We start from the raw sequence: 113,914 nt of genomic DNA on the forward strand, positions 1-113,914 counted from the left end.
CCGTCGCGGCCGCCAGAACCGTCAGAATCGCGCCGCTTCCGCGTGCCGTCCTTCGCATCTTCCGCTCCCGCCTCGGTGGGGGCCGATGCTAGGCGTCCCGGATGGGGGCGGGAAGCCGTCCGCCCACCGGGGATGGCCTGACCTGCGTGACCGTCACCGGCGGGGGTGTAACTTTCACCGTTCCTCGACGTGGCGGGATCTGTCGCGCGGGCCGGTGACGCGGGCGCCGTTGCACCCGGGCGGACTCCTGATTCCCCTGATTCCCCTGATTCCCCTGATTCCCCTGGTTTGCCGGTGACGCCACGCGACGCCGCTCATGCCAAGCCGCTCACGCGACGCCACGCGACGCGAGCCACGTCAAGCCGCTCACGTGTCACGCGACGCCACGCCACGCGAGCCACGTCAAGCCGCTCACGCGACGCCACTCAAGCCATGCCACGCCACTCGCGCCACGCCGACTACGCGAGCACCGCCCTGATCAGGCCCGCCAGCAGTGCCGTGCGGGCGGGTATCTCGGCCACGACGACGTGCTCGTCGTCGGCGTGGGCGCCCCCGCCCACCGCGCCGAGCCCGTCGAGCGTGGGACAGCCCGCCCCGGCGGTGAAGTTGCCGTCGGAGGCCCCGCCCACGCCGACCCCGGTGAGGGGGGCGAGCCCCAGTTCGGCGGCGACCTCCCTGGCGAGGGCGAACAGCCCGGCCGACGAGGAGTGCTCCATCGGAGGGCGGTTCGGGCCTCCGATGATCTCAAGGCGGGTCCCGGCGATCCGGGGGGAGAGCGCCCGCATCAGCTCGTCCACCCGCCGCTGCGTGGCGAGGGTGGGCACGCGGGCGTCCACCGACAGGCGGGCCAGCGCGGGCACGGTGTTGCCGGTGGTCCCGGCCGACAGCACGGTGGGCGTGACGGTGGCCGGTCCGAGGGACTCCGGCGTCACCCGGTCGCCGTCCGCCCGACGCCCGTGAGCCCCGTCGCCGGGGGCCCGGCCGTCGTTCACCCGGTCGGCGATGCCGGTGACGGCGAGGATCTGGTGGGCCAGCTCGACCCCGGCGTTCGCGCCCCTGCCGGGGTCGAGCCCCGCGTGCGCGCCACGGCCGTGCACCACGACCTCGTACATCGACGTGCCCTTGCGCGCGATCTTGAGCGCGCCGCCCTCGGCGCTCGCCTCCAGGACGAACGCGGCCGCGCGGCCGCGCGCCGACTCCTCGACCAGCGCGCGCGAGGTCGGGGAGCCGACCTCCTCGTCCCCGGTGACCAGAACGCACACCCCGTCCGGTGACGGCAGCGCGGCCAGCGCGTGGAACATCTGGACCAGCCCGGCCTTCATGTCGAACACCCCGGGTCCCCGGGCGATCCCGCCGGTGACCGACCAGGGATGGGTGAGGAGGGAGCCGATCGGCCAGACGGTGTCGTGGTGGCCGAGCAGCAGCACCCTGGGCGTGCCGAAGGTCCACCGCAGGTGGGTGACCCCGCCGATCACGATCGTCTCCGCCCTGACGCCGAGCCTGCGATACCCCTGGTCGGCGACCACCCGCGCGCTGCGGGCCACCGCCTGATGGTCGGCGGAGAACGACTCGCACACGACGAGCTCTCGCAGGTCCTCGATCATGACATCCAGGTTCACCGTGGTCGCCTCTTCGTCGATCCGCTGTTACCGCGACCGTATGACAGGCCGGTGGGGGCGGCGGCCCGCTTCCGCCGTCCGGTCAGGATCGTCCCACTCCTCCGTCGGGCCGGGGTCCTCCGCCCGCGCGTCCGGCCGGGATCGTCCGTTCCGCCTGGCCGGAATCGTCTCAGTCCTCCGTTGGGCCGGGATCCTTGGCCCGCGTGCCCGGCCGAGATCGTCCGCTCCGCCCTCCGGCCCGGATCGCCCGCTCCGCGCGGGGCTGACCACATGATCGGCACGGGGTGGCGCCGGGGCGGGCGGTCGGTGAAGGAAAACTACAGGGAGTATCACGGAAGTGGAGATAATTGACGCGGACGGTGGGGCGAACGTATTGTCCGGACAACGCCGACGCCTCGGTATTGGTGCCTTGACCTCGAAGAACACCCAACGGAGCGGTTCATGAAGCGACTAGCAGCGGCAGCGGTCTCCCTCTGCCTCGCCGCCGGTACCGCGGCGTGTGGCAGCGGCGGCGACAGCTCCGCCGGTGGCGTCTTCACCACGATCGACGCGCTCAAGCCGGGCATCGACGCGAACGCGCCGATCAACCCGTTCAACCCCAAGGGCAACGCCTTCAGGGGCTACAACGCCGAGTGGCTCGGGTGGACCAAGAACCATCTGACCGACCCGAACCAATTTTATCCGGGGGTCGCGCAGAGCTGGCAGATCGCCCCCGACCAGTCCTCGATCACCCTCCGGCTGCACCCGGGCGGGAAGTGGTCCGACGGCGAGCCGATCACCGCGGAGGACGTGAAGTTCTCCATCGGCCTGGCCTACACCCAGGGCGGCACCGCCTACGCCCTCGACCCCTCCGCGGCCGGTACGGCCTCCGACATCAAGATCGTGGACGACCGGACGATCAAGATCACCCAGGCGGCGAAGAACCCGAGCTCCTCCTTCGTCCGCAGCGTCATGGAGACCGTCATCGTCCCCGAGCACGTCTGGCGCGGCGTGCTGCCCGCCGACTTCTGGGAGAAACTGAGGCTCGCGCAGAGCACCGCCCCCGGCGCCGAGGCGGCGCGGGCCGGGATCACCAGCCTCGCGGACAAGGTCATCTCCTTCGCCCCGGCCAGGGACGTCTCCGCCGGGCCGTTCGTCCTGAAGCGCGTCAACCCGGGCGAGGCGCTGCTGGTCAAGAACAAGAACTTCCACAACGCCGCCAACGTCGCCGCCGACCAGGTGCGGATCCTCAACTACACCGGCAACGAGCAGGTCTGGAACTACCTGGTCGCCGGAAGGCTGGACAGCGCCCCGTTCACCGCGGTCCCCGCGGGGGTGATGCGGCGGATCACCCAGACCTCGGGCAACGCCGTCGTCAGGGGATACTCGCCCGTCAGCGAGGGGCTGGCGTTCAACCAGTCCAGGAAGCCCTACGACAACGTGCACGTCCGCCGGGCACTGGCCTACCTGATCGACCGTAAGCAGGTCACCAAGGTCGCCTCCCCCGAGGGCGGCACCGCCTCGGTCACCACCTCGGGCCTGCACCAGCAGGCCGCGAAGGCGTGGCTGGGCGACGGCCTCGCCACCCTGGACCCGTACCGGCACGACCCCGCCAGAGCCGCGAGCGAGCTGCGGGCCGCGGGCATGCGGAAGGTCGACGGTAAGTGGACGATGCCCGACGGCGGTCCCTGGAAGATGACCATCAACGTGCCCGCGTCCTTCTCCGACTGGCTGGCCGGTGCCAAGGCCGTCACCAGCCAGCTCAACGACGCCGGGATCGACGCGCAGGTCATGACCACCGCCGACTACCCGCTCTACCTGGAGGAGATGGCGGCCGGGAAGTACGACCTCGGCTTCTGGCTGGTGGCGCTCGGCCCCGCGCCGTACAACATCTTCCAGCGCCTGTACGGGGCCCAGAACGGCTGGCAGCTCTTCGGCGGCAGGCTCAAGCACGTCGCCCCCGGCACGGAGGGCAACTGGATGGGCGGCGCCGAGACCGTCGACGTCCCGGGCGCGGGCAGGGTCAACCCCGGCGAGCTGGCGGTCAGGCTGAACTCCGTCCCCGAGGCCGAGCAGCGGCGGATCGTCTCGACCCTCGCCAGGACCGCCAACCAGGACCTCCCGGTGATCCAGCTGTGGGACTACGTCAACACCCAGGTCGTCAACACCACCCGTTTCACCGGATTCCCGGGTGACGACAGCGACGCGCTGCGCCTCACCTCCGGGGTCTGGCTCCAGCTCGGCATGGTCAAGAGGAAGGACCGCGCATGACGGTCGTCGCACGCCGCCTCGCGGGCCACCTCGCCCGCGGGCTCGCCATGGTCCTGGTGGTCACCACGATCAGCTTCGTGATCATCAGGAACATCCCCGGCGACCCCATGAAGGCCCGCTACGAGAAGCTGGTCGAGCAGGGCATGTCGCCCGACCAGGCCGAGCGCGCCGTCGCGGTGCTGTACGGCTTCATGCCGAAGGGCACGATGTGGGAGCAGTACCTCGACTACATGAGGGGCCTGCTCCACCTCGACCTCGGCCAGTCGCTGAGCGTTCCCGGCGCGGAGGTGACCACCCTGCTCGGCTCGGCGGCCACCTGGACGATCCTGCCGGTCCTCGTCGGCACCCTGCTCAGCTTCGCGGTCGGCGTCATCCTGGGCGTCTACGCGGCGATCAAGCGGTCCAGCAAGCTGGGGGACATCCTCGCCGTCTCCGGCTCGCTCCTGCACGGCCTGCCGCAGTACGTCCTCGCGCTGCTGCTGAGCGCGGTCTTCACCACCCTGCTGCCGATCTTCCCCTCCAGCGGCACCGCGGACGTCACGCTCGAACCCGGGCTCAACGCCGCCTACCTCGGCTCGCTGGTCCAGTACGCCACGCTGCCGGTCCTTACCTACGCGCTGGCCGGGTACGGGGGCTGGATCCTGGCGATGAAGTCGAGCGTGGTCACCGTGCTGGGCGACGACTTCATCCTCGCCGCCGAGCTGCGCGGCATGAAGCGCGGGATCATCTTCCGCTACGTGGCGCGCAACGCGATCCTGCCGCTGTTCACCATCCTGGCGCTCTCCCTGGGCCTGCTGTTCGGCGGCGCGATCTTCATCGAGCGGATCTTCACCTACCCGGGGCTGGGCCTGCTGCTGCTCAACAGCATCACCGACCGCGACTACGCGCTGATGGGCGGGGCCTTCCTGCTGATCACCGTGGCGATCGTCATCGCCAACATCGTGGCCGACATGCTCTACACCGCCATCGACCCACGGGTCCGTTCCGGACAGGAGGCGTCATGACCGGAGTGACTGGAATGACCGGAGTGACCGGACGAATCGGGGAAGCTGTGGGAAACGGCCTCGTGATCGCGTACCCGGCGGGGGTGGTCGCGTGACGGCGCCGGTCATCACCGCTCCCGGCACCCCCGGTCCCTCGGGCGCTCCGGGCACCCCCGGCGTCTCCGGCACCCGCGCGACGCTGCGGCGCAACTTCCGGCGCGGCGTCTGGCGGGTCCTGCGGCGCAAGCCCAGCCGGATCGTGGGCGTGGCCATCCTGGGCGTGTTCGCGTTCATGGGGATCTTCGGGCCGCTGCTCTACCCCGCGCGGCTGCCGCGCGACGACAACGCGCTCTACGCGGCGCCGAGCCTGGCGCACCCCTTCGGCACCGACTTCGAGGGCACCGACGTGCTCGCCCTGGTGATCACCGGGGCCCGGTACGTCCTGCTGACCGCCCTGGTCACCGCCGTCATCACGGTCGCCCTCGGCACCGCCGTCGGGTTGTTCGCGGGCTTTCGGCGCGGGCGCTGGGACAGCGTGCTCATGCGGATCACCGACATGAAGCTCACCATCCCCGCCCTCCCGCTGCTGCTGGTCCTGTCGACCGTCTGGAAGTTCACCAGCGCGCTGGAGATGGGCCTGGTGCTCGGGCTCCTCGGCTGGGGCGGGGTGGCGCGCGCCGTACGGGCGCAGACCCTCTCGCTGCGCGAGCGCGGCTTCATCGAGGCGGCGCGGGGCCTCGGCCTGTCCGGCCGGCACATCATCGGCAGGGAACTGCTGCCCAGCATGGCCCCCTTCATCGCGATGAACATGCTCATCGCGGTGACCGGCGCGGTGTACGCGCAGGTGGGCCTGTTCTTCCTGGGCGTGCTGCCGTTCGACGCCAACAACTGGGGCGTCATGCTCAACCTCGCCGTGTTCGGCGGCGGCGCGCTGACGACGACCACCGCGCTGCCGTACATGCTGGCGCCGCTGCTGGCGATCCTGCTGCTCACCCTGGGCATCGTCCTCGTCGTCGACGCCATGGACGAGATCTTCAATCCCCGGCTGCGGGAGGACTGAGCAGATGTTCACACGTTCGGATTCGGAGAAGGCGTCCGCGACACCGGGCGAGCGGCTGTCCGCGGCCGTGAGAACCCGGGGCGCCCGGGGAGCCCGCGGGACGGAGGCCGCCGCGAGCCCCCGCGACGCGGGGAGGGGCGGGCCGCCGGGAGTACGCGTCGGCGACCTGTCCGTCGTCTACCGGACGTCGGCGGGGGAACTGCCCGCCGTGTCGGGGATCGATCTCGAACTGGTGCCCGGGACGATCACCGGGGTGGTCGGCGAGTCGGGGTCCGGCAAGTCCACCCTGGCGCTGTCGCTGCTCAACGCGGTCCAGCCCCCCGGCAGGATCCGCTCGGGCAGCGTGGAGATCGACGGGCTCGGCGACGTCGTCGGGTTGCGGGGCGACGACCTGCGCCGGGCGCGGGGACGGCACATCGGGTACGTCTTCCAGGCCGCCCAGAACTCCCTCAACCCGCTCAAGACGGTCGGCAAGCAGCTCCTCGACCTGGGCCGCTCGCACGACATCCAGGACCTGCGGGGACTGGTCAGGGATGCCAGGGACCTGCTCGGCAGGATGGGCATGGACGGCGCGCGCGTGCTCGACTCCCACCAGCACGAGCTGTCCGGCGGCATGCGCCAGCGGGTCGGCATCATGCTCGCGCTGGTGCTCAACGCCCACCTCGTCATCCTGGACGAGCCCACGACCGCCCTAGACATGATCACCCAGGCCACGATCCTGCGGATCATCAGGGAGGTCCACGAGGAGCGCGGGCTCACCACGCTCGTCATCACCCACGACCTCGGCGTGGTGGCCGAGGTCGCCGACCGGCTCGCCGTCATGTACGGCGGGCGCGTGGTGGAGCAGGGGCCGACCACCGAGGTGCTCGGCGCCCCCCGCCACCCCTACACCCAGGGCCTGATCCGGGCCATCCCGCGCCTGATCGGCGACATCGGGGAGGCGAGAGCGCTGCCCGGCCGCCCGCCGACGCTTGGGACCGTTCCGTCGAGGGGATGCGTCTTCAGGGAGCGTTGCGAGCTGCGCGTGGACGTCTGCGAGACCGAGGAGCCGCCCGCCGTCTCACGCGGCGAGTGGATCGTGGCCTGCCACGCCGTCGCCGCCCGCCACGCGACCGAGGACGCGGCCACCGCGCGTACCGGGAACGGGACCAGGAGCGAGGCCGGGACCGCGAACGAGGCCGCGAACGAGGCCGGGACCGGAAATGGGAACGCGAGCGGGAACGGAGCCGAGAACGCCGCACGTGGCGCGAACGGAGACGGGACCGCGAACGGAACCGGAACCGAAACCGGGACCGGAACCGAAACCGGGACCGGGAAGACGAACGGGACCCGGGCCGGAAACGGGAACGGAGCCGGAGACGGGACCGCGTACGAGGACCGGGACGCGGTTCTGCGGGGAGCCGGACGGGGCGCCCGGGCACACGGACCGAGGGAGAAAACGTGATCACTGGTCAGGGAGTCACGAAGACCTTCAAACAGCGGGGTGGCTTCCTCCCCGGACGTGAGGTGAAGGCGCTGCGCGGCGTCGACTTCGCCATCCCGAAGGGCGGGGCGGCGTCGTTCATCGGTGAGTCGGGCTGCGGCAAGACGACGCTCGGGCGGATCATCGCCGGGCTGGAGAGGCACGACTCCGGAGAGATCACCATCGACGGCACGCCCATGTCGTCGCTGCGCCCGAAGCAGCGCGAGCCCTACTTCCGCCGCATCCAGCTCATTCACCAGGACCCGTACTCGGCGCTCAACCCGACCCGCACCGTGCACCAGACGCTGGACGCGCCGCTGTCGCTGCGGGCCGCGCAGACCGGCCGCTCGCGGGCGTGGGTGGACGGGCGCGCCCAGGAACTGCTGGAGCTGGTCGGCCTCGACCCCGGCTACGTGCTGTCCCGCTATCCCCACCAGCTCTCCGGCGGCATGCGCCAGCGGGTCGTCATCGCCCGCGCCCTCACCGTAGACCCCGAGATGCTCGTCGCCGACGAGGCCGTCTCCATGATCGACGTATCGCTGCGGCTCGGCATCCTCGCCCTCCTCAAGGACCTCCGCGAGCGCCTCGGGGTGAGCGTGCTGTTCATCACCCACGACGTGGCGACCGCGCGCTACATCGGTGACGACGGCGAGCTGTACGTCATCTACCGGGGGGAGGTCGTCGAGCGGGGTCACGTCGAGACGATCATCTCCGGTCCCGTGCACCCGTACACCCAGTCGCTGCTGTCGGCCATCCCCGTGCTGCACGGCCTGGAGCGGCCCGGCGAGGAGCCGGTGACGCCGACCGGGGCGCTCGACGAGAGCCGCCCCGACGCGGGCTGCCTGTTCGCCCGGCGCTGCCCGTTCCGTACCGATCGCTGCGAGTCGGAGCATCCGCTGCTCGGCCACGGCGGAGGTACGCCCCAGGAGCACGCCTGTTTCCACCCCGCTCCGCGCGACGTCGTCGCCATGCCGCTCGGCCACTCGTGAGCCCGCTGGGAAACGGTCCCGGGGCGGGACCGTGGAGCGCGGGCGAGACGCCGGGGGCGTCCGGTGGCCGCGAGGCGCCGAGAGCCTCCGAAGCGCCGGGAGCTTCTGAGACGCCAAGGGCCTCCGAAGCTCCGGAAGCCGCTGAGACGCCGAGGGCCTCGGAGACGTCGGAAGCCTCCGACGCGCCGGGAGTCCGCGAGATGCCAGGGACGCGTGCGGCGTCCGGGATCCGCGAGGCCGTCGCCGCCGACGCGGCGGCGCTCGCGGGGATCGCCGGGGCCGCGCTCACCCATGACGCCGGGGAGGCCGCGAGCCTGGTCGCCAGGCTCGCCGCGCCGCCCGCGTACCGGTCCTGGACGGCGCTGGTGACACGCGACCTCGACGGGGTGGTGTTCGCCTCCATGTCGGCGCGCGACCCGCACGCGGGCCACGTCGACCTGCTCGCGGTGCGTCCCGAGGCCCGGGGGACGGGCCTCGGCAGGGCACTGGCCGTCGCGGCCGAGGACTGGCTGCGCGGACAGGGGGCGACCGAGGCCCGCTTCGCCGGCAACCCGCCCTGCTACGCCTGGCCCGGCATCGACGTGCGCTACACCGAGGCCGCCTGCCTGGCCGAGAGCCTCGGCTACGAGCGCTACCGGGTCGCCTGGAACATGACCGCCGACCTCACCGGGGACCTCTCCGTCGACGCCGACCTCGCGCGGCTGGCGGCCTCCGGGGTCACCGTGCACACCGCCGCCCCCGGGGAGCGCGCCGCCGTGTCGGCCTTCGTCGAGGAGCACTGGAACGCCCGCTGGGCCTGGGAGGCGGAGCAGGCCACCGGCTGCCACTACGCCGTCAGGGAGGACGAGATCCTCGGCTTCGCCGCGTGGGGTTCGCGGCCCTCCTGGTTCGGCCCGATGGGCACCGCGCCGGCCGCGCGGGGCCTGGGGGTCGGCCGCGTGCTCGTACGCCGCTGCCTCGCCGAGCAGCGGGCGGCGGGCATGTCGAGCACCCAGATCAGCTGGGTGGGGCCGCTGCGCTTCTACGCCAGGGCGGTCGGCGCGCGCGCCGAGCGGGTCTTCTGGCTCTACCGCCGTGGTCTGCCGTGACGGCCTCCGGGCCTGCCGTGACGGCCTCCGCCCGTGGGGCGGGCCGATGGGCGGACTCCTACCGGGTATGTGCCTGTAACGCCCTCACCGTCCGAAGATCGGCTACTCAGCGGTAGTGAGATCAGGAAAACTAACGACATGGGACGTCATGAGTGATCAACTAGCCACACTGTCCACGCTGTCCACCGAGCAGAGCGATCCGCGCTACAGCCGGATCGACCGGCTTCCCACCGACCAGGTGGCGCGGCTGATGAACGCGGCGGACACCGCGGTGCCCGCGGCGGTGGCCGAGGTGATCCCGGAGATCTCGGCCGCGGTGGACGCGGTCGTGGCCCGGATGAAGGCCGGGGGCCGCCTGTTCTACGTGGGCGCGGGGACGTCGGGGCGGCTGGCCGTACTGGACGCCTCGGAATGCCCGCCGACCTTCGGCACCGATCCCGAGCTCGTCCAGGGGGTCATCGCGGGCGGCACTCCCGCGCTGACCCGTTCGGTCGAGGGCGCGGAGGACGACCACGCCGGGGGAGCGGCCGCCCTCGGGGAACGGGGGGTGGGCGCCCTCGACGCGGTGGTGGGTGTCTCCGCCAGCGGTCGCGCGCCGTTCGTGCTCGGCGCGCTCGCCGAGGCGAGCCGTCGTGGCGCGCTGACCGTGGGACTGTCGTGCAACGCCGCGACCCCGCTGTCGGCGGCCGCGCTGCACCCCATCGAGGTGATCGTCGGCCCGGAGGTGGTGACCGGCTCCACCAGGCTCAAGGCGGGGACCGCGCAGAAGCTCGTCCTCAACATGATCTCCACGATCGCGATGGTCAAGCTGGGCCGCACGTACGGCAACACCATGATCGAGGTGTCGGCGATGAACTCCAAGCTGGCCGACCGGGCCGCCAGGATGGTCAGCGACATCACCGGGGCGGCCCTCTCCGCCGCCCGTTCCGCGCTGGAGGCCGCGGGATGGCACGTGAAGGTCGCGGTACTGATGATCGAGCACGGTCTCGACGCCGGTGGCGCCCGGCTCCTGCTGGAGCGGCACGGCGACCGTCTTGAGGCGGCACTGGAAGCCGCGAAGCAGGCCAGGGGCGCCTGAACCCCTGACCGGAACTCCGATGTGACGGGGACCGGTGCCAGGCGTGGAGCCGGTTCCACGCCTGAAACCGGGACCGGCGTCGGGAGCGAGTCCGGAGCCGAGGGCGGGAGCGGGAGCAGTGGCCGGTCGTTCCGATTGTTTCGATTCCGGGGAAGGTGCCCGGCTCGCCGGGATCCTCAAGGCGGCGGTGCCGCGTGTCTGCTCGGCGGCGGTGGCCGTGATCGCCGTGGACGGGGTCACGGTGGCCGCCGCCGTGGCGGGGGAGGCCGTGCGCTACGCGTCGGCCTCCGAGGACCTCGCCGGAGACCGCCCTCCCGCCCTCCGTGACTCGATCTTCGACCTCGCCTCGATCACCAAGCTCTTCACCACGGCCGTCGTCCTGTCACTGGCCGAGGACGGCCTTCTCGACCTGGACGAGCCCGTCGCGGCCCGGCTGCCCGGCGGCCATGACGACTGCGGCGGCCATGGCGGCTACGGGGGCGCTCCCGAGGCCACCCTGCGGCACCTGCTCACCCACACCGCCGGCCTGCCGCCGGGACGCAGGGCCCACGAGGAGATCCCCGGCGACGGCCCGGAGATCCGCGCCGCGCGCATGGAGCGGATCCTCTCCACACCGCCGATCGGTCCCGTCGGCGGGCGCTACCTCTACTCCGACGTCGGGCTGATCACGGCGGGCCGGGTGGCGGAGATCGCCGGTGGGGCCTCCCTGGACGAGCTCGCCCGTACCCGGGTCATCGATCCGCTGGGCCTGCCCGACACCGGCTACCGCCCCGCCGCGTCCCTGCTGCCCCGGATCGTCGCCACCGAGCACAAGCCCGAGCGCCCCGGTCCCGGATGCGTGCGCGGCGAGGTCCACGACGAGACCGCGCACGGCCTGGGCGGGGTCGCCGGCCACGCCGGGATCTTCTCCACCGCCGACGACCTCGTACGCTTCGCCGAGGCGCTGCGCACCGGGGGAGCGCCGGTGCTGGGTCCCGGCGCGGTCGCCGAGATCACCCGCGACCACGAGGTGAGGGGCGCGGACTTCCGCCACGGCCTGGGGGTGCGCATCGGCGACCCCGCGATCGTCGGCCCGCTGGCCGACGCCTACGGCCACTCCGGCTTCACCGGCACCTCGCTCGTCGTCGATCCCGGGCGTGCCCTCACCGTCGTCCTGCTGACCAACAACGTCCACCCCCTGCGCGGCCGCGCGGGCATCCGCGACCTGCGCCACTCGGTCGCCGCCGAGGCCCTGCGCCTGTCCTGAGCCCGCTGTTCTGAGCCCGCGCATGTGCTGTGATCCGCCTTTGAGCACGCGCCCGCGCTGCGGCCTGTCCTGAGCCCGCGCCCGCGCCGTGGTCCGCCCTTGAGACCGCATGCCCGCTCTGATCCCGCACACGCGTCCGTGGCCCGGCCCGCCGAATCCGCGAGGAGCCCCGCCGGGACCGGCCGGGATCGGCCGGCCGTTCCGGCGGGCGGAGCTCGTGTCTCCGTTTCACGCGGCGCCCTGTGACATGTCACCCGGACGGCCGGTGTTCGTGGCCACGAAGGTAGACGATCATGGATGGGCCGATTCGCTCTACTTCGACCTGGCGATGGCCTACCCGGCCGGTGCCCGGCGGTGGATCATTCTCTGGAAGCGGGAGGTTCGATGTCATTCAAGAAGAGCGGCTCCGTCAGGAAGAAGCCACCGGCCGGGAAGCCCACCGGCGACAACGACGAGACGATGAGCGGCGAGGAGAAGGGCGACACCGACCAGGACGACCCCTCGGACCTCTCGTCCTCCGAGGAGGAGGAGAAGGACCAGGTGTCGCCGGTCGCGCCGGTCGTCGACCCCCAGGCCGATCTGCGCAAGAACAAGCGACCGGATTCCCCGGACCCCCAGAATTCCCAGGACCCCTCGGTGTCCGGCAACGGTGGCGGGTGGCCCGTTCAAAACAGCGCGGCCGCGGAGAAGGCGCTCATCACCCTGCTGGGTGACCTGACCATGGCGATGTCGCTGATCCAGTCCATGACGTACGGGGAGTTCGTAGCCCTCCGGACCGTCAGCAAGAAGATCATGGCCATGGTGGACGGCTATCTGCCCGCGCAGAGCCAGGGCCTGTCCACGCGTGCGAGGATCGCGCACCTCTTCCTCCTGTTCCACGGCGTCGGGCGGCACGCGTCGCCGTTCCACGTCCTGCAGCTGGCCAGGCAGTTCCCCATCCCGCTCCACTCGGAACTGTGGCAGGCCATCGGGCTGGCGGTGGGCCTGCCGGGCGCCGGGCCGGGCGAGATCCTGGCGCGGCTGGCGGCGCAGGACGAATTGCTCACCGACGCCGACCTCCGGGAGGAGATCGGCGGTCTCACCCCGGACGCGGAGCGGCGGGCGGCCCTGCTGCGTGACTTCGACCTGGCGGCGATCGAGGTGAACCCGCTGCTCCACCTGGAGTCGGCCGCGCTCTCGTTCGCCATGCCGAACGAGAGCACGAGAGGGCTTTCCGCCGCCAAGGCGGAAAAGATCCAGGACGCCGTGCACAAGCGGCTCGCGGCCAAGATGAGCACGATCAAAAGCGAGATCATCCATGCCGGAGGCAGCAGCAAGGGATGGAGCGAGAAGTACCGCAGGCGCATCGCCACGAACCAGGACCTGGCGCTGCAGCGGGCCCTGGACCGGCTGGCGTGGGTGCTCGCCCATCTGAACGACACCCGCGAATGCGTCGCGGTGGCCCACACCGAGGGCGAGCTGCACATCTGGGCGAACAATCCCGACGACCGGATGGGGCAGGACCTGAAGCGGCTCGTCGAGGTCGGCAGAAGCCAGGACGAGGCCGAGGTGGAAGATCTCACCGAGACGCTCGACGAGCTGTGGGCACTCCTGAAGAGTTCCAACCTCGACGATCGGTCGGGGAGTGGCGGCGACCTGCACATGGCGGAGCGGCGCCTGCTCAAGGCGATGAACTTCCTCGCCGACCTGCAGCGGAAGTGGGCCGAACTGAAGGTCAGCGCACACGAGGAGACCTACAACCTCGACGGTGCGGACCGCAGGGTGCACACCGAGATGCAGGCCGCGACCCAGCTCCTCCAGCACCGCGAACGGGCCCGCAGCGAGGCGGTCCGGAAGACGCTGCACCTGCTGGACACGATCGTGATCGCCATCGGCATCTCCAAGCTGTGCTGCCTCAAGTGCTATCTGGGGATACTGGCCATGCGCGGGGAGGGCATCCAGTTCGGCGTCACCGGCACCCACCTCACCACCTACGCCTGGCCCGTCTCCCCGGCCCTCGTCGCCCCGGCGCTGCTCAAGGCGATCCTCGGCGTTCCCGACAATCCGACGGAGAAGGAGGACATCGCCCTCGCCGCCGCCATCGACGACAAGTTGCAGCGGAGGGCCGTCATCAAGGCGATCGAGAGCTTCGACCACGCCGGGGGCATGGGCGAGACCGGCTACGTGTCGAGCGAGGACGAGGAGGGGCTGGAGTTCGTCTACGCCCCCAGGCCCGACTCCGAGTCCGACTCCGAGTCCGATGAGGCCCCTCGCGGGGATAGCTCGAAACGGACCCTCGACGAGGCCGGGGAGGGGGAACAGAGCGAGGAGGACGGGCCGCCCTCGCCGAAGAGGTCCCGGAACGCGGCGTGGCAGGAATGGCAGGACGACATGCGGCAAGAGGACCAGGACGAGGAGGACGAGGAGGGCTCGGACGACGACTACACCCCGGGGAAGAGCTGAGGATCTCGCCCGACTCCGGCGGGAGGCGTCGCGTGCCGCCGGTCGTACGCCGTGACCGTACGGCCGACGGCGGAGGATTCCCTCCGGGCACGCCGGGAACCCCCGTCAGCGCCTTCCCCGCCGTGGCCGGTACGGGTCAGGAGGGCCTGCTCCGGCGGCGGTAGTCGGTCCTGAAGCCGTCGATGGCGTCCCTGGTGGCCCGCAGCGCCGCGTCCGAGGTCTCGAAGGTGCGCTGGGCGATGCCGACGAAGATGCAGTCGACGATCAGGAGCTGGCTGATCCGGCTGGCCAGCGCCCCCGGGCGGAAGGCGGTCTCCCGGCCCGCCGAGACCAGGACGTGGTCGGCGAGCCCGGCCAGGGAGGATCGAGGGTTGTTGGTGATGGCCACCGTGGTCGCGCCCGCCCGCTGCGCGACGCGCGTCGGCGCCAGCACGTCGGGGGTCTCGCCGGTGCAGCTCACCGCCACCACGACGTCGTCGGCGCGTACCAGCGCCGCGCTGGTCAGCGCGAGGTGCGCGTCGGTGTAGGCGTGGCCGGGCAGGCCGATCCGCATCAGCTTCTGCGCCATGTCGGCCGCCACCAGCCCGGAGGCGCCGACCCCGTAGACGGCGACCTTGCGCGCCCCGGCCACCGCCTCCACCACCATGCCCAGCCGGTCGGGGTTGAGCTGCGCCGCGGTGTCGGCCAGCGCCTCCGACTCGGCCCTCGCCACCTTCGCGATCACGTCGGTGAGCGGGTCGTCGGGGCCGAGGTCGCCGGGGACCAGCCGTTCTGGCTCGTCCCTGGCCACCGCCGCGGCCAGGGCGAAGCGCAGCTGGGAGTACCCGGCGAAGCCCAGGGCCCTGGCGGTGCGCACGATCGTGGCCTCGCTGGTGCCGGAGGCCGCGCTGAACTCGGTGATGGTGCTGCGGGCCACCACCCCGGGGTCGTCGAGGATGAGACGGGCGATGGACTGAGCCGCGGGGGTGAGGGAGGGGAGGACGGCCCTCACCGTGGCCACCAGGTTCACGGGGGTGGGGCCGTCGAGGACGTTCATTAAGCGCCTTTCATGTCATAAATCAGCCTATTGGGCGCCGGTCAGCCAGCGAGCCACGGCGCGGGCCGAAGCCCGGGAGATGCCGTTCGTGGTCACGTACACGGCTCCCGAGGGTTCGCCGGGCATCCCGGTCTCGACCACCACGGTGTCGGGGCGCAGCGCGACGGCTCGCGCCAGCAGCTCGCCGACCCAGGGGTGGCGCCTGGCGTCGTGCACGACCATCACCAGCGGGCGGCTCCCGTCGCTCAGGTCGGGCAGCTCGGGCGCCTCCACGGTGACGACGTGGCCGACGGTGCCCGGCAGCAGCTCGGTGAAGGCGCCGATGAGGCCGGTGAGCATGCCGGGCTCGACCGCCTCGCTCAGCCGGGGGGCGATGTCGACGACCAGCGGCGGCCCGGGGAGCACGGTCGGGGCGGCCGTGGCGGTCACGCGGATGGCCGCGCGGGCGGTGCGCAGGCCGAGCTCCTCGCCCTCGTCCCCCGGGCCCCGGGCGGCGATCCCCGCCGCCCGCGCCTCCGCGGTGGCGCTCTCGGCGTACCAGGCGGACAGGGCGAGCACCCGGGAGGCGGCCTCGGCCAGCCGGTCCTCGCCCAGCCTGCCCTCCCGTACGGCGTCCACGATGGCGTCGCGCAGCTCGTGGACGTTCTCGCCCCCGGGGGCGGAGATGCCCGCGCAGATCGCGTCGGCCCCGGCCGCCAGGGCACGGACCGCGATCTCCCCCGGGGAGTGGAGGGCCGCGACGGAGCGCATCTCGATGGCGTCGGTGACGATCATCCCGGTGAAGCCCATCTCCTCGCGGAGCAGCCCGGTCGTGATCCGCCGGCTCAGCGTCGCGGGGTTCTCCGGGTCGAGGGCCGGGATCAGCAGGTGCCCGCACATGACGGCCCGTACTCCGGAGGCCACCGCCGTGCGGAAGGGCGGCAGGTCGCGCTCGGCGAGGAGCCGGGGGGAGGCGTGCAGGGTCGGCAGGTCGTGGTGGGAGTCGGTGTGGGTGTCGCCGTGGCCGGGGAAGTGCTTGGCGCAGGCGGCCACCCCGGCCCCCTGGAGCCCGGAGATCCAGGCGGCGGTGTGCCGGGAGACCAGCCCGGGATCGGCGCCGAAGGAGCGGACGCCGATCACCGGGTTGACCGGGTTGGCGTTGACGTCCGCCACCGGGGCGTAGTCGAGGGTGATGTCGGCCGAGGCGAGGAGGCGGCCGATCTCCTGGGCGACCAGCCGGGTCCCCTCGACGTCGTCCCCCACGCCCAGCGCCCGGTTGCCCGGCCACGAGCTGCCCCGCGCGGCCTGCAGGCGGGTGACGGAGCCGCCCTCCTCGTCCACCGCGATCACCGCGGCGGGGTTCTCCGCGCGCAGCCGGGCGACCAGGTCGGCGGTGTGGCCGAGATCGGTGAGGTTGCGGGCGAACAGCACGGTCCCGCCTAGGCCCTCGTCGCCGAGCGCGCGAAGCAGCCATCCGGGCGGCTCGGTGCCGTCGAAACCCGGCTGGAGGACGGTCATGGCCAGCCGGGCCAGATCGGGGCTGCGGTGGGGCATTCGGTCACCTTCTCGATCGAGTTAGGCGTCTTCTGACAGGTCAGTGGAGGGAGGTGTCTCAAGGCAGATTACACATCAATGACAATTTTCTTCATTATCATTGCCTTCGAAGTAGCTTTCTGTCATTCTCGCGATCGAGAACCCGTGACCTCGTGATCCCGTGACCTCGTGCCGGTCCCGCGATCGTTTTCGCGTCCGCCCGCACATCCGCCGTCGTGCCCGCCTCGCGTCCGTCCCGCGTCCGTCCCGCGTCCGTCGTCATGTTCGCTCTCGCGCCCGCCACGCCGGAGACCGGTGCCCGCCCTCGCCCCGGCCTGGTGGCGTCCGGGCCGAGGTCGGCGGCCGAGGCCCGTGGCCGAACACCCCTGGAGTCCGCATGAGCTCATCCAGCCGGCGAACCGTCCTGCGCGGCCTCGCCCTCGCCGTCGCGGCGACCGCCGTCCCCCTGTCCGGCCGGGCCCCGGCCGCCGCCTCCGGGACCTCGTACGGGACCGGGGCCGGGCGGGTGCCGCCGCTGCGTCAGATGCGCGGCATGTGGATCGCCTCGGTCGCCAACATCAACTGGCCGTCGAGGGCCGGGCTGAGCGCCGAGCGGCAGAGGGCCGAGTACGTCGGCTGGCTCGACCTGGCGCGGGCCCGCGGGCTCAACGCGGTGTTCGTGCAGATCCGGCCGACCGCCGACGCCTTCTGGCCCTCCCGGTACGAGCCCTGGTCGCAGTACCTGACCGGCGTGCAGGGGCGTGACCCCGGCTACGACCCGCTGGCCTTCCTGGTGGCGGAGACGCACCGGAGGGGCCTCGCCTTCCACGCGTGGTTCAACCCCTACCGGGTGTCGACGCAGGCCGACCCGTCCCTGCTGCACCCCGACCACCCCGGCCGCAGGCATCCCGGCTGGATCGTCCCCTACGGCGGCAAGCTCTACTACAACCCCGGCATGCCCGAGGTCCGCGCGTTCGTGCAGGACGCGATGATGGACGCGGTCACCAGGTACGACATCGACGGCCTGCACTTCGACGACTACTTCTACCCGGTCAACACCACCGCCTTCGACGACGCCGAGGCCTACGCCCGCCACGGCGCGGGCTTCCCCGACCTCGCGGCCTGGCGGCGCGAGAACGTCGACCTCCTCGTACGGGAGATGCAGCGGCGGGTGCGGCGGGCCAAGCCCGAGATCGCCTGGGGCATCAGCCCCTCGGGCATCTGGCGCAACCGGGCCACCGACCCGCTGGGCTCAGAGACCGGCGGTAGCCAGTCCTACGACAACCTGCACGCCGACACGCGCGGCTGGGTCGGGAAGGGGTGGCTCGACTACATCGCGCCGCAGCTCTACTGGCACATCGGCCAGTCCAACGCCGACTACGCCAAGCTGGTCCCCTGGTGGTCGGACGTGGTGGCCGGCACGGGCACCCAGCTGTGGATCGGCCAGGCGGCCTACAAGGCCGGGGCGGCGGGCCAGCCCGCCGAGTGGTCCCGGCCCGGCGAGCTCGGCGAGCACCTCACCCTCAACGAGGGCCACCCCGAGGTCGGCGGCGACATCTGGTACAACTCCGGCGACGTGCGCGACGACCGGATCGGCTCGATCAGCGCCGTGGTGACCGGCCACTACACCCGTCCCGCGCTGTCCCCGCTGCTGCCCAGGCTCGCCTCCGGCCGGGCCCCGGGCCGCCCGCTCGTCCCCTCGGCGCGCCGGGTGCGCGGTGGCGTCGAGCTGCGCATCCTGGCCACCGGCCGTAAGACCCCGTTCCAGTACGCGATCTTCCGGCTCGACCGGCGGGCCGGGCCCGGGGACCTCGCCGGCGCCCGGCACCTGGTCGCGGTCGTCCCCGCGGCCCGCGACCTGCGTTGGACGGACCCGGCGGGTGCCGGGGGCGCGTACTACCACGTGGTGGCCGTCGACCGGGCCGGACGGCTGAGCCCGCCCAGCGTCGGCCGCCGCGCCCGTGGTGACGGCCCGGCGGGCCCAGGGGATCGCGAAGGGGCGTGACGGAGAGAGAAGGAGCGTGAAGGCCGTGGGAAGGAGCCGGGAGGAGCGGGGAGGAGCGGGTATGCGCGTGCTGGGGTTGATGTCGGGGACGTCCCACGACGGGATCGACAGCGCGGTCGTGGACTGGTCCCCGGACGGCGACGTGCTCGTCGGCGCCGTCGAGCACACCGGCACGCGGCCGTACGAGGGATGGCTCCGCGAGCGCATCGCCGCCGCGCTGCCGCCCGGCCCGGCAGACATGGCCGAGGTGTGCCGGCTCGACACCCTGGTCGGGCAGGCGTTCGCCGACGCCGCCGAGGCGTGCGGGCCGGTGGACCTCGTCTGCTCGCACGGGCAGACGATGTTCCACTGGGTGGAGGACGGCCGGGTGCGCGGCACGCTGCAGCTGGGCCAGCCCGCCTGGATCGCCGAACGGACCGGCGTGCCGGTGGTCTCCGACCTGCGGGCCAGGGACGTGGCCGCCGGAGGGCAGGGCGCGCCGCTGGTCTCCTACCTCGACCTGCTGCTCCTGGACGGGCTGCCGGGGCCGAGCGGCGCGCTCAACCTCGGCGGGATCGCGAACCTGACCGTGCGGGACGCCGGGACGGCCTACGACACCGGCCCGGCGTCGGCGCTGATGGACGCGGCGGTGTCGGCCGCCACGGGCGCGCCCTACGACGAGGACGGCCGCCTCGCCGCCTCGGGGGAGGTGCACGAGGGGTTGCTGGCGGACCTGCTGGCCGAACCGTACTACCGGGCGCCGCCGCCGAAGAGCACCGGCAAGGAGCTGTTCCACCCCGGTTACCTGGACGGGAAGGCGTCGCCGTACCGGCCGGCACTGCCCGACCTGCTGGCGACGCTGGCCGCGCTCACCGCGGAGACCGTCGCGGCGGAGATCCGGCGCCACCGCCTGGAGACGGTGGTCGTCTCCGGGGGAGGGGTGCGCAACCCGGTCCTGATGGCGATGCTGGCCGCGCGGGCCGGGGACGCGCGCATCGTGCCGAGCGACGAGCTCGGCGTCCCCGCCGACGCCAAGGAGGCGATCGCCTTCTCGCTCTTCGGCTGGCTGACGGCGCACGGGCTGCCCGCGACGGTCCCCGGCTGCACGGGCGCGTCAGGCCCCCGCCTCCTCGGCGCGATCACCCCCGGCGCCGGGGCGCTGAGGCTACCGGAGCCCCTCGGCGCGGGCCCTCGCCGCCTGCGCTTCACCTCGGCGGCGGCGTCGGCCGGATAGGTCGTGAGAAGGCGTTCCTCCGGTGGCTCCCGGCCTTTCGGCCTCCCCGGCTTCCGAGCCGGAGGGCCGGGGAGGCCTGGGCGGCCGGGCCAGGGCGCGGGCGGGCCGGGGCGCGGGCGTCGTGGCGGTCGGACAGGGGCCCGCCACGACGCCCTCCAGGCGCGAAACCCCGGCCCGCCTCCTGCCGGCGACCCGGCTAGGATCGTCAAGCTCCTACATGGAACGTTTCACGATTTCACTATCCTATATACCCTACAGGAATAGTGGGTTATGCTGGGTCACGTGTCAGGTTCCCCATCGGTCGCCGTCGTCGGCGGCGGCGCGAGCGGCACGCTGGCGGCCGTCCACCTGCTCCGCGAGGCGCGGGCGCGGGCCATGCCGCTGGAGGTCGTGCTGATCGACCAGCACGGGCGGCACGCGCTGGGACAGGCGTACTCGACCACCGATCCGCACCACCTCCTCAACGCCTGCGCGAACAGGATGAGCGGGCTGGAAGACGACCCCGGCCACTTCCTGAGCTGGGCCCACGACGACGGGCTGGACGTCTCCGCGTCCGACTACCTGCCGAGGCGGACGTACGGGCGCTACCTCCAGGACCTGCTGGCCGGGGCCGAGGAGTGGCCCGTCCGCGTGGTGCGCAAGGTGACGGGCACGGTGAGCGCCCTGACCCGGGGGCGGGGAGTGCGGGTCCACCTGTCCGACGGCGGCCTGATCGACGCCGAGGCCGCCGTCCTGGCCTTGGGCAACCGCTCCCAGTCCGCCCGGCTGCCGGTCGTGGACGCCGCGAGCCCCGGTTACGTCGCCGACCCGTGGGCGCCGGACGCGCTGGCCGGGATCCGCGACGGCGCGCCGGTGCTCGTGCTGGGGACCGGGCTGACCATGGTGGACATAGCGGTCACCGTGACCCGGGCGCACCCGGACACCGTCGTCCACGCGGTGTCGCGGCACGCGCTGCTGCCGCGGACGCACCCCCGGCCCGTTCCGCCCCCGGTCCGGACGCCGGTCCCCGACGGGCCGCTGGGGATCGGCGACCTGCTCCGCGCCGTACGCCTCGCCGTGCGGGACAACGGCGGCGACTGGTACGGCGTGGTCGACGGCCTGCGGCCCCAGGTCCAAGGCCTGTGGCCCCGGCTCTCCCTGGACGACCAGCGGCGGTTCCTCGGGCTGGCGGCCCGCTACTGGGAGGTCCACCGGCACCGGATCCCTCCCGTCACGGCCGCCAGGATCGCCGACCTGCGGGCCACCGGCCGCCTCAGGGTGCTGCGCGGCCGGCTGATCGGGGCCGCGCCCGGTCCCGGCGGGCTGCGCGTCCGGGTGGGCGCCGACGGCGCCGTACAGGAGATCGACGTCGGCTGGCTGGTCAACGCCACCGGGCCCGGCGCCGACATCACCCGCGATCCCCTCCTCGCCGACCTCGTCGCCGACGGCGTGGTCCGGCCGGACCGGCTCCGGCTCGGGCTGGACGCCGCTCCCGGCGGCGCGGTCCTGGACGCGGGGGGAGCCCCGGACGACCGGATCTTCACGCTGGGCCCCCTGCTGCGCGGGAGCCTGTACGAGACGACGGCGATCCCGGAGATCCGCGCCCAGGCGGCGGCCCTCGCGCCACGCCTCGTGGAGACGCTCGCCTCCGGCGCCCGCCTGCCGTCCTCCGCGCGGGGCCAGCACGTGTGAGGGCGGGAGCTCCCCGGCGGGCCGGCGCCTCGGACCGCGTCGCCCTCCGCGTCGCCGTACCTCTGCCGGGAGCGCCGGGAGCGCCGGGAGCGCCGGGAGCGCTGTCGGGAGCGCGGCCGTTGGACGCGTCCGGTGCGGCCCACGGGCTTGACCTTCAGCGGGGTTGAGGTCCCATCCTGGGGAGACCCACGACGAAAGAGGATTCCCATGAGCGAGGATCTGGTCGACTTCTGGTTCGATCCCGGTTGCCCCTGGGCCTGGATCACCTCCCGCTGGATCCTGGAAGTGCGCGAGGTGCGCCCCGTCACGATCAACTGGCGGGAGATGAGCCTGGCGGTTCTCAACGAGAAGCAGGACATGTCCGAGGAGTACCGCGAGATCGTCGAGCTCGGCCGGGGCACCATGCGGGTGTTCGCGGCGGCGCGCGCGGCGGCCGGGGACGCCGCCGTCGGCGACCTGTACACCACGCTCGGCACCCGATACCACGGCGAGGACGGCCTGTTCCAGCGGTCCCGCGACGTGCCGAGGGAGGGCGGTCTCGCGGGCTGGCGGGCCGCGATGGAGGCCCTGGAGCCGGTGATCGCCGCCGCGCTGGCCGACGCCGGGCTGCCCGCCGAGCTGCTCGCCGCGAGGACCGACGGCACCTGGGACGAGGCTATCCACGCCTCGCACGCCCTGGTGCCGACGGGGAGGCAGAAGCAGTCGCTGATCGGCGTCCCGACCATCTCGGTGAACGGGCACGCCGGGCAGTTCGGTCCCGTCATCAGCGAGATCCCGACCGGCGAGCGGGCCGGGCGGCTCTGGGACGCGTTCAAGGTGCTCGCCACCGAGGAGACGTTCTTCGAACTCAAGCGGGTCACCGACCGGGCGGCTCCCCGCACCTACCTGGAGGCTCCCTAGCGCGTGAGAGGCGCTTTCCCCCGCGAGCCCCATAGCGTGGTAGGGGGCGTTTCCTCCAGCGTCCTCGCCGCCCTTGACGGAGAAATAACCGGCTTTTTCGCGAACGATACGCCTGATCATGTTCGTCGCCCCTCACTGAGGGCAGGCCCCCGAGTGTGATGGAGTGTGAGGTTCGCCGGCACCGCCGTCGCGGTGCCGACCTGCGGAAGCGTGATCGCCGTTCTGGGGCTTGTTCGCGGGGCGGCTTCTCCGGTACGGCGGGCGGACCACTCTCTCCCCGCGTCACGGTGGCGTCGAGTAGCGGTTTGTGTCGATGAGTCGGGGAGACCGCTCCGCTGACGGCCGCGACCGCGTGACCGATGGCGGGATCTCCCTCACTCGTAACGTCGCGGCAGCGCGACAGGGATGGGGCCGGGAATGAGGATCGTTGGGATCGCGGGAAGCCTTCGCCCGGGGGCGTACGTCTGGAGGCTCCTGGAGGCGGCGGCGCGCGAACTGCCCGCGACGGTGGACTTCGAGATCTGGCGGGGCCTGGACCAGGTACCGCCCTCCGAGGACGGCGAGCTCCCGAGGCCGGTCGCCGATCTGTGGCACCGCCTCTCCGGCGCGGACGGTGTGCTGATCACCGCGCCCGCGCACAGCGCGCTCCCCGTACAGCTGGGACACACGCTCGACTGGATCTCGTCCGCGCGCGGCGGCGCGGTCCTGGTGGGCAAGCCGGTGGGCGTGGTGACCGCCTGCCCGCGCGCCCACGAGGGGATGTGGACGCAGATCCAGCTGCGCAGGGCCCTCGGCGCGGCGGGCGCGGTCGTGTGCGGCGCGGAACTCGCCGTCTCCCCGGCCCCTGACCGGTTCGACGCCGACGGCAGGCTCGCCGACCCGGGCTACCGGGCCCGTCTCCGCGGCGTGCTGGACGAGATCTGCTCCCCCTCCCTCACCGGGACCGGTTCTCTCCGCGGGTCCGCCGTGTGAGGTCCGCCCGACCGCTCACCGGGGCCCTCGGGCCCCGGTCCTCAGGATCCGCCGTACGGATCCCGCCGTACGGCCCCGATCCTCCGGGTGCCCCTCGATCCGCCGGGAGGCGACCGCCGCGTCGTGCGTCACGAAGGGACGAGGAAGGGAGGCAGCCGTGGGGAGATCCGGCCAGGAGGTGGCGCTGCGCGCTCTCGGCGCGGCGCTCGACGTGCACGCCCCGACGGCCCGCCACGGCGTGCGGACGTTCCCCGAGGGCACACCGTTCCTGTGGCTGACCGTTCCCGGAGCGGGAGGCGCCACCGTCTTCCTTGAGGAACGCCACTGGATCTGCCTGAGCGAGCCCGACCGGGGCGGGGTGACCGTCCAGCTCGTCGCCGGCGGGGTCGACGACGACCCCGCCCTCGTCGTGGGACGCCTCCTGACCGTCATGACGCCGGTGCCCCGCCCCGCGGGCGGCCTGGCCCGCGCACTGAGGGTGGGCCTGCTCGGTCTCGCCGGAGGCGCGGGCGTGGGGCTGCTCGCCGCGCTGCTCATGGCGATCCTGGTGGCGGGCAACGGCTACACCTCGGACACGACGATCGGCGCGGTGTACGTCCTGGCCGCGCTGATCGGCGTCGGAACCGGGCTCTGGGTGTCCCTGCGCTGGTGGCGGATGGACGGGGACCCGCGTGATCGGGATTCCCGTGGGCAGGGACCGTAGGGACGACCACGTGGAGGAACGACATGGCCGAGCTGCTGGCGATCTACAACGAGAGCGCGGGAAGCGCCGACGACGAGGCCAGGACCGCCGCCCTCGAAACGCTGCGCGGCGGTGGCGCCGACGTGATCGAGGCGCCCGCCGGGGAGAAGGACCTGGACGAGATGCTCGACGCCTGTCCCGGCAGGGACGTGGTCGTGCTGGGCGGTGACGGCACGCTGCACGTGGTGGTCGCCACCCTGCACCGGCGCGGCGAGCTGGACGCCCGCACGGTGGGGCTCGTCCCGCTCGGCACCGGCAACGACTTCGCCCGTGGCCTGGGCGTCCCGCTGGACCCGCCGGTCGCGGCCCGCGTCGTGCTCGCCGGACGGCCCCAGCCGCTCGACCTCCTGGTGGACGACGAGGGCGGGGTCGTCGTCAACATGGTCCACCTCGGCATCGGCGCCGAGGCGTCCGAGGACGCCACGCCGCTCAAGCCGGTGCTCGGGCGGCTCGCCTACGCGGCGGGAGCGCTGATCGCGGGGGTGCGGAGCCCCGGCTGGAAGCTGCGCGTCACCGTGGACGGCCGCTCCCTCGGCGGCGGGCGCCCGGTGCTCATGGCCGGCATCGGCAACGGCGTCACCATCGGCGGCGGCACCCCGCTGGCCCCCCGCGCCAGGCCCGACGACGGCATGGCCGACGTCGTCGTCTCACTGACGACCGGCCCGCTGGACAGGCTCGTCTACGCCCTGCGGCTGCGCAAGGGAACCCACCCCGGCCTGCGCGACGTGATCACCACTCGCGGCAGGGAGGTGACCGTGGAGGGCGGCCCCGTCCCGGTGAACGCCGACGGCGAGCTGACCGGCCGGATCACCCGGCGCAGCTGGACGGTCATGCCCGCCGCCTGGCGCATGTTCACCTGACGCCTTCACCTGATGCCGCGCCCGCTCCGTCGTCCGGGGCGGGTACGCGGGAGCCCGGCCGTCCGGCGGGCGGCCACTCCGGGAGGCGCCCGGGGCGCCCGCCGGTCGCCCGCCGCCGGCGCCGTCAGCCCAGGGACTCCGAGACCAGGTCGCGCGCCTCCTGCTGCACCCGCTCCAGGTGCTCGGGGCCCTTGAAGGACTCGGCGTAGATCTTGTACACGTCCTCGGTGCCGGAGGGTCGGGCGGCGAACCAGGCGCTCTCGGTGGCGACCTTGAGCCCGCCGATGGCGGCGCCGTTGCCGGGGGCCGAGGTGAGCACCTGGGTGATCTCCTCGCCGGCGAGGCTGCCCGCGGTGACCTGCTCGGCCGAGAGCTTGGCGAGCACCGCCTTCTCCTCCCTGGTCGCGGGGGCGTCGACGCGGGCGTAGGCGGGGTCGCCGAACCTGGACACCAGGTCGCGGTAGTGCTCGCTCGGCGAGCGGCCGGTGGTCGCGATGATCTCCGAGGCGAGCAGCGCCAGGATCAGGCCGTCCTTGTCGGTGGTCCACACCGAGCCGTCGCGCCGCAGGAACGACGCCCCGGCGCTCTCCTCGCCGCCGAAGCCCAGCGAGCCGTCCAGCAGGCCCGGCACGAACCACTTGAACCCGACGGGGACCTCCATCAGCCGCCTGCCCAGGTCGGCGGCGACCCGGTCGATCATGCCGCTGCTCACCAGCGTCTTGCCGATCCCGGCGTCGGCGGGCCAGCCGGGCCGGTGGGAGTACAGGTAGGAGATCGCCACGGCGAGGTAGTGGTTGGGGTTCATCAGCCCCCCGTCGGGCGTGACGATGCCGTGCCGGTCGGCGTCTGCGTCGTTGCCCGTGGAGACGTCGAAGGCGTCGCGGTTGGCGATGAGCGAGGCCATCGCGTACGGCGACGAGCAGTCCATCCGGATCTTGCCGTCCCAGTCCAGCGTCATGAACCGCCACGTCGGGTCGGTCAGCGGGTTGATCACCGTCAGGTCCAGCCGGTGCCGCTCGGCGATCTCCCCCCAGTACGCGACGCTCGCCCCGCCCAGCGGGTCGGCGCCGATGCTCACCCCCGCCTCCCTGATGGCGTCGAGGTCCAGCACCGAGGGCAGGTCGTCCACGTAGTGGCCGAGGAAGTCGTACCGGCCGGTCGTGTCGGCGGCGAGCGCCCTGGTGTACGGGACCCGCCTGACCTCCTTCAGGCCGTCGGCGATCAGCGCGTTGGCCCGGTCCTGGATCCAGGAGGTGGCGTCGGTGTCGGCCGGACCGCCGTGCGGCGGGTTGTACTTGAATCCGCCGTCGCCCGGCGGGTTGTGCGAGGGGGTCACCACCACGCCGTCTGCCCGCCCCGAGGAGCGCCCCCGGTTGTGGGCGAGGATCGCGTGGGAGACCGAGGGGGTCGGGGTGTAGCCGTCCCGGCTGTCGATCACGACCGTCACCCCGTTGGCCGCGAAGACCTCAAGCGCCGAAACCCGGGCAGGTTCCGACAGGGCGTGGGTGTCGGCGCCGAGGAACAGCGGGCCGTCGATCCCCTGCGCCGCCCGGTACTCCACGATCGCCTGGCTGGTCGCGAGGATGTGGTCCTCGTTGAACGCGACGTTCAGCGAGGAGCCCCGGTGTCCCGACGTCCCGAACGCCACCCGCTGGCCCACCTCGCCCGGATCGGGATGCAGGGCGTAGTAGGAGGTCACCAGGCGGGCCACGTCGACAAGATCGGACGGCCTGGCGGGCTGGCCCGCGTGTTCGTGCGTCATCGCAGTCTCCTCACATCACACCTGAGCTAACCGTATCTGCCCCCAAATCGGATAAGCCTGCACAACTCATGGAGGGCTCGTGGTGAACAGGTGGCCACGCACTCTCCGCAGGCCGTTGACAACGTTGTCATCGGCGTCGTACCTTCAGCCTGTTTGCCCGGTCACTTGGGTGTCGCACCCTTTGTGGCATCGATCAGCGGAGGATCCCCTTGCCCAGCCGCGTGGTGTCCCCGGTGGCCGCCTGCCGTACCTCCGCCTGCCGTCCCTCCGGGTTCCGGTACGCCGGGAAGGCCGGCCGATGACCGCCCTCGCGATCGACATCGGCGGCACCAAGTTCGCCGCGGCGCTGGTCCGGCCGGACGGGACCGTGGCACGCAGGGCGGAACTGCCGGTCGGCCAGGACCCCGAGGCGACGCTGGTCTCGCTCGTCCGGCACATCCGCGACGTCCCCGCCGGTGAGGATCTGGGGGATCTGGCCGGGGTCGGCATCGGCTCAGCCGGGCCCCTCGACGCCGTCGCAGGCACGGTCAGCCCGGTCAACATCCCCTCCTGGCGTGAGTTCCCGCTGGTCGGCGCGGTGAGCGAGCTCCTTCCCGGCCTGCCGGTCACGCTCGCGGGAGACGCGCAGTGCATGGCGCTGGGGGAGTGGTGGCGGGGCGGGCACTCGCGCTCCCGGGCCCTGCTGGGCATCGTGGTGTCCACCGGCGTGGGCGGGGGCCTGGTCCTCGGCGGGGTGCCGTACGTGGGACCGACCGGAAACGCCGGGCACATCGGGCACATCTCCGTGGACCGCGACGGGGAGCTCTGCCCCTGCGGTGCGATCGGCTGCCTGGAGACGATCTCCAGCGGCCCGAGCACGGTCCGCTGGGCGCTGGCGAACGGCTGGAGCGCCCCTCCGGACGCGCCCCCGGACGCCCGCGCGCTCTCGGCCGACGCCGCGCGCGGGGTCCCCGTCGCCCAGCTGGCCTTCCAGCGGGCCGCCGACGCCCTGGCCGTGGCGATCCTCAGCACGGCGGCGCTCTTCGACCTCGACGACGTCGTCATCGGGGGCGGCGTCTCCGGGGCGGGGGAGACCCTGCTCGCCCCGCTGCGCCAGGCGGTCGCCAAGCGGGCGGGCCTCGGCTTCCTGCGCGGCCTGAGGGTCGAACGTACCTCCCTGGAACGCGACGCCGGCCTGTACGGCGCCGCGGCCCTGGTCCTCCCCGTCGCGGGGTAGCGGGCCGCGTTCTCTCCTCCGCCCGCAGGCGGAGGTGTCCACGCTAAGGAGAACCGATGAGCTCACTAGCCGTCCAGCTGTACTCCGTACGCGAACAGGCGGCCGTCGACCGCCGCGCGGTGCTGCGCCGCATCGCCGACATGGGCTACGGCGCGGTCGAGCCGTACGACGCGCACCTCGACCCGGAAGGTCTCGGTGAGGACCTGCGGGAGGCCGGGCTCTCGGTGTGCAGCGTGCACGCCCCGCTCCTCGACGAGCGGCGCGCGGCCGCGCTGGCCGGGGCCGTCGCCGTCGGCGCGGAGACGGTCATCGTGCCCGCCGCCCCCGCCGAGTGGTTCGCCGACAGGGAGGGGGTCGAGCTGGCGGCCAGGAACATCGGCGAGGCGGCCCGCGAGGCGGCCGACCACGGGCTGCGGCTCGGGTACCACAACCACTGGTGGGAGCTGGAGCAGCGGGTGGACGGCCGTCCCGCGCTGGAGGTGCTCGCGGAGCTGCTCGACCCCTCGATCCTGCTGGAGGTCGACCTCTACTGGGCGGCGACCGGCGGGGTCGACCCGTCGGGACTGCTGACCCGGCTCGGCGAGCGGGTGAGCCACCTGCACGTCAAGGACGGCCCCGCCACCCAGGAGGGCCCGATGACCGCGGTCGGCTCCGGCCGGGTGCCCATCGTGGACGCGCTGAACACCGCGCCGGACGCGGTACGGATCGTGGAGCTCGACCACTGCGCGACCGACATGCTCCAGGCGCTGGCCGACAGCCACGTCTACCTGACCGGTCTCGCCGCCGCCGGGCGGGTGAGCTCGTGACCGGCCCGCTCGGGGTGGCGATCGTCGGCTGCGGGAACATCAGCCACCAGTACCTGGGCAACCTCACCACCTTCCCCGGCGTGCGGGTGGTGGCGTGCGCGGACCTCGACCTGGACCGCGCCCGTGAGGTCGCCGAGCGGTACGGCGTGCCGGTGGCGACCTCCCCGGAGGAGGCGATCTCGCACCCCGACGTGGAGCTGGTGGTGAACCTCACGATCCCCGCCGCGCACGCCGAGGTGGCGCTCGCCGCCGTCCTGGCCGGGCGGCACGTCTACAACGAGAAGCCGTTCACCGTGGACAGGGAGTCGGGCGCGAGGCTCGTCGAGGCCGCCGCCTCGGCTGGGGTGCTCCTGGGCAGCGCCCCCGACACCTTCCTGGGTGCCGGGCTGCAGACCGCGGCGAGGCTCGTCGCCGAGGGGGCCATCGGCACCCCGCTCACCGGCCTGGTCCTGTTCCAGACGCCGGGCCCCGAGTCGTGGCATCCAAACCCCGAGTTCTTCTTCCAGCCGGGGGCCGGGCCGCTGTTCGACATGGGACCGTACTACCTGACGACCCTGGTGACCCTCTTCGGCCCGGCGACGCGGGTGACCGCGGTCGGCCGCAGGGCCAGGGACGAGCGGGTCGTCGGCTCCGGTCCCAAGGCCGGGGCGCGTTTTCCGGTGGCGGTGCCCACCCACACGACCGCGCTCCTGGAGTTCGCCGGGGGACAGGCCGCCACGATGGTGTTCAGCTTCGACTCGCCGCTGCGCCGCACCGGGTTCGTCGAGATCACCGGCACCGAGGCGACCATGCAGGTGCCCGACCCCAACACCTTCGGCGGCGAGGTGCGGCTGCGCCGGGCCGACGACGACGAGTGGGTGCCGGTCCCCACGAAGGGCACCGAGGCCGGTCGCGGCCTGGGCGTGCTCGACATGGCCCAGGCCATCCGCGAGGGGAGGCCGCACCGGACCACCGGCGAGCTGGGCCTGCACGTCCTCGACACGATGATCGCCGTCGCGGAGTCCGCGGAGCGGGCCGAGTTCGTGGAGATCGCCAGCACCTGCCCGATACCCGCCCCGCTGCCCGAGGGGTGGGACCCGGCCGCGATCCGTTTCGACTGACGCCTCCGGGCGAGGGCTTCGACGGAGAGTTCCGGCCGGTGGCTTGGGCGGGTGACTTGAGCCGGTGACTTGGGCCGGTGGCTTCGGACGGTGGCTTCGGACGAGGGTGAGAGCAGGACGACGCGAGGGGTGGACCGTTTCCCGGTCCACCTCTTGCGCTTGTTACTTGCCTGAGTTATTTATTACCTATGCAAGTAACGAAGCCGCCGAGCCTGGCGGCAGCCGCGCGACGCGCCCAGATCGTCGAGGCGGCGATCGAGACGATCGCCGAGCTGGGGTACGGGCAGGCCTCCTTCGCGCGCATCGCCGAGCGGGCCGGGCTCAGCAGCACCCGCCTGATCTCGTACCACTTCCAGGGCAAGAACGAGCTGATCGCCCAGGTCGTCGCCGAGGTCTACCGGGAGATCGGCGAGTTCATGTCCGAGCGGGTGCGGGCGGAGCCCACGGCGAGCGGGGCGATCAGGGCCTACATCACGGGCAACGTCGAGTTCATCGCCACCCACCGCGTCCAGATGAGGGCGCTGTACGAGATCTTCGTCAACTACCGGGGCGAGGACGGCGAGCGTTCCCACGACGCGGCCACCGACCTGAGAACCCTCTCCCACATCGAGGAGATCCTGCGCTGGGGCCAGCGGGAGGGCGAGTTCCGCGCCTTCGAACCGAGGGTGATGGCGATGAGCATCCAGCGGTCCGTGGACGGGCTGCCCTTCCTGATGGAGGCCGACCCCGACGTCGACACCACTCTCTACGCCGCCGAACTGGTGACCATCTTCGACCTGGCCACGCGGAGCGGGGGATGAGAGCCGAACGGGAGGCGCGGGCGAAGCCGGAAACGAGAACGGGGGCGGGGATGGGAACGGAACCGGAAGCGGGGACGGGGACGAGAGTGGGCGCGGGGGCGGAGCTGGAAGCGGGGACGGGCGCGGGCGTGGAGCCGGGGACGGGGACAGGAACGGGGACGGGGACGAAAGTGCGGGCGGGCCGTCGGGCGGCGGCCGTGCTGATGCTCGTGGACCTCGTCCTGCCCATCGGGCTCTACTACGCCCTGCGCGCGGCGGACGTCGGCTACGTCACCTCCCTGGTCGTCAGCTCCCTGGTGCCCGGCACCGGAATGGTCGCCACCCTCGTCAGGGAGCGCCGCCTCGACTCCGTGGGCCTGTTCATGGTGAGCGCCATGCTGGTGAGCGCCGGGCTGTCGGTCGTCGGCGGCAGTCCCCGTTTCCTGCTCCTCAAGGGCGCCCTGGTGATGGTCGTGGCCGGAGGCTGGTTCCTGGCCACCGCCCGGGGGCCGAGGCCGCTGGCCCTGCAGTTCTCCCGGCCGCTGCTGGAGGGCCGGGTCGGCGCCAGGGACGTGTCGTGGGACGACCTGTGGGCCGCCTCGCCGCGCTTCCGCCGGGTGTGGCGGGTCTCCACGGTCATCTGGGGCGTCGGGGCGCTGGTCGACGCGGCCCTCCGGGTGGTGATCGCGCTGACTCTCCCGATCGACCTCGCCGTGGGGCTGGGCGGCCTGCAGTACGGGGCGTTCTCGATCGTGATACTGGTGATCGTCAACGTGTACCAGGCGCGCGCCGGGCTCCATCACCCCCGTTCGGACCTCTACCGCGTGGAGGGCCGTACGGCCCCGGAGCCCGTCGCCTGAGCCGGTCCCGGGGGAGAGGAGCTAAGGCGCCTGGTCGGCGGGACCGACGATCTTCAGGTCCGGCTTGGCGGGCTCTTCCGCGGAGTCCTCCAGGCGGGCACGGAGGCGGGTGCGGATCTCGTCCGGGGTGTACGCCTGCCGCCGGCGCTCGGCCCGCGCGATCACGACCCCCGTGGCCGCGACGCCCGCCACTCCTGCCAGACCGAGTATCTTCCACCATCGCATGTGCCTACGCTATCGGAATGTCCGGCAAGAGCATCAGCCTCGATGAGGCCGTCAACCTGACCCGCACCGGCGACGTGTGGCTGTTCCGCGGTCGTACGGTGCCCGATCGAGCCATCCAGACCATGACGAACAGCCCCGTCAACCACGTCGGCATGTCGGTCGTCATCGACGACATGCCGCCCCTGATGTGGCACGCGGAGCTGGGCCGCTCCCTGCCCGACCTGTGGTCGGGAACCCACCAGCGCGGCGTCCAGCTGCACGACCTGCGGGAGGCGGTCACGGTCTGGGCGACCAGATACGGCCAGCGCGGCTGGCTGCGGCAGCTGGAGCCGCAGACCCCCCGCGAGATGGAGGACGCCGTCCTGCGCACCGTCGCCCGGCTGGACGGCACGCCCTTCCCGTCGACGGCGAGGCTCGCAGGCCGCTGGATGAAGGGACGGGTGCCCAAGCTCTTCAAGCGAGGCACGGAGGAGAGCGCCCTGGAGAGCGCCTACTGCGCCGAGGTCGTCGCGGTCACGTACGAGGCCATGGGGCTGCTGCCGGGAGGACGGCGTCCCAACTGGTACGACCCGGGCCGGTTCTGGAGCGGCGACGACCTGGAGCTGACCGGGGGGTTCCGGCTCGGGGGAGAGATCACCGTGAAGCTGGGGTAGGCCGTACGGGGAACGGAGCGGCGGGCGCAACCCCCGGCACCCGCCCGCTCGAAGACATGGGCGGCGGGTCCCCCACCCGGGGGACTCCACGGGCTCCACGGACCCCGTGCCGCCGTCGACCCGGGGGGATGCGTCATGCGGGACACGGTGGTCATCGTCGGTGCGGGGCTCGCCGGTCTCGCTTGCGCCCTCCGGCTGCGCTCGGCGGGAGCGGAGGTCCGCGTCGTCGAGGCGGCGGACGAGGTGGGCGGCCGGGTGCGCACCGATGTCGTGGACGGCTTCCGGCTGGACCACGGCTTCCAGGTGTTCAACACCGCCTACCCGGAGGCCGCGCGGGTCCTCGACGTCGCCGCCCTGGACCTGCGCCCGATCCCGTCCGGCCTGATCTCCTTCGAGAGGGGACGGCGGGAGCGGATCATGCTGCCCTGGCGACACCCGGGCCAGGCGCTCGGCGGGCTCCTGGCCGACGTGGGCTCACCGGCCGACAAGGCGGCCCTGGCGGCGCTGAGCGCGAGAGACGCCCTGCTGCCGGTGAGCCGGTTGCGCGGCGGGCGCGAGCGCACCACGCGCGAGGAGCTGCGGCACCGGGGCATCTCGCCGAGGATGGTCGAGAAGCTGATCCGCCCGTTCCTGTCGGGCGTCGTCCTGGAACGGGAGCTGGAGACCTCCAGCCGTTTCTTCCACCTCGTCTGGCGTTCCTTCGTCCGGGGAACGGTCGGGGTGCCCGCACTCGGCATGGGGGAGATCCCCCGGCAGCTCGCGGCGCGCCTCCCCCCGGGGGCGCTCGCGCTGGGCACCCCGGTCGCCGCCGTGACCGCCGAGGGGGTGGAGACGGCCGGGGGCGTGACGATCCCGGCCCGCGCGGTGGTGGTGGCCACCGACCCGGCCACGGCCGCCACGGTCTGCCCGGGGCTGGAGATCCCGGCGATGCGCTCGGTGACGACCTTCTACCACGCCGCCTCCCGCTCCCCCATGGACGGCGACCCCACGCAGATCGTCGACGCGGAGGGCCACGTCACCGACACCCTGGTCATCAGCGACGCCGCGCCCGGGTACGCCCCGCCGGGCCGCGCGCTGGTCTCCACGTCCGTGCTGGGAGTCCTCTCCGGCACGGACGAGCCCCGCGTCAGGGCGCGGCTGTCGCAGATCTACGGGACCGACACCTCCGGCTGGGAGCATCTGGCGACGTACGCCGTCGGGGAGGCGCTGCCCGCGATGGTGCCGCCGTTCCCGCTGCGGCGCGCGGTGCGTCTCGCGCCGGGCCGCTACGTGTGCGGGGACCACCGCGACACCGGTTCGCAGCAGGGCGCCCTGGTCTCCGGACGCCGGGCGGCCGACGCCGTCCTGGCCGACCTGGGCGCCTGACCCGGGAGAGCGTCCCTCAAGCCTGTCAGGGTCACTCAAGCCGACCTGGGAACGTCCCTCAAGCCTGTCAGGGGAACGTCACTCAAGCCGACCCGGGAACGTCCCTCACGTCGGCCGAGGGGACCCTCCCAGGTCGGCCGGGCGGTTCTCAGGCCAGCCGGGCGGGGAAGCCGCCGGTGGCGATGGGCCCCCAGCGCTCCGGGGTGACGCGCAGCAGCGACTTGCCCTGCCTCGCCATGGCCGCCCGGTACTCGTCCCAGTCGGGGTGCTCACCGGAGATCGACCGGTAGTAGTCGACCAGCGGTTCGAGGGCCTCCGGCAGGTCGAGGACCTCGGCGGTGCCGTCCACCTGCACCCAGGGGCCGTCGAAGTCGTCCGACAGGACCACGACGCTGACCCGCGGGTCGCGGCGGGCGTTGGAGGTCTTGGCACGCTCGGGGTAGGTGGACACCACGATCCGGCCCTCGGAGTCGACGCCGCAGGTCACCGGGGACGCCTGTGGCCTGCCGTCGCGCCGCGTCGTGATGACCAGCGCGCGGTGGCGGTCACGGAGGAAATCCAGGAGCAGGTCGCGGGAGACGACCTCGTTGGTTGCGATCTTCGGGCTCATGATTCCCACTCTACGGGGATCCGGCACGCCCGAAATAACGCCCCATCGAATGGAAAATGGCCATCTTTCTCGGGAGATATGTGGTCAAGAGTGTTCTAGTGGGGCATTTAGCACCAAATATCAGGGAATTGATCTCCAATGCAGGACATGAGTGGCTCGGGAACCCGCCGACGGACCCGGATGGCTCATCCGCCCAAACAAGGAGATAACCGTGAAGCAGAAGTCTCTTCTGGCATCGGCCCTGACCGTGCTCGCCCTGACCGCCGTCCCCGCCGCGCACGCGGTCGCCGCCGACGCGCGGGTCTTCTCTCCCACACCGATCCCGACGGACTCGGCTCTGCCTACGGACAGCGCCTCGCCCACGGACAGCATGTCGCCCGAGCCCTCCGGAGCGATGACGGAGCCGTTCGGCCCCGGGTGCGCGTCCCTGCCCGCCAGCGGCGAGGGCAGCCTCAGCGAGATGGCCTCGCAGCCGGTCGCCACCGCGGCCGCCTCCAACCCCGCCCTGTCCACGCTCGCCCAGGCGGTCGAGCAGGCCGGCCTGACCGAGACGCTCAACTCGGCCAAGGACATCACGGTGTTCGCGCCCACCAACGACGCGTTCGCCAAGATCCCGAAGGACACGCTCGACAAGCTCCTGGCCGACAAGGCACAGCTGACCAAGGTCCTGACCTACCACGTCGTCGAGGGGAAGAAGGCTCCGGAGGACCTGACCAGCGGCGAGCTGACCACGATGCAGGGAGGGACGCTGACCGTCGCGGGCTCCGGTGAGGACTTCACCGTCAACGGCGCCAAGGTCGTCTGCGGCAACATCCAGACCGCCAACGCCGTCGTCTACCTCATCGACACGGTGCTCACGCCGAAGTAACCGCGGTGACGCGACGCTCGTGACGGCCACGACGGTCCCGCCGGCCGTCGTGGCCCGACCGGCCGGGTCCCGTATCCGGCCGGAGCGATCCGACCGGAGGAGGGGTGCCCTCGCGGGCGCCCCTCACCCGCGTCCACCGCCCGCCCGTACCCCGCCGCCCATACCCGCCCATACCCGTCTCGTGCCATCCGACGATCAAGGGGACGCAGTGCGACTAGCGCCCCGATCCGCGGGTAACTGGCCGACACACGGCGGGAAGGCGGAGGGCGATGAACATCAAGGACCGGTTCGGGCCGAGGGCGCGGAGGCTGCGGGCGGTGGCCCGCAAGGTCTTCGGCTGGCGGGACCTGCGACCCGGCCAGCTCGACGCCATGCGCCATCTGCTGGGCGGGGGCGACGCCCTCGTGGTCATGCCCACCGGCAGCGGCAAGTCGGCCGTCTACCAGGTACCGGCCCTGCTGCTCGACGGGCCCACCGTCGTCGTCTCACCGCTCATCGCCCTCCAGCGCGACCAGGTCGCCGGGCTGGCCGAGGCCGACGCGGGCGGGGCGGTCGCGGTCAACTCCGCCCAGTCCGGCGGCGAGGCCTCCCTGGAGGCCGTACGCGCGGGCACGGCCGAGTTCGTGTTCCTCTCGCCCGAGCAGCTCGCCAAACCGGAGACGGTCGAACGGCTGCGCGCCGCGCGTCCCTCGCTGATCGCCGTGGACGAGGCGCACTGCGTGTCGGCGTGGGGGCACGACTTCCGGCCCGACTACCTGAGACTGGGGCAGGTCATCGAACGGCTGGGGCACCCGCCGGTGGTGGCGCTGACCGCGACGGCCGCCCCCGCGGTGCGGGAGGAGATCATCGCCTCCCTCGGCCTGAGGAACGTCCGCCAGATCGTGCGGGGCTTCGACCGGCCCAACATCGACCTGGAGGTGCGCCGCTTCGTCACCCAGGAGGACCTGAGGCGGGCACTGGTGGAGGACGCGGCGTCACGCTCCGGGCTCGGGCTGGTCTACGTCGCCACCCGCCGCGCCGCCGAGGAGTACGCCACCGCGCTGCGCGAGGCCGGTCGCAGGGCCGAGCCGTACCACGCGGGGATGAGGGCGGCCGAGCGTCACCGGATCCACGAGATGTTCCGCGACGACGAGCTGGACGTCGTGGTCGCGACCTCGGCGTTCGGCATGGGCATCGACAAGCCGGACGTGCGGTTCGTGCTGCACGCCGCCCCGCCGGAGTCGCCGGACTCCTACTACCAGGAGATCGGCCGCGCCGGGCGGGACGGCGAGCCCGCCGCCGCGGTGCTGTTCTACCGTTCCGAGGACCTCGGGCTGCGCAGGTTCTTCGCCGGGGGACGGGCCGACGAGGAGCTCCTGCTGCGGGTCGCCACGCTGGTGCACGAGCACGGCGGCACCGTACCCGCGGGGGAGCTGCGAACCCTGCTCGGCGTCGGCGCCACCCGGCTCACCCGGCTGGTCAACCTGCTGGAGCGGGCGAGCGCGATCGAGGTCACCGGGGAGGGCGACCTGCGCGGGGTGCCCGACGGGCCCGAGCCCGAGGCGGCCACCGCCCGCGCCGTCGAGCTGGACGACACCCGGCGCCGCATCGACGACTCCCGGATCGACATGATGCGCGCGTACGCGGAGACCACGGGCTGCCGCCGCCGCTTCCTGCTCGAATACTTCGGCGAGCCGCGCGAGCACGGCTGCGGGGCCTGCGACACCTGCCGTGCCGGTCTCCCCGGCGAGCCGGAGGCCGTGGCGGGGAAGACGGGGAAGAAGCAGGAGGAGGGGCCCTTCGCGATGCACGCCAAGGTGCGGCACAGCGCCTGGGGCCCGGGGATGGTGATGAGCAGGGAGAGCGACCGGATCACCGTGCTGTTCGACGAGGTCGGCTACAAGACGCTCTCCCTGGAGGCCGTCGAGCGCGACGACCTCCTGGTCGCGGGCTAGGCGGGCCGGGAGGGGCCGCGAGGCGGGAGAGCCCGCCGGGCCGGACGGAGCGGGTCCGCGAGGTGGGGCCGGAAGTCCGCGAAGGCCGGGCGGGCCGGTCCACGAGGCGGGGCGGAGGAACTCGCGAAGGCGGGGCGGGGGCCTACGGGGCGGCGTCCGCGAGGCGGGGCGTCCGCGAGGCCGGAGCCGGGTCAGCCCGTGGACTTGCGGGCCACCCCGCCCATCGTCCACGTCTTGTCGCGGCGCTGCGCGGTGAGCGGGTTGTCGGGGTGCCAGTGGCGTATGTAGACCAGGCCGGGGTCGACCAGGTCCAGCCCGTCGAAGAAGCGCAGCACCTGCTCGCTCCGCCGCGAGGCGTCCTCGCCGCGGCCGAGGACCCGCTGGAAGATCTCGACCACCGCGCTCCGGGCCTCCGGGCGCGTGTCGAAGACGACGTGGCCGATGGCGAAGTGGCTGCCGACCGGCACCGCGTCGCGAAGGACGGCCACGCTCTTGTGCGGGTCGTCCTCGTCGGGGATGAACTGCAGGGCCGACAGGATCAGCACGGCGACCGGCAGGTCCAGGTCGATCAGGCGCAGCAGTTCCGGGTCGGTGAGCAGCTCGCTGGGGTGCATGACGTCACCCTCGACGACGCCGGTGTGGGCGTTGGTGGCCAGCGTGGCGCGGGCGTGGGAGAGCACCACCGGGTCGTTGGAGACGTAGACCACGCGCGTGTCGGGCACGATCTCCTGGGCCACCTGGTGGACGTTGCGGCGGTTGGGCAGCCCGGAGCCGATGACGACGAACTGGGTCATGCCCTCCTCGACGAGATAGCGCGTGATCCGGCCCAGGAACGCCTGGGCCTCGTGCGTCATGTCCCTGACCTCGGGCGCGATGGCGAGCACCTCCTCCGCCGCCCTGCGGTCGGCGGCGAAGTTGTCCTTACCGCCCAGGAAGTAGTTGTTCATCCTGGCGATGTTGGGCACGCTGGTGTCCAGGCCCGCCCCCGGACGCCGGGACGCATCGCTCATGTGTCGACTCCTTTGTTGCCTGTGACACTAAAGAACCCCACGGTGTGTGAACAGGTGTCAAGGCGCAGTTGATGCATGAAAAACGTACTTATTTCCCAAGAAAGTCTATTCCTTGCGGGCAACTCCGCCGACGACCCAAATGGAGTCCGGCCGGTGGGGTGCCGCGCCCTCCGGCCGCCATTCCGGGATGTAGACGACGCCCGGCTCGACCGGCCGCAGCCCGTCGAGGAAGAGCTCGACCTCGGCCTTGGTCCGCAGGTTCGCGCGGTGGGTACCGGTGATCGACCCGCTGTCCTGGAAGAGGGCCGCGAGCCGCGCGGTCCTCTCCGGGCACAGGTCCGAGACCGCGTGGGAGACGGCCATGTAGCTGCCCGGCGCGACGGCCTTCTGCAGGGCGGCCGTGGCCTGCAGGGCCTGCATGTCGTCGGAGACGTCGGTCAGGACCGAGAACAGCAGGATCGCCACGGGCTCGTCGAGGTCGATCATGTCGGTGAGGCCGGGATGCGCCAGGAGCCGTTCCGGGTCGCGGAGGTCCGCCTCGACGACCGTGGCCGGGCTGTTCTCCTTCAGGAGGGCCTGGGCGTGGACGACGACCATCGGGTCGTTGTCGACGTAGACGACCCGCGCCTCGGGCGCGACGCCGCGCAGGATCTGGTGCACGCTGCCCTGGGTCGGCAGGCCGCAGCCGATGTCGACGAACTGCCGGATACCGGCCCGCACGAGGAACCGTACGGCGCGGTCGAGGAACCTGCGCCCCTCCCGCGACATGGCGGGGAGCTCGGGGGCGATCGAGAGTGCCGCCTGCGCGGCGGCGCGGTCGGTGGCGAAGTTGTCCTTGCCGCCCAGGAAGTAGTCGGTTATCCGGCCCGCGTTCGGGATCGTGGGGTCGAACCTGAGGCGCTCAGGTTGCGGCGACGCCATGATGTCCTCCGTCCAGCCGTGTGGTTCCAGCGGACATTATCGACCTTCCGCCCACGCGGTGCTGTATTTCCTGCCAGAGTTCCCTTCTGTTCATGGCACTTCTTGGGCACCCGGCCGTCCGCCCCTGCTCCGCGCCTCGCCCCGCGTCCCCCCTCGCCGGGGACGGCCGGGCCGTCGTGACGGGTCTCCGGGTGCGGCCGGTGGCTGTCAGCCCGGTGTCGTCGGCCGCGGGCCTCCGGCCGGGTGCCGTCGGTCGCTGGCCTCCGGCGGGCTCGCGTGTGTCGTCAGTGGCAGGCCTCCAGGTGGCGTTCCCCCGCGGGGGGCAGCGCGAAGGCCGCCCACACCGCCTTGCCCCGGTTCTCCAGCGGAGCCCAGCCCCACGTCTCGCTGACGCCGTCGACCATCAGGAGCCCCCGGCCGTTCTCCGCCTCGTAGTCGGGCTCGCGCAGGCAGGGGCCCTGGTCGCTGGGGTCGGTGACCGCGCACAGCACCGAGCGCTCGGTGTGGCAGAGGATCACCTTGACCTCGGGGAAGGAACGGGCGTGCAGGACACCCCGGGTGCCGTGGCGCAGGGCGTTGGTCACGAGCTCGGAGACCACGACGCCGGTGTCGTCGATCAGCGGCTCCAGCTCCCATGCCCTCAGGGACCTGGTGGTGAACTCACGGGCGGTCCGTGCCGCGCAGGGGTCGTAACGAAGGCTGCGTACGGCCATCTGCAACTGGCCGGCGTGGCCCTCGTCGCCGGCCCAGGGGGGCAGGCCGCTCGGGGGGAGGAGGTGATCAAGCATCGACAACCACCGTTCCCACCCTCCGATCTCAGCTCGGATGGGTGTGGCTTCGTGTCTTTGGTAACCAGTCATCGGCGACCTTGCGGAGGGGGGCGATCGTATGGCGAGGTTGATCCGTCTAGTCATCTTGCCCTCCGTAATGTGCATAGGCAAGTACAGATGCACGTGCATCTGCACAAAAAGCTCTATGCTCGGAGTGTTGTTTCCCTCCCCGAACGGTGAGAGGCGAGGATGAACCAGCTGTACAACGGCATGCCGGCCGCCCTGATGGACGGCGTCGTCTGGCGCAAGAGCCACTTCAGCAACCCCAGCGGCAACTGTGTGGAGCTCGCGGAGCTGCCAGACGGCAGGGTCGCGATGCGCAACTCCCGCGATCCCGAGGGGCCCGCGCTGATCTACACCCGCCGCGAGGCCGACGACTTCGTCCGCGGGGTGAAGGGCGGGGAGTTCGACGACCTGATTAATTGAAGATCAGGATTATGGTTGAAAAATAAAACTCTCTATGGTCTGGGCGCGGTCGGCGGAGTACCGTGAAGGATCGCGATCGCCACAAAGAGTGCGCAGAGGCTCGCGTTCCGCGCCCGAAGGACTGTAGATGATCACACCCAACGCCGATGGCCGGCCGGTCGGTCCGACCCCCATGGCCGCGCCACGGGGGAGTTCCACCGTGCTGCGGATCGTGCTGGGCGCGCAGCTCCGCCGCCTGCGTGAGCAGCGGGGCATCACGCTGGAGGAGGCCGGGCACTCCATCCGCGCCTCGCACTCCAAGGTCAGCCGCATGGAGCTCGGCAGGGTCAGCTTCCGGATCAGGGACGTGGCCGACCTGCTCACCCTGTACGGGGTGACCAGCGACGCCGAGCGCGAGCCGCTGCTCTCCCTCGTCGAGAAGGCGAACCTCACCGGCTGGTGGCACAACTACAACGACGTGCTGCCCTCCTGGTTCGAGACGTACGTGGGCCTGGAGGAGTCGGCCGCCGGCATCCGCAACTACGAGGTGCAGTTCGTGCCCGGCCTGCTGCAGAGCGAGAGCTACGCGCGGGCCGTCGTCCGGCTGGGCTTCCCCTCGGCCCCCCACGAGGAGCTGGACCGCAGGGTGAAACTGCGGATGGCGCGCCAGCGGCTGCTGCGCCGTCCGGAGCCGCCCCACCTGTGGGCCGTGCTCGACGAGGCCGTGCTGCGCCGCCCGCTCGGCGGGGCCCAGGCGATGTGCGAGCAGATCGACCACATCCTGGAGGCACTCGAACTGCCCAACGTGACCGTCCAGATCGTGCCCTTCCACGTCGGCGGCCACGCCGCGGCCGGCGGGCCCTTCAGCATCCTGCGGTTCTCCCAGCCCGACCTGCCCGACGTCGTCTACATGGAGCAGCTCACCAGCGCCGTCTACCTGGAGAAGCGCGACGACGTCGACAGCTACCTGGAGGTCATGGAGCGGCTGTGCATCGAGGCCGAGCCGGTCACCCGCACCCGCGAGATCCTCCTGGAGATCCGCGAGGGGTACCGGCGGAGGCTCTGAGCCGGAGCGCTGTTCCGGGTCGAAGGAGCCGGGAGGGGCCCTGAGTCCGGAGGGACGAACGCGGCGTGTCCGGGCACGGACGCAACCGCCGGGCGGCGCCGTACGAAGATGTGTGAATGAGATGTCTCGTGACCGGCGCGGCCGGATACATCGGGGGGCGGCTCGTCCCCGAGCTGCTGGACGCGGGTCATGAGGTCCGCTGCATGGTGAGGTCGGCCGGCCGCCTGCGCGACCAGCCGTGGGTCTCCCGGGTCGAGGTCGCCCAGGCCGACGCGTCCGACGCCGAACAGGCCGCCAGGGCCCTTGAGGGCATCGAGGTGGTCTACTACCTGATTCACACGATGGGCGGGGGAAGCGACTTCGCCGCCGCCGACCGCGAGGCGGCCACCACCTTCGCCGCCGCGTGCGAGCGCGCGGGGGTCCGCCGCGTCGTCTACCTCGGCGGCCTCGTCCCGGACGAGAAGCGCTCGCATCCCGATGACCTAACGCCGGACGAGAAGCGCTCGCACTCCGGTGGCTCGGCGTCCGGCGAGAAGCTCTCGCCGCACATGAGTTCCCGCGTCGAGGTGGGGGAGATCTTCCTGCGCTCCTCGACGCCCGCGGTGGTGCTGCGGGCGGCGGTCATCATCGGATCCGGCTCCGCCTCCTTCGAGATGCTGCGTTACCTCACCGAGCGGCTGCCCGTGATGACGACGCCGCGCTGGGTCAGCACCAGGACGCAGCCCATCGCGATCCGCGACGTGCTGCGCTACCTCGTGGCCTGGGCCTCCGTCGAGGAGGAGGTGAACCGCTCCTTCGACATCGGCGGCCCGGACGTGCTCACCTACGCCGACATGATGCGGGTCTACGCGGAGGTCGCCGGGCTGCCCCGCCGGCTGATCATCCCGGTCCCGGTGCTCAGTCCCGGCCTGTCGAGCCACTGGGTGGGACTGGTCACCCCGGTCCCGGCGGGCCTGGCCCGCCCGCTGGTGGAGTCGCTGCGCAACGAGGCCGTCTGCGACGAGCACGACATCGCCCGCTACGTCGAGGACCCGCCCGGCGGCCTGGTCGGGCTGCGGCGGGCGGTGGAACTCGCCCTGCGGCGAATCAAGGAGGCCAAGGTCCTCACCCACTGGTCCTCGGCCTCCGTCGCCGGCGCGCCGAGCGACCCGCTGCCCACCGACCCCGACTGGGCGGGCGGCAGCCTGTACGTCGACGCGCGGGCCCGCCGGGTCGACGCCTCACCGGAGGCGCTGTGGGCGGTCGTCGAGGCCGTCGGCGGGGAGTCGGGCTGGTACTCCCTGCCGCTGGCCTGGAGCCTGCGCGGCCTCCTCGACCGGCTGGTCGGCGGGGTGGGCCTGCGCAGGGGGCGTCGTGACCCCAAGCGGCTCCGGGTGGGCGACTCGGTCGACTTCTGGCGGGTCGAGGAGGTGGAGGCCGGGCGCCTGCTGCGGCTGCGCGCGGAGATGCGCCTGCCCGGTCTCGCCTGGCTGGAGATGCGGGTGCTCACGCACCGGGGCGAGACCGTCTACGGCCAGCGGGCGATCTTCCATCCCCGCGGCCTGGCCGGGCACCTCTACTGGTGGACGGTCGCGCCCTTCCACAGCCTGATCTTCGGGCCGATGCTGCGCAACGTGGCGAAGGCCGCCGAGCGCGGGGTCCTGCCCGTCCCTCCGGAGAACCCGAGGACCCCGGAGAACCCGGAGGACCGGTCTCCCGCCCCCGACACGCCCGCCTCGGACGATCCCAGGAACACCGTCCCCGGCTGACCCGCCGACGGCCAATCCGTCAGGGCTCGCCGTCGCGGGCCACGAGGACGTCGACGATGTCCTCGTAGCCGATTCCCTTGTGCGTGAACTGGCCCGCCACCGCGAACTCCGCCAGGCCGTGGGCGGTCGAGAGCAGGGCCATCACCCGGGCCTTGGGCGCGGGCCCGTCCCAGGGACCCTGGATGCCGAGCGCGGTCGTCACCTGGTCGATCGCCGTCTCCAGCTCCGGGTGGTCCCCGGCGAGGAACTCCGCGGCGAACACCAGCCGGTACTCCTCGCGGTGCGTCGTGGCGTACTCGACGTAGCTCAGGTAGAAGGCCCGCAGCCGGTCGCGCGGGCCCGTCCCCTCCAGGATCGCCGTGGCGACGTGCGCGCTGAGGTCGGCGATGACCCGGACGGCGAGGGCCGCCAGCAGCGCGGTCTTGTCGCTGAAGTGCCGGTAGGGGGCCGTACGGGACAGGCCGGCCAGGTCGCCGACGGCGCGCAGTGTCACGGCGTCGAGGCCGCCTTCGCGCAGCAGTCTCAGCGCGCTCTCGACCAGGCGGGTCCTGGTGTCGTCCACCACCGTGGGACCACCTTCCGGGCTTTCCGTGTTGACAACGTCAACGTACCTGGTTGACACTGTCAACATGATGTTGACGACGTCAACCGGAGAGCTATGAAGATCACGGTGAACGGGCTGCCCGCCACGGTGGACGCAGGCCCCGACGATGCCGCCGTAGATGTCCTGCGCGAAGAACTCGGCCTCACCGGCGCCAAGGCCGCCTGCCGTACCGGAGTCTGCGGCGCGTGCACGGTCATGGTGGACGGGGTGCCCCAGGCGAGCTGCCTGCTGCCGTCCGCCGCGCTGGAGGATCGCGAGATCACCACCGCCGAGGGCCTCGACCACCCCGTCCAGCGGGCGCTCGCGGTCCACGACGGCCTGCAGTGCGGCTACTGCACACCGGGGTTCGCGGTCGAGGGAGCCGCCTTCGTCGACGCCTGGCGCGCCGAGCACGGCGACGTCGCGCCGCCGCGCGAGCGGATCGCCGCCGCCCTCGCCGGTCACCTGTGCAGGTGCGGCGCGTACGAGGGCATCTACACCGCGATCGCCGCCGCCTGCCGGGGAGAGCACGACGGCGCCGAGGGGACCCCCGCCCGGGTGGAGGCGATGGACAAGGTCGCCGGCCGCGCCCGCTACACCACCGACGTGCGCCTCGAAGGGCAGCTGGAAGGGGTGATCATCCGCTCCGCGAGGGCGCACGCCCGCGTCACCTCGGTCAAGGTGGACGCCGCCCACGTGGTCGACCTGCTGCCGCCCGACCGTACCGTCCGCTACGCGGGCCAGCCCGTCGCCGCCGTCGCCGCCCCCACCCGGCGCGAGGCGCTGGCGATCGCGGAGGCCGCGGAGATCGGCTACGACCCGATGCCCGCCGCGTTCGACGACGCGCCGGACGCCCCGCCCGTCTACGACGAGGCCGCCAGGAAGCACGTCCCCAGCTCCAGCGAGGGGATGGAACTGCCGGGCGGCTGGGACGGCAACGTGCGCGGCCCCTTCACCAGGGCGAGCTGGCGCGGGCGCACCGCCGCCAAGCGGATCGAGGCCGCCAGGCACGACGCCGACCCCCGCCTGGTGACCGGCACGTTCACCACCGCCGTCCAGGTCCACACCCCGCTGGAGCCGCACGCCTGCGTCGCCCGCTGGGACGCCGAGGGCGACCTGCACCTGCACCTGTCCACCCAGACCGTGGGCCTGGCCGCCGAGCAGGCCGCCAAGCGGTGGAACCTGCCCGCCGAGCGGGTCCACGTCGTCGCCGACCACGTCGGCGGCGGTTTCGGGGCCAAGGCCGGCGTCGGCACCGAGACGATCGCCGCCGCCGAGCTCGCGCGGGCCTGCGGCGCGCCGGTGCGCGTGGTGTTCAGCCGCGCCGAGGAGCTCACCGACGCGGGCAACCGCCCCGGCACCCGTACGACCCTCGAACTGCTCACCGACGACCGGGGCGACCTCGCCGCCCTCACCATGGACGTCCACGGGCGCGGCGGCGTGGCCATCGGGTCGGCCGTCGCGGTCATGGCCCGCCTCATGTACGGCACCGCGCCCCGGCGGCTCCGCGACTACGACGTGGTCACCAACGAGCCGCCCGGCGCCCCGTTCCGGGGACCGGGGGCGCCGCCCATGCTCTGGGCGCTGGAGCAGGCGGTGGACGAGGCCGCCCACCGCCGGGGCGAGGACCCGATCGCGCTGCGCCGCCGCTGGGACGGCAACCGCAAACGGCACGCCCTCTACGACCTGGCCGCCGCCCTGCCCGGGTGGACGACCAGGCCGCGGACCGGCTCCCAGACGGGCCGCTTCCGCCGGGGCGTCGGGGTGGCCGCCGCCAACTGGGCCTACATGCTCGACCCCGGCACGGAGGTGGAGCTGCGCGTCGAGGGCGACGTGGTCGTGGCCCGCACCACGACCCAGGACATCGGGACCGGCGTCCGCACCGTCATCGCCGACGTCGTACGCGAGGAGCTCGGGCTGCCCGCCGGGCGCGTCCGCGTCGAGATCGGCAGGACGGGCACCGTGCACGGGCCGCCCTCGATCGGCAGCCGGACCACGGCCTCGGTGGGCCCCGCCGCGCGCGACGCCGCGCTGCGCCTGCGGAAGCTGGGCGTGACCGACGGCGCCACGGTGGTCGGCGGGCGCCGCCGCGACCGGCGCGGCTACGTCACCCCGTTCCCGGTGGCCGGCATGGCGATCGGCCGCGGGTTCAGCGGTTCCGTCCACGTCACCGAGGTCGAGGTCGACACCCGCCTGGGCGCCGTCAGGCCGCTGCGGGTCTGGGCCGGGATCGCGGTGGGCCACATCTACGCCGAGCGCCTGGCGCGCAGCCAGTGCGAGGGCGGCGTCGTGCAGGGCATCGGCTACGCCCTGTACGAGGAGCGCCTGGTCGACCCGGTGACGGGAACCGTGCTGACCGCCAACCTCGACGACTATCGCGTCCCCGGCATCGGCGACACCCCGGAGATCACCGTGCACTTCCACCGCGACGGGTGGGACCACGTCACCGGCAACGGCGTCGGGGTCGGGGAGATCTCCACGGTCGGCGTGGCCGCCTCGGTGGGCAACGCCGTCTTCAACGCCACCGGCTGGCGCCCCCACGACCTGCCCATACGACCCGACCGGCTCCTTGAGGGGATCGCCCGTTGATCCCTTCTCCGCGGCCGTGGCCGGAACGGGTCTCCGGGAGAGGGCGCCCGCCCGGCCCCTCCGGAGGGAACCGGCCGACGGCCTGCTCTCCGGCTCCCCCGACCTTCTCGGCTTTCCGGGCTTCCTCGGTTTTCCGAGTCTCCCCGGACCTCCTGGGTCCTCCGGTCTTGTGGGCCTTCCCCGAGCGCGGCCCCTGGATTCTCACACTGGAAGGTGTTCGATGACCGTACTCACCGACCTCGGCGAGGCCGTGCGGCGCGGGGGCGAGTTCCGCGCGGGAGGCACCGACCTGATGGGCCGCCGCGCGGCGGGGCCGCACGTGGACCTGCGCGTCCTGCCCGACCTGTCGGGTGTCACCTGGCAGCCGGACGGCTCCGCCAGGATCGGCGCGCTGACCACGGTCGCGCGGGTGGCCCGCGACGCGCGCCTCGGCGCCGCCCACCCCTGCCTGACGCTGACGGCGGCGGGCCTGGCCACGCCCCAGATCCGGGAGGTGGCCACCGTCGGGGGCAACCTGCTGCAGCGCAACCGCTGCGCGTACTTCCGCAGCCCGGCCTTCTCCTGCCACCAGGACGGCGGCGACCACTGCCCGGCCCGCGCCGGGCTCGCCCCGAACGCCGCGATCCTCGACACCGGCCCGTGCGTCGCGCCGCACCCGTCGTCGCTGGCGGTGGCCCTGCTCGCCTGCGACGCCTCCGCCGAGACGCACGGCAGGGACGCGTTCCCGATCGCCGACCTGTACGGGGACGGCTCGGACCCGTCTCGCGACCACCTGCTGTCCCCGGGGGAGATCCTCCTCTCCGTCGTCCTGCCGCCGCCCGTACCGGGGGAGCGGGCCGCCTACCACCGGGCGATCGGCAGGTCCGAGGCCGAATGGCCGCTGGTGGAGGCGGCGGCGCGGCTCGTCGCCGACGGCGACGGGACGATCACCTTCGCCAGGGTGGCCGTGGGGGGCGTCGCCCGCGTCCCCGTACGCCTGCCCGAGGTCGAGGAGGCGCTCCTGGCGGGCGAACCCCTGGACCGGGCGGCCGGGCTGGCCACCGCCCGGTGCGCCCCGGCGGCCCGCAACCCCTACAAGCTCGCGCTGCTCGCCGGGACCGTCCTGGAGGTCCTGGAACGCGCGACCGGGACCGGCGAGCCCCGCTGACCGGCCTGACCGGCCTGCCCGGCCTGCCCGGCCCCTCCGTCACACCACCTCGGCGCGGCGGGGGTCAGGGGGACGCCGGGCGGACCTGTCACGGCGGCCCGCTGTCTCGGACGGGCCGGGTGCCCTCGGGCGGGCCGGGTGCCGCGAGGTCCGGCTCAGCGAGGTGGGCTCGCCGCCTCGGGGGTCAAGCCCTCGGGCGGGCTGGGCACGGAGGTCCGGCCTGTCCGGGCGGAAAAGCCGGAAAAGCCGGACAGGCCGGACCTCCCGGTGCCCGACCGTCCGACGACGACCGTCCGACGAGGCGCTAGGGGCGGGACGGACGCGCCGTGACCAGGCCCGTCTCGTAGGCGACGATGACGAGCTGGGCCCGGTCACGCGCGCCGAGCTTGCCGAGCAGGCGGCCCACGTGCGTCTTCACGGTCGCCGAACTCAGGGTCAGGTGATCGGCGATCTCCGTGTTGGACAGTCCCCTGGCGACGAGCGCGAGCACGTCGAGCTCCCGCCCGGTGATCCCGTCGAGCTCGCGGGCCACCGGGCGCGCCGGTTCGGGACGCCGGGAGAACTCGGCGATGAGCCGGCGCGTCACCGTCGGCGCGAGCAGCGCCTCACCGGAGGCGACCACCCGGATCGCGGCCAGCAGGTCGCCCGGCGGGGTGTCCTTGAGCAGGAAACCGCTGGCCCCGGCCCGCAGCGCCGCGTAGACGTACTCGTCCAGGTCGAACGTGGTGAGTATGAGCACCCGCACCCCCGGGACGCCCGCCGGGCCGCAGATGCGGCGGGTCGCCTCGATGCCGTCCATCTCCGGCATCCGCACGTCCATGAGCACCACGTCCGGCGACCCGCCGCGCGCCAGCTCCACCGCCTCGGCGCCCGTCCCGGCCTCGCCGACCGTCACCAGGTCGGGCGCGGTGTCCACCAGCACCCGGAAGCTCCCGCGCAGCAGCGCCTGGTCGTCGGCGACGAGCACCCGGATCACGGGGCCTCCTCGCGCGGCACACGCGCCCCCTCGGGTGACGCGGCCGTCTCCCCGTACGGGACGCCTGCCGCGCGGGCCTCCCCGGACGGCGGGAATGTCCCCTCGTCCGGTGCGCGCCCCTCCCGGTGCGGCACGCGCGTCCTCTCGTCCGGTGCGCGGTTCGAATCATCCGGTACGCGGGCCGAATCGTCCGGTGTGCGGGCCGGGTCGTACGGGTCGTACGGTATGCGGGCCGAGATCCCGAACCCGCCCTCCGGGCGGCGCCCGGCCGTGAGGGTACCGCCGTACACGACCACCCTCTCGCGCATCCCGATCAGCCCGTGCCCCGGCCCGCCGGGCAGCAACCGCTCGCCGGGCCCGTCGTCGGAGACCTCGACCAGGACCTCGCCGCCGGACGCCTCGACCGAGACCCGGCACCGGGCGGGAGCGGCGTGCCTGACGACGTTGGTCAGCGCCTCCTGGACGATCCGGTAGACCGACAGCTCCACCCCCTCGGGCAGGCCGGTCGCCCGGACGTCCAGCTCGACGCGTACCCCGGCCATCGACGCCCGCTCCGCGAGGGCGGTGAGACCCGCGAGGCCGGGGGAGGGGGCGAGGCCGGGGGAGGCACCGGGGCCGGAGCGGAGCACTCCCAGCAGCTGGCGCATCTCCGCCAGGGCGCTCCTGCTCGTGGTCTCGATGACGCGCAGCGCGTCCGCGGCCTCCTCGGGCCGTACGGCGGCGACGTGGTTGGCGATGCCCGCCTTGACCGCGATCAGGCTCATGCCGTGCGCCACCACGTCGTGCAGCTCGCGGGCGATCCGCAGCCGCTCCTCGGCCACCGCCCGGCCCGCGAGCTGCTCGGCCGCCCGCGCCGTGTACGCCCGCCGCTCGCGCACGGCCCGGCCCGCGACCCAGGCGCCTCCCATGAAAGCCACCCCCACCAGCAGCGGCCCGACGGCGCCGGGAGCAGGGGCGGGGGTGCCCACCGCCGACAGCAGCAGGACGGCCACCGCGCCGCAGGCGCCGATCGCGATCGTCGGCTCCCACCGGGGCCGGGGCCGGGTTAGCGCCACCAGGTAGACCGCGAAGGCCGCCGCCGCGAACCTGTCGTGCACCGTGCCCAGGAGGACGAGGGACACCAGCGACATCGCGAGGACGGCGCAGAAGACGGTGAGCGGCCACAGCCGCCGCACCGCGAGCGGCAGGGCGATCCCGGCCAGGATCAGGAACTCCGCCCACATGGGCACCGCGGGGTCCGGCCGCCCCGCCCCGAACAGCAGCAGCGTGAGCGCGTACCCCGCCGCCCCCAGGGCGTCGAGGCGGACGAGCCTGGCGCGGCTCCAGTGCCGCGGGAAGAGCGAGTCGTCCACGCTGAGGTCCACGCTGAGGTCCACGGTGAAGACCGTATCCGCCGGGGTCGGGTTCCCGCCTCCTCCCACGGGACGTCATCCCGGGGGACGACCCTCCCGCGCGCCGGGCGCCGCCGTCGGTCCCGGGGCCGACGGCGAAGTGCCCGCCGTGGCACGACGCGCCCGGGTCCCGTCCCGCGGGAGCCTCGACGGCATGATCGAAGTCAGGGAGTTGACCAAACGCCACGGCGCGACCGTCGCGGTGGACGGACTGTCGTTCCAGGTGAAACCGGGCCTGGTCACCGGTTTCCTCGGCCCGAACGGCGCCGGGAAATCGACCACGATGCGCGTGCTGCTCGGGCTGGACGCCCCCACCTCGGGCCAGGCGCTCGTCAACGGACGCCGTTACGCCACGATGCGGCATCCCCTGCGCGAGGTCGGCGCGCTGCTCGACGCGAACGCCGTGCACGGCGGGCGCAGCGCCTACGACCACCTGCGCTGCCTGGCGCGGAGCAACGGGATCGGGGTCCTGCGGGTGGCCGACGTCCTGGAGCGGGTGGGCCTGGCGGGGGTGGCCCGCAGGCGGGCCGGGGACCTCTCGCTCGGCATGCGGCAGCGGCTGGGGATCGCGGCGGCGCTGCTCGGCGACCCGGGCGTGCTGATGTTCGACGAGCCGGTCAACGGGCTCGACCCGGAGGGCGTGCGGTGGATCCGCCACCTGATGCGCTCGCTGGCCGCGGAGGGGCGCACGGTGCTGCTCTCCAGCCACCTGATGAGCGAGATGGAGCTCACCGCCGACCGTCTCGTGATCATCGGACGCGGCCGGCTGCTCGCCGAGACCACGGCCGGGGACCTGGCCGCCCGCCACGATCTGGGGGTGCTGGTGCGCTCCCCGCGCGCCGCCGAGCTCACCGGCGTGCTGGAGGCCGCCGGCGCGACGGTCGGCACGGAGCCGGGCGGGGGACTGGTCGTCAGGGGACTGGACATCGAGGAGATCGGGGACCTGGCCGCGCGCGACGGCCTCGCCGTGCACGAGGTCACCCCGCGCGGCGTCTCGCTGGAGGAGGCGTACATGGAGCTGACCGGCGACAGCGCCGAGTACCGGGCGGGCGGACGATGACCGGCCTCCCACGGCGCGAGCCGACGGTAAGCCGCGAGGTGACGGTGGATCGCGAGCCGACGGCGGGCCGCGAGGTGACGGTGGGCCGGCTGGTGGCCGACGTGCTGGCCGCCGAGTGGCTGAAGCTGCGCACGGTCCGCTCCACCTGGTACGTCCTGGCCACCGTCGCGGCCTTCGTCGTGCTCATGGCCGTGTTCGCCCTCTACGTGGGCGGCCTCTGGGACGGGCTGCCCCCCGAGCGCCGGGCCACCCTGCGCGCCGCGCGGCCCGAGCAGGTCCTCCTGCTGCCGCTACAGATCTGCATGGCCGTGCTCGGGGTGCTCGCCTTCACCTCCGAGTACGCCACCGGCATGGCCCGCACCGGCTTCACGGCGGTGCCGCAGCGAGGAGTGGTGCTGGCGGCCAGGGCGGCGGTCGTGGCCGCCGTCGCGTTCGCGGTGGGACAGGGGAGCGGGCTGGTGGCGTTCGCCGCCGGCCGGTTGATCATCGGTGACCGCCCGATCCCGGGCTTCGCGGCGCCGCTGTCGGAGGAGTTCCCGGAGATGTTCGCCGGCGGGCTGTCGGTGGTGGTGCTCGCCATGGTCGGGCTCGGCGCGGGCGCCGTGCTGCGCTCCACCGCCGGGGCGATCACCGGCGTCGTCGCGTACCTGTACATCCTCCCGAGGTTCGTGACCATGCTGCCCGAACCGTGGAACGCCAGGGTCGGCTCGGTGCTGCTGGAGGACCTGACCCGGCAGGCCGCGGGCGAGCCGCCCCTGGCGGTCGGGCTCGGCGACGCGCCCGCCGGGCTCGGGCTGTCGCCGGCGGCGGCGCTGGCGGTGATGGCCCTGTACGTCGTCGTCGCCCTCGGCGCGGCGGCCGTCGCGCTCGCCCGCAGGGACGTCCGGTGACCGGAGTGCGGCGCTCGCCTTCACGAAGGTGAGTGAACCGGGAGGTCAGCCTGTGATCTACTTTGTAAAGGCGGTGGCGCGGACGAGATCTCCGTAAGCGAAAAACCGGAGACCCTCACCTGAGGGTGGCCGCCAGGTGCTCGGCCAGGCCCTTGGAGGCGGCCTCGACCATCTCCAGCACCTCGGTGAACCCGTCGCGCTCGCCGTAATACGGGTCGGGCACCTCTGCGCCCTCGGGGGCGGCGGGGTCGAAGGAGCGGAACAGGCGCACGTCCGCGCCGCCGGGGGCGAGACGCCGCAGGGCGCCGAGGTTGTGGGCGTCCATGGCGAGCACCAGGTCGACCCGGTCGTACCAGTCGCCCAGGAACTGCCGGGCCCGGTGCTCGGAACCGTCGTAGCCGTGCTCGGAGAGCACCCCGGCGGCCCGCGCGTCCATCGGGCCGCCCTGGTGCCAGCCGCCGGTGCCCGCGCTGTCGACCGTGACGAGATCACCGAGACCGTGGTCGTCGAGCGTCTTCCTCAGCACGACCTCGGCCATGGGGGAGCGGCAGATGTTTCCCATGCACACCACGCAGATGCGATAACTCATGCCTACCAGGATGCCGCCTGCCGGGGGTGGGCCTGCCGGGTGAGGGGAGGGGCCGGGGCGCGGGTGTCGCCGAAGCGGATCCCGGCCTCGGCCCGGGGGAGCGGGCGCACCCCGGGACGCAGCAGGACGCGGCGCACCACCTCGGGCACGATCGCGGCGCCCAGGTGCCGTCCCAGGCAGAGGTGCGGGCCGTACCCGAAGTGCAGGCCGGTGTGGGAGGGCCGGTCGGCGCGGAAGGCGTCGGGCTCCGGCACGGCGTCCGCGTCGAACATCGCCGAGGCGACGCAGGCGAAGACCAGCGTGCCCGCCGGGACGAGCGTCGCGCGCGGGGTGCCCGCCGCCAGCACGTGGTCGCTCTCGCACAGACGGAAGATCATCCGGTTGGGCGGGGCGAACCGCAGGGCCTCCCAGACGTGGGCGTCGAAACGCGCCGGATCCGCCTCCGCCGCCGAGGCGACGGCCGCCCTCCTCACCTCGTCTCGCGACAGGAGCTCCCGGACCGCTCCTGCCACGGCCTGCGCGGTGTTCTCCACCGACCCGACGAGCAGGCCGGCCAGGTTGGCCAGCACGCGCCGGTCGCCGAAGGCGAGCTCCTCCGGCGGCCGGCCGCGCAGCAGGCGGGTCAGCACGTCGTCGGGGACGGCCCCGCCGCAGTCGAGGCGGGCCCGCCGGTCGTCGATCACGTCGTGGAGGCGGTCGCGCAGCCGGGCGCCCGCGTCCAGCGAGGCGGCGTGGACCGCGGGGTCGCCGTGCAGGTTCTTGAAGATGTCGGTCTGGGCCGCCCGCGACCACGCGGACAGCTCGTCGAGCCCGATGCCCGCCAGCCCGAGGTATTCGCGGCAGACGCGCAGCTGGACGTGGCGGGCGAGCTCCGCGACCGCCTCGACCCGCCCGCGCGGCCGGGCGCGGTCCAGCGCCTCGTCGGCGAAGGCGGCGGCCATACGGCGGACCCGGGGCACGTCCTGGACGGGCAGCACGCTCTGCATGAGACCCCGCTCCGCCCAGTGCAGCGGCGTGTCGTCCTGCGACAGCATGAAGCCGCCGCCCAGGAACGGGTCCACGCGCGGGGCGTAGAGCCGGACGGTGAAGACGCGCTCGCGCGACAGCACCTCGACGACGTCGGCGAACCGGGTCACCAGGGTGAGCAGCGGCGTGTGCATGATCGGCCGTCGTTCCCGCAGCTCGGCGAAGAACTCCCGCCACTCGGTGCGGATCCAGGAGACGACCAGGGCGGGCCGCCGGTCCTCCGCCGCCGACTCGTACCGGTCGAGAAACGACATCGATCCCCTTAGGTCACCACCGGAATGCCGGGTCAAGTGGTAACACGCAGAGTTATCGATAGTCAACATTGAGTAATGCTCGCGGCCGTGGTTCGCCTCGGGCCGGGCTCGTTCCCGGTCTCGCGAGCTCCCCGGGGTTTTCCCGGGGGCGATGGAAGCGATCACGCGCGCGTGATGTTCGATGACCTCATAGGCATCGTTCGTGACGTGGAGGTCCCGGTGGGAAGACTCAGTGAAGACGCCAAGGAACTGCTCAGGCAGCCCATCCACGCCTGGGTGACCACCGTCAGGCCGGACGGCTCCCTGCACAGCACCGTCGTGTGGGTCGACGTCGACGGGGACGACGTCGTCTTCAACACGGCCGTCGGCCGGGCCAAGGAGCGCCACCTGCGCGAGGACCCGCGCGTGTCGGTGAGCGTCCTCGATCCCGGGGACGCCCATCGCCTGGTCAGCGTCTCGGGCACGGCCCGGCTGGAGCTGGAGGGCGCGGACGAGGTCATCGACCATCTGGCGAGGAAGTACATCGGGGCGGAGTCCTATCCCGCCCGGACGCCGGACGAGCGGCGTATCACCGTGCGGGTCACGCCCGACGACGTCATCTTCAACGCGGGAGGCTGAGGGATGGAAGCGAGTGGAGAGGGCCGGCCCGCGCCCATCCGTCACGTCGGCGACCCGGTGCTGCACCGGCCCTGCGAGCCGGTCACCCGTTTCGACGAGAGCCTGGTCACGCTGGTGCACGACATGTTCGCCAGCATGTACGCCGCCGACGGCGTGGGGCTCGCGGCCAACCAGATCGGGGTCCCCCTGCGCGTGTTCGTCTACGACTGCCCGGACGACACCGAGGAGTACCGGAAGGGCGTCGTGGTCAACCCGGTCCTGGTGCTGCCCGAGGCCGCCGAGCGCACGTTGGCGGACTACGAAGAGGGGTGCCTGTCGGTGCCGGGACAGCGGGCGTCGCTCGCCCGGCCCGACCGGTCGGTCGTGCACGGTTCCGACGTCACCGGGGCGCCCCTGACGGTCGAGGGCACCGGGCTGCTGGCCCGGTGCCTGCAGCACGAGACGGACCACCTCGACGGCCGCCTCTACATCGACAGGCTCCCGGCGGAGCGGCGCGAGGAGGTCCTGCGGGCGTACGAGGAGGAGCGCGACCGGCCCGTCGTGGAGGACGACTGATCGGCGCTGACCGGTGCCGGTCAGTGCCGACCGGTGGCCGGCGCGGGGCGGTGCCGACCGGTGGTGGGGGCGACGACGGCGGGTTCGGCGGCGGGTTCGACGGCGCCGCTCCGACCGGAGCGGCGCCGGTCGGCCTCGGCCCGGCCGCTCGCGGCCTGACGGTCCTCGCACGGCCGTACCGGCTCACCGGTGACCGGTTCCGGTGGCGGACGCGGTCCGGGGCTAGCATGTCGCCCGGTAGAACCGGTATTCGGGGAAGGATCGGCTGTTGAAGGATCTCGGGGAGGAACTTCGCGCGTTCTGGCGGGAGCGTCACCTGTGCACGATGACGACCGTGCGCGCCGACGGCACGCCGCACGTCATCCCGGTGGGGGTGACGCTGGACGCCGACGCGGGGATCGCCAGGGTGATCACCTCGGGTGGCTCGCACAAGGTCCGCCACGTGCTCGCGGCGGGGGAGGAGGGCGCGGCCGTCGCGGTCTGCCAGGTGGACGGGAGGCGCTGGTCGACCCTGGAGGGGCGCGCGGTGATCCGTACCGACCCCGAATCGGTCGCCGACGCCGAGCGCCGCTACGCCGAGCGCTACCGCGCGCCCCGGGAGAACCCCGCCCGCGTCGTGGTCGAGATCCGCATCACCCGGGTGCTGGGCAATGCCTGACCCCGTCTCCTCCGGCTCCATTCCCCCCGGCCCCGTCCTTTCTGATTTCGCCACCGCCACCACCGCCACCGTCACCACCGCCACCGTCACCACCGCCGCCGTCACCGTCGTCGGCATCGGGGACGACGGCTGGGACGGTCTCTCCGAGGCGGCGCGGCGCGAGCTGCGCGCGGCCGAGGTCCTGATGGGCGGCGCCCGGCACCTGGGACTCATCCCGGAAACCGGCGCCGGACTTCGTACCGGGCACGGAGTCGAGTCGCGTGTCGAGCCCGGGGTCGAGCGCGTCGTCTGGCCCTCGCCGCTGCTCCCGGCGCTGCCCGCGCTGATCGCCTCCCACCGGGGGCGCAGGGTGTGCGTGCTGGCCAGCGGAGACCCCATGTTCCACGGCATCGGCACGACCCTGGTGCGGCTGCTCGGGGCGGACCGGGTCCGGGTCCTGCCGCACCCGTCGTCGGTCTCCCTGGCCTGTGCCAGGCTCGGCTGGGCGGCCGACCGCGTCGAGGTGGTCAGCCTCGTGACGCGTCCCGCCGAGGTGCTGCACCCGCTCGTCCACGACGGCCGCCGCCTCCTGGTCCTCAGCGCCGACGGCCGCACCCCGGCCCGGGTCGCCGGGCTGCTCGCCGCCCGGGGCTACGGCGCGAGCCCGGTGACGGTCCTGGAACGGCTGGGCGGCTCCGGGGAACGCGTGGTCTCCGGTACGGCCGCCACCTGGTCCCCGCCCGTGACCCACGATCTCAACGTCGTCGCCGTGGAGTGCCGCGCCGACGCCGGGACCGTTCCGCTGCCCCGCCTCCCCGGCCTGCCCGACGAGGCGTTCGAGCACGACGGCCAGCTCACCAAGAGCGAGGTGCGCGCGGTCACCCTGTCCCGGCTGGCGCCCCTCCCCGGGCAACTGCTGTGGGACGTCGGCGCGGGGGCGGGCAGCATCGGCATCGAGTGGATGCGCGCGCACCCGGACAACCGGGCGGTCGCGGTGGAGTCCCACCCGGGCAGGGCGGCCGGGGTCGCCCGCAACGCCGCGGCGCTGGGCGTCCCCGGTCTCGACGTGGTGACCGGTGCCGCGCCCGCCGCGCTCGCCGGGCTGGAGCGGCCCGACGCCGTCTTCGTCGGCGGCGGGGTGACCGTTCCCGGGATGGTGGAGGCCTGCTGGGAGGCGCTGCGGCCGGGCGGCAGGCTGGTGGCCAACGCGGTGACCGTCGAGTCCGAGGCGGTCCTGGCGCTCTGGCACGGCAGGCTCGGCGGCGGCATGGTCAGGCTCGCGGTCAGCAGGGCCGCCCCGGTCGGCGGGTTCACCGGCTGGCGGCCCATGATGCCCGTCACGATCTGGACGGCGGTCAAGCCGTCCGCCCCTGAGGAGAGGCGATGACGGTACGTTTCGTCGGGGCCGGGCCGGGCGCCGCGGACCTCATCACCGTGCGGGGCCAGCGGGCGATCGCGTCCGCGCCGGTGTGCCTGTACGCCGGGTCGCTGGTCCCGGCGGAGCTGCTGGAGTCGTGCCCGCCGGGCGCGCGGCTGGTCGACACCGCGAGGATGGCCCTGGAGGAGATCGTCGCGGAGATGGTCGCCGCCCACGGGGCCGGGCACGACGTGGCCAGGCTGCACTCCGGCGACCCGTCGGTGTTCAGCGCGATGGCCGAGCAGATGCGGAGGCTGGACGCCGAGGGGGTGCCGTACGAGGTGATCCCGGGCGTGCCCGCCTTCGCCGCCGCCGCGGCGTCGCTGCGGCGCGAGCTCACCGTGCCGGGGGTGGGGCAGACGGTCGTGCTGACCCGTACCTCGGTGCGCGCCACCCCCATGCCCGAGGGCGAGGACCTCGGCACGCTGGGCCGCAGCCGGGCCACGATGGTCCTGCACCTGGCGGTGCAGCGCGTCGAGGCCGTCGCGGCGGAGCTCGTCCCCAACTACGGCGCCGACTGCCCGGTGGCCGTGGTGGCCAGGGCCAGCCGCGACGACGAGGTGATCCTGCGCGGCACCCTGGCCGACATCGCCGGGCAGGTCCGCGAGGCGGGGATCCTCCGTACCGCGGTGATCGTCGTCGGCCGGGTGCTGACCGCCTCGGAGTTCCCCGACAGCCACCTGTACTCGGCCGCCCGCTGCCGTGACTGACCCCGCGTCCCGAGGTGACGGCGTGCCGGACACGCTCAATGTGTTGATACTGGGCGGCACCGACGAGGCCAGGCGGCTGGCCGCCGCGCTCGCCGGGCGCGCGGGGACGCGCGTGGTGTCCTCGCTGGCGGGCCGGGTGCGCGACCCGAAACTGCCGGTGGGGGAGGTACGCGAGGGCGGTTTCGGCGGTCCCGGCGGGCTCGCGGCGTGGCTGGCGGAGCACGATGTCCACGTCGTCGTGGACGCCACGCACCCGTTCGCGGCCAGGATGACGGCCTCGGCGGTCGAGGCGGCGCGCCGGACCGGCCTGCCGCTGCTGATCCTGCGGCGGCCCGGCTGGAGGGAGGCTCCCGGCGACGACTGGCGCTGGGTGCCCTCCCTGGAGGCCGCCGCCGGGCTGCTGCCCTCGCTGGGGGAGCGGGTGTTCCTCACCACGGGACGCCGCAGCCTGCCGGTCTTCGCCGGTCTCGACGGCCAGTGGTTCCTGGCCCGCTCGGTCGACAGGCCGGGGCCGCTCGTCCCGCGACGCCTGGAGGTGCTGCTCAGCCGGGGGCCGTTCACGGTGGACGGCGAGCTGGCCCTGATGCGCGAGCACCGGGTGGAGGTGCTGGTCACCAAGGACAGCGGCGGTGAGATGACCACCGCGAAGCTGCTCGCCGCCCGCGAGCTCGGGCTGCCGGTCGTGATCGTGCGCCGCCCGCCCCCGCCGGAGGGGGTGACCTCGGTGGAGACCGTCGAGGCCGCGCTCGCCTGGCTGGAGACCGCGACCGGCCCCGGCCCCGCGTGACGGGACCGGCCTCGGGTTCCGTGGGTTCCGGCCTCCGGGTGACGGGACCGGCCTTGGGCTCAGTGGGTTCCGGGTGAGACGGGACCGGCGCTGAGCCCCGCGTGACGGCCCCGGGGTGCGTCAGCGGGCGCGTGCCGACGGCGTGGAGATCTCCCAGAAATCGGCGTAGCGGCCACCTCGGCGCAGCAGGTCGTCGTGGCCGCCCTCCTCCACGATCCGGCCGCCGTCCAGGAAGACGACGCGGTCGGCGCGCTGGACGGTCCGCATCCGGTGCGCCACCGTCACCACCGTCCGGCCCGACATCAGGCGCTCGATGCCCTCGTGGACGGCCGTCTCGTTCGGCGGGTCCAGGGCGGAGGTCACCTCGTCCAGCAGCACGATGGGCGCGTCCTTCAGCAGCGCCCGCGCGATCGAGACCCGCTGGCGCTCACCGCCCGACAGCAGCGCGCCGCCCTCGCCGACGTTCGTCGCCCACCCGCCGGGCAGGCGCCCGATCACCTCGTCCAGCCGCGCCGCGGTCGCCGCCGCCCGTACCTCGGCCTCGGCGGCGCCGGGGCGGCCGAGACGCACGTTGTCCTCGATCGTGCCGTCGAAGAGGTAGACGTCCTGGAAGACGATGGCGATCCGCGCCATCAGCGCCTCGGCACGGATCGCGCGCACGTCCACACCTCCCACGCGCACCGCGCCCTCGTCCACGTCGTGGAAGCGCGCGAGCAGCTGCAGCAGCGTGCTCTTGCCCGCGCCCGAAGGCCCGACGACGGCGAGCCGCTGTCCCGCGGGCACGGACAGCGACAGGTCGTCGATCACCGTGCGGCCGCCCTGCCGGAAGGTGACGGACGCGAACTCCAGGTCGTGGCGTACCGGCTCGATCGGTTCGCGAGCCTGCGGCAGCGGCTCGGTGCGCAACACGGCGTCGAGTCTCGCCAGCTCGAAACGCGCGCCGCGCAGCCTGCCGCCGAGGTCCGACAGCGACAGCAGCGGGTCGGCGCAGCGGGCTGCGAGCACCAGGATCGCCAGGACCTCCGCCACGCCGACGATCCCGCCGAGCGCGAGGTAGGCGCCCAGGGTCAGCAGCGCGGTGAACATCGCCTGCACCGTGAGCGTCAGGCCCAGCACGCCGGGCAGCGCCGACAGCGTGGAACGGCGGGACGCGCGCCGCAGCCCGGACAGCGCGTCGTCGAGCGCCCGGAAGTGCTCGGCGGTCCGGCCTCCGGCGCGCAGCACCGGCTGGGCCTGGAGATACTCGATGACCCTCCCGGTGGCCTCGTCGCCCCGTTCGGCGCGCTCCACGTCCCCGGCGGCCGTCGAGCGTCCCGTCCAGACCTGGATCGCCGCCACGACCGGTACGGCGGCCAGCGCGGCCAGCCCCATGTGCCGGTCGAAGGCGAGCATCACGACCACGATCGTCAGCGGGGTCACGCAGGCGGAGATGAGCGGTGCCATCAGGTGCGCTGCCACGCCCATCGCCTGCAGAACGCCTTCGCCCGCCAGGACCGACACCTCCCCGACGCGAGGGGCGGTGAACCAGCCGAGGGGCAGCCGGGCCAGGTGGTCGCCGAAGCGGTGGTACACGCCGCGCAACAACGCGGTCCCGACGCGGAAACCGGACAGGTCGCTGCGGTAGCGCAGCACCGCGTAGGCCGCGACCGCGGCCCCGAACGCGACCAGCCAGGGCCGGGCGTCCGCGGGCCCGCCGCCGAACAGTGCCCGCAGCACCGGAACCATGAGCGCGTAGGACAGGCCTTCGGCCATCGCGGTCACCGTCATCAGGGCCACGGTGCGGCGCATCGGCCGGGCGTACTCGGGTCCCAGCAGCCGCAGCAGCGTTCGGATCATCGGGGCTCGTCTCCTCGCGGTGCGATGGCGGGGGTTTCGGCCTCGTCGGCGATCGCCGACGGGTGGGTCGATGGATGGGTCGATGGATGAGCCGACGGGTGAGCTGATGGGTGGGCCGACGGGTGAGCTGGCGGGTGGGCCGATGGGTGGGCTCGCCAGAACGCGGCGAACCTTCCGTTCCGTGCCAGCAGCTCGGCGGGCCCGCCACGCTCGACGATCGCGCCGTCCTCCAGGACCACGACGGTGTCGGCGTCGGCGATCGTCTCCAGGCGGTGGGCGATGACCAGGACCGTCCGGTCGCCCGCCGCCGTCGCCAGGGCGCCGCGTACCGCCTGTTCGGTGCGCGGGTCGGCGAAGGCGGTCGCCTCGTCGAGCACCAGGACGGGCGCGGCGGCGAGCAGCGCGCGGGCGATCGAGATCCGCTGCGCCTCTCCGCCCGACAGCTTGACGTCCTCGCCGATCACCGACTCGTACCCGCGCGGCAGTTCGAGAATCCGGTCGTGGACGTTCGCCAGCCGGGCGGCGCGGACCACGTCGTCGAGGTCGGCGTGAGGCACCGCCAGCGCGATGTTGTCCGCGACCGACGCGCGCAGCAGGCGGACGTCCTGGAAGACGAAGGAGACCGTCCGGTGGAGTTCCCGGCCGCCGAGCTCGCGGAGATCGACGCCGCCCAGGAGGACCGAGCCGTGGGTCGGGTCGAAGAAGCGCGGCAACAGCTGGACCAGCGTGGACTTCCCGCTTCCCGACGGTCCCACGATCGCGGTGACCGTCCCCGGTTCGAGCACCAGGTCGATCCCGCGCAGCACCTCGTGACCGGCCTCGTAACCGAACCGGACGTCACGCAGCTCCACCCGGTGCCCTCGTGGTACGACCGGGTGGGCGGGCTCCGGTAGTGACGGCACCGCGAGCACGTCCCGGATCCGGCCCATCGCGCGCCGGGCGGCCTGCAGGTCGTCGAAGCCGTGGCCGAGAGCCGCCACGGGAGCGGTCAGCCCCAGTCCCAGCAGCAGGAAGGGGAGCAGATCCGCCGGGGTCAGGGAACCGGCCGTGATCAGCGTCGTACCGCCGGTCAGCACGACCAGCAGCACGAACGGCGGCGACAGCGCCAGCGCCATCCCCGCGGCGATCCCGGAGATGCCGAACACCCAGCGGGAGAAGGTGCCGGCGAACTCGTCCGTGGCCGTGAGGAACTCGCGGTGGGCGCGCTCGCCCCCGCCGAACGCCTTCACGACCGCGATGCCCTGTACGAACTCGACGGCCGCGTTCGAGATCCGTCCCATCGCCCCGTCGAGCGCCTCCTGCTCGCGCAGGCGGCCCGGGGTCATCATCAGCGGGACCAATGCCACCGCCAGCGCCACCGGGATCATCGTGATCAGCGTGAGCCGCCAGTCGACGGTGAACAGGTAGACCAGCGACACCAGCGGCACCACGAACGCGGAGACGAGCTCGCCGGGGGCGTGGGCGATGAGCGGGTGCACGGCGCCCACGTCCCGCCCCACCACCTTCGCCAGCTCGCCGGTCCGGCGCCGGGAGAGCCAGCCGATCGGTACCCGCCCCAGCCGTGCGGCCAGCCGACGGCGGAGCGACAGCTGCACCCGGTCGTCGAGAACATGCCCGATTCCGGACGAGGCGGCGGTGAACAGCAGCCGGACGAACAGGGCGGCCGCCCCCGCGATCACGACGCCCCGGACATGGTCGTGATCGGCCGGGCCGGGGGACAGCAGGGTACGGCCCAGTTCGACGACCGCCAGCAGCGGCGCCAGCCCCGCGACGGCGCCGACGATCTGCAGGACGGCGACGGCGGCGAGACCCCGTCGATAGGGCCGCAGCAGCCCCGCCGGGCCCTGGTCCGCCGCGTGGTCGGCGTCCGGTGGCGGTGCTGGCCGCTCCCTCGCCTCGGCGACGTCGGTGGCGCTCATCGCTCTCCCGTCTTCGTCAATCTCGTCGTGACCAGGCACACGGCCGGGTACACGGCCGGGCCGATGGTGAGTGCCGGCGATGGACGCCGGTGGTGGATGGGGCCGGTCTCACTCGGCCAGGGCGCGGCGCAGGGCCGCGGCGAGCTCGGCGATCTGCCGCTGCGACACCTCGGCGGACAGGATCGCCTGCGACCCGTGGAAGGTGCCGGGCCACTGGTGCAGCTCGACCGACACGCCCGCCTCCAGCAGGCGCAGCGCGTAGCTGATGTCCTCGTCACGGTTCGGGCAGAGCTCCGCGGTGGCGATGTAGGCGGGCGGCAGCCCGGACAGGTCGGTGGCCCGCGCCGGGGCCGCGTACGGCGAGGCGGGCGTGGAGCCCAGGTAGTGCCGCCACGCCGCGGTGACCTTGTCGCGGTTCATCCAGGGTGTGTCGGTGAAGTGCCGCGCCGACCACGTCTCCTGCCGGTCGTCGAGGCTGGGCTGGTTGAGCAGCTGGAAGCGGATCCGCGGCCCTCGCCGGTCACGTGCCCGCAGCGCCGTCGCGGCCGCGATCCCCGCTCCGGCGCTGTGACCTCCGACCGCGATCCGCTCCGGGTCGACGCCGAGCTCGGCCGCGTGCCCGGCCGCCCAGGCCAGCACGGCGTAGGCGTCGTCCAGGGCGGCCGGGAACGGGTGCTCGGGGGCGAGGCGGTAGCCCACCGAGATCACCGTCACGCCGGAGGCGTCCGCGAGCCGGGTGGCCCACGGGTGCTCGGTGTCCAGGTCGCCCATGACGAATCCGCCGCCGTGCGACCAGATGACGGCGCCCCGCGCCCGGTGCGGGCGGTAGATCCGCACCGCCACGTCCGGGTCGGCGGGCACCGTACGGTCCTCGATCTCCATGTCCGCGATGTCGGGCACCGGTATCGCGGTGGCCAGCTCGGCGAAGCTCTTGCGCTCGATGACCGGGTCGACCAGGTCTGCCTTGGGGAACAACGGGATGAATGCTTCCAGCTCTGGGTCCATAACCGTGATCCTCGCAAGGTGCATCCCGGGGATCATCCGCCACTCGTCGGGCATTACACCCCTGCCGCGCGACGATCGCCGCATATCCTTCCGGCATGGAGGCATTGGCCGCACGGCTGTCGCAGCTGGACGCGGAGGCCGGGGGAGCGCTCCGCGTCGTGATGTTCTACGACACGCTGATGCGCAGGCGGGTGGATCTTCCGGCGCTCGCGCGGGCCTCGGCGGGCCTGGCCGAGTGCGTGGCCGGGATCCGGCTGCACGGCACGGGGCGGGTGATCCGCATGTCGTCCGGCGGCGGGGAGGCGTCCGCCCCGGCGCTCACCGCGTCCACCACGACGCCGATCACGCTCGACGGCGAGGAGGTCGGCACGGTGTGGCTGGAACGCCCAGGACCGCCGGGCCCGCTCGACGAGCTGCTGCTGGACCGGCTCGCCATCGCCGCCACGGCGGTCGTCGAGAGGTACGGCCCGGCCCGCACCACCATGGCCGACCCCGCGCTCGTCGAGCTGGTGATCAGCTCAGACAGCGACGAGGCGGCCAGGGCACGGGCCCTGCGGCTCCTGGGCTTCGCCGCCGACCTGCCGATCCGCGTCATCGCCGTACGGTCGCGGCGCCCGCTCGACCAGGTCGGCGGCCTGGTCTGCCCGACCCGCCCGGTGAAGGCGGCACCGCTCGCCGGCGTGGGCGTCATCCTGGCCACCACCATGGACCCGTCCCGGTTCCCGGCGGGCGTGCGCGCGGGCATCGGCTCCGCGGAGAGCCCCGACCGATCCTGGCGGGAGGCCCGCACCGCCCTCCGCTTCACCACCCCGCGCCGGCCGGTCGTCCACCACGACGACCTGGGCGTGCTGGCGCTGCTCGCACAGGTGCCGGAGGCCGTCGCGCGGGACAACGCCGACGTGGCCGCGATCGCCCGGCTGGCCGGCAACCCGGAGGACCTGGACACCCTGGACGCCTACTGCGCCACCGGTTCCCTGCGCCGGGCCGCCGACCTCCTCCACCTGCACCACAGCAGCGTCTCCCGCCGGCTCGAACAGATCGGCAAGGCCCTGGGCGTCGAACTCACCGAGCCCGCCGGGCTGGTACGGGCCGGACTCGCCCTCACCACCTGGCGGCTCCTCGACGACTGAGGCCCGAACGACGAGGCTCGTGGGCGAGTGGCGGTCGACACGTGGAACGCGCGCCGCGCCGCCGTGCTCGCGCACCCGGCCGGATCGGCCCCCCGACGACCGTGCCGCGCCGGCCCGGCCCGGCGCGTCACGCGGGGTAGCGGCGGGGGGTGAACACCACCCGGCTGCCGTCACCGCGCTCGGCCACCCGCGTGGTGGACGAGCCCACCAGCAGCAGGCAGCGCATGTCGACTACGCCGGGGTCCAGGTCGCCGAGGGTGGTGACGGTCATGCTCTCCCGGGACCCGCCGACGTCGCGGCCGACGACCACGGGGGTCTCCGGCGCCCGGTGCTCCAGCAGCAGGTCCCGCGCGGCGGCCACCTGCCAGGTACGGCTCTTCGACGCCGGGTTGTAGATCGCCAGGACGAGGTCGGCCTTGGCCGCGGCGCTGATCCGCCCGGCGACCACCTCCCAGGGCTTGAGCAGGTCCGACAGCGACAGCACGCAGTAGTCGTGGCCGAGGGGGGCGCCGGCCCTGCTCGCCACCGCGTGCGCCGCGGTCAGGCCGGGCAGCACTCGTACCGGCACGTCCGCGAACCTCGGCTCGCACGCCACCTCCAGCACCGCGCTGGCCATCGCGAACACCCCCGGGTCGCCCGAGGACACCACGGCCACCCTCGATCCGGCCGCGGCCAGCTCCAGCGCGTGCGCGGCCCGTTCGGCCTCCACCCGGTTGTCGGTGGGGTGGCGGCGCTGGCGCGGGTTGGGCGGGACGCGGTCCAGGTAGGGGCCGTACCCGACGAGCTCGTCGACACCGGCCAGCGCCTCCTGCGCCTCCGGTGTCAGCCACGGCCGCCCGGCGGGGCCGAGCCCCACCACGACCACCTCGCCGCGCGCCCTCACCTCGCCCGCGCTCCCGGTCCCGGCGGCTGGCGCGGGGCCCGCCGCGTTGACGGGGCTCGGGATCAGCGCCAGCGAGAAGTACGGGACGCTCGCGGGGTCGACCTCGGCGAGCGGGGCCAGCCGCTGCTGCCCGGTGGTGGCGCGCTCGACGTACCACGCCTCGCCGAGCCGCCCGGCCTCGGCCAGCGCGTCACGGACCTTGGTGAACGTACGGCCGAGTTTCAGCACCGCCGCCGAGTCGGTGGACGCCAGGCGCTCGGCGAGCACCTCGGCCGGGAGCGTTCCCGGCAGTACGGTCAGGACCTCGTCCCGCTCGACCAGCGGCCGCCCCAGGACCGCCGAGGCGCCGCTCACCGACGTCACGCCCGGCACGACCTCGGTGACGTAGCGGTGCGACAGGCGCTTGTGCATGTGCATGTACGAGCCGTAGAAGAGCGGGTCCCCCTCGCACAGCACCACCACGTCACGCCCGGCGTCCAGGTGGGCCGCCAGCCGCACCGCGCAGGCGGCGTAGAAGTCGTCGATCGCCCCCTGGTAGCCGCCGGGGTGGTCGGTGGTCTCGGTGGTGAGCGGGTAGATGAGGGCCTCCTCGACCTGGCCCTCCCGCAGGTAGGGGGCGGCCACCGAGCGGGCGATGCTCCGGCCGTGGCGGGCGCTGTGGAAGGCGATCACGTCCGCCTCGCCGATCAGGCGGGCGGCCTTGACGGTCACCAGTTCGGGGTCGCCGGGCCCGAGTCCCACGCCCCACAGCCGTCCGGTCACGTCGTCACTCATTCTTCCTCACTCGCCATCGCGTTGACCGCTGCGGCGGTCATCGCGCTTCCGCCCCGCCGTCCGTTCACGACCAGGTACTCCAGGTTCGCCGGGTGCTCGGCGAGGGCCTGCTTGGACTCGGCGGCGCCGATGAAGCCGACCGGGACGCCGAGCACGGCGGCCGGGCGGCCCGCGCCCTCCTCGACCATCTCCAGCAGCCGGAACAGCGCGGTCGGCGCGTTGCCGATCGCGACCACCGAGCCCTGGAGCCTGTCGCGCCACAGCTCCAGCGCGGCGGCGCTGCGGGTGGTGCCCAGTTCCGCGGCGAGTTCCGGCACCCGGGGGTCGCCGAGGGTGCAGACCACCTCGTTGCCCGCGGGCAGGCGCCGCCGGGTCACTCCGGAGGCGACCATCATGGCGTCGCAGAGCACCGGGGCGCCCGCGCGGAGCGCCTCGCGCGCCGAGGCCACGACACCGGGTGACCAGCGCAGATCGCTCACCAGGTCGACCATCCCGCAGGCGTGGATCATGCGGACCGCGACCCGGGCGACGTCGGCGGGCAGGCCGGACAGGTCGGCCTCCGCGCGGATGGTGGCGAAGGAGCGGCGGTAGATCTCCGCGCCGTCGCGGACGTAGTCGATCACAGTTCCCCTCTGGCGGCCGCCAGCGCGGCCGCGGTCTCCTCGATGCCGGAACAGGTCAGGCCGGTGCCGTCCAGCTCCAGGCGGTAGCCGTCACCGGTGGCGACCACATCCGCGACCCGCCCCCTCGGACGGCCGCAGCGCCTGCCGCACCCCGCCCAGTGCACGGGGAGCGTATCGGTGCCCGCCCCTCTCCCGGACGGCGGGGCCGTGCCGACGGTTATCGCGGTCGCCGCGTCGGCCTGGACGTCGGCCAGGGACTTGGCGCAGCCGGGGCGGCCGGTGCAGGCCGTCACACCGATCCACGGAGAGGCGGGATCGACGACGAGCCCGGCGGCCTCCAGGCGGGCGGCCGTGCCCGCGACCTCGGCGCGGTCCAGGCCGGGCAGGACCACGCCACGCCACGGCGTGAGCCGGATCTCCCCGCCCGAGGCGGCGTCCGCGAGCAGCAGTGCCGTCGCGGAGGTCAGCCGTCCCAGTGGGATCGCCACCCCGAGCGCGACCCGCGCGACCTCGTCGCCGATGTCGTCCCCGATGTCGTCGCCGTTCCCGTCTCCGATGCCATCTCCGGTGCCGCTCTCGATGTCGTTCCTGACGCCGCCCCCGGTGTCGCTTCGGGTGCCGCTTCCCGGGCCCGCCTCGCCTCCGGCACCGGTTTCGCTCCCTGTCCCGTTCGTGCTCCCGATGACGCCGACCGGTCCGAGGGGTACGACCCGCAGCCTTACCGGGTCGAAGGGCGTCGTACCGGGGAGGTCGAGGGCGGTTCGCACGCGAGCGGCGATCAGGGAGGGGCCGCCGGGGAGTTCGGCGATCCGCCAGGCGGTGACGTCCCGGGTGGCCAGCTCGTCGAGGAACGCCTCGGCGGCGGCGAGCAGGGCGGTCACGGCTCCGTCCAGCGGGACGCGCAGGCCGGTGTCGGTCCCGGCGAGGATCAGCGCGGCCTCGTCCGGCCCCGTGGGCAGGATCCCGGCGTCCGCGCCCAGACCGGCCACGTCTCCCCGGCCGTCGTCGAGGGCGAACATGAACCGCCCCGGCAGGGCGGCGAGGGCGGGGCTGGCGCACAGCCGCCGGTCCAGCTCACCGATCAGCGGTGTGACGTCGACGACCCCGCCGCCTTCCGGATGACCTGAACGGCTTGAACGACCTGGATGGCCTGGCTGGCCTGGATGGCTTGAACGGTCCGGGTGGTCCGGAGCGTCCATGCCACTTGGCCCGTTCAGGCCGTTCAGGTCGCTCGGTCCGCTCGGTCCGCTCGGTCTGTTCAGCCGGGCCGGTCCGTCCAGTCCGGTCAGCGGGGAGGCGAGGATGTTGCGGATCCGCTCGTGCGTCGCCGAGGGCAGCAGGCCCGCCCTCGCCATCCGCGCGGCGAACCCGTTCCCCGTATCGCTCTCCGTATCGCTTCCCGCGTCGCCGTCCGGATCCTCCGGGCCGAGGCCGCGTACCTGGACGTTCGCCCGGGAGGTCAGCTCGATGACGCCGCCGCCGTACGTCGACGCGGCCTCGGCGAGTTCGCGCAGCTGGGAGGGGGTGAGACGGCCGCCGGGCACGCGGACGCGGGCCAGGCCGCCGTCCGCGGCGGCATGGACCTGGAGCGCCCCGGGGCACGCGTCGAGTCGTGATCGTCCGGAAAAGTCGGCAATGGACACTCGAAGGATGTTAACGCCAGTTTCTTGCAACGAACCGGACTGCCGTAGTGTCATCGGTGGCGACGGCAAAGGGAGGAAGCCGGTGTGATTCCGGCGCGGTCCCGCCACTGTAACCGGGGAGCGAACCCCACCCGGGCCACTGTCCGACGACGGGCGGGAAGGCCGGGGTGAGCACCGATCCGGGAGCCAGGAGACTCCAGCCGTCGCGGCCGACGACGACCCGGGGCGAGGACCCCGAGGGAGGAAGCTCCGTGCGCTCTTCGCCGTTCCCCCGCGACACCGTGACATCGCCGTTCCCCCGCCACGCCGTGGCGTCCCTGGGCCGTACCGCCCTGCCTCTCCTGGAGTGTGGCGCGTGATCCTCCTGCTCTCGACCTCTGACACCGACCTGCTGAGCGCCCGCGCGAGCGGCGCCGACTACCGGCTCGGCAACCCCGCCAGGCTCGCCGCAGCCGACCTCCCGCCGCTGCTGGAGGGCGCCGACCTGGTCGTGGTACGCCTGCTGGGCGGGCGCCGCGCCTGGGAGGAGGGGCTGGACGCCCTGCTCGCCGGTCCCCGGCCCGTCGTCGTGCTCGGCGGCGAGCAGGCGCCCGACGCCGAGCTGATGGAGCTGTCCACCGTGCCCGGCGGGGTCTGCGCCGAGGCGCACGCCTACCTCGCCCACGGCGGCCCGGCCAACCTGACCGAGCTGCACCACTTCCTGTCCGACACGCTGCTGCTCACCGGCCACGGGTTCGCCGCGCCCGAGCCCACCCCCGCGTGGGGGACGCTGGAGCGCGAGGCGCGCGACCAGGACGGGCCCGTCGTCGGGGTGCTCTACTACCGGGCCCACCACGTGGCCGGAAACACGGCCTTCGTCGAGGCGCTCTGCTCGGCGATCGAGGACGCGGGCGCGCGGGCCCTGCCGGTGTACTGCGCCTCCCTGCGCACCGCCGAGCCCGGCCTGGTGGAGGTCCTGCGTACGGTGGACGCCCTGGTGGTGACCGTGCTCGCCGCGGGCGGCACCCGCCCGGCGACCGCGTCGGCGGGCGGGGACGACGAGGCCTGGGACGTCGGCGCGCTCGCCGAGCTGGACGTGCCGATCCTGCAGGGCCTGTGCCTGACGAGCAGCCGGGCCTCCTGGGAGGAGAACGACGACGGCCTGTCCCCGCTGGACGCCGCCACCCAGGTCGCGATCCCCGAGTTCGACGGGCGGATCATCACGGTGCCGTTCTCCTTCAAGGAGATCGACGAGGACGGGCTCACCGTCTACGTGGCCGACCCCGAGCGGGCCTCGCGGGTGGCGGGCATCGCGGTGCGGCACGCCGCGCTGCGGCACATCCCGCCCGCCGAGCGGCGGCTGGTGCTGATGCTGTCGGCCTACCCCACCAAGCACGCCCGCATCGGCAACGCCGTCGGCCTGGACACCCCGGCCAGCCTGGTGCGGCTGCTGGCCGCGCTGCGCGAGCGCGGGTACGACATCGGCGCCGAGGACGAGCTGCCCGGGGTGACCGGGCAGGACGGCGACGCGCTCATCCACGCGCTGATCGCCGCGGGCGGGCAGGACCAGGACTGGCTCACCGAGGAGCAGCTCGCCGGGAACCCGGTGCGCATCGCGGCGAGCCGGTACGCCGAGTGGTACGCCACCCTCCCCGCGGACCTGCGCGCCCGGATGGAGGAGCACTGGGGCCCGGCACCCGGCGAGCTGTTCGTGGACAGGTCGCGCGACCCGGAGGGCGAGATCGTGCTGGCCGCGCTGCGCTCCGGCAACGTGGTGGTCATGGTGCAGCCGCCGCGCGGCTTCGGCGAGAACCCCATCGCGATCTACCACGACCCCGACCTGCCGCCCAGCCACCACTACCTGGCCGCCTACCGCTGGCTGGCCGACGGCTTCGGCGCCCACGCCGTGGTCCACGTGGGCAAGCACGGCAACCTGGAGTGGCTGCCCGGCAAGTCGGCGGGCCTGTCGGCCTCCTGCGGCCCGGACGCCGCGCTCGGCGACCTGCCGCTGATCTACCCGTTCCTCGTCAACGACCCCGGTGAGGGCACCCAGGCCAAGCGCCGCGCGCACGCCACCCTGGTCGACCACCTCGTCCCGCCGATGGCCCGCGCCGACAGCTACGGGGACATGGCCAGGCTGGAGCAGCTCCTCGACGAGCACGCCTCCATCGCGGCGATGGACCCGGCCAAGCTGCCCGCGATCCGCGCCCAGATCTGGACGCTCATCCAGGCCGCCAGGCTCGACCACGACCTCGGCGTCGCCGACCGCCCGCACGACGCCGAGTTCGACGACTTCCTGCTGCACATCGACGGCTGGCTGTGCGAGGTCAAGGACGTCCAGATCCGCGACGGCCTGCACGTACTGGGAGCCGCTCCCGAGGGGCAGCCGCGCGTCGACCTGGTGCTGGCCATGCTCCGCGCCCGGCAGATGTGGGCGGGCAGCGAGGCGCTCGTCGGGCTGCGCGAGGCCCTCGGCCTGGCCGAGGACGGCAGCGCGGGACGGATCGGCGTCGACGAGGCCGAGACCCTGGCCCGTGCCCTGGTCGAGGCCATGGAACTGCGCGGCTGGGATCCGTCGGCGGCGGGGGAGGTGACCGCCGAGATCCTGGGCCGTACGGCCGCCTCAGCCGGTACAGGCGCGCCCGGCGCGGATCTCGGGACGGTGGAGCGGATCCTGCGGTTCGCCGCCGTCGAGGTCGTGCCCCGGCTGGCGCGTACCACCGACGAGATCGACGCGATCCTGCACGCCCTCGACGGCGGTTACGTCCCGGCCGGGCCGAGCGGGTCGCCGCTGCGCGGGCTGATCAACGTGCTCCCCACCGGCCGCAACTTCTACTCGGTCGACCCCAAGGCCGTGCCGAGCAGGCTGGCGTGGGAGACGGGCCAGGCGATGGCCGACTCCCTGCTGGAGCGCTACCGCGCCGACACCGGAGACTGGCCGCGCTCGGTCGGGCTGTCGGTCTGGGGGACCAGCGCCATGCGTACCGCGGGGGACGACGTCGCCGAGGTGCTGGCGCTGCTCGGCGTTCGGCCGGTCTGGGACGAGGCCTCGCGCCGCGTCACCGGCCTGGAGCCCATCCCCGCCGCCGAGCTGGGCCGCCCGCGCGTGGACGTCACCGTCAGGATCAGCGGCTTCTTCCGCGACGCCTTCCCGCACGTCGTGGCGATGCTGGACGACGCCGTACGGCTCGCGGCCGGGCTGGAGGAGCCCGAGGAGCTCAACTACGTGCGGGCGCACGTGCTCGCCGACCACGCCGGGCACGGCGACGAGCGCAGGGCCACCATGCGGATCTTCGGCTCCCGGCCGGGCGCCTACGGGGCCGGGCTGCTGCCGCTCATCGACAGCCGCAACTGGCGCGACGACGCCGACCTGGCCGAGGTGTACGCGGTCTGGGGCGGCTTCGCCTACGGCCGGGGCGTCGACGGCGTCCCCGCCAGGCAGGACATGGAGACGGCCTACCGCAGGATCGCCGTGGCGGCCAAGAACGTCGACACCCGCGAGCACGACATCGCCGACTCCGACGACTACTTCCAGTACCACGGCGGCATGATCGCCACCGTCCGGGCGCTCACCGGCAAGGCCCCGGCCGCCTACATCGGCGACAGCACCAGGCCGGACGCGGTCCGCACCAGGACGCTCTCCGAGGAGACGTCCAGGATCTTCCGCGCCAGGGTGGTCAACCCCCGCTGGCTGGCCGCGATGCGCAGGCACGGCTACAAGGGCGCCTTCGAGCTGGCCGCCACCGTCGACTACCTGTTCGGCTACGACGCCACCACCGGTGTCGTCGCCGACTGGATGTACGACAAGCTGGCCGCGACCTACGTACTGGACCCGGAGAACCAGGCGTTCATGGCCAAGTCCAACCCGTGGGCGCTGCACGGGATCGCCGAGCGGTTGCTGGAGGCGGCCAACCGGGGCATGTGGGAGCACCCCGACCCCGCCATCCTGCGCGACCTCCAGGAGGTCTACCTCAAGTCCGAGGGAGACCTGGAGGACGGCGCCTGACCCACGGCCTCACCGGCTCCCCGGACACGGACCGGCTCCCCCGGGGAGCCGGTCACGCCGGGCACCGGATTCTCCCCGGTTCAGCCCAGGGCGTGGTCGAGGTTGAACGCGGCGCTGATCAGCGCGAGGTGGGTGAAGGCCTGCGGGAAGTTGCCGAGCTGCTCGCCGGTCTGCCCGATCTCCTCGGCGTACAGGCCGAGGTGGTTGGCGTACGTGAGCATCTTCTCGAACGCCAGCCGGGCCTCGTCCAGGCGCCCGGCGCGGGTGAGCCCCTCGACGTACCAGAACGAGCAGATCGAGAAGGTGCCGTCCTCGCCGCGCAGCCCGTCCGGGCTGACCGCGGGGTCGTAGCGGTAGACCAGCGAGTCGGACACCAGGTTCGCGCCGAGCGCGTCGAGGGTCGACAGCCACTTCGGGTCGGTGGGGGAGATGAACTTCGCCATCGGCATCATCAGCACCGAGGCGTCGAGGACGTCGTCGTCGAAGTGCTGGACGAACGCCTTCAGCTCCTCCGACCAGCCGCGCCGCATGATCTGCCGGTAGATCGCGTCACGGGCCAGCTGCCAGCGCGGCGTGTCGGCGGGCAGCCCGCGGTGGGCGGCCATCCGCATGGCCCGCTCTATCGCCACCCAGCACATCAGCCGCGAGTAGACGAAGTCCTTGCGCCCGCCGCGCGTCTCCCACACGCCCTCGTCGGGCTGGTCCCAGTTGTCGCAGACCCAGTCCACCAGGATGTGGACATCGTCCCAGAGGGCGCTGGAGATCGGCTGGTGCCACTTGTCGTAGAGGTAGACGGAGTCGAGGAGGGCGCCGTAGATGTCCAGCTGGAGCTGGTCCACGGCGGCGTTCCCGACGCGCACCGGGCCGGAGCCCCGGTAGCCCTCAAGGTGGGACAGCTCGATCTCGGGCAGCTCGATGCGGCCGTCGACGCCGTACATGATCTGCAGCGGGCCCGAGGCGCAGCCGCCGTCGCGGCTGACGTGCCGGGCCAGGAAGCCCATGAACGCCTCGGCCTCCTCGCCGAAGCCCAGCCGCAGCAGCGCGTACACGCAGAACGCCGAGTCGCGGATCCAGACGTACCGGTAGTCCCAGTTGCGCTCCCCGCCGATCTGCTCGGGCAGGCTCGTCGTCACGGCGGCCACGATCCCGCCGGTCGGCGCGTAGGTGAGGAGCTTCAGCGTCAGCGCGGACCGGTGGACCATCTCCCGCCACCGGCCGCGGTAGTTCGACGAGGACAGCCAGCGGCGCCAGTACGCCACGGTCGCGGCGAACTCCTCCTCGGCCTCCTCGATCGGGCACGAGCGCAGCGCCACGTCGTCGCCGAACCTGTCGAGGGCGAACACCGCGCACTCGCCCTCGTTGAGCTTGAACTCCGAGCGCACGTCCTGCCCGTCCGCCTCCAGGGTGGCGCTGGACGACAGGGTGAGCGACAGCGACGGCGACTCGAAGACCGCCCGGCCCCCGAGCACGCTCAGGACGTGGGACTGCCTGCCGTAGTCGAACCGCGGGGCCACCCGCGCCAGGAACGGCAGCGACCCGCGGACGCACCTCACCCGCCGGATCAGCCGGTGCCGGACGCCGTCGGCCGTGCCGGTTGTACCGGCCGTGCTGTCGGTGCCGCCGACGATCGGCATGAAGTCCTGGATCTCGCCCACCCCGTCGGCGGCGGAGAAGCGGGTGATCAGCACGTTGGTGTCGGGGAAGTAGAACTGCTTGGTCCTGGCCGGGGCGACCGTGCCCAGCTCGAACGACCCGCCCCGTCCGGCGTCCAGGATCGAGCCGAACACGCTGGGCGCGTCGAAGCGGGGGCAGCAGTACCAGACGATGGTGCCGCCGGTGTCCACCAGCGCCGCGGTGCGCAGGTCGCCGATCAGCCCGTGGTCGGCGATGGGCCGGTATCCGGGGGCGCCCGCCGGGTCCTGACGAGCGGATTCCGCTGCTGTCATATCGGCCTTCTCACATCGCGAGCCGGGCACCTTACGCCCTCAAACTACGCGTCCCGGACGTCTGTCCGGTTCCCTCCCGCGTCAAGGAGTCGGCAGGTTTTCCGTCGGCGACGGCAAAGACCGCCCGGCGACGGCCCTCGCCGTCGCCGGGAGCCACGGCCCGTCGCCGGGAGCCACGGCTCAGGCGCTCTCCGAGCGTCCCAGCCGCCAGTAGCCCATGAAGGCCACCGAGGAGCGGTCGATCCCCGCCTCCTGCACCAGGTGTCGGCGGAGCAGCTTGACCATGCCCGCCTCGCCCGCCAGCCAGGCGTACAGGCCGCCGCCCCCCGAGACCTCGGGGGCCTCGGGGACCTCCCAGAGGATCTCCTCGTCGACGTCGACGTCCTCCAGCGGGCTCGCGGCGCCGGGGAGGGCCTTGTCGGCGGCGGCGGTGCCGCCCGGCGCGGTGAGCGCGCCCAGGGTGTCGCGTACGGCGGGGATGAGCAGGTCACCGTGGCGGGCCCCCTCGCGGGGCAGCCAGGTGACCTTCACGCCGGGACGGACGTCGAGCGGGAGCGCGTCGGCGGCCTCGGGGACCTCCAGCAGCGCGGTGGCGCGCACGGAGCCGGGGAGCGACTCGACGATCGCGGCGATGGCGGGCACGGCCGTCTCGTCCCCGGCCAGCAGCAGGTGCTCCACCCCGGCGGGCGGGGCCCACTCCTGGCCGCCGACGGGACCGGGGTACGCGGCGTTGGGGCCGACCACCACGGCCCGGTCACCGGGGGCGACGCGGGTCGCCCAGCGGGAGGCGGGGCCGCTCTCGCCGTGCAGGACGAAGTCGATGTCGAGCTCGCGCAGCCCGGCCCGCACGGCGCGGGCGGTGTAGGTGCGGATCGGGTTGCGCAGCTCCTCGGGGAGCGCCCGCCACCGCTGGTACCAGTCGTCGCCGTCGCCCAGCGGGGTGATGCTGCCGTCCGGCAGCGGGAGGATCACCTTGATCCGCTGGTCGAAGCCCTTGTCGGCGAAGCCCGCCAGGTCCTCGCCGCCGAAGGTGACCCGGACGAAGCTCGGGCTGAGCCGCGCCGTCCGCAGAACCTCCACGCCGTGGCCGCGATAGGCCGGGACCTCCGCCGCGCGCTCCAGGGTCTGCTCGCCGCCCGCTGTCATCGTGCCGCCTTCGCTGGGGGAATGCCGTCCCCAGCAACTTAGCTTTGCCTAACCTTATTAAGCAACCTGGCACGATCTCCGTTCCGTCCCGTTCTCGCCTGATTTTGTTAGGAGGGTCACGCGGCGTGGGCCTTCTCGCCCTCGTGGGTCCCCCGCGCGTCGCGCCGTACCTTCCCCTGGAGGTCCGGTCCGGAAACGGCCCGCGTGCCGGTACGGGCGGGGATCCCGGTGCCGTCGGCGCGCTTCGGGAGGCCCGTGCGGTACGGCTCGCACGCCCAGCTCGGCCTGCTCACGCGAAGCGCCTCGCGGCCCCGGGACGACTCGCGGCTCCGGGGCGCGGCGTCCGGCAGGCCGGGCCCTCCCGGCAGGCCCGGCCCGTCCTGCCCGCCCGGATGGAGCGTCACGGTGTGCGGGAGCGCCTTCCAGGCCGGGGGCGTCTCCGCGCGCAGCAGCGTCTCCTCGACCGGGCACGTCACGCCGGTCCACAGGTCCGCCCGCTCCCGCCGCCCGTTCCTCCTGCGGTGCCGTCCCGCCGAGACGCGGGGCCGCAGCCGGGACAGGACGAACGTCGTGCCGAGGACGAAGGTCAGCAACCCGGCGATCGCGGCGGTCTCCATGGAGACGGGGAGCGTTCCCGGTGTGTCCACCGGGGGAGTGGAGCCCGGGGCGAGTGCCGGGCGGACCTCGATCCGCCCGGCCGCCTGCGGGGCCGTGGTGCCCTCCCCGGAGGAGGCGCCGGTCAGCTTCTCCTTGACCTTGCGCGGCAGCCCGTACCCGACCACCTTGCTCTGGTCGCGGGTCTTGCGCTTCAGCCAGACCCGGTCGACGTTCCCCTCGATGGTGTGGATCGTTCCACCGTTCACGCTCTCGACGACGCCGACGTGGTCGATCCCCTTGATGTCCTTGCCGCCTGACCAGTCGAAGAAGACCAGGGCGCCAGGCTCCGGCGTCCGCGTCCACGCGCCGTTGGTCTCGAACCAGCGGGCCTGCGACGGGGTCCAGGCGAACTGCCCGACGTACTCCTGCACGTCCGCCTTCTCCGCCGCCCAGGCGATGAACATCGCGCACCAGGGGGCCGTCCTGTACTGCGGGTCCTGGGCCACGTTGACCGCGTACCACTCACCGAACTTGCTGTGCTGACCGGCCCCCTCCCGGTACCCGAGTTCGGGCTTGATGGTCCTGAGCAGATCGTCACCGATCGGATCCATGGCTGTGAGCCACCCCGTCCACTCTCCTCCACCCTTCAGAGAAGGGGGCGCCGTCCGACAAAGCTGGACTGTATTCGCAGAAAAACGGAAAAGTGAGGCTATTTGCTTAAAAAGGCGAGCCAGGAGGCTGTCGAATACCGGATTCGGCGAAAGGCGGGAAAGGCGACCCCGCAGCACCTACCATCGATTGGCCACTCACGCCACTCGCACGAACCATCCGTGCTGAACAGCGGCTCCGGCCCCGCCGTGTGACGGTACGGGCACCGGTGACCATACCCGCACACCGGGCATATCCCTATTCACCCCGCGCTCACGGGTCACACCGGTACGCGTCCCTGCCCATCGGGTCGAATAGCATGTGATGGCACGTGCGCGGCATGCGCCGGTGCCGACGCCGAGACCTTCCCTCCCGGTCCGGCGAAAACGGGGACGCGAAGGCGGAATGGGTTTTCCATGTTCGACGACAAGACGCAGGAGACCCTCCGCCGCCTCCTGGACCTCGCCGAGCATCCCGCGACCCCGCAGGCCGAGCGCACCCTGGCCGTCGCGCGGGTCCGGGCCCTCATCATGGTGCCCGAGGACGACGCCCGGCGGGCGCCGGTCACCCCGGCGATGGAGACGGGGATCCTCAGGAGGGTGCGGCCGCTCGCCCATCGGGTGGACGAGGACCTGGTGAACGAGGTGCACGGCGACCTCTACGCCTTCAGCACCCGCTACCGGGTGATCGGCGAGCTCGCCGAGGAGATCGCCCTCCTGCTCGAACGCTGGAGCGCCGTCGTCCCGCAGAAGCGTCACCGCCACGAGGAGGCCGTCAGGGCCGCGGCCGCGAAGCTCGTCTACCTCCTGGAACGCCGCGACCTGTTCCGCAGGCCCAAGTGGGGCAACCGCCCGAGAGCCCGATAGGTCCCGCGTCAGCGTTCGGGCCGGACGGGTCGGGCTGCTCGGGCTGCTCGGGCTGATAGGTCCCGCGTCAGCGGTCGGGCTGCTCGGACCGGCCGGGCCGGCCCTCGGTCCCGCGGTCCGGGCGCTCGGCGAGCAGCGGCAGCAGCGGGTTCCAGGCGGTCCCGTCCCGGGCGTCGCGCCGCCGCCGCGCGATGGCGCTCAACGCCTCCAGCACCACGCGGTTGGCCAGCGCGGCGGTGATGTCGGCGTGGTCGTAGGGCGGGCTGACCTCCACGACGTCGACCCCGACGACCGGCAGCTCCAGGCAGACGCGCCGTACGGAGTCCAGGAGCTGGCGCGCGGTGATGCCACCGGGCTCCGGCGTTCCCGTGCCCGGCGCGTGGCCCGGGTCGCACACGTCGATGTCGACGGAGAGGAAGACGCCGTCGCACTCGTCGACGGCGATGGCGAAGGCCTCGGTCAGGCACTCCTCCAGGCCGCGGTGCGTGATCTCGGTCATCTCGTACGAGCGCATCGCCCGGTCCGCCATCCAGTCCAGCGTCTCCGGCGGCGGCCAGTAGCCGCGCAGGCCGATCTGCAGGAACCGGTCGCCGCGCAGCGCCCCCGACTCGATGAGCCTGCGCATCGGCTGCCCGTGCCCCCACAGCGAGCCGAACTCGATGTCGCCGGTGTCCGCGTGGGCGTCGAAGTGGATCATCGAGATCCGGCCGTGCCCGAGGACGTTGGCCACCCCCTTGGCGTCGGGGAAGGCGATCGAGTGGTCACCGCCCAGGATCACCGGGATCGCGCCCGAGCGGGCGACCTTCTCGACGGCGGCCTCCAGGGCGGCGAGCGACGCCAGGATGTCGCCGGGCGGCATCTCGACGTCGCCCGCGTCCAGGACGCGCAGGTCACGCAGGCCGTCGGTGCGCAGCGCCAGGCTGGGACGACTCCCGTCGTGCGGCAGGTAGTCGGTCATCCGGATCGCCTGCGGCCCGAAGCGCGCGCCCGGCCGGTGGGAGGTGCCGCCGTCGAACGGCGCCCCCACGATCACGATGTCGGCGCCCGCGTAGCTCGCGGGGTCGTCCAGCGAGCACCGCTCGACGCCGAGGAAGGTGATGTCGGGCCCGAACTGGGGCCCGTAGCGGTTCGTCACTGTTCCTCCGGCGGGAAGGGCACGGTCCGCGGGCGCGGCCCGTCGCCGCCGGGCACGGCTCGCGGGGTGGCCTCGGCCGCCCCCCGGGAGATCGTCGTCGGGAACTCCGCCCGGTGGGATCCATTGCACCAGACGGCATGACCGGACAGGTCAGCAGGCACACGTCCGAGAAGGGCCGGGCCGCCGGTGAGGAGGATGGTGGCCGTGGCCCGGGGAGACTTTCCGCCCGCGCGAGGCACGACCTCGCGCGATCCGGCGATTCGTCCCGGGGCCACGGCGTGTGATCTGGCAGATCCCGGCGCCCGGCGGGGGAAGGTAGCCGGTCACCGTGGGATGAGTGGGACCCGCCAGAGCTCTCCGTCGACGCGCTGACCGGGGGTGCGTGACCGCCGCACTGCGGTACGCACAACCGTGACGGTAAGCAGCCCTGGGCGGGTGCCTCAATGGTGTTGCCGGATGTTGCGTGGAAACGCGCAGAATTCGCCGTCGCGCGGCGGACGCCGCCACGGGCGCCCGCCGGTCGATCCGCGCGGCCGGACGGGACTCGTGGCCCGTCCGGGGTGTCACCTGCCGGTCGGCTCACCGGTGGGGTCGTCGGCCTCGCTCTCCGGCGTGGGATCGTCGTCGGCGCCGAGCTCCTTGCGCAACCGGTCGATGTCCATGCTGTGGCTGCTGTACTTCAGCTCGCGAGCAACCTTCGTCTGCTTAGCCTTCGCTCGGCCCCGTCCCATTGGCTGTACTCCCTCGCGCAGGCCGTGCTCGGCCTCTCGTCACTGTCGCATCGCCGGCTGGCGCGCTCTGACGCCGCAGGTCAGTCTGCGGTAGCCGTACCAAGTATCCCGCTTCGCGGTCGATCCGTCATCGATCGGGCTCGAACCGGCTGCGGGCCCTGTTGGAAAACGGCCTTCGCCATCATAGCCAACGTCATTACGATTTGAAGAATTATGCAATTTGCCACATCATGAGGAACGGTGTGCCGATAAACCAGACGCCGGGGAGTTACCTGATCCACGGGAGGTGGGGGACATGAGCGAGTTCGCGGCCGAGCTACGGGCGCGCATCGCCGATGTCGACGGCGAGCTGGAGCTCATGCGCCAGGCCTTCGACGACCACGCGGTCGAGGTCCTGTCCGGGCGGCTGGAGAACCTGCTGCGCATCGCCGACCGGCACGGCGTCGACGTGCGGTACGCCGGTGGCGGGCCCGCCGCCGGAGCTGCCTGATCATGCCGGTGCCGCTGCACCAGGCCAAGGCCGACTTCTTCCGTACGATCGGCCACCCGGTCCGCGTCCAGGTGCTGGAGCTGCTGCGGGACGGCCCGCTGCCGGTACGGGACCTCCTGAGCGCCATCGACGTCGAGGCCTCCAACCTCTCCCAGCAGCTCGCCGTGCTGCGCCGCGCGGGAGTCGTGACCGCCACCCGCGACGGCGCCACCGTCGTCTACGCCCTCTCCACCCAGGACCTCGCCGAGCTGATGTCAGTGGCGCGGTCGATCCTGGCCGAGGTGCTCGCCGAGCAGGGGGAGCTGCTCGCCGAGCTGCGCGCGGAGGCCCGCGGCTAGGGGTTTCCCGCCCCGGCCTGTCATTCGACGACCGATTATGATCGGCTCAGATCACATGATTCGGAGCGGATGGGGTCGGTCGTGAAAAGTGGGGGAGAGAGTTCGGGGCAGGCGGAGTATCGTCGTCCCGTGTTCGCCGCGGAGCGCCGTCAGCGCATTCTTGAGCTGGTACGTGCCAATGGCGCGGTCTCCCTCCGGGATCTGGCCCAGTCTGTCCAGTCGTCGGAGGTGACGGTCCGGCGCGACCTGCGCGCCCTGGAGGCCGAGGGCCTGCTCAACCGGCACCACGGCGGCGCCACGCTCCCCGGCGAGCTGTCCCGCGAGCCGACGTACTCGCAGAAGATGCAGACGGCGGCCGCGGAGAAGCGGGCCATCGCCGATCTCGCGGTCTCCCTGGTCGAGGACGGCGACGCGATCGTGGTCGGCGCCGGCACCACCACCCAGGACTTCGCCCGGCGGCTGGCCAGGGTGACGGAGCTGGCCGTGGTGACCAACTCCCTGCTGGTCGCGCAGGCGCTCACCGACTCGCCCCGGGTCGAGGTGGTGATGACCGGCGGCACCCTGCGCGGCTCCATCCACGCCCTGGTCGGCAGCGCCGCCGAGCGCTCCCTGGCCGGCCTGCGGGTGCGCAGGGCCTTCATTTCGGGCAACGGGCTCACCGCGGAGCGGGGCCTGTCCACGCCCAACATGCAGGTCGCGAGCGTCGACCGGGCGCTGGCGGCGGCGGCCGAGGAGGTGGTGGTGCTGATCGACCACACCAAGGTCGGGGTCGACACGATGGTGCAGACCGTGCCGACCGAGGAGATCACCCATCTGATCACCGACGACGAGGCGCCCAGGGAGGTGCTGGACGACCTGACGGGGCGAGGGGTGCGGATCCACGTCGCCAGGATCTGACGATCGGTGTCGTCGGGGTCCGGCGATCGGGAAAGGCTGGGGTTCCGACAGCCTGATGACCGAATCTGATCGGATGCGATCAATCGTGACCCAGTGATGTCCATTTCTTTACGATTTTGTTTCCTGGCCGGATGAACATCGAGCGCATCGACGTTCCATCGTCCTGTCCAGGAGGGCACCATGACCCTGCTCACGAGTCGTCCGGGAAGAGTCGCCGCGCTGCTGGCCGCCGTCGCCCTCGTCGCATCAGGTTGCGCGAAGGGCGAGGAGACCGCCGCCGCGCCGAGCGGTTCGAGCACCCAGGGCGGCCAGGTCGTCCAGACGCCGGCCGCCGAAGCGGGCGCCGGGTGTACCATCGACGCCTTCGGTGCCCAGAAGTTCGACCTCACCTCCGCCGTCGTCGGCTTCTCCCAGTCGGAGAAGGAGGCCAACCCCTTCCGGATCGCCGAGACGAAGTCGATCAAGGATGAGGCCGCCAAGCTCGGCATCGCCAACCTCAAGGTCACCAACGCGCAGTCGCAGTTCTCCAAGCAGATCAGCGACGTCCAGCAGCTCATCGCCCAGGGCGCGCAGCTGCTGGTGATCGCCCCGCTCAACTCCGACGGCTGGGAGCCGGTCCTGCAGCAGGCCGCGGCGAAGAAGGTGCCGATCATCACGATCGACCGCAAGATCAACGCCGCCCCCTGCAAGGACTACCTGACCTTCATCGGCTCCGACTTCGTCGAGCAGGGCAAGCGCGCCGCCGACCAGATGGCCAAGGCGCTGGGCAACAAGGGCAAGGTGGCCATCCTGCTCGGCGCGCCGGGCAACAACGTCACCACCGAGCGGACCAGCGGCTTCAAGGACCGGATCAAGGAGGTGGCGCCCGACATCGAGATCACCTTCGAGCAGACCGGCGAGTTCGCCCGCGAGAAGGGCCAGCAGGTCACCGAGCAGCTCATCCAGTCCAACCCCGACATCGACGGCATCTACGCCGAGAACGACGAGATGGCGCTGGGCGCGGTCACCGCGCTCAAGGGCGCGGGCAAGAAGGCGGGCGACGTCCAGATCGTCTCCATCGACGGCACCCGCGGCGCGGTCCAGGCCATCGCCGACGGCTGGCTCGTCGCCGTGGTCGAGTCCAACCCCCGCTTCGGCGCCCTCGCCTTCGAGACCGCGAAGAAGTTCCTCGACGGCGAGGCCATCCCCGAGAAGGTCATCATCTCCGACCGCGAGTACGACGGTTCCAACGCGGAGAGCTCCCTCTCCGAGGCCTACTGACGCCCGCCGACCACCGAACCCGGTCACCGGGGCCCGGGGCGCCGCCGCCCCGGGCCTTTCGGGGAGATCGAGGAGATCTGAGGAGAGGAGCCCTGTGGCCACGACCGGCCGAGTCCTGGAAGCAGCCGGGGTGCTGAAGGTCTTTCCCGGCGTCCGCGCGCTGGACCACGTGTCGTTCACCCTCGGCAGGGGCGAGGTGCACGCCCTGGTGGGAGAGAACGGCGCGGGCAAGTCAACGTTGATCAAAGTGCTCACCGGGGTCTACCAGGCCGACGCGGGCCAGGTGAGGTACCGCGACGAGGTGGTGAGCTTCTCCAGCCCGCTCGACGCGCGGCGGGCCGGCATCTCCACGATCTACCAGGAGGTCAACCTGGTCCCCTCCATGAGCGTGGCGCGCAACCTGTTCCTCGGGCGCGAGCCCAGGAACCGGTTCCGGCTCATCGACTTCGGCGCCGTGCACGAGCGGGCCAGGGAGATCCTCAAGGGGTACGGCGTCCACGTCGACGTCCGCCGCCCCCTCGGCTCCCTGGGCATGGGCACCCAGCAGATGGTCGCCCTGGCCCGCGCCGTCTCCGTCGACGCCCAGGTCGTCATCATGGACGAGCCCACCTCCTCGCTGGAGCCGCGCGAGGTCGGCAGGCTCTTCGAGGTGATCAGGGGGCTGCGCGACCAGGGCCGCTCGGTGATCTACGTCAGCCACCGGCTGGACGAGCTCTACCAGATCTGCGACCGGGTCACCGTGCTGCGCGACGGCAGGCTGGTCCACACCGGCAGGATGGCCGAGCTGGAGCGCCTGCGCCTGGTCTCGCTCATGCTCGGGCGCAAGCTGTCGGAGGTGCGGGCCGAGGGCGCCACCAAGTTCAGCGGCTCCCACCCCCAGGACGGGCAGGGCGGCCAGGACGAGCAGGACCCGCCGGTGCTCACCGCGACCGGCCTCACCCTCAGGCGCCGTCTCGACGACGTCTCCCTGGCGCTGCGGCCCGGCGAGGTCGTCGGCCTGGGCGGCCTGCTCGGCGCCGGGCGCAGCGAGACCGCCAAGGCGATCGCGGGCGCCCTGCGGGTGGACTCCGGCGAGGTCGTCGTGGCGGGCGTGCCGCTGCGCACCGGCTCGGTCTCCGCGGCGATCCGGGCCGGCATCAGCCTGCTGCCCGAGGACCGCAAGGCCGAGGGGATCGTGCCGACCCTGTCGGTGCGGGAGAACATCGCGCTGGCCGCGCTGCCCCGGCTCTCGCGGGCGGGCATCGTCTCCGACCGCCGGGTCGACCGGATCGTGGAGACCTTCATGAAACGGCTGCGGATCAAGGCCGCGGGGCCCGGCCAGCTGGTCGGCGAGCTGTCCGGCGGCAACCAGCAGAAGGTGCTGCTGGCCCGCTGGCTCGCGATGAGCCCCAAGGTGCTGCTGCTGGACGAGCCCACCCGGGGTGTCGACGTCGGCGCCAAGGCCGAGGTGCAGATGCTCATCGACGAGCTGGCCGTGGACGGCCTGGCCGTCCTGCTCATCTCCTCCGACCTGGAGGAGATCGTCGAGGGGTGCGACCGGGTCGTGGTGCTGCGCGACGGCGCCGTACAGGGCGAGCTGCACGGCACCGAGGTGAGCGAGGAGGCGATCATGTCCATGATCGCCCGTCCGGTGGAGGTCCCCCGATGAAGGTTGTCATGTCCGTGATCGCCCGTCCGGTGCAGGCCCCCCGAAAGGCCGTCGTGTCCGCGATCGCCCGGCCGGTGGAGATCCCCCGATGAAGGCCGAGACGGTCACCGCCCGCCCGATGCCCGGCAGGGCGGAGCTGCTGTCGTGGCTGCAGCGCTACGGCGTCTACGTCGCCGTCGTCGTCCTGGTGCTGTTCAACGCCGCCTTCACCCCCAACTTCCTCGCGGTCGGCAACTTCCGCACCCAGCTGCTGCAGGTCGCCCCCGTCGTCGTGGTCTCCCTGGGCATGGCCCTGGTCATCGGCGCCGAGGGCATCGACCTGTCGGTCGGCTCCGTCATGGCGCTGTCGGCGTCGGTGATCGCCCTCTACCTCGGCTACGGCGCCTGGCCCGCGATGCTCATGGCGATCCTCGCGGGGGCGGTCGTCGGGGGCGTCGGCGGCACGCTCGTCGCAGTGGTCGGGGTGCAGCCGATCGTGGCGACGCTGGCGCTGCTCGTCGGGATACGCGGGCTGGCCAACGTGCTGCTGCCGCAGCTGAAGGAGATCGGCAACCCCACGCTCACCGCGCTGGGCAGCGAGTCGGTGCTCGGCGTGCCGTACGTCGTGCTGGTGGCGGTGGCGCTCACCCTCCTGGTGCTGTTCGTCGTGCGCAAGAGCACCTTCGGGCGCCAGGTGGTCGCGGTCGGCGGCAACCGGGTGGCGAGCGAGCTGGCCGGGCTGCCGGTGCGGCGCGTCCTGCTGCTGGTCTACGTCATCTCCGGCGTGCTCGCCGCGATCGCCGGGATCCTCGCCAGCTCCCGCCTGCAGGCCAGCGACCCCACCTCGCTGGGCCTGTTCATGGAGCTGTCGGCCATCACCGCCGTCGTGGTGGGGGGCACCCCGCTGAGCGGCGGCCGGGTCCGCGTGCTGGGGACCGTGATGGGCGCGCTGCTCATGCAGCTGCTCCAGGCCACGCTGATCAAGCACAACCTGCCGCAGTCCTGGACCCAGATGGCCCAGGCCGTGATCATCCTCGCCGCCGTCTACGCCGCCAGGGAGCGCCGATGACCCTCACCACGGTTCCGGCGGAGACCGAGTCCCCCCGCGAGCGCGCCGGGAGGATCTTCCGCGGGCACGGCGCGCTGATCGTGCTCGCCGTGCTCGCGCTCGTCGGCTCGCTCGCCTTCGACTCCTTCGCCACGGTGGCGAACGTCGGCAACATCGCCACCTCCTCCTCGTTCCTGGCGATCATCGCGATCGGCATGACCTTCGTCATCATCTCCGGCGGCATCGACCTGTCGGTGGGGTCGCTGTTCGTGCTCGGCGGCGTCCTGGCGGCGTACGGCTCCCAGTACGGGCTCCTCGTCGCGCTCGCCCTGCCGCTCGCGGTGTCCGGGCTGTTCGGCCTGGTCCACGGGCTGGTCATCGCGCGGACCGGGATGGCGCCGTTCATCGTCACCCTGGCCGGGCTGCTGGCCGCGCGGGGGCTGATGCTGGCCATCTCCGACGAGGGCGCCGCGACCTACCTGGTCGAGGACCCGTCCTTCGCGCTGCTCGGCCAGGGCTCGGTGCTGAACGTCGGCTACCCGGTGCTCGTCACCGCCGTCCTGCTGGGCGTGGGGATGGTCCTGCTGCGGCGTACCGGCTTCGGGCAGAACGTCTACGCCATCGGCGGGAGCGAGGACGCCGCGAGCCTCATGGGCGTGCCGGTGGTCCGCACCAAGGTCGCCGTCTACCTGATGTCGGGACTGCTGGCCGGGCTGGCCGGGGCGCTCAACGCCGCCCGGCTGTCGTCGGGGGTGACGATTCTCGGCATCGGGCTGGAACTCGACGTGATCGCCGCCGTCGTCATCGGCGGCACCCTGCTCACCGGGGGAGCCGGGGCCCTCGGCGGCACGATCGCCGGGGCGCTGCTGCTCGGCGTGATCCAGAACCTGATCAACCAGGTCGGCAACCTCAACGCCTCCTTCCAGCAGGTGGTCAGCGGGCTCTTCCTCGCCCTCGTGGTGATCGCCCACCGGTTCCTGGGCGGGGTGCGCAAGACCGAGTGAGGCCCGGCGGGGGACCCCTGTGCGGATTTGTACCGGGACAGGTCGTCCCCCGAGGCGCATCCTGCGGGAAGACGACGCGGACCAGCGCCGACCAGCGCCGACCAGCGCAGACCAGCTCAGACCAGTGAGGTACGCCATGTGCCGGCACGAAACCCCATGTCCCCCTGCCTACGCGCCCGGCAGGGAGGCCGCGAGGCCGATCGCCTCCCACCCCGAGCAGGGCTGGAGCCTGCTCTGCAACGGGGTGGTGCTCTTCGAGGACACCGGCGAGCTGCTGCCCGACGGGCGGGCGGTCCCGCCGCACCGCCCGCCCGTCGCGACCGTCAAGCCCGCTCAGCCCGCGATGGCGGTCTCGGGGTCGTGCCCGTAGAGCCAGGCGCTCTGCCGGAGCGGGTCGCTGCCGGCCAGGGCCGCGTCGCGCTCCAGCTGGGCGGGCCCGTCGGGCAGGTGGTTCTGGATCTCGCGGCCCCGGCTCATCAGCTGCACCCGTGAGGCCCGGGGCCTGCGGATCTCCTCGTAGCGGGCCAGCGCCTTCGCCGCCGTCTCGCGGCTGGCGTCGCGCAGGCAGCTCGTGAGGACCACCGCGTCCTCGATCGCCTGGGCGGCGCCCTGGCCGAAGAAGGGCAGCATCGAGTGGGCGGCGTCACCCATCAGGGCCACCCGTCCCGACGTCCAGCGCTCCAGGGGGGCGCGGTCGTACAGGGCCCAGCGCTTGGTCTCGGTGGCCGCGGCGACCAGCTGACCCAGCCGGGGGTCCCAGGTCTCGAACTCGCGGGCCAGGTCCTCAAGCCGCCCGTCGGCCGTCCACGACTCGACGCGCCACTCGCCCGCGGGCACGATCGCGACGATGTTGACCAGCTTCTTGTCCCTGATGGGGTAGTGGACGAAGTGGCGGCCGGGCCCCAGCCAGAGCGTCTGCACCCGGCGCAGCGCCAGCTCCGGCGCCCGTTCGGCGTCGACCAGGCACCGGTAGGCGCACAGCCCGGAGAAGCGCGGCGGCTCCTCGTCGACGACCGCGGGCCGTACGGCCGAGTGGATGCCGTCCGCGCCGATCACCACGTCGGCGGTGACCGTCGTCTTCACGCCGCTGGCGCCGGTGAAGATCAGCTCGGTCTCGTCGTGGTCCTGCTGCAGCACCTCCAGCCGCCGGCCGGTCCTGACCGCGTCCGCGGGCAGCGCCTCCAGCAGCATGTCGAGCAGGTCGGCCCGGTGCGCGACGTAGCAGTCGGTGCCGTACAGCCTCCGGCACTCCTCGCCCATCGGCTGGGACGACAGCACCCGGCCGTCCTCCCAGCGCCGGAACTCCCAGGCGGTCTCCAGCGGCACGGCGAAGGACGCCAGCCGCTCGCCGAGCCCGGCCCGCACCAGGGGGCGGACCATGTTGGGGCCCACCACGATTCCCGCGCCGACCTCGCGCAGCTCGGCGGCCTGTTCGTACACGACGGCGTCGAGGCCTGCCTGCCGCATCAGCAGCGCGGTGGCCAGCCCGCCGAGGCCTCCTCCGACAATGGCGATCTTCACTCAGGGGTTCCTCTCGTCGGGCGGCGTCTCACCCCGCGGCACCGCGGTGTTCCTCGATGAGGTGTCTCATCAGCAGGTCCTCGCCGAAGTCGCCGGCCGGGTCGCGCCACACGCTGTGGGCGTGGTTGGCGTCGTCCTCGGTGTTGTCGAACTCGATCAACGTGACCGGGCCCTGGATCCGGTAGTAGTGGCCGAGCCCGTGGTCGTCGGCGCCGGCCCAGGCGAAGTGCAGGTCGCCGTGGCCGGCGGCGCGGACGCGGTCCATCTCGGCGGCCACCTGGCCGGGCCTGGCCCGGTCGAGGTAGCACTCCAGCAGCTCGTCGAACGCGCGCCGCTGCCCGGAGGTCAGGTCGGCGGCGGCGATCCCGCGCGGGTGCGCCCTGATGTAGCGCAGGGCCTGCCGGTCGGCCTCGGTGATCATCGCGTCCCGGCGGCCGACACCGTGCGGGTCGGGCAGCTCCACCTCGCCGATCCTCGGCACCGTACGGGTGACGAAGTCCGCCGGGGGCACCGGGTGGATGATCGCCCGCGCCCGCCGCCCGTCGTCCAGCGAGCGCAGCAGCGCGAACCCCAGGTCCTCCTCCTCGCCCAGCACCCGGTACGGGCCGAAGCGGGCCGGTTCCGAGCCCAGCAGGAACGGCGTCACCGCCAGGTGGTCCTGGTTGACGACCGTGAAGTTCAGCGACAGGTGGTGGCCGACCAGCCGCCACCCCCACACCGAGTCGGGGTTGGGCTGTCCGAAGAACGTCAGGAAGTACATCCCCGGGTTGCGGAACTCCCTGGCCACGTGCCCGAACCGTTCCAGGTTCAGCTCGCGCAGCACGTGCTCCAGCGAGATCACCTGCACCACCTGCGCGTACGACCGCTCCGAGCAGCACTGGGCGATCAGCCGGTGGGCCAGGATGCCCTGGTCGAAGCTGAGATCCCGCAGCGGCACCCCGGCGCGTCCCGAGGCGGGCAGGAAGTTCCAGTTCGAGCGGTCCGCGTCGTCGAAGGGCAGCAGCGCCCGTTTCCGCTGCTCGCCGTCCAGGGCGTCGTACAGGGCCATCGCGGCGAAGGTGATCAGGGTGACGTTGAAGTCCCCGGGACGCTCCTCAAGGCCCGAGCGCGGTGTCCGCCCGGGAGCACCGTGCTCGTGAGAAGAGTGGGTGAAATGCGAGGTCTGTGACATCGGTCAGCTCTCCGGCCACGCCACGATCGGGTTACGCACCGTCCCCAGCCGGCCGATCTCCACCTCGACCACGTCCCCGGCGCCCAGAAGGCGCGCCGGGGTGCGCGCGTACCCCACCCCGGCGGGGGTGCCGGTCGCCACCAGGTCGCCGGGGCGCAGCGTCATGGTCCGGCTCAGGTGCGCGAGCACCCGCCCGACCGGGAAGATCATGTCCTTGGTGTCGCCGTCCTGGACGACCTCGCCGTTGACCCGGGTCATCAGCCGGAGCCCGTCCGCGGGGTCGCCCACCTCGTCGGCGGTCACCACGGGGCCGATCGGCCCGCTGTGGTCGGAGTTCTTGCCGAGCGTCCACTGCGCGGTCAGCCGCTGCGCCCGGCGGGCGCTCAGGTCGTTGAAGGTCGCGTAGCCGAACACCCCCGCGAGCGCGGTCTCCTCGTCCACGCAGCGCAGCTCCGTGCCGACCACCGCGACCAGCTCGACCTCCCAGTCCAGGCCCGGCTCGTCCGGCGGCACCGGGACGGGCGTCCCGTCGACCGCGAGCGACGCCGTCCACCGGCCGAAGATCGCCGGTGTCTCCGGGATCGGGAAGCCGCCCTCGGCGGCGTGGTCCCGGTAGTTCAGCCCGACGCACACCGCCCGCGCGGAACCGGCCACCGCCGGGGCCAGGTCCAGCTCCGCCAACGCGTATCCGTACGATCCCGATTCGCCGCCGGAGAGCTCACGCGCCCTCGCGGTCCAGACGGGCAGGTCCGCGTAGAACTCGCCCACCTCGGTCAGCGGCGCCACCAGGTCATCACCGGTCAGTACGCCCACCCGGACCTGACGTTCATCCCGAAACCCGACAAACCTCATCGTTCACTCCCGACGTTCCCGATCACGGGAAGCACAGCAGTCTCGAACGCACCCTAACGTCGCTCCAGACTCATCGGGAGATCTTTGTACATTCCGCCCCAATTCGATAGGGGGAGCGGGGTCCGCGGGGTTTGAACGCCTCAGCTGAGGAACTGTCGAGGTATGGACGCACTCGCGCACGTCGACGCCTACTGGCGCGCGGCCAACTACCTGTCGGTCGGCCAGATCTACCTGCTGGACAACCCGCTGCTGGCCGAGCCGCTGCGGGCCGAGCACATCAAGCCCCGGCTGCTGGGGCACTGGGGGACCACGCCGGGGCTGAACTTCTGCTTCGCCCACCTGAACCGGATCATCGCCGAACGCGACCAGGACATGATCTATGTCGCCGGTCCCGGGCACGGCGGGCCCGCCGCGGTGGCGCACGCCTGGCTGGAAGGCTCCTATACAGAGAAATATCCGGATATCTCTCGTGACGGTGCGGGGATGCGGAGGCTGTTCCGGCAGTTCTCCTTCCCCGGAGGCATCCCCAGCCACGTGGCGCCCGAGACGCCCGGCTCGATCCACGAGGGCGGCGAGCTCGGCTACTCCCTGGCCCACGCCTACGGGGCCGCGTTCGACAACCCGGACCTGGTGGTGGCCTGCGTCATCGGCGACGGGGAGGCCGAGACCGGGCCGCTCGCGGCCAGCTGGCACAGCAACAAGTTCCACGCGCCCGGCCGCGACGGCGCCGTGCTGCCCATCCTGCACCTGAACGGCTACAAGATCGCCAACCCGGCCGTGCTGGCCCGCATCCCCGAGGGCGAGCTGGTCGGGCTCATGGAGGGCTACGGGTACCGCCCGCACCTCGTGTCCGGGGACGACCCCGAGGCCGTGCACCAGATCATGGCCGAGACCCTGGAGACGGTGTTCGACCAGATCGCCGAGGGCGGCCGGCCGCCGATGATCATTCTGCGGACGCCGAAGGGGTGGACCGGGCCGCGCGAGGTCGACGGCCTGCCGGTGGAGGGCACCTGGCGCTCCCACCAGGTGCCGCTGTCGGGGGTGCGCGACAACCCCGAGCACCTGGCGATGCTGGAGGAGTGGATGCGCTCGTACCGGCCGGAGGAGCTGTTCGACGCCGAGGGGCGGCCGGTGGCCGAGATCCTGGGGACGGTGCCCGAGGGGCCGCTGCGGATGAGCGCCAACCCGCACGCCAACGGCGGCGAGCTGCTGCGGCCGCTGGCGCTGCCCGACTTCCGCGAGCACGCGGTCGAGGTCAAGGCGCCCGCCTCCGCCACGACCGAGCCCACCCGGGTGCTGGGCGCCTTCCTGCGCGACGTCATCGCCGCCAACCCCGACAACTTCCGGCTGATGGGCCCCGACGAGACCGCTTCCAACCGGCTGCAGGCGGTCTTCGAGGTCACCGACCGGGCCTGGAACGCCGAGCTGCTGGAGACCGACGAGCACCTGGGGGAGGGCGGCCGGGTGATGGAGGTGCTCAGCGAGCACCTGTGCCAGGGCTGGCTGGAGGGCTATCTGCTGACCGGCCGCCACGGGCTGTTCAACTGCTACGAGGCGTTCATCCACATCATCGACGCGATGTTCAACCAGCACGCCAAGTGGCTGGAGTCCTCGCGCAAGATCCCCTGGCGCAGGCCGGTCGCCTCGCTGAACTACCTGCTCTCCTCACACGTCTGGCGCCAGGACCACAACGGCTTCTCCCACCAGGACCCCGGCTTCCTGGACGTGGTGATGAACAAGAAGGCCGAGGTGGTACGGGTCTACCTGCCGCCGGACGCCAACACGCTGCTGTCGACGGCCGACCACTGCCTGCGCTCGCGCGACTACGTGAACGTGATCGTGGCAGGGAAGCAGCCGGTGCTGGACCTGCTGCCGATGGGCGAGGCGATCGCGCACTGCACGCGCGGGCTGGGCGTGCTGGAGTGGGCCAGCACCGACGCCGGGACCGAGCCGGACGTGGTGCTGGCCTGCGCGGGTGACGTGCCCACCCTGGAGACCCTGGCGGCGGCCGCCCTGCTGCGCGAGCACCTGCCCCAGCTGAGGGTCCGGGTCGTCAACGTGGTGGACCTGATGCGGCTGCAGCCGCCCACCGAGCACCCGCACGGCATGTCGGACGCCGAGTTCGACGCGCTGTTCACCGCCGACCGGCCGGTCATCTTCAACTTCCACGGCTACCCGTGGCTGATCCACCGCCTGACCTACCGCCGCAACGGCCACGAGAACATCCACGTGCGCGGCTACAAGGAGGAGGGGACCACGACCACCCCGTTCGACATGGCCATGCTGAACGACATCGACCGCTTCCACCTGGTGATGGACGTCGTCGACCGGGTCCCCGGGCTGGCCGAGCGCTCGGCGCACCTGCGCCAGCACATGGCCGACTCCCGGCTGCGGGCCCGCGCCCACACCCGCGAGTACGGCGAGGACCCGGCCGAGATCCGCGACTGGACCTGGCCGTACTGATCGGGGAGCGCTGATCGGGCCGATCACGGGGTGGAGGCCCAGGACGAAACCGCCGCCGAGTCGCGCCGCTTCCCCTGGTGGCCGGGGAGATCGGGGAGGGGATCGCGCCCGTCCACGGACACCCCGTCGTTTGACCTTCGCGGACAGGGTAAGTGAGACGTCGCCGCAGCTCAGGCGATCGGGGAGGGAAAATGACCACGTTCGGATACTTCTTGTCGAGTGAGGAACACGGGCCGGCGGAGCTCGTACGCCAGGCCAAGCTCGCCGAGCGGGCGGGCTTCGAGGGCCTGTGGATCTCCGACCACTTCCACCCCTGGCTGGACGCGCAGGGCCAGAGCCCGTTCGTCTGGTCGGTGATCGGGGCGGTGGCCGAGGCGACCTCGCTGCCCATCACCACCGCCGTCACCTGCCCGCTGGTCCGCACCCACCCGGCGATCGTCGCGCAGGCCGCCGCCACCAGCGCGGCGCTGTCCGGCGGCCGGTTCCGGCTCGGCGTCGGCACCGGTGAGGCGCTCAACGAGCACATCGTCGACTCGCGCTGGCCCCCGGCCTCCGAACGGCTGGAGATGCTGGAGGAGGCGGTCGAGCTCATGCGGAAGCTGTGGAGCGGGAAGCTGGTGACCCACCGAGGAGAGCACTACCGCGTCGACACCGCCCGCCTCTACACCCTTCCCGACGAGCCGCCGCCCGTCTACATGTCCGCCTTCGGGGACAAGGCCGTGCAACTGGCCGGGAAGATCGCCGACGGCTACATCTGCACCGCCCCGAACGCCGGGCTGGTGGAGAAGTTCCACAAGGCGGGCGGCGCGGGCAAGCCCGCCCAGGGCGGGCTGAAGGTCTGCCACGCCGCCGACGAGGCCACCGGCCGCAGGACCGCGCACCGGATCTGGCCGACCGAGGGCATCCAGGGTGAGGCCATGCAGCTGCTGCCGCTGCCCCGCCACTTCGAGGAACTCGCCGAGATGGTGACCGAGGACGAGATCGCCGCCCCCTGCGGCCCCGATCCCGAGGTGCACCTCAAGGCGATCAAGGAGTACGTGGACGCGGGCTTCGACGAGGTCTACATCAGCCAGATCGGCCAGGAGCAGGACGCCTTCTTCGACTTCTACGCCAAGGAGGTCCTGCCCCGGCTGCGCTGACATCCTCGGCGCCCCGCTCTCCAGAAGCCCTCCCGAGGCCTTCCCGAGGCTCTCAAGGCCCTCTCAGGGTCATGGACCTGGCTCGATCGGGCGCCGCACGGTTACGAGATCTGCCAGATCTTCCAGAAGAAGCGGGGCGGGGCCGTCAAGGTCCCGCTCAACCCCTGATCACACCGGATATCGTAATAAAGGAGAAGCATGGACGCGATCGTTCTGCTCAAGGACGACCACAAGACCGTCGAGAAGCTGTTCAAGGAGTTCGAGGGCGCGGGCGAGCGGGCGTACAAGAAGAAGCGGGACCTCGTCGACCAGATCATCGAGGAGCTCACCGCCCACGCCCACATCGAGGAGCGGATCTTCTACCCGGCCGCGCGCGAGAGCGTTCCCGAGACCTCCGACCACGTCCTGGAGAGCGTCGAGGAGCACCACGTGGTGGTCTGGATGCTCTCCGAGCTGGCCGGGCTCGACCCCCAGGACGAGCGGTTCGACGCCAAGGTCACGGTGCTGATCGAGAACGTCCGCCACCACGTCGAGGAGGAGGAGCAGGAGTGGTTCCCGCAGGTGCGGGAGGCCATGGGACGCAAGAGGCTCCAGGAGCTCGGTGAGGAGATGGAGAAGGCCAAGGCCGGGGCGCCGAAGGACCCGCTCGCCCTGGGCAGCGCCCGCGCCTGACCCGTTCCGGCGGTCACCGCGCGGCCCCCTCGCCGCCGGGGAGTCATCGCCGAGAAGCCGCCTCCAGGGGAGCCGTCCCCGTGGAGCCGTCGCCCCCGAGGGGGAACACGTACGGGCCCCGGTCCCTCGAAGGGACCGGGGCCCGCTGCCGGGTCTGCCCCCGGTGGTCAGTGAAGCTGTTCGGTGACGAGGAAGGCGACGCCGCCGCCCTCGTCGACGTCCGCGTCCAGCGACTTGTCGTCGAGCATGTCCACGACCTGCGGGTCGAGGAAGATTCGTGCCCCTTCCGACTCCACCACCCTGTCGGCGGACTCGGGATGTTCCGCGATCGAGAGCACGAGCGATCCGGTTCCGTCGCTCTGGGATGAAATGCGAACCCCGGTGCCCGGGGAGTCGGTCACCTGCGAGCTGAGATCCCGGATTACCTGGGCTGCCGTGTCCGTCAATGTGAGCATTGCTACTCCTTGTCGGGATCGGGACTTGGATTCTTCGACCTTGCCCGCTCTCATCCGGCCCAACCATCCCCGCGGGTTTTCCCGCGTCCGGTCGATCATGCGAGCGCGCCGCGGCCCGGCGGAACCCCGCGTGTCGTCGCGCCCTCGTCCGCGGGTGGGTCGAGGGCTCAGGCCTTCCCGTCGAGCCGGTCGATGTGCTCGGCCGCCTTGCGCGCGGCGATCAGGACGGGGTCCCACACGGGGGCGAACGGGGGAGCGTACGACAGGTCGAGCCCCGACATCTCCTCCACCGTCATCTCGTGCCAGATGGCGACGGCCAGGGCGTCGATCCGCTTGGCCGCGCCCTCCTGGCCGACGATCTGGGCGCCCAGCAGGCGGCCCGTCCCCCGGTCGGCGATCGTCTTGATCTTCATTTCGCGGGCGCCGGGGTAGTAGCCGGCGCGCGTGGTGGACTCCACGATCCCGCCGACCGGCTCGAACCCGGCCTGCTCCGCCGCCGCCGTCGTCAGGCCGGTGCGCGCCACCTCGTACTCGCAGATCTTGGACACCGCGGTGCCCACGACGCCCGGGAAGGAGGCGTGCCCGCCGCCGATGTTGATGCCGATGACGCGTCCCTGCTTGTTGGCGTGGGTGCCGAGCGCGATCGCGACCGGTCGCCGGGAGACCCGGTGGAAGGTCTCGACACAGTCGCCGGCGGCCCAGACGCCCTCCACCGGGGTCCGCATCCGCCGGTCGGTGACGATCCCCGAGGTCTCGCCGACCGGGATGCCCGCGGCCCCGGCCAGCGCGCTGTTCGGGCGGGTACCGAGCCCGAGGACGACCAGGTCGGCGGGGAGGGTCAGGTTCTCGGTGCGGACCGCCGAGACCCGCCCGCCGGACTCCTCGAAGCCCTCCATGCGCTCGCCGAGGTGCACCTTCACCCCCAGGTCGCGCAGGGCGTCGGCGACGAGGGCGCCCATGTCGGGGTCGAGCGTGCTCATCGGCTGCTCGGCGGCGTCGACGAGGGAGACCTCCAGCCCGCGCCGTACCATCGCCTCGGCCATCTCCAGGCCGATGTAGCCCCCGCCGACCACCACCGCCCTGCGCGGCCTGTCCTCCAGGGCGCGCAGCAGCGCGACGCCGTCGTCGAGGGTCTGCACGCCGTACACCCCCTCGGCGTCGGCCCCCGGCACGTCCGGGCGGCCGGGCACGGCGCCGGTGGCGACCACGAGCTGGTCGAACGGCTCCCAGCTCGGGTCGCCGCCCCGCTCGTCGCGCACGGCCACCGCGCGCCGGTCCAGGTCGATCTCGACGACCTCGGTGCGCAGCCGCAGGTCGATGTCGAGCTCGTCGCGGAACACCTCCGGGCGCCGGCTGACCAGGGACTCCACGTCGTCGACCTCCCCGCCCACGAGGTAGGGGATCCCGCAGGCCGAGTAGGAGGCGTGAGCGCCCTTCTCGAAGGCGACGATCCGCAGGTCCTCCGGCCCGCGCCGGCGCCTGGCCTGGGAGGCCGCGCTCATCCCCGCGGCGTCGCCGCCGATCACCACCAGTCGTTCCGTCATCGCTTCCATCCCCCCTGTGGACCGCCGATGGTACGGCTTCCTCCAGCGGGCGTGCTCAAACGACCGGCACGCCACGCCGTGCGCGCTCACGGGCTCCGGGATACGGACACCCCCGCGCGGGCGGGCCCCCGGGGGGGCCTTCCCCACCGGGTACGGGGACGGATCACCCCCGCGCGGACAGGGCTCTCGTACGGTCCGGGACGCCCCTAGACCACCTCGAAGTCGGCCATCATCGCCATGTCCTCGTGTTCGAGGTTGTGGCAGTGCATCATGTAGCGCCCCCGGAAGCCCTCGAAGCGCACCAGGACCTCCACCACCTCGTACGGGTGGACGTCGACCGTGTCCTTCCAGCCGCCGTCCGTCGCCGCCGGGACCCGGCCGTTGCGCGACAGCACCTGGAAGTGGGCCATGTGCACGTGCACGGGGTGGTGGAAGTCGCCGGTGAGGCGCCAGACCTCGGTGGTGCCGAGCCGGGGCCTGGCCAGCGGGCTGCCGGGCCGGAACGGCAGGCCGTTGATCGTCCAGGAGGCCTCCGGGCCCTGCCCGGTCCTGCGGAAGTCGAAGAGCCGCGAGGCGGCGGCCGACGACCTGACGGCCGGTTCGAACGCCGCCAGGCGCCCCGGCACCGCGCTGTCCTCCCTGGCCCGGCGCGTGACGCGGAAGCGCATCACGTCGCGCGCCGGGCCGGTGCCGAGGGTGTTGACCATCGTCACTTCGGTGCCGACCGGGTAGGCGGAGAAGTCGACGACCACGTCGAACCGCTCGGCGGGGGCCATCGTGATCGCCTGGTGCGAGACGGGGGCGGCCAGCAGCCCGGCGTCGCTGCCGACCTGGACGAACCTGCCGCCGGGGGTCAGCTCCAGCCGGTAGCGGCGGGCGTTGGAGGCGTTGAGCAGCCGCAGCCGGTAGCGGGTGTTCGAGACCTCCAGCACCGGCCAGGGGGCGCCGTTGACCAGGATCACGTCCCCCTCGACCCCCTCCATGTAGGCGGCCTCGACCCCGGCGCTCACCAGCAGGCTGGGATCGGCCGCCGGGTAGCGGAACGAGCCGTCCTCCTCGAACGCGCGGTCGCAGATCATCAGGGGGACGTCCCGCTCGCCCCTGGGCAGCGGCAGCGCGTCGTCCTCGTCGTCCCCGACGATCATGAACCCGGCCAGCCCCCGCCAGACCTGCGGGGCGGTGAAGTCCATCCGGTGGTCGTGATACCAGAGCGTGGCGGCCCGCTGGTCCAGCGGGTACGCGTAGTCCCTCGCCCCCGGGTGTAGCGTCCACTGCGACGGGTCCACGCGCATGCCGTGGTGGGAGTGGCCGCCGGGCGGGGGCCGGAAGCCGCGGCCCTCGGCCACCACCAGGTCGGTGGGATAGCCGTCTGAGCCGGCCGGGGTCACCCCGCCGTGCAGGTGCGTGGAGGTCGGCACGGGCAGCTCGTTGCGGACCCGGACCGTGACGGGGCTCGCGCGCCGCACCTGGAAGGTCGGCCCGGGGAAGGTGCCGTCGAACCCCCACACCTCGGTCGTCGTCCCCGGGACGATCTCCACCTTCGCGGGGCGCTGGACCACCTCGTAGTGTCCCGGCCGCGCGGGGCGCGCCACGGCGGGGATCGGCAGCGGGACGGTGAACGGCCTGGGCAGCGGCAGCGCGCTGGGCAGGACCTGGCCCGCGGTCTCGGCCGACACCGCGCCGCATCCGGCCGCGGCCAGGCCCGTCACGCCGAGCGCGCCGCCCAGGAAACGCCTTCTGGAGATCACGCGGCCGCCCTCCGCTGTCCCCGCCACGTCCAGGCGGTCATCGACACGGCCATGCCGAAGATGACCATCGCCAGCGGGATGTGCACCGCGACCAGGCGCTCCTGGCCGAGCACGATCTGGGCGTTCACCAGTAGCAGTTGCAGGACGCTCACCCCGAGCGGCCACAGCGGGCCGCGTCCCGGCCGCCACAGCGTGATCGCGGCGATGAGCTGCAGGCCCACCAGCGCCGTGGTGATCATGGCGACGAGGTTGTGCTGGGCCAGCAGGTCCACCTCCCCGGTGACGAACATGCCGGCGATGACCGCCTGGCCGAGCACGGTCACCAGGTGCAGGGTGGCGGTGACCCGCAGGGACCAGACGATCCAGGCGGGCACGCGGGCCGGACCGGTCCGGGCGGGCGCGTCGGCCGGACGGGCAGGCCCGGCCGGATCCGCTGGGCCTGCCGGGCCTGCCGGGCCTGCCGGATCCGCCGGTGCGGGCACGCCGGCCCGGCCGGTCGGAGCGGTTGGGGAACTCATGGACACCTCCGTCGGATTTCGGTGTCCAGGCTCCCGGCCCGGGGCGCGGGCGTCGTCACCCCGGCGAAGCGCCCTGCCGTACTTCCCCTGGTGTACGAGGGACCGGTCGTGCCCGGACGTACGACCGGGGGAGTAGACGGCGGCCGGTGCGCGAACGGCTCGCGAAGACCCGCTCGGAGGGGGGCGGATGCCGTGGGCTTGACAAAAGGGCGGTATCAGGTGGTACAAAAATCATAAGATGACGAACAGATAGCCGCAATATTTCATTCATATGTCGCAAAGAATCGATCCCCGCGAGCTCTCCGCTGTCGTGGACGTGACGCGACATGTGCCCCTTCGGGCCCGCCGGGCAGGCTGAGCTGCGCGGCAAGGTCGCGCGAACGGCGAGGTGAGGTCCGGCAATCACCTCCATCCGGGCATGAAGCCCGCATCTCGGACTGTCATGACGCGTCATCCCCGCGAGCCGGTATGACGCCGATCCGCAAAGCGGATGTAAACACTTGCGAAAGCCGCCGTATGCTTGCGGGTATGACGCGGAGGCTTGCCGAGGTGGCCAAGAGGGTCGGGATGAGCGAGGCGACGGTCAGTCGCGTGCTCAACGGCAGGCGCGGCGTCTCCGAGTCGACCAGGGACGCCGTGCTGACGGCGCTCGACGCCCTCGGCTACGAGCGCCCGACCCGGCTGCACCGCGACCGCGCCCGCCTGATCGGCCTGGTCTTCCCCGACCTGCACAACCCGATCTTCCCCGCGTTCGCCGAGGTCGTCGGCGGGGCGCTCGCCCAGCAGGGGTTCACCTCCGTGCTGTGCACGCGCACCTCCGGCGGGCTGCAGGAGGCCGACTACGTCGACCTGATGCTGGCCCAGCACGTCTCGGGCGTGGTCTTCGCCGGAGGCGCGTACGCCGACGGGGACGCCTCCCACGAGCACTACGAGCGCATCCTGGAGCGGCGCCTGCCCGCCGTCCTGGTGAACGCCTCGGCCGGGCACCTCGGTTTCTCCCAGGTCTCCTGCGACGACGTCACCGCCGCCGAGATGGCGGCCGGCCATCTGCGCGCCCTCGGTCACGTGCGCGTCGGCATGCTCCTCGGGCCTCCCGACCACATGCCGTCGCGCCGCAAGCTGGACACGTTCGCGGCCTACGCGCGGGCGCACGGCATGGACTTCGGCGAACGTCTCGTCGAGCACGCCATGTTCTCGATGGAGGGCGGCCAGGCCGCCGCCGCCCGGCTGGTGCGGCGCGGCGTCACCGGCCTGATCTGCGGCAGCGACCTGCTCGCGCTCGGCGCGGTGCGCGCCGCCCGGCGCGAGGGGCTGGCGGTGCCGCGCGACGTCTCGGTGATCGGGTACGACGACTCGGCCATGATGAACCGGACCGACCCGCCGCTGACCACGGTGCGCCAGCCGATCGAGGCGATGGGCCGCGCGGCCGTGGACCTGCTGGTCGCCCAGATCGACACCGCCGCCCTGCCGGGGGGCGAGCTGCTGTTCGACCCCGAGCTCGTGGTCCGCGCCTCCACCGCCCCGGCGGCGCCCAGGGCCGTCCCGGCCTGACCGTTCCGCGACCGTTTCGGGGCCGCCCCGGGGTCGCTCCGGTGGGGCTCTGACACGGCCCCGGTGCCGGGCCGGTCGCCTCCGGCCGGTGTCCTCCCGGGTCCGGGCCCTCCCTCGTTTCCCCAGGTCCGGGCGTCCCCCCGTGGTCCCGGCCCACGGCCGGGCCCGTCCCGGCGCCGTCCCGGTGTCCGTGCCGCGCCCGCCCCCGGACCCGCGCCCCCATCTCCTGTCTCCCCGGCGATCGTCTCTAAAAATCTCGACAGGAAGATGACGTCATCGTGCATCTTCCCGCAAGTGGATGACTCCACTCCGTGTCATGTGCGTGTAGCCCCAGGTGGGAAGGGGTTCCCGCGTGCGGCGGAGGTGTTTCCGGGAGATGGCCGATCGATCACTGTCACTTTTTTGCATCTGAATTGACGGGCTCTTGCTACTTCCTGCACGCCTCTATATGTTTCTCGCAACCGACCCGCCAAGGAGTGCCTCGGATGAAATCCCCCAAGCTCTCGATGCTGCTCGCCGCAGCCATCGCGCTCACCGCCGCCGGGTGCGGCAACGACGACAGCGGATCACAGGCCGCGGAAACCAAGCCGAGTGCCGCCGGGGCCGACGCTCCGGTCACGATCTCCGTCGGCTGTCAGCCGCCGAAGAGCAACCCGCTGGAGCGGACCGGCTGGGACGAGGACGTGGCAGCTTTCAAGAAGCTGTACCCGCACATCACGATCGACAGCAAGGACGCCTTCCCCTGCATCAACCCGGACACCTTCCAGGCGAAGCTGGCCGGTGGCTCGATGGAGGACGTCTTCTACGTTTACTTCACCGACATCAAGAAGATCATCGCCGCGGGCCAGGCCGCCGACATCACCCCGTACGTCGGTGACATCAAGCTGCTGAACGACATCCGGCCCGACGTCCTCGCCACCTTCAAGGAGGGCGAGAAGCTCTACGGCCTGCCCAGGAACAACTACTCCATGGGCCTGGTCTACAACCGCAAGCTCTTCACCGAGGCCGGTCTCGACCCCGCCGCACCGCCCAAGACCTGGGCAGAGGTGCAGGAGGCCGCCAAGAAGATCAGCGCCCTCGGCCCCGGGCACGTCGGTTTCGGTGAGTACAGCGCCGGCAACACCGGCGGCTGGCACTTCGCGGCCTCCCTCTACGGGCGCGGCGGCGAGATGGTCGCCCCCGACGGCAAGACCGCGGCCTTCAACAGCCCCGAGGGCAAGGCCGTCCTGGAGAACCTCAAGACCATGCGCTGGACCAACAACAGCATGGGCACCAAGCAGCTCCTCCAGTGGGAGGACCTGATGCGGATGATGGGCGGCGGCAAGCTCGGCATGATGATCGGCGCTCCCGATGTCGTCCAGGCCGTCAACAACGACTTCAAGGGCAAGTTCGAGGACTACGGGGTCACCGCCCTGCCCGAGGCCAAGGCCTCGCTCAGCGGCGGCGACGGCTACATGATCAACCCCAAGGCCACGCCCGAGAAGATCAAGGCCGCCATGCTGTGGCTGAACTTCCACGAGCTGACCCCCGGCCAGGGCCAGTTCAACTACGCCCGCAGCAAGCAGCAGGGCCGTCCCGTCGGCCTGCCGATCCCCGACCTGTACGGCGACACCGCGCCGGGCAAGGAGATCGTCGAGCTGCGCAAGGCGAACGCCACCGTCCCCGTGGAGAACTTCACCCCCTTCGTGGAGGGTTCCGCGGCCATCCAGAACAAGCTTGAGCCGCCGAAGTCGCAGGAGCTCTACGCGATCCTCGACGTGGCCATGTCGGCGGTGCTGACCAGGCAGGACGCCGACATCGACAAGCTCCTCGCCGACGCCGAGGCCAAGGCGAACAAGGTGCTGGCGAAGTCGAGCTGACCTTCTGACACCCGGGGTGCCGGCCCGTCGGCCGGCACCCCGACACTCATGTTGATATCGGGAGTCAACCGATGACCACTATGACCGTGAAAGGTCCACGGCGGCGGAAGCCGGGAGCGTTCCGGCGAGGGCTGCGACGCAACCTGACCGCCTACGGGTTCCTGTGCGCGGCGCTGATCTGTTTCGCCTTCTTCTCCTGGTACCCCATGGTGAGGGAGGTCCTGCTCAGCTTCCAGCAGACGAACTTCGTCGACGACCCCACCTGGGTCGGCCTGGACAACTTCCGTACCGTGACGGAGGACTCGGCGTTCGTCGACGCGTGGCTCAACACCCTCGCCTTCACCGGCCTGGCGCTCGTGTTCGGCTACGTCGTCCCGTTCGTCGCGGCGATCGTCCTGAACGAGCTGCGACACGCGCGGGCCTACCTGCGGTTCATCGTCTACCTCCCGGTGATGCTGCCGCCCGCCGTCGGGGTACTGCTGTTCAAGTGGTTCTACGACCCGGGCGCCGGCCTGTTCAACCAGATCCTGGAGCTGGCGCACCTGCCGGCCCTGAGCTGGCTCGACTCCACCGACACCGCGCTGATCTCCCTCGTCATCGTCTCCACCTGGATGAACCTGGGAACCGGCACGCTGATCTACCTCGCCGCGCTGCAGAGCATCCCCAGCGAGCTGTACGAGGCCGCGGAACTGGACGGCGCCGGGCTCTTCAAGCGGGTCTGGCACGTGACGATCCCGCAGACCAGGCTCATCCTGCTGGTCATGCTGCTGCTCCAGATCGTGGCGACCATGCAGGTCTTCATCGAGCCGTACCTGCTCACCGGCGGCGGCCCGGAGAACGCGACGCTCACCGTCGCCTACCTCATGTACCAGTACGCCTTCAACTTCGGCGACTTCGGCGCCGGAGGCGCGCTCGGGCTGATGCTCATGGTCGTGCTGATGGTGTTCTCCGCCTTCTACCTGCGCCTGTCGCGGGACAACCAGAGCTAAGGAGGCAGCTGAGCCGATGTCGAACCTCACCGTTCAACCAAGTCGCCCGGCTCCCGCCCGGCCGCCGGAGCGGGGCTCCGCGAAGAAGACCGGCCGGACGCGCAAGGTCAAGGAGCCGACCAGGGAGTTCCGGAGCCTGGTCTCCCCGCACACCCTCACCACCCCGCACGGGCGGTGGATCTACCGCGTCGTGCTGACCGCGGTGGTGCTCCTGTTCACCGCCGTGTTCGTGTTCCCGCTCTACTGGATGGTCACCGGCGCGCTCAAGACCTCCGAGGAGCTCGCCCAGATCCCGCCGAGCTTCTTCCCCTCGTCGTTCGACTTCGGGGTGTACCTGGAGGCGTGGGACCAGCTGGAGCTGGGGACCTTCCTCACCAACACCGTCATCTACGCCGGCGGCGCCCTGCTGTTCACCCTCGCCATCGACGTCTCGGCCGCCTACGCGCTGTCGAAGCTGCGGCCGGTGCTGGGCAACCTGGTCCTGGGCCTGATGCTGGCCACGCTCATGATCCCGCCGATGGTGATCCTGCTGCCCGCCTATCTGACGGTCAAGGACATGCCGATCTTCGGCTGGGACCTGCTGAACACCCCCTGGGTGATCTGGCTGCCCGCCGCGGCCAACGGGTTCTTCATCTTCCTGCTCAAGCGTTTCTTCGACTCGATCCCCAAGGAACTGCTGGAGGCCGCCCAGATCGACGGCGCCTCACCGGTGCGTATCCTCTGGTCGATCGTGCTGCCCGTCTCCCGGCCGATCCTCGGGGTGGTGTCCATCCTCTCCGTGGTCAACGTCTGGAAGGACTTCGTCTGGCCGCTGCTGGTGCTGCCGGACGGGGAGAAGATGACGATCAGCGTGGGCATCGCCTCGCTCTCGGCGCAGATGCCGCAGAACGTGCTGATCGCCGCGCTGGTGATCGCGAGCATCCCGACGATGATCGTCTTCTTCATCTTCCAGCGCAGCATCATGGCCGGCCTCACCGCCGGCAGCCTCAAGGGCTGACCTCGTCACCCACTAACAACTACTAAGGAGTTGTTCCAGCATGTCCGAAACGTGGTGGCGGGGAGCCGCGATCTACCAGGTCTATCTCCGGAGCTTCGCCGACGGCAACGGCGACGGCATCGGCGACCTCGCGGGACTCCGCGCGCGCCTGCCGTACCTCTCCGACCTGGGCGTCGGCGCGATCTGGCTCAACCCCTGGTACCCGTCGCCGATGGCCGACGGTGGGTACGACGTGGCCGATTACCGTGACATCGAGCCATCGTTCGGCACGCTCGCCGAGGCGGAGGAGTTCATCGCCGAGGCGCATGCCCTGGGTATCAAGACGATCACCGACATCGTCCCCAACCACGGCTCCGACCAGCAGAAGTGGTTCCTGCAGGCGCTGGAGGCCGGACCGGGCTCCGCCGAGCGGGAGCGCTTCCACTTCCGCGAGGGGCGGGGGGAGAGCGGCGAGCTGCCGCCCAACGACTGGAAGTCGATCTTCGGTGGCCCCGCGTGGACCCGGATCGCCGACGGCGAGTGGTACCTGCACCTGTTCGCCCCCGAGCAGCCCGACTTCAACTGGGACAACCCGGAGGTCGTCGAGGAGTTCCACGACGTGCTGCGGTTCTGGTTCGACCGGGGCGTGGACGGCATCCGGATCGACTCGGCCGCCCTGCTGGTCAAGGACATGGACAGCCTGGGAGGCGAGGAGGCCTACACCGACCTCGACGGCGTCCACGAGATCTACCGGGGCTGGCGCCGGGTGGCCGAGGAGTACGCCGACCGCATCCTGATCGGCGAGGTGTGGCTGCCCGACCAGGAGCGGTTCGCCCAGTACCTGCGCCCCGACGAGATGCACACCGCGTTCAACTTCGACTTCCTGGCGTGCACCTGGGAGGCGGCCGCGCTGCGCTGCTCGATCGACCTCACCCTGGCCACGCACATCCCGCTGGGCGCGCCCCCCACCTGGGTGCTGTCCAACCACGACGTGACCCGCCCGGTGACCAAGTACGGCAGGGCCGACACCTCCTTCAGCCACGCCGACCGCAAGCACGGCATGCCCTCCGACCCGGTGCTCGGCGAGCGCAGGGCGCGGGCGGCCGCGCTGCTGGCGATGGCGCTGCCCGGCGGCCTCTACGTCTACCAGGGCGAGGAGCTGGGCCTGCCGGAGGTCGAGGACATCGCCGACGAGCTGCGCCAGGACCCGATCTGGATCCGCTCGGGCCGCACCGACCACGGCCGCGACGGCTGCCGGGTGCCGCTGCCGTGGTCGGGCGACGAGCCGCCGTTCGGGTTCGGCGCCGGGCCGACGTGGCTGCCGCAGCCGCTGGAGTGGAAGGCGCTGACGGCAGAGGCGCAGGCCGCCAACCCCACGTCCATGTTCACCCTCTACCGCACCGGGCTGCACCTGCGCCGCGAACTGCTCGGCGACGGCACGCTGACCTGGCTGAGCGGCGCGCAGGACGAGGTGCTGGCCTTCCGCAGGGAGTCGGGCCTGGTCTGCGTGGTCAACCTCGGGCAGGAGCCGGTCTCCCTGCCCGAGCACGAGTCGGTCCTGCTGGCCAGCGGCCCGCTGGAGGGGAACCTGCTCCCCTCCGACACCGCCGTCTGGCTCCGCACGGCCTGACCCTCCGGAGATCCCCGACTCGGGGCCGCCGGCTTCCCGGCGGTCCTGGGCGCCCCTGACCGGCCGGACCCCGTCCGGCCGGTCAGGCGGCGCCGGCCACCCGCGAGGTTCCCGTCCCGCCGGGTCTCCCCTCCCGGCGGGGCGCCGTCGCGCGCGGCCGCCCCCCTTCTCCCTCCTCCTGGAACGACATGCCTCCCGGAACGACATGCCGGGACGGTGCGCCGGGAGCGTCCCGCCGTCCGGCCCGCGGGTCCCCTTCCGCGGCCACGGCGAGCCGCCCGCCAAGAGCCCGGGTCCTCGTGGGTCCTCAGAGGGAGATCTCGGTGAGGTCGAACGCCTTGGCGCCGCGCTCGCCGTCCCAGATCATCAGGTTGCCGTACGTGCGCGCCGTGGCCACCGGCACGCCGGTGAGCTCGTCCACGTCCTGCAGCAGGCGCCGGAAACGGAAGACGGCCGTGGGGCCGAGCCTGTTCACGACGCCGGTCATCAGCCGGGTGAGATTGAACCTGAACAGCGACGAGCAGGGCAGCACGCGATGGTTGTCGCGCAGGCGGGAGAAGACCTCCCGGTGCGCCGGATGGCGCTCCGAGTACGCGTCGCACACCTTCTGCGAGAAATAGCCGCGATAGTGGACGCCGCGCCGGTCGAAGCCGAGCCTTTCGTCGGAGACGGTGAACTCCCCGGTGCCGTAGGTGCTCGTGAGGAGGATGTCCTCGCGGGGTTCGAGAAAGACGCTCTCGTAGTAGGCGGCCTTCTCCTCCAGGCGGCGCATGAGCGCGCCGCCGGGGCCGAAGGTGCCCCGCTCCCCGCGCATGTCGAAGATCCACGGGGGTGGGGTGAGCGTGTCGGCCTTGGTGAGGACGAAGGTCAGCTTGCTCATGATGAGCCGCCGCGTCTCGACCGCGACACCCTCCAGCAGCCCGTTCAGGCACTGCTCGTCATAGGCGGTGGAGCGGCTGTCGGCGTGGAAGGCCCAGACGACGACGTCGCACTGGATCAGCCTCTCCAGGTACATGGCGAGGTAGGTCTCGTCGGCGGCGCTGGACTCCCCGATCCCCGGCATGTCCCAGAAGGTCAGCATGTGGCCAGAGGTGCCGGGCACCGAGACCGGCTCCGGTCTGCGGGTGACCGGCCGGACGTGACCGACGGCGAGATCGGTGCCGAACAGGCAATTCAGGAGCGACGTCTTACCTACTCCTGTTTGTCCCATTATTGCCACACTTAGTGGTTTATCTGATTCAGCACTTCTTTCGCGCCGGACATTCTCCCTGGCCTTTCTCCGCGGGCCGTCGCCCGGCGGGCCGATGGAAAAATCCTCGATCTTGGCCATGCGGTCGTCTCCTGTGACATCGTTGTCGAGCGCTTCGAGCTGCTTTCCACGCTCGTCTCCACAATGGGGCGGACAACCTTGCGATGACCTTGCAGCCGGAGCCGTCGCCGGAAAGAACACGAATCGATCCCCCCGGGCGGTGAACGTGGCGAGCTTCGAGATCAGGTTGTTCGGTGCCGTGGACATCGTGATCGACGGGGTGCCGCAGGAGATCAACCCGCAGCTGGCGAAGACGCTGGCCATGCTGGTCTCCGCCCGCGGCCCGATCTCCCCGGCCGCCCTCGCCGCCGGCCTGTCGGAACCCTCCGCGGACCGGCACGTGGAGGTGGCGCCGCCCGTCTCGCGGCTGCGCGGGCTGCTGCGCGGCAGCGGGCTGGACATCCCGCGGGCCAGGCGCTCGCACGTCTACGAGCTGGTCGAGGACGCGCCGGGCCGCCTCGCCGCCACCGTCGACACGCGGCGGTTCGAGGCGTACCTGCGCGACGGCCGGACGCTGCTGGAACGGGGCGACCTCGCCGCGTCCCTGCGGACGCTGCGCGAGGCCCTCGGGGAGTGGACCGGCGACCCGTTCGCGTCGCTGGCGGGCGGCTGGATCCCGCCCAGGGTCTGCGAGAACTACCACGCCACGCTGCGGGAGCGGCGCCGGGAGCTGATCAGGCTCGTCGCCCGCGTCGCCATCCGGCTCGACCTGCTGGGCGACGCGGCGTTCCTCACCGGAGAGAGCGGCGAGGTCGCCGCCGAGGGCCAGGAGGACAGCGGGCCGCTGTGGCTGCTGCGCTTCCTCATCACCCTGCGCGACGAGGGAGCGGTCACCGCGAGGGAGCTGATCGAGCGGCGCCGCGCGATCTCCCCGGGCGACGACGCGGTGAGCCGGGCCCAGGACCTGCTGGCCCTGCGCGGGCACGGCCTCGGCCGCCCGCCGTCGCCGTCCCCCGCCGCCCGCGCCTACGGCCACGGCGGCCCGCGCGCCCTGATCGGCCGCAGGGACGAGGTCCTGCTGCTCTCCGCGCTGGCCGGGCGGCTCGAACGCGGCGAGCCGGTCGCCCTGGCCGTCTGCGGGGTCCCCGGGGTCGGCAAGACCAGGCTGGTGGAGGAGCTGGCCGTGCTGCTGCCCCCGAGGGTGCGCATGGTGACCGTCCCGTGCCAGGAGCTCGGCGACCTGCAGCCGTGGCGGCTGCTGGTCGGCACCCTCTGGGAGGACCTGCGGCGCGACCTGGCCGGCCCGGCCGTCCCGATCGGCACCGAGGAGCGCGAGACGCTGGAGGGCCTGATGTCGGCGGGCCTGTTCGTCTCGCTCGGCGGGCCCGGCCACGAACGCGACCCGCGGCGCCTGGTCGCCCTCCTGGTCTCCCTGCTGCGCCTGACCGCGGGCACCGGTCTCCTGGTCGCCTTCGACGACGCCCACCTGCTGCGCTCCGACGCCGAGGAGCTGCTGCACAACGTGCGCGAGGCCCTCGGGGACGCCCCCGTCGGCTTCGTGCTCACCGACCGCTCCGAGCCGTCGCGCTGGCACGGGCGGATGGACGTGCTCGCCCTGTCCCGGCTGGGGGCCGAGGAGGTGGCGGAGTGGCTGGGCGCGACGTGGGGCCGCGAACCGACGCGCGAGGAGACCGGCAGGGCCGTGGGCGAGACCGGCGGGCTGCCGCTGGACCTGTGCCGGATCACCGAGACCGGCGACCTTCCCCGTGACCTCCCGCGCCACGACACCGCCTCCAGCCCGATGTTCCGCTGGCTCGCCGCCGCGGCCGTCACCGCCCTGGGCCGGGAGATCGACCCCGACCTCGTCGCGGGCATGCTGGAACTCGACGCCCGGGAGGCGAACCGCAGGCGCGCGGTGGCCGTGACGGCCGGGACGGTCCTGGACCACCAGGGGCTGCGCTTCGGCCACGACACGGCCAGGGAGAGCCTGCTCCAGGAGCTGGGGCGCCACCCGGCGCTCGCCATGGAGCTGCACCGCAGGGCGTTCGAGATCCTGGACGAGCACCTGGCCAGGACGACCGGGGACGGCTGGATCGACCCGGCGCTGCCGGTCCGCGTCGCCGAACACGCCCGCTCCTCGGGGAGCGATCTGCCGCAGGAGCGGGTCGCCGCGGCCTGCCTCGGCGCCGCGCGGGCCCAGCAGCGCGGCTTCGCCACCGAGGGGGCGATCACGTGGGCGCTGACCGGCCTGGGGCTGCGTTGCGACGCCGAGACCCGGGTGGGCCTGCTGATCACGCTGGGGGACGCCCGCAACGACGCCGGTGACCTGCGGGAGGCCGAGCTCCAGTACCTGCGGGCCCACCGCGACGGCGAGAAGCTGCCGAGGCTCGCGGCGGTGGCGGCGATCAGGCTGGCACGCCGCTGGTCGGACCCCGGGCAGGCCGACAGGCAGCTGCTGCACGTATTGAGCGGCAGCCTGGAGGCGCTCCGCGACGACACCGGCGACGAGGCGGTGGCGCTGCGGCTGCAGCTGCAGGCGCACCTCGCCCACAAGCGGACGATGGCGGTCAGCGACAGCCTCAACCCCACGTACGCCGGCCTGCGGCCCGGGGTGGAGCTGGCCCGCGCGACGCTGCGCGAGCTGGAGGAGTCAGGCGCCGGGCCGCTCATCCGCTGCGAGGTGCTGAACGAGTGCAGATGGGGCCTGTACGACTTCGCGCCCCCGGAGGAGCTGCTGGACATCGCCGAGCGGCTCCAGGAGGCGAGCGTCCGGGCGGCGTCCGCGCACTTCCGCAGCGAGGCCATGGTCGCCCTCACGATCGACCAGCTCAGGCTGGGCCGCCTGAGAGAGGCCGCCGCCACCGTGGCCGGTCACCGCAGGCACGTCGCGCGCAACCACCGGGTCTTCGGCCCCTGGCTGCAGACCACCCTCGACACGCTGATGGACGTGTGGCACGGGGAGTTCGGCCGCGCCGAGGAGCGCGTCCTGGCCGAGTGGAGGCAGCTGGAGGATCCCGACAAGGAGGGGGAGGGGGAGGGCGGGGCGGTGTCCGCCGACACCCTGCGGCAGACCCTGATCGGGCAGCACTACTGGCTGCTGCGCGAGCAGGGACGGCTGGGGGAGCTCTTCGGCTCCGGGCTCGCCCGGCAGGTGGCCGAGTACGAGTACTTCCCGATCTGGCGCGCGGCGCTCGTCCTGGCGCTCTGCGAGATCGGCGGGCACGAGGACGCGAGGGACCGGCTGCGGGCGTTCTTCCGGGAGACCTCCGATCTCGGCGCGCTGCCGCCCGACGGGTGGTCGGTCCCGACGCTGGCGCTGCTGGCCGAGTCGTGCGCGCTCCTCATCGAGGCGGGCCACGGCGATCCCGAACTGTCGCGGTGCGCCGCCCTCGTGCGGGAGCGGTTGTCGGCCCATCGGGGGCAGATCGCGCTCGCCGGGTGGCCCACGGTCCTGCTGGGGCCGACGGACCGCTATCTCGGGTTGCTCGCGCTGGCCGAGGGGGACGCCGAGGAGGCGCTGCGGTGCTTCGACGAGGCGCTCCCGCTCGCCGGCGCCGCCTCGCCGCTGATCGCGCACCTCCACCTCGACCGCGCCAGGGCGCTGCGCCTGCGAGGCGGCGCGCCCGCCCCGGGGAAGGTGCCGGGGGACGCCTTCGAGAACCCCGAGCGGTTTGGACACGAGGTGGCGGGGACGGCTGTGGGGACGGCGGCGGCTGGGGCGGGGACGGCCGAGGGGACGGCAGGGGGGGAGGTCGCCCACCTGCTCCGCCGCGCGCTGCGCCTGGCCGAGCGCCTGGGCATGGCCGGGGTCGCCGCCCAGGCGCTGGCACTGCTGTGATCCGCGTTGCTGTGACCTGCACTGTTGTGACCTGCCCTGCTGTGATCCGCGCTGCTGTGACCCCCTAATCCCGTGACCCCACGACAATCCCGTGACCCCACGACGCCGTAACGCCATGACCCCGTGATCCGCGTTCCGCGCCCGAGGACGGCCCGGGGAACGGGCACACGCCCCGGCTCGTGGTGAGCCGGTTTGCGGCCCCACGTCGCGCCCAGCCGCTCCGCGCCACTCCGCCACCTCCTCGGCTTCCGGCCGGGACGGGACGGGAGCCGCATTTGATCTACTTTGTAAAGGGCGGGCTCCTGAGCGCCCGCGCCGCCAGGGCCACGAAGAGAGCCAGCAGGGCGGGGATGGCCAGCGCGCGGGGCAGGCCGATCAGCTCGGCGGCGCCGCCGATCAGCACGGGCCCGCTGAGGAACCCCACGTAGCCCAGGCTCGCCACCCGGGCCAGCGCCTTCCCGGCCCGGGCCGGGTCGCGCCTGCCGGCCGCGGAGAAGACCTGCGGGACGATGCAGGACAGGCCGGCACCGAAGCAGCCGAAACCGATCACCGCGGCGATCTGGTGGTCGGCGAGCAGGCCCAGGCCGAGCCCGGAGGCGGCCAGCGCCCCGCACGCGCGCACCAGGTTGACCGGCCCCAGCAGGGTGGCCAGCCTGTCGCCGGCGAGACGGCCCGCGGTCATCATGATCGAGAAGGCGGCGTAGGCGGCCGCGGCGAACCCGTCGGAACTGTTGAGGCTCTCGCTCAGGTAGACCGAGCTCCAGTCGGCCGCGGCCCCTTCGCCGATCATGCAGCAGAAGGCCAGGACGCCCAGCAGCAGCACCCCGCCGCCCCCGCCGGTCGCCGGTCCGGTCCCGGTGGGGGCGGAGTGCGCGGTCAGGGACAGCGCCCAGCGGGCGGCCCAGAGCGCGAGCGCGACGATCACGGCGGCGACCGCGGCGAACGTCGCCCCCGGGCTGAGGGCGGCCTGGGCGAGCAGCCCTCCCGTGGCGGCGCCGAGGAAGCCGCCGATGCTGAACACGGCGTGGAAGGACGACATGATCGGACGGCCGACGGCCTGCTCGATCTCGACGGCGTTGGCGTTCATCGCCACGTCCAGCGTGCCGTGCACCGCGCCGAAGGCGAACAGCGCGACGGCGAGGCCGGCCAGGTTCGGCATGAGGGCGGGCAGGACCAGCACGAGGCTCTGGGCGAAGGCCATCGGCAGCATCACCTTGACGCTGCCGTGGCGGTCGACCAGGCGGCCGACCACCTGCATGCCGGCGATCGCCCCGGCGGCGATGCCGAGCAGCCCGAGGCTGAGCTCGCCCTCGCTCAGCCCCAATCCCTGTTTGATCGACGGGATGCGTGCCGTCCAGGTGCCGATGGCCATGCCCGAGAGCAGGAAGAGCAGGTAGACCGCGACCCGGCCGCGTAGCAGCGTGGCCCGGTCGAGGGTGGTGACGTGCATGGGGGAAGGGCTCCAGTCAGACGGTGCGGACGGCGACGCCTGCCGCGATCATGGCGTCGTGCTCGGCGGGGGGCAGCGCGGTGTCGGTGACGACCATGTCGAGGCGGTCCAGCGGGCAGACCGCGCCGAACGCGGTGCGGGTGAACTTGCCGGAGTCGGTGGCCACGATCACGCGCCGGGCGGAGGCGATCGCCGCCTGTTTGACGGCGACGTCGGAGAGGTCGTGGGCGGTGAGGCCGTGCTCGGCGGACAGGCCGCAGCAGCCGATGACCGCGGTGTCGAAGCGCAGGGACCGGATGGCGCTCTCGGTGAGCGGGCCGGTGAAGCTCAGCTCGCCGGGGCGGACCTCGCCCCCGGGGAGCACCAGGCGGATCCGGGAGGCCGCGCTCAGCTCGGTGGCCGACTGCAGGCAGAGCGGCAGGACCGTCAGGCGGCGGTCGCGGATCACGCGCGCGATCTCCAGGGAGGTGGTGCCGCTGTCGAGCAGCACGGCCTCACCGTCGGCGAGCAGGGCCGCGACCTCGGCGGCGATCCGCCGCTTGGCCTCCACCGCCTCGCGCTCGCGCACCCCGAAGGGCGGCTCGTCGCCGCGCAGCAGCAGGCTCACCGCGCCGCCCCTGACGCGCCGGACCACGCCCTGCTGGGCGAGCTCGTCGAGGTCGCGGCGGATGGTCATCTCCGACACGGCGTGCTCGACCGCCAGCTCCGCGACCGAGACGACGTCGCTGGCCCGCAGCGCCGACATGATCGCGCGAATGCGATTGTTGCCTTCCACGTGTTCATTTGAACATGGAGTGTGTGAGATTGGCAAACGGCCGGGACAACGGCGCAGGACAGAGGCGCGAGACGAACGCGCGAAACGGACACGCGGACAACCCCGCGAGGCGAAGGGGCGTGGCGGGCGTACCGGGCGTACCGGGCGGACGTGCGAAACGGACGGACGGACGTGGGGGAGAATGGCCGTCATGCGCGCGAGCCGGCTGCTCTCACTCCTGCTGCTCCTGCAGACCCGGGGACGGATGACGGCCACCGAGCTGGCGGGGGAGCTGGAGATCTCCGTCCGCACGGTCTACCGCGACGTGGAGGCGCTGTCGTCGGCCGGGGTGCCGGTCTACGCCGACCGCGGCCCGGCCGGTGGATACCGCCTGCTGGACGGCTACCGCACCCGGCTCAACGGCCTGACCGCAGCGGAGGCGTCCTCGCTGTTCCTGGCCGGGCTGCCCGGTCCCGCCGCCGACCTGGGGCTGGCCGAGGTCGCGGCCAACGCCGAGCTGAAGATGCTCGCCGCGCTTCCCCCCGAGCCGCGCTTCCACGCCGCCCGGATGCGCGAGCGCTTCCACCTGGACGTCCCCGGCTGGTACCGCGACGCCGACCCGGCCCCCTTCCTCGGGGAGGTCTCCGAGGCGGTGTGGGAGCAGCGGCCGCTGCGCATGACCTACCGGCGCTGGGGTCCCCGCGACGTCGAGAGGCTCGCCCACCCGTACGGGCTGGTCCTCAAGGGCGGGGCGTGGTACATGGTGGCGACCGCCGGGGAAGGGGGGCCGCGCACCTACCGGGTGTCGCGGATCGTGAGCGCCGAGCTCGCGGCGGGCCACTTCGAGCGCCCCGCCGACTTCGACCTGCCCGCCTTCTGGCAGGCCTACGCCGCCGGTTTCCGCGAGCGGATGCACACCGGCGAGGCCGTGGTACGGATGGCGCCCGGCACCGAGGGGATGCTGAGCCACACGGTCGGGGCCGAGGTCGTCGATGCCGCGCTCGCCGAGGCGGGGCCGCCCGACGAGAACGGCTGGGTAGTGCTGCGCCTGCCGACGGAGTCCACCAGGCACGCCCACTGGCAGCTGCTGCGCCTGGGCGCCGACATCGAGGTGCTGGAGCCGCCGGAGCTGCGCGAGCGGATGGCCACCACCGTCGCCGACCTCGCCACGCTGTACGCCACGGGCCCCGCCGATCCCGGCTGATCCCTTTAACCGATTGCGAACACCGGCGGCGACCGCGACGATGGCCGGATGTCACTTCTCGCCGTGGGCGACCCTCGTTTTCCGGTGGCCCGATGACGCTCGCGTACGACGACGGGGGAGCGGGCGACACCGTGGTGTTGCTGCACTCCAGTGCCGCCGACTCGCGGATGTGGGACCCGCAGTGGGAGGCGCTGACCGCCCGCTTCCGGGTGATCCGGCCTGACCTGCGAGGTTACGGTCGCACGCCGTACGCCTCCGAGACCCCCTACTCCGACCCCGGTGACG

96 protein-coding genes and 1 riboswitch (2 of these 97 only partly in view) are annotated in these 113,914 nt (G+C 72.7%); of the genes, 60 read left to right on the plus strand and 36 right to left on the minus strand.

The features are described 5' to 3' along the window. Together ACSC1Q_RS26995 and ACSC1Q_RS27000 are read right to left on the minus strand one after the other, a co-directional pair. A protein-coding gene (locus tag ACSC1Q_RS26995; RefSeq protein WP_436761479.1) for a cellulose binding domain-containing protein crosses the window boundary here: on the minus strand, positions 1–58 show its beginning. 1,004 nt of this gene lie to the left of the window's left edge; 58 of the gene's 1,062 nt are visible here — the first part of the coding sequence; its start codon is at positions 56–58; its stop codon lies beyond the left edge, outside the window. A gap of 400 nt (positions 59–458) precedes the next feature. Continuing rightward, positions 459–1,619, minus strand: coding sequence for a M20 family metallopeptidase (locus tag ACSC1Q_RS27000; protein ID WP_436761480.1), 1,161 nt, complete (start codon positions 1,617–1,619; stop codon positions 459–461). Positions 1,620–2,060: 441 nt separating this feature from the next. On the opposite strand from ACSC1Q_RS27000, the gene ACSC1Q_RS27005 reads away from it, so the two are divergent. The 9 genes from ACSC1Q_RS27005 (at position 2,061) to ACSC1Q_RS27045 (ending at position 14,217) form a co-directional block, all read left to right on the plus strand. Then, entirely contained in the window at positions 2,061–3,869 is a 1,809-nt protein-coding gene (locus tag ACSC1Q_RS27005) for an ABC transporter substrate-binding protein (protein WP_436761481.1), read from the plus strand. Beyond that, complete coding sequence (locus ACSC1Q_RS27010) at positions 3,866–4,873, plus strand: ABC transporter permease (protein WP_436761482.1); 1,008 nt, start codon at positions 3,866–3,868, stop codon at positions 4,871–4,873. Before ACSC1Q_RS27005 ends, ACSC1Q_RS27010 begins: the two co-directional genes overlap by 4 nt. A gap of 91 nt (positions 4,874–4,964) precedes the next feature. Then, on the plus strand, positions 4,965–5,912 hold the full coding sequence (locus tag ACSC1Q_RS27015) for an ABC transporter permease (protein ID WP_436761483.1): 948 nt from the start codon (positions 4,965–4,967) through the stop codon (positions 5,910–5,912). Positions 5,913–5,916: 4 nt separating this feature from the next. Further along, on the plus strand, positions 5,917–7,356 hold the full coding sequence (locus ACSC1Q_RS27020) for an ABC transporter ATP-binding protein (RefSeq protein WP_436761484.1): 1,440 nt from the start codon (positions 5,917–5,919) through the stop codon (positions 7,354–7,356). Next, on the plus strand, positions 7,353–8,363 hold the full coding sequence (locus ACSC1Q_RS27025) for an ABC transporter ATP-binding protein (protein WP_436761485.1): 1,011 nt from the start codon (positions 7,353–7,355) through the stop codon (positions 8,361–8,363). Before ACSC1Q_RS27020 ends, ACSC1Q_RS27025 begins: the two co-directional genes overlap by 4 nt. A 200-nt stretch (positions 8,364–8,563) precedes the next feature. Continuing rightward, positions 8,564–9,451: a GNAT family N-acetyltransferase gene (locus tag ACSC1Q_RS27030; RefSeq protein ID WP_436761486.1), complete on the plus strand. Its 888-nt coding sequence runs from the start codon at positions 8,564–8,566 to the stop codon at positions 9,449–9,451. Between the two features lie 148 nt (positions 9,452–9,599). Continuing rightward, on the plus strand, positions 9,600–10,529 hold the full coding sequence (gene murQ, locus ACSC1Q_RS27035; RefSeq protein ID WP_350971758.1) for an N-acetylmuramic acid 6-phosphate etherase: 930 nt from the start codon (positions 9,600–9,602) through the stop codon (positions 10,527–10,529). 187 nt (positions 10,530–10,716) lie between these two features. Further along, on the plus strand, positions 10,717–11,775 hold the full coding sequence (locus ACSC1Q_RS27040; protein ID WP_436761487.1) for a serine hydrolase domain-containing protein: 1,059 nt from the start codon (positions 10,717–10,719) through the stop codon (positions 11,773–11,775). 384 nt (positions 11,776–12,159) lie between these two features. Continuing rightward, the gene (locus ACSC1Q_RS27045) at positions 12,160–14,217 is read left to right on the plus strand and encodes a hypothetical protein (RefSeq protein WP_436761488.1); all 2,058 of its coding nucleotides are present in this window, start codon (positions 12,160–12,162) and stop codon (positions 14,215–14,217) included. A gap of 136 nt (positions 14,218–14,353) precedes the next feature. Here ACSC1Q_RS27045 and ACSC1Q_RS27050 read toward each other — a convergent pair whose 3' ends face one another. After that, positions 14,354–15,253 carry a MurR/RpiR family transcriptional regulator gene (locus tag ACSC1Q_RS27050; RefSeq protein ID WP_436761489.1) on the minus strand — a complete coding sequence of 300 codons (900 nt, stop codon included), beginning with the start codon at positions 15,251–15,253 and terminating at the stop codon, positions 14,354–14,356. 27 nt (positions 15,254–15,280) lie between these two features. Beyond that, complete coding sequence (locus ACSC1Q_RS27055) at positions 15,281–16,786, minus strand: glycoside hydrolase family 3 protein (RefSeq protein WP_436761490.1); 1,506 nt, start codon at positions 16,784–16,786, stop codon at positions 15,281–15,283. 376 nt (positions 16,787–17,162) lie between these two features. Here ACSC1Q_RS27055 and ACSC1Q_RS27060 point away from each other — a divergent pair, with 376 nt between their 5' ends. From ACSC1Q_RS27060 to ACSC1Q_RS27090, 7 genes are all read left to right on the plus strand, one after another. Then, a complete protein-coding gene (locus ACSC1Q_RS27060; protein ID WP_436761491.1) occupies positions 17,163–18,770 on the plus strand; it encodes a glycoside hydrolase family 10-like protein in 1,608 nt (535 codons plus the stop codon). Between the two features lie 61 nt (positions 18,771–18,831). Further along, positions 18,832–19,983 (plus strand): anhydro-N-acetylmuramic acid kinase, encoded by a 1,152-nt coding sequence (locus ACSC1Q_RS27065; protein ID WP_436761492.1) that lies wholly within the window; start codon positions 18,832–18,834, stop codon positions 19,981–19,983. A 282-nt stretch (positions 19,984–20,265) separates the two neighbouring features. After that, positions 20,266–21,654, plus strand: coding sequence for an FAD/NAD(P)-binding protein (locus ACSC1Q_RS27070; protein WP_436761493.1), 1,389 nt, complete (start codon positions 20,266–20,268; stop codon positions 21,652–21,654). Between the two features lie 207 nt (positions 21,655–21,861). Continuing rightward, complete coding sequence (locus ACSC1Q_RS27075) at positions 21,862–22,554, plus strand: mycothiol-dependent nitroreductase Rv2466c family protein (RefSeq protein WP_436761494.1); 693 nt, start codon at positions 21,862–21,864, stop codon at positions 22,552–22,554. 417 nt (positions 22,555–22,971) lie between these two features. Next, positions 22,972–23,526 carry an NADPH-dependent FMN reductase gene (locus tag ACSC1Q_RS27080; protein WP_436761495.1) on the plus strand — a complete coding sequence of 185 codons (555 nt, stop codon included), beginning with the start codon at positions 22,972–22,974 and terminating at the stop codon, positions 23,524–23,526. Between the two features lie 157 nt (positions 23,527–23,683). Next, a complete protein-coding gene (locus ACSC1Q_RS27085; protein WP_436761496.1) occupies positions 23,684–24,229 on the plus strand; it encodes a hypothetical protein in 546 nt (181 codons plus the stop codon). Positions 24,230–24,252: 23 nt separating this feature from the next. Continuing rightward, positions 24,253–25,128: a diacylglycerol/lipid kinase family protein gene (locus tag ACSC1Q_RS27090; RefSeq protein WP_436761497.1), complete on the plus strand. Its 876-nt coding sequence runs from the start codon at positions 24,253–24,255 to the stop codon at positions 25,126–25,128. A gap of 124 nt (positions 25,129–25,252) precedes the next feature. Here ACSC1Q_RS27090 and pgm read toward each other — a convergent pair whose 3' ends face one another. Further along, a complete protein-coding gene (gene pgm / locus ACSC1Q_RS27095) occupies positions 25,253–26,890 on the minus strand; it encodes a phosphoglucomutase (alpha-D-glucose-1,6-bisphosphate-dependent) (RefSeq protein WP_436761498.1) in 1,638 nt (545 codons plus the stop codon). Positions 26,891–27,188: 298 nt separating this feature from the next. Between pgm and ACSC1Q_RS27100 the strand changes: the two genes are divergently transcribed. The 5 genes from ACSC1Q_RS27100 (at position 27,189) to ACSC1Q_RS27120 (ending at position 31,651) form a co-directional block, all read left to right on the plus strand. Beyond that, positions 27,189–28,106, plus strand: a complete 918-nt coding sequence (locus ACSC1Q_RS27100) for an ROK family protein (RefSeq protein ID WP_436761499.1) — start codon at positions 27,189–27,191, stop codon at positions 28,104–28,106. 56 nt (positions 28,107–28,162) lie between these two features. Next, positions 28,163–28,912 (plus strand): sugar phosphate isomerase/epimerase family protein, encoded by a 750-nt coding sequence (locus tag ACSC1Q_RS27105; RefSeq protein WP_436761500.1) that lies wholly within the window; start codon positions 28,163–28,165, stop codon positions 28,910–28,912. Next, the gene (locus ACSC1Q_RS27110) at positions 28,909–30,012 is read left to right on the plus strand and encodes a Gfo/Idh/MocA family protein (RefSeq protein ID WP_436761501.1); all 1,104 of its coding nucleotides are present in this window, start codon (positions 28,909–28,911) and stop codon (positions 30,010–30,012) included. The genes ACSC1Q_RS27105 and ACSC1Q_RS27110 overlap by 4 nt, the downstream gene beginning before the upstream one ends. 188 nt (positions 30,013–30,200) lie before the next feature. Beyond that, entirely contained in the window at positions 30,201–30,812 is a 612-nt protein-coding gene (locus tag ACSC1Q_RS27115) for a TetR/AcrR family transcriptional regulator (protein ID WP_436761502.1), read from the plus strand. A gap of 170 nt (positions 30,813–30,982) precedes the next feature. Next, complete coding sequence (locus tag ACSC1Q_RS27120; RefSeq protein ID WP_436761503.1) at positions 30,983–31,651, plus strand: VC0807 family protein; 669 nt, start codon at positions 30,983–30,985, stop codon at positions 31,649–31,651. A 21-nt stretch (positions 31,652–31,672) separates the two neighbouring features. On the opposite strand, the gene ACSC1Q_RS27125 is transcribed toward ACSC1Q_RS27120, so the two are convergent. Continuing rightward, positions 31,673–31,876 carry a hypothetical protein gene (locus tag ACSC1Q_RS27125; protein ID WP_436761504.1) on the minus strand — a complete coding sequence of 68 codons (204 nt, stop codon included), beginning with the start codon at positions 31,874–31,876 and terminating at the stop codon, positions 31,673–31,675. Between the two features lie 17 nt (positions 31,877–31,893). On the opposite strand from ACSC1Q_RS27125, the gene ACSC1Q_RS27130 reads away from it, so the two are divergent. Further along, positions 31,894–32,529, plus strand: coding sequence for a hypothetical protein (locus tag ACSC1Q_RS27130; RefSeq protein ID WP_436761505.1), 636 nt, complete (start codon positions 31,894–31,896; stop codon positions 32,527–32,529). Positions 32,530–32,664: 135 nt separating this feature from the next. Continuing rightward, a complete protein-coding gene (locus tag ACSC1Q_RS27135) occupies positions 32,665–33,894 on the plus strand; it encodes an NAD(P)/FAD-dependent oxidoreductase (protein ID WP_436761506.1) in 1,230 nt (409 codons plus the stop codon). Positions 33,895–34,042: 148 nt separating this feature from the next. Here ACSC1Q_RS27135 and ACSC1Q_RS27140 read toward each other — a convergent pair whose 3' ends face one another. Then, positions 34,043–34,504: a PPOX class F420-dependent oxidoreductase gene (locus tag ACSC1Q_RS27140; protein ID WP_436761507.1), complete on the minus strand. Its 462-nt coding sequence runs from the start codon at positions 34,502–34,504 to the stop codon at positions 34,043–34,045. Positions 34,505–34,715: 211 nt separating this feature from the next. Between ACSC1Q_RS27140 and ACSC1Q_RS27145 the strand changes: the two genes are divergently transcribed. Further along, a complete protein-coding gene (locus ACSC1Q_RS27145; RefSeq protein ID WP_436761508.1) occupies positions 34,716–35,372 on the plus strand; it encodes a fasciclin domain-containing protein in 657 nt (218 codons plus the stop codon). 269 nt (positions 35,373–35,641) lie between these two features. Further along, positions 35,642–37,306, plus strand: a complete 1,665-nt coding sequence (locus tag ACSC1Q_RS27150) for a RecQ family ATP-dependent DNA helicase (RefSeq protein ID WP_436761509.1) — start codon at positions 35,642–35,644, stop codon at positions 37,304–37,306. A gap of 191 nt (positions 37,307–37,497) precedes the next feature. Here ACSC1Q_RS27150 and ACSC1Q_RS27155 read toward each other — a convergent pair whose 3' ends face one another. From ACSC1Q_RS27155 to ACSC1Q_RS27165, 3 genes are all read right to left on the minus strand, one after another. Then, on the minus strand, positions 37,498–38,316 hold the full coding sequence (locus tag ACSC1Q_RS27155) for an SAM-dependent methyltransferase (protein WP_436761510.1): 819 nt from the start codon (positions 38,314–38,316) through the stop codon (positions 37,498–37,500). 105 nt (positions 38,317–38,421) lie between these two features. Further along, positions 38,422–39,237: an SAM-dependent methyltransferase gene (locus tag ACSC1Q_RS27160; protein WP_436761511.1), complete on the minus strand. Its 816-nt coding sequence runs from the start codon at positions 39,235–39,237 to the stop codon at positions 38,422–38,424. A 284-nt stretch (positions 39,238–39,521) separates the two neighbouring features. Continuing rightward, entirely contained in the window at positions 39,522–40,025 is a 504-nt protein-coding gene (locus ACSC1Q_RS27165) for an ATP-binding protein (RefSeq protein ID WP_436761512.1), read from the minus strand. Between the two features lie 231 nt (positions 40,026–40,256). Here ACSC1Q_RS27165 and ACSC1Q_RS27170 point away from each other — a divergent pair, with 231 nt between their 5' ends. The 3 genes from ACSC1Q_RS27170 to ACSC1Q_RS27180 all read left to right on the plus strand — a co-directional run bounded on the left by ACSC1Q_RS27170 (position 40,257) and on the right by ACSC1Q_RS27180 (position 43,286). Continuing rightward, on the plus strand, positions 40,257–40,493 hold the full coding sequence (locus tag ACSC1Q_RS27170; RefSeq protein WP_436761513.1) for a DUF397 domain-containing protein: 237 nt from the start codon (positions 40,257–40,259) through the stop codon (positions 40,491–40,493). Positions 40,494–40,620: 127 nt separating this feature from the next. Beyond that, the gene (locus tag ACSC1Q_RS27175) at positions 40,621–41,538 is read left to right on the plus strand and encodes a Sco1979 family transcriptional regulator (protein WP_436761514.1); all 918 of its coding nucleotides are present in this window, start codon (positions 40,621–40,623) and stop codon (positions 41,536–41,538) included. Between the two features lie 116 nt (positions 41,539–41,654). Further along, on the plus strand, positions 41,655–43,286 hold the full coding sequence (locus ACSC1Q_RS27180) for an SDR family oxidoreductase (RefSeq protein ID WP_436761515.1): 1,632 nt from the start codon (positions 41,655–41,657) through the stop codon (positions 43,284–43,286). A 19-nt stretch (positions 43,287–43,305) separates the two neighbouring features. Here the strand turns inward: ACSC1Q_RS27180 and ACSC1Q_RS27185 are convergent, their stop codons facing one another. Continuing rightward, positions 43,306–43,848: a TetR/AcrR family transcriptional regulator gene (locus tag ACSC1Q_RS27185; RefSeq protein ID WP_436761516.1), complete on the minus strand. Its 543-nt coding sequence runs from the start codon at positions 43,846–43,848 to the stop codon at positions 43,306–43,308. A gap of 96 nt (positions 43,849–43,944) precedes the next feature. Here ACSC1Q_RS27185 and ACSC1Q_RS27190 point away from each other — a divergent pair, with 96 nt between their 5' ends. Further along, entirely contained in the window at positions 43,945–46,458 is a 2,514-nt protein-coding gene (locus tag ACSC1Q_RS27190; RefSeq protein WP_436761517.1) for a molybdopterin-dependent oxidoreductase, read from the plus strand. 220 nt (positions 46,459–46,678) lie between these two features. Beyond that, complete coding sequence (locus ACSC1Q_RS27195; RefSeq protein ID WP_436761518.1) at positions 46,679–47,605, plus strand: FAD binding domain-containing protein; 927 nt, start codon at positions 46,679–46,681, stop codon at positions 47,603–47,605. Positions 47,606–47,909: 304 nt separating this feature from the next. Here ACSC1Q_RS27195 and ACSC1Q_RS27200 read toward each other — a convergent pair whose 3' ends face one another. Both ACSC1Q_RS27200 and ACSC1Q_RS27205 read right to left on the minus strand, forming a co-directional pair. Further along, on the minus strand, positions 47,910–48,581 hold the full coding sequence (locus ACSC1Q_RS27200; protein WP_436761519.1) for a response regulator: 672 nt from the start codon (positions 48,579–48,581) through the stop codon (positions 47,910–47,912). Continuing rightward, positions 48,578–49,957: a sensor histidine kinase gene (locus tag ACSC1Q_RS27205; RefSeq protein WP_436761520.1), complete on the minus strand. Its 1,380-nt coding sequence runs from the start codon at positions 49,955–49,957 to the stop codon at positions 48,578–48,580. Before ACSC1Q_RS27205 ends, ACSC1Q_RS27200 begins: the two co-directional genes overlap by 4 nt. Positions 49,958–50,126: 169 nt before the next feature. Between ACSC1Q_RS27205 and ACSC1Q_RS27210 the strand changes: the two genes are divergently transcribed. Together ACSC1Q_RS27210 and ACSC1Q_RS27215 are read left to right on the plus strand one after the other, a co-directional pair. Beyond that, positions 50,127–51,032: an ABC transporter ATP-binding protein gene (locus tag ACSC1Q_RS27210; protein ID WP_436761521.1), complete on the plus strand. Its 906-nt coding sequence runs from the start codon at positions 50,127–50,129 to the stop codon at positions 51,030–51,032. A 44-nt stretch (positions 51,033–51,076) separates the two neighbouring features. Further along, complete coding sequence (locus tag ACSC1Q_RS27215; protein WP_436761522.1) at positions 51,077–51,922, plus strand: ABC transporter permease; 846 nt, start codon at positions 51,077–51,079, stop codon at positions 51,920–51,922. Positions 51,923–52,037: 115 nt separating this feature from the next. Here ACSC1Q_RS27215 and ACSC1Q_RS27220 read toward each other — a convergent pair whose 3' ends face one another. Both ACSC1Q_RS27220 and ACSC1Q_RS27225 read right to left on the minus strand, forming a co-directional pair. Then, on the minus strand, positions 52,038–52,511 hold the full coding sequence (locus ACSC1Q_RS27220) for a low molecular weight protein-tyrosine-phosphatase (RefSeq protein ID WP_436761523.1): 474 nt from the start codon (positions 52,509–52,511) through the stop codon (positions 52,038–52,040). A gap of 2 nt (positions 52,512–52,513) precedes the next feature. Next, positions 52,514–53,791, minus strand: a complete 1,278-nt coding sequence (locus tag ACSC1Q_RS27225) for a cytochrome P450 (protein ID WP_436761524.1) — start codon at positions 53,789–53,791, stop codon at positions 52,514–52,516. A gap of 219 nt (positions 53,792–54,010) precedes the next feature. Here ACSC1Q_RS27225 and ACSC1Q_RS27230 point away from each other — a divergent pair, with 219 nt between their 5' ends. The 6 genes from ACSC1Q_RS27230 to ACSC1Q_RS27255 all read left to right on the plus strand — a co-directional run bounded on the left by ACSC1Q_RS27230 (position 54,011) and on the right by ACSC1Q_RS27255 (position 58,515). Next, positions 54,011–54,409: a TIGR03618 family F420-dependent PPOX class oxidoreductase gene (locus tag ACSC1Q_RS27230; RefSeq protein WP_436761525.1), complete on the plus strand. Its 399-nt coding sequence runs from the start codon at positions 54,011–54,013 to the stop codon at positions 54,407–54,409. A 3-nt stretch (positions 54,410–54,412) separates the two neighbouring features. Continuing rightward, on the plus strand, positions 54,413–54,964 hold the full coding sequence (gene def, locus ACSC1Q_RS27235; protein WP_436761526.1) for a peptide deformylase: 552 nt from the start codon (positions 54,413–54,415) through the stop codon (positions 54,962–54,964). 268 nt (positions 54,965–55,232) lie between these two features. Then, positions 55,233–55,622 carry a pyridoxamine 5'-phosphate oxidase family protein gene (locus ACSC1Q_RS27240; protein ID WP_436761527.1) on the plus strand — a complete coding sequence of 130 codons (390 nt, stop codon included), beginning with the start codon at positions 55,233–55,235 and terminating at the stop codon, positions 55,620–55,622. Continuing rightward, a complete protein-coding gene (cbiE, locus tag ACSC1Q_RS27245) occupies positions 55,615–56,988 on the plus strand; it encodes a precorrin-6y C5,15-methyltransferase (decarboxylating) subunit CbiE (protein ID WP_436761528.1) in 1,374 nt (457 codons plus the stop codon). Before ACSC1Q_RS27240 ends, cbiE begins: the two co-directional genes overlap by 8 nt. Next, positions 56,985–57,728: a precorrin-4 C(11)-methyltransferase gene (cobM, locus tag ACSC1Q_RS27250; RefSeq protein ID WP_436761529.1), complete on the plus strand. Its 744-nt coding sequence runs from the start codon at positions 56,985–56,987 to the stop codon at positions 57,726–57,728. Before cbiE ends, cobM begins: the two co-directional genes overlap by 4 nt. Before the next feature lie 22 nt (positions 57,729–57,750). Next, the gene (locus tag ACSC1Q_RS27255) at positions 57,751–58,515 is read left to right on the plus strand and encodes a cobalt-precorrin-6A reductase (RefSeq protein WP_436761530.1); all 765 of its coding nucleotides are present in this window, start codon (positions 57,751–57,753) and stop codon (positions 58,513–58,515) included. A gap of 120 nt (positions 58,516–58,635) precedes the next feature. Here the strand turns inward: ACSC1Q_RS27255 and ACSC1Q_RS27260 are convergent, their stop codons facing one another. The 3 genes from ACSC1Q_RS27260 to ACSC1Q_RS27270 all read right to left on the minus strand — a co-directional run bounded on the left by ACSC1Q_RS27260 (position 58,636) and on the right by ACSC1Q_RS27270 (position 63,275). Next, positions 58,636–60,351: an ABC transporter ATP-binding protein gene (locus ACSC1Q_RS27260; RefSeq protein WP_436761531.1), complete on the minus strand. Its 1,716-nt coding sequence runs from the start codon at positions 60,349–60,351 to the stop codon at positions 58,636–58,638. Beyond that, positions 60,348–62,270, minus strand: coding sequence for an ABC transporter ATP-binding protein (locus tag ACSC1Q_RS27265; protein WP_436761532.1), 1,923 nt, complete (start codon positions 62,268–62,270; stop codon positions 60,348–60,350). The genes ACSC1Q_RS27260 and ACSC1Q_RS27265 overlap by 4 nt, the downstream gene beginning before the upstream one ends. Before the next feature lie 108 nt (positions 62,271–62,378). Continuing rightward, complete coding sequence (locus tag ACSC1Q_RS27270) at positions 62,379–63,275, minus strand: alpha/beta hydrolase (protein WP_436761533.1); 897 nt, start codon at positions 63,273–63,275, stop codon at positions 62,379–62,381. Positions 63,276–63,370: 95 nt separating this feature from the next. Between ACSC1Q_RS27270 and ACSC1Q_RS27275 the strand changes: the two genes are divergently transcribed. Further along, on the plus strand, positions 63,371–64,405 hold the full coding sequence (locus tag ACSC1Q_RS27275) for a PucR family transcriptional regulator (protein ID WP_436761534.1): 1,035 nt from the start codon (positions 63,371–63,373) through the stop codon (positions 64,403–64,405). A gap of 127 nt (positions 64,406–64,532) precedes the next feature. Here the strand turns inward: ACSC1Q_RS27275 and ACSC1Q_RS27280 are convergent, their stop codons facing one another. From ACSC1Q_RS27280 to ACSC1Q_RS27290, 3 genes are read right to left on the minus strand one after another with little or no spacing between them, the layout of a single operon-like run. After that, complete coding sequence (locus ACSC1Q_RS27280; protein WP_436761535.1) at positions 64,533–66,062, minus strand: precorrin-2 C(20)-methyltransferase; 1,530 nt, start codon at positions 66,060–66,062, stop codon at positions 64,533–64,535. Then, positions 66,059–66,685 (minus strand): precorrin-8X methylmutase, encoded by a 627-nt coding sequence (locus tag ACSC1Q_RS27285; RefSeq protein WP_350976211.1) that lies wholly within the window; start codon positions 66,683–66,685, stop codon positions 66,059–66,061. Before ACSC1Q_RS27285 ends, ACSC1Q_RS27280 begins: the two co-directional genes overlap by 4 nt. Beyond that, entirely contained in the window at positions 66,682–68,328 is a 1,647-nt protein-coding gene (locus ACSC1Q_RS27290; protein WP_436761536.1) for a ferredoxin-like domain-containing protein, read from the minus strand. The genes ACSC1Q_RS27285 and ACSC1Q_RS27290 overlap by 4 nt, the downstream gene beginning before the upstream one ends. 46 nt (positions 68,329–68,374) lie before the next feature. Beyond that, positions 68,375–68,547: riboswitch (cobalamin riboswitch) on the plus strand. A 136-nt stretch (positions 68,548–68,683) separates the two neighbouring features. On the opposite strand from ACSC1Q_RS27290, the gene cobN reads away from it, so the two are divergent. After that, positions 68,684–72,313, plus strand: coding sequence for a cobaltochelatase subunit CobN (cobN, locus tag ACSC1Q_RS27295; RefSeq protein ID WP_436761537.1), 3,630 nt, complete (start codon positions 68,684–68,686; stop codon positions 72,311–72,313). Between the two features lie 80 nt (positions 72,314–72,393). On the opposite strand, the gene ACSC1Q_RS27300 is transcribed toward cobN, so the two are convergent. From ACSC1Q_RS27300 to ACSC1Q_RS27310, 3 genes are all read right to left on the minus strand, one after another. Next, positions 72,394–74,259 (minus strand): glycoside hydrolase family 15 protein, encoded by a 1,866-nt coding sequence (locus ACSC1Q_RS27300; protein WP_436761538.1) that lies wholly within the window; start codon positions 74,257–74,259, stop codon positions 72,394–72,396. Between the two features lie 180 nt (positions 74,260–74,439). Beyond that, positions 74,440–75,405, minus strand: coding sequence for a siderophore-interacting protein (locus tag ACSC1Q_RS27305; protein WP_436761539.1), 966 nt, complete (start codon positions 75,403–75,405; stop codon positions 74,440–74,442). A 116-nt stretch (positions 75,406–75,521) separates the two neighbouring features. Further along, positions 75,522–76,613: a CHAP domain-containing protein gene (locus ACSC1Q_RS27310; RefSeq protein WP_436761540.1), complete on the minus strand. Its 1,092-nt coding sequence runs from the start codon at positions 76,611–76,613 to the stop codon at positions 75,522–75,524. Between the two features lie 453 nt (positions 76,614–77,066). On the opposite strand from ACSC1Q_RS27310, the gene ACSC1Q_RS27315 reads away from it, so the two are divergent. Continuing rightward, positions 77,067–77,516, plus strand: a complete 450-nt coding sequence (locus tag ACSC1Q_RS27315) for a hypothetical protein (protein ID WP_436761541.1) — start codon at positions 77,067–77,069, stop codon at positions 77,514–77,516. Between the two features lie 67 nt (positions 77,517–77,583). On the opposite strand, the gene speB is transcribed toward ACSC1Q_RS27315, so the two are convergent. Then, a complete protein-coding gene (gene speB / locus ACSC1Q_RS27320; RefSeq protein ID WP_436761542.1) occupies positions 77,584–78,651 on the minus strand; it encodes an agmatinase in 1,068 nt (355 codons plus the stop codon). A 563-nt stretch (positions 78,652–79,214) separates the two neighbouring features. Next, positions 79,215–79,382 carry a DUF3073 domain-containing protein gene (locus ACSC1Q_RS27325; protein ID WP_350976188.1) on the minus strand — a complete coding sequence of 56 codons (168 nt, stop codon included), beginning with the start codon at positions 79,380–79,382 and terminating at the stop codon, positions 79,215–79,217. Between the two features lie 295 nt (positions 79,383–79,677). Here ACSC1Q_RS27325 and ACSC1Q_RS27330 point away from each other — a divergent pair, with 295 nt between their 5' ends. The 8 genes from ACSC1Q_RS27330 (at position 79,678) to ACSC1Q_RS27365 (ending at position 86,416) form a co-directional block, all read left to right on the plus strand. Continuing rightward, positions 79,678–79,872 carry a hypothetical protein gene (locus ACSC1Q_RS27330; protein ID WP_344743363.1) on the plus strand — a complete coding sequence of 65 codons (195 nt, stop codon included), beginning with the start codon at positions 79,678–79,680 and terminating at the stop codon, positions 79,870–79,872. 2 nt (positions 79,873–79,874) lie between these two features. Beyond that, on the plus strand, positions 79,875–80,210 hold the full coding sequence (locus tag ACSC1Q_RS27335; RefSeq protein WP_344743364.1) for an ArsR/SmtB family transcription factor: 336 nt from the start codon (positions 79,875–79,877) through the stop codon (positions 80,208–80,210). Positions 80,211–80,279: 69 nt separating this feature from the next. Beyond that, a complete protein-coding gene (locus ACSC1Q_RS27340; RefSeq protein WP_389911379.1) occupies positions 80,280–81,107 on the plus strand; it encodes a DeoR/GlpR family DNA-binding transcription regulator in 828 nt (275 codons plus the stop codon). Between the two features lie 180 nt (positions 81,108–81,287). Further along, entirely contained in the window at positions 81,288–82,367 is a 1,080-nt protein-coding gene (locus tag ACSC1Q_RS27345) for an ABC transporter substrate-binding protein (protein ID WP_436761543.1), read from the plus strand. A 94-nt stretch (positions 82,368–82,461) separates the two neighbouring features. Then, the gene (locus ACSC1Q_RS27350; protein WP_436761544.1) at positions 82,462–84,015 is read left to right on the plus strand and encodes a sugar ABC transporter ATP-binding protein; all 1,554 of its coding nucleotides are present in this window, start codon (positions 82,462–82,464) and stop codon (positions 84,013–84,015) included. A gap of 88 nt (positions 84,016–84,103) precedes the next feature. Then, positions 84,104–85,063 carry an ABC transporter permease gene (locus ACSC1Q_RS27355; protein WP_436761545.1) on the plus strand — a complete coding sequence of 320 codons (960 nt, stop codon included), beginning with the start codon at positions 84,104–84,106 and terminating at the stop codon, positions 85,061–85,063. Continuing rightward, on the plus strand, positions 85,060–86,046 hold the full coding sequence (locus tag ACSC1Q_RS27360; protein ID WP_436761546.1) for an ABC transporter permease: 987 nt from the start codon (positions 85,060–85,062) through the stop codon (positions 86,044–86,046). Before ACSC1Q_RS27355 ends, ACSC1Q_RS27360 begins: the two co-directional genes overlap by 4 nt. A 136-nt stretch (positions 86,047–86,182) precedes the next feature. Beyond that, on the plus strand, positions 86,183–86,416 hold the full coding sequence (locus ACSC1Q_RS27365; protein WP_436761547.1) for a DUF5999 family protein: 234 nt from the start codon (positions 86,183–86,185) through the stop codon (positions 86,414–86,416). Here the strand turns inward: ACSC1Q_RS27365 and ACSC1Q_RS27370 are convergent. The 3 genes from ACSC1Q_RS27370 to ACSC1Q_RS27380 are packed head-to-tail and all read right to left on the minus strand — an operon-like array spanning position 86,380 to position 89,551. Further along, positions 86,380–87,567, minus strand: coding sequence for an FAD-dependent monooxygenase (locus ACSC1Q_RS27370; RefSeq protein WP_436761548.1), 1,188 nt, complete (start codon positions 87,565–87,567; stop codon positions 86,380–86,382). The two genes, ACSC1Q_RS27365 and ACSC1Q_RS27370, sit on opposite strands and share 37 nt — an antisense overlap. A 28-nt stretch (positions 87,568–87,595) precedes the next feature. Next, positions 87,596–88,738, minus strand: a complete 1,143-nt coding sequence (locus ACSC1Q_RS27375; RefSeq protein WP_436761549.1) for a DUF3500 domain-containing protein — start codon at positions 88,736–88,738, stop codon at positions 87,596–87,598. A gap of 3 nt (positions 88,739–88,741) precedes the next feature. Beyond that, on the minus strand, positions 88,742–89,551 hold the full coding sequence (locus ACSC1Q_RS27380; RefSeq protein WP_436761550.1) for a fumarylacetoacetate hydrolase family protein: 810 nt from the start codon (positions 89,549–89,551) through the stop codon (positions 88,742–88,744). A gap of 201 nt (positions 89,552–89,752) precedes the next feature. Here ACSC1Q_RS27380 and ACSC1Q_RS27385 point away from each other — a divergent pair, with 201 nt between their 5' ends. The 3 genes from ACSC1Q_RS27385 to ACSC1Q_RS27395 all read left to right on the plus strand — a co-directional run bounded on the left by ACSC1Q_RS27385 (position 89,753) and on the right by ACSC1Q_RS27395 (position 93,864). After that, on the plus strand, positions 89,753–92,053 hold the full coding sequence (locus ACSC1Q_RS27385; protein ID WP_436761551.1) for a phosphoketolase family protein: 2,301 nt from the start codon (positions 89,753–89,755) through the stop codon (positions 92,051–92,053). Between the two features lie 191 nt (positions 92,054–92,244). Next, a complete protein-coding gene (locus ACSC1Q_RS27390; protein ID WP_436761552.1) occupies positions 92,245–93,192 on the plus strand; it encodes a TIGR03557 family F420-dependent LLM class oxidoreductase in 948 nt (315 codons plus the stop codon). 198 nt (positions 93,193–93,390) lie between these two features. Beyond that, positions 93,391–93,864 (plus strand): hemerythrin domain-containing protein, encoded by a 474-nt coding sequence (locus tag ACSC1Q_RS27395; RefSeq protein WP_436761553.1) that lies wholly within the window; start codon positions 93,391–93,393, stop codon positions 93,862–93,864. Between the two features lie 167 nt (positions 93,865–94,031). Here ACSC1Q_RS27395 and ACSC1Q_RS27400 read toward each other — a convergent pair whose 3' ends face one another. The 4 genes from ACSC1Q_RS27400 to ACSC1Q_RS27415 all read right to left on the minus strand — a co-directional run bounded on the left by ACSC1Q_RS27400 (position 94,032) and on the right by ACSC1Q_RS27415 (position 97,985). Then, the gene (locus ACSC1Q_RS27400) at positions 94,032–94,319 is read right to left on the minus strand and encodes a Fe-S cluster assembly protein HesB (protein WP_436761554.1); all 288 of its coding nucleotides are present in this window, start codon (positions 94,317–94,319) and stop codon (positions 94,032–94,034) included. A gap of 167 nt (positions 94,320–94,486) precedes the next feature. Then, positions 94,487–95,863: an FAD-dependent oxidoreductase gene (locus tag ACSC1Q_RS27405; protein ID WP_436761555.1), complete on the minus strand. Its 1,377-nt coding sequence runs from the start codon at positions 95,861–95,863 to the stop codon at positions 94,487–94,489. Positions 95,864–96,069: 206 nt separating this feature from the next. Further along, on the minus strand, positions 96,070–97,611 hold the full coding sequence (locus tag ACSC1Q_RS27410) for a multicopper oxidase family protein (protein ID WP_436761556.1): 1,542 nt from the start codon (positions 97,609–97,611) through the stop codon (positions 96,070–96,072). Next, the gene (locus ACSC1Q_RS27415; protein ID WP_436761557.1) at positions 97,608–97,985 is read right to left on the minus strand and encodes a hypothetical protein; all 378 of its coding nucleotides are present in this window, start codon (positions 97,983–97,985) and stop codon (positions 97,608–97,610) included. The genes ACSC1Q_RS27410 and ACSC1Q_RS27415 overlap by 4 nt, the downstream gene beginning before the upstream one ends. Before the next feature lie 660 nt (positions 97,986–98,645). Between ACSC1Q_RS27415 and ACSC1Q_RS27420 the strand changes: the two genes are divergently transcribed. The 5 genes from ACSC1Q_RS27420 to ACSC1Q_RS27440 all read left to right on the plus strand — a co-directional run bounded on the left by ACSC1Q_RS27420 (position 98,646) and on the right by ACSC1Q_RS27440 (position 105,134). Further along, positions 98,646–99,680: a LacI family DNA-binding transcriptional regulator gene (locus ACSC1Q_RS27420; protein ID WP_436761558.1), complete on the plus strand. Its 1,035-nt coding sequence runs from the start codon at positions 98,646–98,648 to the stop codon at positions 99,678–99,680. Between the two features lie 485 nt (positions 99,681–100,165). Beyond that, on the plus strand, positions 100,166–101,539 hold the full coding sequence (locus tag ACSC1Q_RS27425) for an ABC transporter substrate-binding protein (protein ID WP_436761559.1): 1,374 nt from the start codon (positions 100,166–100,168) through the stop codon (positions 101,537–101,539). A gap of 71 nt (positions 101,540–101,610) precedes the next feature. Further along, on the plus strand, positions 101,611–102,528 hold the full coding sequence (locus ACSC1Q_RS27430) for a carbohydrate ABC transporter permease (protein WP_350976152.1): 918 nt from the start codon (positions 101,611–101,613) through the stop codon (positions 102,526–102,528). A gap of 16 nt (positions 102,529–102,544) precedes the next feature. Next, positions 102,545–103,525: a carbohydrate ABC transporter permease gene (locus tag ACSC1Q_RS27435; protein ID WP_436761560.1), complete on the plus strand. Its 981-nt coding sequence runs from the start codon at positions 102,545–102,547 to the stop codon at positions 103,523–103,525. A 40-nt stretch (positions 103,526–103,565) separates the two neighbouring features. After that, the gene (locus tag ACSC1Q_RS27440; RefSeq protein WP_436761561.1) at positions 103,566–105,134 is read left to right on the plus strand and encodes a glycoside hydrolase family 13 protein; all 1,569 of its coding nucleotides are present in this window, start codon (positions 103,566–103,568) and stop codon (positions 105,132–105,134) included. Between the two features lie 307 nt (positions 105,135–105,441). Here the strand turns inward: ACSC1Q_RS27440 and ACSC1Q_RS27445 are convergent, their stop codons facing one another. Further along, positions 105,442–106,707 carry a GTPase family protein gene (locus ACSC1Q_RS27445; RefSeq protein ID WP_436761562.1) on the minus strand — a complete coding sequence of 422 codons (1,266 nt, stop codon included), beginning with the start codon at positions 106,705–106,707 and terminating at the stop codon, positions 105,442–105,444. Here ACSC1Q_RS27445 and ACSC1Q_RS27450 point away from each other — a divergent pair. Beyond that, positions 106,604–110,221 (plus strand): AAA family ATPase, encoded by a 3,618-nt coding sequence (locus ACSC1Q_RS27450; protein WP_436761563.1) that lies wholly within the window; start codon positions 106,604–106,606, stop codon positions 110,219–110,221. The two genes, ACSC1Q_RS27445 and ACSC1Q_RS27450, sit on opposite strands and share 104 nt — an antisense overlap. Positions 110,222–110,501: 280 nt before the next feature. Here ACSC1Q_RS27450 and ACSC1Q_RS27455 read toward each other — a convergent pair whose 3' ends face one another. Both ACSC1Q_RS27455 and ACSC1Q_RS27460 read right to left on the minus strand, forming a co-directional pair. Further along, complete coding sequence (locus tag ACSC1Q_RS27455) at positions 110,502–111,671, minus strand: MFS transporter (RefSeq protein WP_436761564.1); 1,170 nt, start codon at positions 111,669–111,671, stop codon at positions 110,502–110,504. Positions 111,672–111,687: 16 nt separating this feature from the next. Then, positions 111,688–112,446, minus strand: coding sequence for a DeoR/GlpR family DNA-binding transcription regulator (locus ACSC1Q_RS27460; RefSeq protein ID WP_436761565.1), 759 nt, complete (start codon positions 112,444–112,446; stop codon positions 111,688–111,690). Positions 112,447–112,636: 190 nt separating this feature from the next. Between ACSC1Q_RS27460 and ACSC1Q_RS27465 the strand changes: the two genes are divergently transcribed. Beyond that, positions 112,637–113,629, plus strand: coding sequence for a helix-turn-helix transcriptional regulator (locus ACSC1Q_RS27465; protein WP_436761566.1), 993 nt, complete (start codon positions 112,637–112,639; stop codon positions 113,627–113,629). Positions 113,630–113,721: 92 nt separating this feature from the next. Beyond that, positions 113,722–113,914, plus strand: partial view of an alpha/beta fold hydrolase gene (locus ACSC1Q_RS27470; protein ID WP_436761567.1) — the 5' portion only. Its footprint extends 551 nt past the window's final position; 193 of the gene's 744 nt are visible here — the first part of the coding sequence; the start codon lies at positions 113,722–113,724; the stop codon falls past the right edge of the window.

Source organism: Streptosporangium heterodermiicola (assembly GCF_051390675.1).
Classification (GTDB): domain Bacteria; phylum Actinomycetota; class Actinomycetes; order Streptosporangiales; family Streptosporangiaceae; genus Streptosporangium.

Bases quoted from the DNA above. Each gene is read 5' to 3' on its own strand.
- ACSC1Q_RS27195 (WP_436761518.1), top strand. From the start codon at position 46,679: ATGACCGTACTCACCGACCTCGGCGAGGCCGTGCGGCGCGGGGGCGAG.
- murQ (WP_350971758.1), top strand. From the start codon at position 9,600: ATGAGTGATCAACTAGCCACACTGTCCACGCTGTCCACCGAGCAGAGC.
- ACSC1Q_RS27080 (WP_436761495.1), top strand. From the start codon at position 22,972: ATGAGGATCGTTGGGATCGCGGGAAGCCTTCGCCCGGGGGCGTACGTC.
- ACSC1Q_RS27465 (WP_436761566.1), top strand. From the start codon at position 112,637: ATGCGCGCGAGCCGGCTGCTCTCACTCCTGCTGCTCCTGCAGACCCGG.
- ACSC1Q_RS27190 (WP_436761517.1), top strand. From the start codon at position 43,945: ATGAAGATCACGGTGAACGGGCTGCCCGCCACGGTGGACGCAGGCCCC.
- ACSC1Q_RS27385 (WP_436761551.1), top strand. From the start codon at position 89,753: ATGGACGCACTCGCGCACGTCGACGCCTACTGGCGCGCGGCCAACTAC.
- ACSC1Q_RS27260 (WP_436761531.1), bottom strand. From the start codon at position 60,351: ATGATCCGAACGCTGCTGCGGCTGCTGGGACCCGAGTACGCCCGGCCG.
- ACSC1Q_RS27050 (WP_436761489.1), bottom strand. From the start codon at position 15,253: ATGAACGTCCTCGACGGCCCCACCCCCGTGAACCTGGTGGCCACGGTG.
- ACSC1Q_RS27225 (WP_436761524.1), bottom strand. From the start codon at position 53,791: ATGTCGTTTCTCGACCGGTACGAGTCGGCGGCGGAGGACCGGCGGCCC.
- ACSC1Q_RS27400 (WP_436761554.1), bottom strand. From the start codon at position 94,319: ATGCTCACATTGACGGACACGGCAGCCCAGGTAATCCGGGATCTCAGC.
- ACSC1Q_RS27405 (WP_436761555.1), bottom strand. From the start codon at position 95,863: ATGACGGAACGACTGGTGGTGATCGGCGGCGACGCCGCGGGGATGAGC.
- ACSC1Q_RS27300 (WP_436761538.1), bottom strand. From the start codon at position 74,259: ATGACAGCAGCGGAATCCGCTCGTCAGGACCCGGCGGGCGCCCCCGGA.
- ACSC1Q_RS27445 (WP_436761562.1), bottom strand. From the start codon at position 106,707: ATGGCCAGCGTCTTCGCCAGCTGCGGGTTGATCTCCTGCGGCACCCCG.
- ACSC1Q_RS27390 (WP_436761552.1), top strand. From the start codon at position 92,245: ATGACCACGTTCGGATACTTCTTGTCGAGTGAGGAACACGGGCCGGCG.
- ACSC1Q_RS27210 (WP_436761521.1), top strand. From the start codon at position 50,127: ATGATCGAAGTCAGGGAGTTGACCAAACGCCACGGCGCGACCGTCGCG.
- ACSC1Q_RS27340 (WP_389911379.1), top strand. From the start codon at position 80,280: ATGGGGTCGGTCGTGAAAAGTGGGGGAGAGAGTTCGGGGCAGGCGGAG.
- ACSC1Q_RS27310 (WP_436761540.1), bottom strand. From the start codon at position 76,613: ATGGATCCGATCGGTGACGATCTGCTCAGGACCATCAAGCCCGAACTC.
- ACSC1Q_RS27020 (WP_436761484.1), top strand. From the start codon at position 5,917: ATGTTCACACGTTCGGATTCGGAGAAGGCGTCCGCGACACCGGGCGAG.
- ACSC1Q_RS27030 (WP_436761486.1), top strand. From the start codon at position 8,564: ATGCCAGGGACGCGTGCGGCGTCCGGGATCCGCGAGGCCGTCGCCGCC.
- ACSC1Q_RS27170 (WP_436761513.1), top strand. From the start codon at position 40,257: ATGAACCAGCTGTACAACGGCATGCCGGCCGCCCTGATGGACGGCGTC.
- ACSC1Q_RS27265 (WP_436761532.1), bottom strand. From the start codon at position 62,270: ATGAGCGCCACCGACGTCGCCGAGGCGAGGGAGCGGCCAGCACCGCCA.
- ACSC1Q_RS27125 (WP_436761504.1), bottom strand. From the start codon at position 31,876: ATGCGATGGTGGAAGATACTCGGTCTGGCAGGAGTGGCGGGCGTCGCG.
- cobM (WP_436761529.1), top strand. From the start codon at position 56,985: ATGACGGTACGTTTCGTCGGGGCCGGGCCGGGCGCCGCGGACCTCATC.
- ACSC1Q_RS27455 (WP_436761564.1), bottom strand. From the start codon at position 111,671: ATGCACGTCACCACCCTCGACCGGGCCACGCTGCTACGCGGCCGGGTC.
- ACSC1Q_RS27175 (WP_436761514.1), top strand. From the start codon at position 40,621: ATGATCACACCCAACGCCGATGGCCGGCCGGTCGGTCCGACCCCCATG.
- ACSC1Q_RS27330 (WP_344743363.1), top strand. From the start codon at position 79,678: ATGAGCGAGTTCGCGGCCGAGCTACGGGCGCGCATCGCCGATGTCGAC.
- ACSC1Q_RS27005 (WP_436761481.1), top strand. From the start codon at position 2,061: ATGAAGCGACTAGCAGCGGCAGCGGTCTCCCTCTGCCTCGCCGCCGGT.
- ACSC1Q_RS27160 (WP_436761511.1), bottom strand. From the start codon at position 39,237: ATGGCGTCGCCGCAACCTGAGCGCCTCAGGTTCGACCCCACGATCCCG.
- ACSC1Q_RS27065 (WP_436761492.1), top strand. From the start codon at position 18,832: ATGCGCGTGCTGGGGTTGATGTCGGGGACGTCCCACGACGGGATCGAC.
- ACSC1Q_RS27220 (WP_436761523.1), bottom strand. From the start codon at position 52,511: ATGAGTTATCGCATCTGCGTGGTGTGCATGGGAAACATCTGCCGCTCC.
- ACSC1Q_RS27395 (WP_436761553.1), top strand. From the start codon at position 93,391: ATGGACGCGATCGTTCTGCTCAAGGACGACCACAAGACCGTCGAGAAG.
- ACSC1Q_RS27135 (WP_436761506.1), top strand. From the start codon at position 32,665: ATGCGGGACACGGTGGTCATCGTCGGTGCGGGGCTCGCCGGTCTCGCT.
- ACSC1Q_RS27355 (WP_436761545.1), top strand. From the start codon at position 84,104: ATGAAGGCCGAGACGGTCACCGCCCGCCCGATGCCCGGCAGGGCGGAG.
- ACSC1Q_RS27115 (WP_436761502.1), top strand. From the start codon at position 30,201: ATGCAAGTAACGAAGCCGCCGAGCCTGGCGGCAGCCGCGCGACGCGCC.
- ACSC1Q_RS27155 (WP_436761510.1), bottom strand. From the start codon at position 38,316: ATGAGCGATGCGTCCCGGCGTCCGGGGGCGGGCCTGGACACCAGCGTG.
- ACSC1Q_RS27060 (WP_436761491.1), top strand. From the start codon at position 17,163: ATGAGCTCATCCAGCCGGCGAACCGTCCTGCGCGGCCTCGCCCTCGCC.
- ACSC1Q_RS27345 (WP_436761543.1), top strand. From the start codon at position 81,288: ATGACCCTGCTCACGAGTCGTCCGGGAAGAGTCGCCGCGCTGCTGGCC.
- ACSC1Q_RS27360 (WP_436761546.1), top strand. From the start codon at position 85,060: ATGACCCTCACCACGGTTCCGGCGGAGACCGAGTCCCCCCGCGAGCGC.
- ACSC1Q_RS27270 (WP_436761533.1), bottom strand. From the start codon at position 63,275: ATGGACCCAGAGCTGGAAGCATTCATCCCGTTGTTCCCCAAGGCAGAC.
- ACSC1Q_RS27130 (WP_436761505.1), top strand. From the start codon at position 31,894: ATGTCCGGCAAGAGCATCAGCCTCGATGAGGCCGTCAACCTGACCCGC.
- ACSC1Q_RS27425 (WP_436761559.1), top strand. From the start codon at position 100,166: ATGAAATCCCCCAAGCTCTCGATGCTGCTCGCCGCAGCCATCGCGCTC.
- ACSC1Q_RS27315 (WP_436761541.1), top strand. From the start codon at position 77,067: ATGTTCGACGACAAGACGCAGGAGACCCTCCGCCGCCTCCTGGACCTC.
- ACSC1Q_RS27305 (WP_436761539.1), bottom strand. From the start codon at position 75,405: ATGACAGCGGGCGGCGAGCAGACCCTGGAGCGCGCGGCGGAGGTCCCG.
- ACSC1Q_RS27435 (WP_436761560.1), top strand. From the start codon at position 102,545: ATGTCGAACCTCACCGTTCAACCAAGTCGCCCGGCTCCCGCCCGGCCG.
- ACSC1Q_RS27275 (WP_436761534.1), top strand. From the start codon at position 63,371: ATGGAGGCATTGGCCGCACGGCTGTCGCAGCTGGACGCGGAGGCCGGG.
- ACSC1Q_RS27325 (WP_350976188.1), bottom strand. From the start codon at position 79,382: ATGGGACGGGGCCGAGCGAAGGCTAAGCAGACGAAGGTTGCTCGCGAG.
- ACSC1Q_RS27365 (WP_436761547.1), top strand. From the start codon at position 86,183: ATGTGCCGGCACGAAACCCCATGTCCCCCTGCCTACGCGCCCGGCAGG.
- ACSC1Q_RS27150 (WP_436761509.1), top strand. From the start codon at position 35,642: ATGAACATCAAGGACCGGTTCGGGCCGAGGGCGCGGAGGCTGCGGGCG.
- ACSC1Q_RS27055 (WP_436761490.1), bottom strand. From the start codon at position 16,786: ATGCCCCACCGCAGCCCCGATCTGGCCCGGCTGGCCATGACCGTCCTC.
- ACSC1Q_RS27440 (WP_436761561.1), top strand. From the start codon at position 103,566: ATGTCCGAAACGTGGTGGCGGGGAGCCGCGATCTACCAGGTCTATCTC.
- ACSC1Q_RS27045 (WP_436761488.1), top strand. From the start codon at position 12,160: ATGTCATTCAAGAAGAGCGGCTCCGTCAGGAAGAAGCCACCGGCCGGG.
- def (WP_436761526.1), top strand. From the start codon at position 54,413: ATGGAAGCGAGTGGAGAGGGCCGGCCCGCGCCCATCCGTCACGTCGGC.
- ACSC1Q_RS27335 (WP_344743364.1), top strand. From the start codon at position 79,875: ATGCCGGTGCCGCTGCACCAGGCCAAGGCCGACTTCTTCCGTACGATC.
- ACSC1Q_RS27105 (WP_436761500.1), top strand. From the start codon at position 28,163: ATGAGCTCACTAGCCGTCCAGCTGTACTCCGTACGCGAACAGGCGGCC.
- pgm (WP_436761498.1), bottom strand. From the start codon at position 26,890: ATGACGCACGAACACGCGGGCCAGCCCGCCAGGCCGTCCGATCTTGTC.
- ACSC1Q_RS27420 (WP_436761558.1), top strand. From the start codon at position 98,646: ATGCTTGCGGGTATGACGCGGAGGCTTGCCGAGGTGGCCAAGAGGGTC.
- ACSC1Q_RS27375 (WP_436761549.1), bottom strand. From the start codon at position 88,738: ATGTCACAGACCTCGCATTTCACCCACTCTTCTCACGAGCACGGTGCT.
- ACSC1Q_RS27180 (WP_436761515.1), top strand. From the start codon at position 41,655: ATGAGATGTCTCGTGACCGGCGCGGCCGGATACATCGGGGGGCGGCTC.
- ACSC1Q_RS27090 (WP_436761497.1), top strand. From the start codon at position 24,253: ATGGCCGAGCTGCTGGCGATCTACAACGAGAGCGCGGGAAGCGCCGAC.
- ACSC1Q_RS27140 (WP_436761507.1), bottom strand. From the start codon at position 34,504: ATGAGCCCGAAGATCGCAACCAACGAGGTCGTCTCCCGCGACCTGCTC.
- ACSC1Q_RS27165 (WP_436761512.1), bottom strand. From the start codon at position 40,025: ATGCTTGATCACCTCCTCCCCCCGAGCGGCCTGCCCCCCTGGGCCGGC.
- ACSC1Q_RS27010 (WP_436761482.1), top strand. From the start codon at position 3,866: ATGACGGTCGTCGCACGCCGCCTCGCGGGCCACCTCGCCCGCGGGCTC.
- ACSC1Q_RS27100 (WP_436761499.1), top strand. From the start codon at position 27,189: ATGACCGCCCTCGCGATCGACATCGGCGGCACCAAGTTCGCCGCGGCG.
- ACSC1Q_RS27280 (WP_436761535.1), bottom strand. From the start codon at position 66,062: ATGAGTGACGACGTGACCGGACGGCTGTGGGGCGTGGGACTCGGGCCC.
- cbiE (WP_436761528.1), top strand. From the start codon at position 55,615: ATGCCTGACCCCGTCTCCTCCGGCTCCATTCCCCCCGGCCCCGTCCTT.
- ACSC1Q_RS27430 (WP_350976152.1), top strand. From the start codon at position 101,611: ATGACCACTATGACCGTGAAAGGTCCACGGCGGCGGAAGCCGGGAGCG.
- ACSC1Q_RS27075 (WP_436761494.1), top strand. From the start codon at position 21,862: ATGAGCGAGGATCTGGTCGACTTCTGGTTCGATCCCGGTTGCCCCTGG.